The organism is Dyella marensis (genome assembly GCF_900112865.1).
GTDB lineage: Bacteria > Pseudomonadota > Gammaproteobacteria > Xanthomonadales > Rhodanobacteraceae > Dyella_D > Dyella_D marensis_A.
Window position 1 is genome coordinate 193,891 of record NZ_FONH01000003.1, and the last position, 112,492, is coordinate 306,382.

Here is a 112,492-nt window from a genome sequence, read left to right on the forward strand (position 1 = left end):
CGCGGAACTGGCCGCGATGCTCGCGGATCAGCTGCTCGTCCTGGCTGTCCAGCGACTGGCGGAACTGGGCGATCCACTGCTGTACCAGGTCGCGCGCCTGCAGGTGTTCTTCGTAGAGGCGCTCGGCGCGGGCGAGCAGGGCGATGTTCTCCTGCTTGCTGCGCGGATGGATCTTGATGTCCTCCAGCGCGCGCAGGCGCGCGCGGATTTCCTCCGGCGTGAGCAGTCCCGGATTCTGTTCCAGGATCAGCTCGTGCCGTTCGCCGGTGGCCAGCACGGTGGCCTCGGCCTGCAGTACGCCGTTGATGTCGTAGGTGAAGCGCAGGCGCACGCCGTTCTCGGCGGCGGAGCGGTCGGGCTGCAGGTGGATGGTCATCTCGCCCAGCAGGATGTTGCGCTCGACCATCGGGCTTTCGCCCTGATAGACCTCCAGCGAGAGCAACTTCTGGTGGTCATACACCGGGTAATAGATTTCCTCGCGGCTCACCGGCACCGTGCTGTTGCGATGGATGATCGGCGAGAACAGGCCATCCTGGACCTGGCCGTTGCCGTCGCGGCGCGAAACCTTGGTGCCCAGCGTGTAGGGGCATACGTCGGTGAGGATGATCTCTTCCAGGCGCTGGTCGCGCACCTTCAGACCCGCGGCGACGCAGGCGCCCAGGGCGATCGCCTGGTCCGGGTTCACATGCCGCAGCGGCAGGCGGCCGAACATGCGCGAGACCAGCCTGGCGACCAGCGGCATGCGGCTGGCGCCGCCGACCAGCACCACTTCGCTCAGTTGCGCCGGCTGCAGGCGCGCGTCGCGCATGGCCCGTTCCACCGGCGCGCGCATGCGCTGGATCAGCGGATCGCACAGGCGCGCGAAGCGGTCCTCGTCGATGCTCCAGTTGCGCAGCGCGCCGTCCAGCGCGATCTCCAGCGACGACTGCCCGGCGCCGGCCAGCGAACGCTTGAGCAGTTCCAGGCGCCGCCGCAGCTGGCCCAGCTCGCCGGCCGGCAGGCGCTCGGGCGCGATGCCGGTGTCGGCGCAGAAGGCCTGTAGCAGCACGTCGAGGAAATCCTCGCCGCCGAGGAAGTTGTCGCCGGCGCTGGCGTGCACTTCGACCACGCCTTCGAACAGTTCGAGGATGGACACGTCGAAGGTGCCGCCGCCCAGGTCGAACACCACGAAGCGCGAGCCTTCGCGCTGCTCCTGCAGGCCATAGGCGAGCGCGGCCGCCGTGGGTTCGTTGATCAGCCGCTCGACGCGGATGCCGGCCAGCTCGCCCGCGGCGCGCGTGGCCTTGCGCTGCGCGTCGGAGAAATAGGCCGGCACGCTGATCACCGCCTCGGTGACTTTCTCGCCGGTGGCCGCTTCGGCGTCGTCGATCAGCGCGCGCAGGATCAGCGCGGACAGTTCTTCCGGCCGCAACATGCGCGAGCCCAGCCGCGTTTCGCGCGGCGTGCCCATCCAGCGCTTGAACGCGGCCACGCTGTCGTTCGGATGGCTGACCATGCGGTCGCGCGCGGCCTGGCCGACCAGCATGTGGCCGTGCTCGTCGACACTCACCACCGACGGCGTCAGCAGTTCGCCCAGCGCGTTCGGAAACAACTTCGGGCCGTTCTCGCCATAGCACCCGACCAGCGAGTGCGTGGTGCCCAGATCGATACCTACGATCATCCTTGAATGTCCCCCTGTGGACCGGTTGCTTGAATGGCCTGCGTTACATCCGAAACACGCCGTAGCGCTGCGGCTCGATCGGCGCATTGAGCGAGGCGGAGATGGCCAGGCCCAGCACGCGGCGGGTATCGGCCGGATCGATGATGCCGTCGTCCCACAGGCGCGCGCTGGCGTAGTAGGGGTGGCCCTGGCGCTCGTACTGCTCGCGGATGGGCGCCTTGAAGGCTTCCTCGTCCTCGGCGCTCCAGCTCTTGCCGGAGGCTTCCAGGCCGTCGCGGCGCACGGTGGCGAGCACCGAGGAGGCCTGTTCGCCGCCCATCACGCTGATGCGCGCGTTCGGCCACATCCACAGGAAGCGCGCGCCGTAGGCACGGCCGCACATGGCGTAGTTGCCGGCGCCGAAGCTGCCGCCGATCACCACGGTGAACTTCGGTACGTGCGAGCAGGCCACCGCGGTGACCATCTTGGCGCCGTCCTTGGCGATGCCGGCGTTCTCGTACTTTCTGCCGACCATGAAGCCGGTAATGTTCTGCAGGAACACCAGCGGCACGTTGCGCTGGTTGCACAGCTCGATGAAATGCGCGCCCTTGAGCGCGCTCTCGGCGAACAGGATGCCGTTGTTGGCGACGATGCCCACCGGATAGCCGTGGATGTGCGCGAAGCCGCAGACCAGGGTCTTGCCGTAGCGCGCCTTGAATTCGTGGAATTCGGAGCCGTCGACGATGCGCGCGATCACCTCGCGGATATCGAACGGGCGGCGGGTGTCCTGCGGGATCACGCCGTACAGTTCCTCGGCGGCATAGCGCGGCTCGGCCGGCGCGCGCAGGGCCAGCGGGATGTCCTTCCTGCGGTTGAGGCTGGCGACGATGTCGCGCGCGATCGACAGCGCGTGCGCGTCGTTCTCGGCGAAGTGGTCGGCCACGCCGGAGACGGACGTATGGACGTCCGCGCCGCCCAGCGCCTCGGCATCCACCACTTCGCCGGTGGCGGCTTTCACCAGCGGCGGGCCGCCCAGGAAGATAGTGCCCTGCTCGCGCACGATGATGGTCTCGTCGCTCATCGCCGGCACGTAGGCGCCGCCGGCGGTGCACGAACCCATCACCACGGCGATCTGCGGGATACCCAGGCCCGACATGCGCGCCTGGTTGTAGAAGATGCGGCCGAAATGCTCCTTGTCCGGGAACACCTCGTCCTGCAGCGGCAGGAAGGCGCCGCCGGAATCGACCAGGTACACGCAGGGCAGGCGGTTCTCCAGCGCCACTTCCTGCGCGCGCAGGTGCTTCTTCACGGTCATCGGGAAATAGGTGCCGCCCTTGACGGTGGCGTCGTTGGCGACCACCACCACCTCGATGCCGTGCACGCGGCCGATGCCGGTGATGATGCCGGCGGCCGGCGCGGCGTCGTCGTACATGCCGTGCGCGGCGAGCGGCGAGAGCTCGAGGAAGGGCGAGCCCGGGTCGAGCAGGGCGCGGATGCGCTCGCGCGGCAGCAGCTTGCCGCGCGCGGTGTGCTTCTCGCGCGCCTTCTCGCCGCCGCCTTCGGCACTGTGCGCCAGCTGTCGGTGCAGATCGTCCACCAGCGCGCGCAGGCTGGCGCTGCCGGCCTGGAATTCGGGCGAACGGGTATCCAGTTGCGAGGCGATGACACTCATGAGGCGAAGGCTGCGCTCGGGGAAAGGCCGGATGATAGCGGCCGGCGCACTGCAGCCGAAACACACCGCCGCATTTCCTCGCGACGCGGTTTTTTGCGGACGAAAAAAAACCGGCCGCTCGCGCGGCCGGTTTTCCTGAAGCATCGCGAAGGGATTAATGGCCCTTGGCGGCGTCCTTCGCCTTGTCCGCGGCGTCCTTGGCGGCGCCGGCAGCGTCCTGGGCAGCACCAGCGGCCTTGGAAGCGGCGTCGGCAGCCTGCTCCATGGCGGCAGCCGGAGCGGTGCCGGCGGCAGCCGGAGCAGCGGCGGTCGAAGCCGGAGCAGCAGCCGGAGCGGCAGCGGTGGAAGCCGGAGCAGCGGCCGGAGCCTGCTCGGCAGCCTTCTGAGCCTGGTCAGCCGACTGCTGAGCCTGGTCAGCCGACTTCTGGGCGTCCTGCGCGGAATCCTGCGCGCCGTTGCTGCAAGCCGCCAGCAGCGCGACGAGCGCGGAGGCGAGTAGGGTACGCGTGAACTTCATTGTTGAATCTCCTTTGCCGTGGAATGCCGTTTGGCGGGCGTATTAATAGCGCTTTCGCGGAATTTGCGCCACATCTTTTATTAACAAGGCCATGGCCGGGTTATCCCCCTTTCATGGGGATGCCCGGCCCAGGCGTGGCTGCTTTCAGCCCAGCAGTTCCACCGCGATGGCGGTGGCTTCGCCGCCGCCGATGCACAGGGAGGCGACGCCGCGCTTGAGGCCACGGGTCTGCAGCGCGTTGAGCAGGGTCACCACCAGGCGGGTGCCGCTGGCGCCGATCGGATGGCCCAGCGCGCAGGCGCCGCCGTTGACGTTGAGCTTCGCGTGCGGGATGCCCAGCTCGCGCATCGGCGCCATCGCCACCACGGCGAAGGCTTCGTTGACCTCGAACAGATCCACGTCGTCGACCTTCCAGCCGGCCTTGTCCAGCACCTTCTGGATGGCGCTGACGGGAGCGGTGGTGAACCACTCCGGCTCCTGCGAATGAGTGGCGTGCGCCACGATGCGCGCCAGCGGCTGGAGGCCGCGGGCCTTGGCGTCGTCGGCCGAGAGCAGCACCACGGCGGCGGCGCCGTCGGAGATGCTGGAGGAGCTGGCGGCGGTGATGGTGCCGTTCTCCTTGCGGAAGGCGGGCTTCAGGCTCGGCACCTTGGCGATGTCGGAGCGGCCCGGCTGCTCGTCGGTATCCACCACCACATCGCCCTTGCGGCCGGCCACGGTGACCGGGACGATCTCGCCGGCGAAGGCGCCGTTCTGCTGGGCGGCCTGCGCACGCTTGACCGACTCGATGGCGAAGGCGTCCTGCTCCTCGCGGGTGAAGTGGTACTTGTCGGCGCACAGCTCGCCGAACACGCCCATGGCCTTGCCGTCGTAGGGATTGGTCAGGCCGTCCCAGGCCATGTGGTCGACCAGCTGGCCGTCGCCGTAGCGGATGCCGGTGCGGGCGTTGACCATGTGCGGCGCGTTGGTCATCGACTCCATGCCGCCGGCCACCACCACGGCGGCCGAGCCGGCCTTGATCAGATCGTGGCCGAGCATGATGGCCTTCATGCCGGAGCCGCACACCTTGTTGACGGTGGTGCAGCCGACCGCGGCGGGCAGGCCGGCCTTCAGCGCGGCCTGGCGGGCCGGGGCCTGGCCGAGGTTGGCCGGCAGCACACAGCCCATCAGCACTTCGTTGACGTCCTGTGCGGCGATGCCGGCCTGCTCCAGCGCGGCCTTGATGGCGGTGGCGCCCAGCACAGGGGTAGGCACGCCGGTGAACTGGCCGAGGAACGAGCCGATGGCGGTGCGCTTGGCGCCCGCGATGACAACACTGACGTCCGACATGGGGATCTCCGCAAGGACAGGGATGGGCATGGGGTGCCCGAGCAATCAGTGGGCAATTATCGCAGCCGCCTACCACTGTCGGCAAACCGTTGCCGCAACAGGGGATTGCGCGCGACCTCCGACGCCATTCGCAATTCGTTGCGCCGGCATTGTGCGAGCATGGGCAGGCAGGAAGAGGCCGGCGAGGAACCGGCCGCATCGACACGGACATGGGTCGTCAAAGAACGGGGATCAAGCCAATGGGCATCGGGAACGGTTTTCCGCGCCGGCGCGAGCTGTGCCTCGCCATCGTCATCGCATTCGGGCTCAGTGGCTGTGGAGGAGGGGGCGGCGGCAACGGCAACGTGCGCACCACCACGCCCACGACGCCGACCACGCCTTCGCAACCCAGCACGCCGCAGCCGCCGATCGACGCGCAGCTCACGCTGACCGATACCAATGCCGCGCACGCCCGGGGCTTTACCGGCCAGGGCGTGACCATCGGCGTGGTCGACAGCGGCGTCATGCGCAATCACCCGGCGCTGGCGGGACGGGTGCTGGCGGACCTCGTCTATGTCGACCCCAGCGTCAACAACACCAGCATCGACGACGTGGTCGGCCATGGCACCTGGGTGTCGCAGGTCGCGGCCGGCAAGCCGGTGGGGCAGTTCGTCGGCGGCATCGCGCCGGGGGCGGACATCGTGTCGGCGCGCATCATCGCCGACAAGGCGCCGACCGACGACGGCTCCGGCCAGGGCAACCGCGTCACCACCGCCGATCCGCTCGGCGCGATCAACGACGACCTGATCGCCAACGGCGTGAAGGTGATGAACAACTCCTGGGGCGGCCTGTACTGGGACGCCACCGCCACCGCCACCACGCAGAGCTTCCACGACGCCTACAGCCGCTTCGTCAACAGCTGGGGCGGCCTGGTGGTATTCGCCGCGGGCAATGATTCCAAGCCCAATCCCAGCGACGTGGCCGCGCTGCCGTACCGCGCGCCGGACCTCGCGCGCGGCTGGCTCACCGTGGTGGCGGTGGACAGCAACAACCCCACCCAGCTGGCCAGTTATTCCAATGCCTGCGGCGTAGCCATGAGCTATTGCCTTGCCGCGCCTGGCAACCTGATCGTCACCGGCAAGGACGACACGCCCGGCAGCACCAGCTACTACATCATCTCCGGCACCTCGTTCGCCGCGCCGCAGGTGTCGGGCGCGGCGGCGCTGGTGTGGCAGGCCTATCCGTACTTCAGCAACGACCTGGTGCGGCAGACCTTGCTCGGTACCGCCACCGATCTCGGCGCGCCGGGGCCGGATGCGGTGTTCGGCTACGGCATGCTCGACGTGGGCAAGGCGGTGAACGGCCCGGCCAAGTTCGACTGGGGCGACGTCACGGTGAACTTCAGCGGCAGTTCCAGCTGGAACAACCCGATCTCCGGCGCCGGCGGCCTGATCAAGCAGGGGCCTGGCACGCTGACGCTTACCCAGCCGTCCACCTATACCGGCCTGACCCAGGTGCAAGGCGGCGTGCTGGCGGCGAAGTCGCTCGCCTCCGGCGTGGCGATCGCCGCGCAGGGCACGCTGACCGACACGCATAGCATCGGCGGCAATGTCGCCAACGCCGGCGTGCTGACCGTGCGCGGCGGCGACGTCAACGTGGCGGGCAGCTACCAGCAGACCGGCGCCGGCCGCCTGGCGCTGGAACTGGGCTCGGTGCTGCGCACCGGCGGCAGCGCCACGCTGGCCGGCGGGGATCTCTATCTGATCGGCGCGGGTTCCGGCTACATGGCCAATGCGCACACCAATGTGCTGGTGGCCAACGGCGGTCTCACCGGTACCTTCTCCAGCGTCAACTCCGCGTCCAACGTCTTTGTCACCGCGACCATCAACTACGATGCCAACAGCGCCTGGCTCAACGTGTCGCAGGTGCAGGTGACGGCGCTGCAGGGCATGAGCTACACCGCCGCCTCGATGGGCGCGGCGCAGCGGGTGGACGGGGCGTTCCAGCAGATCAACACGCAACTGGCGCAGGGCGGCGCGAGCGGGCAGATCGCGGCGTCCGGTTTCGTCGCGGGCGCGGCGCAGCTGCAGCAGTCCTCCAGCCTTGCCGTCGCCCAGCGTTCGCTGGAAAGCCTGTCCGGCCAGCTGCACGCGGCCAGCGCGGCCATGACTCTGCAGGCGATCGATGCGAGCACGCGTGCGTTCTCCGACCGCTTCGACCAGCTTGCGCAGGCGCCGGCAGCGGGTGGCTGGTCGCAGAACCTCGGCTATCAGGGTTCGCTGGCGCGCGCCGGCTACGGCAATGTCAGCCTGGACCTCGGCGGCTGGATGGTGGGCCAGGACCGTCGCCTCGGCGCGAACGGCTTCGCCGGTTTCGCGGTGGCGCAGATGCAGGGCCTGGGGCGCCTGGCCGAGAGCGCGGACCAGGGCCGCAGCCGCGCCGTCGAGGGCAGTCTGTATGCCGGCATCGCGCGCGATGCGTGGTACGCGATGGGCCGCGTCGGCGTCGGCGACTACCAGGAAAACATGCGCCGCTACCTGCAGCTCGGCGACGCCAGCACGGCCGTGGCGAGCGACACGCGCGGCCGCTACGGCGTTGCATACGGCGAAAGCGGCTATCGCTTCGACGCCGGCGGCATGCACCTCACGCCATACGTGGATGTGCAATACACGCGCATCCAGCGCGACGGCTTCAACGAACTGGGCGGCTACGGTTTCGGCCTGAAGGCGCCGGGCCAGACCGTCGAGCGCTGGCAGGCCGGCGCCGGCCTGCGCGCGATGCGCAGCTGGCTGGTGCCCGGCCTGGGCCGGCTGGACCTGAAAGGACGCTTGTCCTGGCAGCAGTCGTTCGCCACCCGCGGCGACGTGTTCGACGCCAGCTTCACCGGACTCAATCAATGGGCGCCGCTGGGCGGCATCGGGCTGGAGCGCTATGCGGGGCTGGCCGGCATGGAGCTGGACTGGCGCTTCTCTTCGCGCGGCGCGCTGCAGCTGAGCTACGACCATTACTTCGGCCAGCGCGACCAGTCGAGCATGGCGACGCTGGCGTATCAGTACCGCTGGTGAGCGCGCGGCGGCTGCGGCGCGCGCCGTGGCCGCTCAGCGCGACGCGTGACGCAGGCCGTACGGCTGATAGTGGCCGCGGCGCGTGGCATAACGGGGGCGAGCCGCCAGCAGGTCGGCGAGGTGATCGATCGCATGGTCGGCCGGCGCAGCGATATCGCGCTGGGCTGCGGCATGCCTGAGCGCATTCGCGGGATTCATCCGTTGCGCCAGCAGCAGCGCGGCGACCGCGATGCGCGCCTGTTGCTCGCGCGGGTCGGGATGGAGGCAGTCGTTGGTGGTGACGCGCATGGGAAGGCGCAGGTCGGTAGCCGCTCGATCAGCGCAGGCCAGCATCGCCGCGCGGCGTGTCGCTTTCGTGACGTTGCCGCGACGGATCGCGCACGCCGCTGCGCGATCCGCCTGCCGGCAGCTCAGGACTTGCCGTGGTACAGCTCGCGCCCGATCAGCATGCGGCGGATCTCGTTGGTGCCGGCGCCGATCTCGTACAGCTTGGCGTCGCGCAGCAGGCGGCCTGCCGGGAATTCGTTGATGTAGCCGTTGCCGCCCAGCGCCTGGATCGCTTCCAGCGCCACCTTCACCGCGTTCTGCGAGGCATTGAGCAGGCAGGCGGCCGGATCGATGCGCGACTTGCTGCCCTGGTCGAACTCGCGCGCCACCATGTAGGCGAAGCCGCGCGAGGACTGCAGCGCGGTGTACATGTCGGCGACCTTGGCCTGCATCATGCCGAAGGTGCCGATCGGCGCGTTGAACTGCTTGCGCTCGCGCACATAGGGCAGCACCAGGTCCATCGCCGCCTGCATCAGGCCGAGCGGGCCTCCGGACAACACCAGGCGCTCGGTGTCCAGGCCGCTCATCAGCACGCGCACGCCTTCGTTGACTTCGCCGACGATGTTGGCGGCGGGGATCTCGCAGTCCTCGAACACCAGCTCGCAGGTGTTGGAGCCGCGCATGCCCAGCTTGTCCAGCTTCTGCGCGGTGCTGAAGCCCTTCATGCCCTTCTCGATGATGAAGGCGGTCATGCAGCGGCTGCCGGCCGGGCGCGGCGCGGTGCGCATGTAGACCAGCAGCACGTCGGCGTCGGGTCCGTTGGTGATCCACATCTTGGTGCCGTTGGCCACCCACACGTCGCCGCGCAGCTCGGCCTTGCAGCTCATCGAGCCGACCACGTCGGAACCGGCGCCGGGCTCGCTCATGGCCAGCGCGCCGACGTATTCGCCGGAGCACAGCCTGGGAATGTATTTGCGGCGCTGTTCCTCGTTGCCGTTGTGGAACAGGTTCTGCACGCACAGGTTGGAATGCGCGCCGTACGACAGGCCCACCGAGCCGGAGGCGCGGGAGATTTCTTCCATCGCCACCATGTGCGCCAGGTAGCCCAGGCCGGTGCCGCCGTAGGCCTCCGGAATGGTCATTCCGAGCAGGCCCATTTCGCCGAACTTCCGCCAGAGGTCGGCCGGGAAGACGTTATCGTGGTCGATCTGGGTGGCGCGGGGAGCGATCTCCTTTTCCGCGAAGGCGTGCACGCTTTCGCGCAGCAGGTCGAGCTCTTCGCCGAGGGAAAATGGACGCATCGGAGGCTCCGGAAGGGGACGGTGAGCCGGAAATGCTAACGCAGGACCCGCTTCGGCCTATGGCGCAGCGCACCACGAAAGCGGTCGGATCGGGCAGGGGTTGGAATTCGTCCGATTGCTTATGTCCGTGAAGTAGATCACAGTTATCCAAGATAAGTGGGTGGGGGCACCTCAGGGACTATGGATGTGAGAGGTTTTCTCGCGCTTCCGGCGCTGCTCGGAAGCTTGAGCGCATGGGCGCGCCGGCGTCTGCACCGGGGGAACTGGGCACGCGGCGCGTCGGTGAGCATCGACCTGGGCAGCCTGCGCCTGCGCGTGCTGCGCCGGGTGAAGCCGTCGGCGAACGATGCCTGGTGTCGCAATCAATTGCTGGTCGATGCGCACTGCAAGGTGCAGGGCTGCACCCTGGCCGGGCGCGGCACTCTGCTGTCCGCGGTGGACCTGCAGGCCTGGTGCCTGAAGCTGCCGCCGTTCCTGGAGGGCGAGCTGACGGAGCTGCACCTGTGCAGCGTGAGCGACCGCATCGGCCTGCACCTGCAGCGGCCGGTGCAGGAAAACCTCACCGCGGTGACGGTAGCCCTGGTCGACCCCGCGCGCGACGGGCATACCCTGTACGACGCCTGGCACAGCGGGCGCGGCCTGCTGTTCCTGGTCACCCAGCTGCAGCTGCAGGAATTCTTCGCGCAACTGGAGCGTGCGATGCACCGCTTCCCGGTGCGCTACGGCCACGCACAGCGCCAGCCGGCCTAGCTCCTTCCGGTAGAAGGCCGGTCAGGGCACCGGGTGCCCTTTGCCGGCCGTCCAGATCGCATACCAGTCCTCGTTGCCCAGCCGCACGTCCAGCGCGGCCACCGCTTCGCGCAGGCCTTCCACGCGGCCGGTGCCGGTGACCGGATGCGGGCGCGAGGGATGGCGCAGCACCCAGGCGAAGGCGAGCGTCGCCAGGCTGATCCCGAGCCGCGTCGCGATCGCCTCCATGCAGGCGCGTACGCGCACGGCCTGTTCGTCGGTGCCGGTGAACAGCCGGCCGCCGCCCAGCGGCGACCAGATCATCGGACGCAGGCCCAGCTGCTGGGCCTGGTCCAGCGTGCCGTCGTCGAGCGCGCCCAGCTGCAGCGGCGAAAGCTCGAGTTGGTTGGTGAGCAGCGGCGTGCGCCCATGCAGCAGCGCGAACTGGCTGGCGCTGTGGTTAGACACGCCCCAGTGCCGCACCTTGCCTTCGCGGGTGAGCGTGGCGAAGGTGTCGGCGAGCCCGGCGGCGTCCATCAGGTAGTCGGGGCGATGGATCAGCACCAGGTCGACGTGGTCGGTATGCAGGCATTGCAGCGAGCGCTCCACCTGCGCGCGCACGTAGGCGGCCGTGGTGTCGTAGTGATTCACTTGATACGGACGGCTGGCGGAGCGCAGGCGGATGCCGCACTTGGTCACCAGCTGCATGCGCCGGCGCAAGGACGGCGCGGCTTTCAACGCCTCGCCGAAGACCGCCTCTTCCGCATAGTCACCATAAATGTCGGCATGATCGAACGAGCTGATGCCCAGCTCCAGCGCCTGCTCGATCCAGCGCACGCGCGCCTGCACGTCGAGGTTCCAGCTGGTGAGGCGCCACAGGCCGGCGACGATGGGGGAGAGTTGCAGCTGCGGGGAGGCGGCGAGTGGTTGCATGGCGGGGTCGATGCAGAAAGACGCTCATGCTATCGGCCGTTTAAGCGATGCGCATCAAGCTCGTCATGCCGGCGCAGGCCGGCATCCAGTGACGACAGTGCATGGACGGGCGACAAGCCAGGAGCGACGCACGTTTTCGCTCGATCGTGGCGTGTCGCTACTGGATGCCGGCCTGCGCCGGCATGACGATGGTCAGCACAGGCCGCCATTGACGGCGAGCACCTGCCGCGTGATGTAGCCCGCCTCCGGACTCAGCAGGAACTGCACGGCGGCGGCGACTTCGTCCGGCGTGCCCATGCGCTGCATCGGGATCGCCGCGAGGATTTCATCCAGCGGCAGCCCGGCGTCGACCATGTCGGTATCGATCAGCCCCGGCGCCACGCAGTTGACGGTGATGCGGCGCTTCGCCAGTTCCAGCGCCAGCGCCTTGGCCGCGCCGATCACGCCGGCTTTCGACGCGCTGTAGTTCACCTGGCCGCGGTTGCCGATCAGGCCGGATACCGAAGTGATGCACACGATGCGCCCCGGCGCGCGGCGGCGGATCATCGGCATCACCAGCGGATGCAGCACGTTGTAGAAGCCGTCGAGATTGGTGCGCAGCACCTGGTCCCAGTCCTCGTCAGTGAGCGCGGGAAAGGCGCCGTCACGGGTGAGTCCGGCATTGCACACCACGCCGTAATAAGCGCCATGCGCGGCCAGGTCGGCCTCCAGTGCGGCGGCGCAGGCGGCGCGGTCGGCGATGTCGAACTGCAGCACGCGCGCCTGGCGTCCCAGTGCCTGGATCGCCGCCTGCACGGCTTCGGCCTCGTCGCGCCGCGAACGGCAGTGCAGCACCAGGTCGTAGCCCGCCTGCGCCAGGCGCAGGGCGATGGCGCGGCCGATGCCGCGGCTGGAACCGGTGACCAGGATGGTGTCGGTCATGCGTGGCGATCCTCGATAAGCGCAGCGGCAACCATAGCGAAGTTCATGCGGCCTGCCGCAGCACGCGGCGGCGCACCAGCCACTCGCCGGCGAACAGCGCGCCCATGATGAAGTAGGCGATCAGGCCGTTGTAGAGCGTCCACCAGCGCAGCGGCGCCCATAGCGTGAGCGCGGCCGATGCCAGCGCGTTGGCGGCGAAGAAGCCCATCCACAGCCAGGTGACCTTGCGCGTATACGGCACGGCCGCCGCCGGCAGCTGCGGATCCTGCAGGCGCGCGATGCGCTCGATCATCGGCGGCCCGTAGCGCAGGGTCAGCCCGAAGGCGAGCAGCAGCAGCGTGCAGATCAGGGTGGGATACCAGCGCAATAGCTGCGATTCGCCGCTCAGAGCCAGCAAGGCGCAATAGGCCAGCGCGGCGCCGAGCATCCAGCGGCCGCCCGGCTGGCGCCACAGCGCGGGCGCGCGCAGCAGCCAGGCGACGCCCAGCGCCAGCGCGAACGCCTGCGGCGGCACGTGTTGCATGCCGAAATACACCAGGAAGGGATACAGCACGCCGACGGCGAGCAGCAGGAAGGACGTGAGTTTGCGCATGCGGCCGGTCGGCACTCCACGAAACAGGCGGGGTTCGCCGCCTCCGCGACGGTCTGGCCGAGGCGGGCGCATGCTACCAGAGGCGGCTCAGCTGTCCCGCACTTCCAGCGCCAGCTCGGCCAGCCGCTCGCGCTGCGCCTGGATCAGGGCGAGCTGGCCCAGCACCAGCCGTGCGGTTTCGTCGCCGCCGACATACGCCGGCAAGGCCAGCAGCAGCGGCGCCGGCTCGTTCGTCTCCAGCGCTTCCGCCAGCTGCTCCAGCGCTTCCACGGTCCGCGCGCCGCAGGCTTGCACGGCCTCGCGCGCATGCCCCGCGGCCAGCGCCTGGCGGTTGGCGCCCAGCGCGGACAGCTGGCTGAGCAGCACGTGCGCCGCGCCGAGGAAACGCAGCAGCGCTTCGCCGCCGCGCCGGTGCCGGCCCGGCTCGCGCAGCATGTTGGAGAGCACGCCGCTGAGGCTGGCATCGGCGTTGTGGGCGTCGCGCCGCGCGATGCGGTAGGGCAGGTCGTCGCGCCGCCCCTCGGCGTACTGGGCCAGGATCCGCGCCAGGTAGCGCGCATCGCAGCGCAGGGTGTCGGCCATCACCTGGTCGAGCCGGCGTCCCTGCCAGTCCGGCAACACCAGATGGATGGCCAGCGCGGTGATCGCCACGCCGATCAGCGTGTCCACCATGCGCGGCCACATCACCTCGTAGCCGTTGCCGACCTGGTTGAAGCACAGCACCACGAACAGCGTGATCGCCGCGGTCGCCAGCGTGTAGCGGCGCTGGCGCGCGGCGAAGAACACCACGCCGGCGACGATCAGCAAGGGCACCTGCGCCGGTCCGAACGGCAGCAGGCGCAGCGCCGCCCAGCCGGCGACCAGCCCGGCCAGCGTGCCGGCCGTGCGCTGCAGCAGGCGCCGCCGCGTGGCGCCGTAGCTGGGCTGGCACACCAGCAGGGTGGTCAGCAGGATCCAGTAGCCATTGAGCGGGTGCACCACGCGCAGCACCGCATAGCCGGCCAGCAAGGCCAGCGCCAGGCGCAGCGCATGGCGGAAGCGGAACGAGCGCGGCGTGAACTGGATGCGGATGCGTTCCCAGGCTTCGGCGAGGTTGCCCGGTCCCGGATCCTGCAGCGCGCTTTCCTCGCCCGGGACGGGGCCGCTGGCCGGTTGTTCGTGTTCGAGCAGCGCCTGGATCGCTTCCATATTGCGCAGCAGGGCGTCCAGCGACTGCAGCAGCTGCGTCGTCGGCGGCGCGGACTGCATGCGCAGCGCGTCGATCGCGTCGTGCACGTCGTTGAGCGCGGCGCGCGCGGTGCCGTCGACCTGCAGGGACGTGCGCAGGCGCAGCGTCCGCGCGCGGTGCCGGCACAGGCCGGCGTGGCGGCGCAGCAGGTGTTCGCAGCGGAACAGCACGTCGCTGTGGAAGAACGCCTCGGCCAGCGCGTCGTACGGATAATGCGAGGAGCTGACGCGCTCGTGGATGTCCTGCGCGGCGAAATACAGGCGCAGGCGCTCGGCGGTGGGGCCGCTGGGCCGGCGCGGGCCGATGCGGTCGATCAGCACCAGCCGCGTCTCGTTGAGCGCCTGCACCACTTTTTCGTTGCGCATGGCCAGGTCCTGCTGCAGCGCCTCGCGGTCCACGCCCGGCAGGGGCGCGAACAGCGCCGCCTTGCTTTCCAGATAGCCGGCCAGCGCATCGAAGGTGCGCGCCAGCGCATGGCGCACCGCCTGCTGCGGCGACAGCGCGCTCCACAGCAGCGACAGCAGGCCGTACCAGGCGGCGCCGCCCAGCAGCAGGGCGGACTCGCCGAAGACGCCGGGATGCGCGCCGGAGCGGGCAGCGGCATCCGCGGCGATCATGGTGTAGACCGATAGCAGCAGGGTCGAGCCGGCGATGGCGGCGTAGCGATGGCTGGCCGCGCCGAGCATCACCAGCGCAAACGTGGCCAGTGGCAGGCCCAGCGCGAACAGCACCGGGTGCGGCAGCAGCAGCTGGACCGCGCCCGCGGCGACGGCGTAGCAGGCCAGGGTCACCAGCAGGGTGACCAGCCGGCTGCGCCAATGGTCCTCGGTCTCCGCGAGCGCGCAGGCGATCACCCCGAGCAGGGCGGGGATCGCATCGGCGAAGCGGCCTTCGGCCAGGCAATAGAGCACCACGCCGCCCAGGCCGAGCAGCACGCGCAGGCATTCGGCGAAGCGGTCCGAGCCGCGCAGGCGGCGCCAGGTATCGATGAGGGAAGCAGGAGGGAGGCTCACGCGCATCAGCATACGATGCGCGCGCCATCGTTGGGTCTGGGGAGTTATCGACGTTGCGCTCCGCCCGGCCCCTCATCCTGCCCTCTCCCCGGAGAGGAGAGGGGTATCGCATCCTGCCTGCGCAGGAATGACGAAAAAAAACGCCTCCCGATCGGGAGGCGTTTTCATAAACGACAACCGCGCGGCTTACTGCCCGCGCATCCGCCCGGCAAAGCGCGGCGCGCCATTCCCCATGTGCGGCAGCTTGATCTTGCCGATCGAGCTGATGCGCTCCTCCGCCAGGCGATCGGCCGCCTTATACGTCGGCACATTCTCCGACTTCGAAATCTCGAAGATCCGGCCCAGGTTGTAGTAAATCGTGCGCATCATGCGCATCGCACGCTCGCGGTTGTAACCGTCGATCTCCAGCGACACATTCATCACGCCGCCCGCGTTCACCGCGTAATCCGGCGCATACAGCACGCCGCGGCGGGTCAGCTCGTCGCCGATCGCATCGGTCGCCAGCTGATTGTTGGCGGCGCCGCAGATGATCTTCGCCTTGATGCGATCGATGGTCTGCTCGTTGAGCGTGCCGCCCAGCGCGCACGGCGAGTACACGTCGGCGTCGACGTCGTAGATCTCGTCCAGGCCCACCGCCTCGCAACCCAGCTCGTCCACGCAGCGCTGCACCGCATCCTTGTTGATGTCGGTGACGAACACCTTGGCGCCCTGCTCGCGCAGCAGCTTGATGAACTCGCTGCCGACGTGGCCGCAACCCTGCACGGCGTAGCTGTACTTGCCCACGTCCTCGTTGCCGTGCTTGACCTGCAGCGCGGCCATCAGGCCCTGCAGGGTGCCGAACGCGGTGAACGGCGACGGATCGCCGGAGCCGCCGTGCACCTGGTGCACGCCGGTCACGTATTCGGTTTCACGGAACACGTATTCCATGTCGTTGACGTCGATGCCGACGTCCTCGGCCGTGATGTAGCGGCCGTTGAGCGAGTTGACGAAGCGGCCGAAGGCGCGGAACAGCGCTTCGGACTTGTCCTTGGACGGATCGCCGATGATCACCGCCTTGCCGCCGCCCAGGTTCAGGCCGGCCACGGCGTTCTTGTAGGTCATGCCGCGCGACAGGCGCAGCACGTCGTTCACCGCGTCCTGCTCGGTCTTGTACGGCCACATGCGCAGGCCGCCGAGGGCCGGGCCCAGCACCGTGTTGTGGATCGCGATGATGGCCTTCAGGCCGGCGTCCTTGTTGTGGCAGAAGACGACTTCTTCGTGCCCCGTTTTGGCGATGGTTTCGAAAATCATTGGAACGGTGACTCCACGTTGGGGTGGCGCGGTTGGGGATGCGGTTGTCGGTACGGCGGCCGGAACGGCGTGCGCATGCCTTTAAAGTCAAAACCCCGACCGGGGGTCGGGGTGCTAACACAGTCCATAAGTCTAGCGGGTCACCCGGCGGGGCGCTGTTGCGTTGCAGCAGGAGGGCCGGGCGGGGCCGGCCAAGGCCCGCGCCAGGCCTTGGTCCGCCTCGATTCATTCGATCAAAACGTCACCGTCGCCCGCACCCAGTAGTAGCGGCCCATCACGTCGTAAGTGGCTACGTCGGTGTTCGAGTTGTTCACATTGTTCTGGTACATCAGCGGCGGTTGCTTGTCGGAGAGGTTGTCCACGCCGATGTCGAAACGCGTGTGCCATGCCTTCGCCTCGTAGCCCAACTGCACGTTGTGATAGGCATACGCACCGACCTTGCGCACCACGGCCGGCACGCTGAGGTCAGCCGACAGCTGCTGCCGCGTGTCGTCGCTGCCGACCTGCGTGCGGCCCACGTAACGCACGCGCCAGCTGGCGCTCCATGGGCCGCGCGACCAGTTCAGCGTGGCGAGCCCGCGCCAGCGCGGGAAGTTGCCATAGGCATAGGTGTAGCGGCCGGCGTTGTGGATGGTCACCGTGGTCGGATCGGACGGGTCGGGATTGACGTCGTAGCGCGCCACATAGGTGCTGTCCAGGCGCAGGCCGAAGCGGCCGTAGCGATCGGTGTCGAAGCGGTAGGCCACGCTGCCGTCCACGCCCTTGGTCGACAGCGCGCCGAGGTTCACTGTCGGCTCGGCCACGTAGTTGATATCGCCGCTGGCGAAGCGATGGATGAAGCTGCAGAACGCACTCGAAGGATTGGCATAGCACTGGTTGAGCACCGTCTGCGCCGAGATCGCGGTGATGGTGTCATTGAGATTGATGCGCCACACGTCCGCGCTCAACGACAGGCCCGGCACCCACTGCGGGTCGTACACCACGCCGAAGTCGAACGATTTGCCCTGTTCGGGCTTGAGCTGATAGCCGGCCGCGACCGAGCCGGAGGTCTTGGCCGAGACCTGCGGATTGGCCTGGCTGTAGCTGCCGTCGGTGGGCACGTTGGCGCAGGCCTGCGGATGGCCGCCCGTGTAGTAGTTGCAGGGATCGTTCACCGTCGGCGCATCGCCCGCAATGCCGCTGTACAGCTCGCTGATGTTCGGTGCGCGGAATACCTCGGACACGGTGCCGCGCAGCAGCAGGTTCTCGATCGGCCGCCATTCGACCGCCAGCTTGCTGTTGGTGCTGCGTCCCGCGCTGCTGTAGTCGGACCAGCGCGTGCCCAGGGTCAGGTTCAGCGTCTGCGCCCAGGGCTTGCCCGACAGCAGCGGAATGAGCGTCTCGGCATAGGCCTCCTTCACGTTGAAGCTGCCGGCCAGTACCGAGCTGCAGAACTCCACCACGCCGCACAGGCCATTGAGGTCGGCTACCGCCAGCGGATCGGTGCGCGTCGAGGTGCTTTCCTTGCGGTACGAGAAACCGGTGGCCAGGTTCACCATGCCCGCGGGCAACTCGAACAGGTTGCCATTGGCATTGGCCTCGAACTGCTTCACCGTGTACTCAGTGGTGGTCGCCGGATTGCGCTGGATGTTCTTCAGCGCTGCGATGGTGGTGGGATCGTTGACATTGAAGATATTGATCGGCGTGCAGCCGGCGATGGGGTTGCCGGGTGTGCCGCAGGTCACCTGTCCGGTGGATGCATCCCGGTACGACGGCCCCAGTCCCTGCTGGAAGCCGGTGTAATCGAGGAAGCCGTAGTTGACCGACTTCTGCCGCATCTTGCCGTAGTTGACCGCCGCGTCCCATTGCCAGCTGCTGTCGCCGAAGCTGCCGCGCAGGCCGGGCGTCACCTGCAGGTTGTAGGTGTTGTAGACGTAGCGGCGATAGCCCAGCGTGGTGAAGCGCGTATTGAAGTCGCCGTTGTTGGCGCCGCTGACGCGGTCGGTGCCGAAGTCCACGCCGAACGGGTTGTAGTAGTTGTCCTTGGAGACGATGAAGTTGTCGCCGTTGGCGAACACCGGCACCGGGGCGATCTGCGATTCGGACTGCGTCTTGGTGTAGTAGAGGTTGGCGTAGGCCTCCACCGCGTCGGTGAGCTTGTACTTGCCCAGCGCGAAGAACTGGTCGCGCTGCTGCGGCGTCTGCAGGATGTTGTCGCCCTGGTAGTTGTAGCTGTCCGCCACGCTGTAGCAGTGGTAGTCGCCCGGCGTGGTGGCGCCGCTGACGCCGGCGTTGAGCGCCACGCGCGAAGTGCAGCCCAGCGCATTGGCCTGCGTCTTGGGCAGGGTGATCGCGCCGTAGGGCGTGGCGGACGAACCGCTGACGATCACCTGGCCGCCGGTGAGGTTGAGCGCATCGCGCGAGAACGCGCGATCGCGCGCGGACACCGCATCCAGGCTCTGATGACCCAGCCCCACCACGACGCTGCCGCGTTGTCCGCTATGGCCGGCCGTCAGGTTGAAATTGCGGCGGAAGCCGTCGCCGTGCCGGCTCTCGGCGAAATCGCCGGACAGCTGCACGCCGTCGAAGCGTTCGCGCAGGATGAAGTTCACCACGCCGCCGATCGCATCCGAGCCGTAGATCGCCGAGGCGCCATCGCTCAGCACCTCCACGCGATCGATCATATTGGCCGGGATGCTGTTGACGTCGTTGTAGGCCAGGCGTACGCCATTGACCAGGATCAAGGTGCGCTTGTCGCCCATGCCACGCAGCGAGATGGTCGCCGCACCGGTGCCGCCGCCGTTGTTGGTATTGGCATTGGTCGCGTTGCCGGCGATCGACGGCAGCTCTTGCACGAGATCGCCCAGGGTAGCCTTGCCGGTGGCGGCGATCTGCGCGCGGTCCAGCGTTACCACCGGGTTGGCGGTTTCCACATCGACGCGGCGGATGCGCGAACCGGTGACGGTCACGCCCTCCAGGTTCCTGGCCTTCTCGGGGTTGGCGGCATCGTCGGGCGGCGGCGCATCCTGCGCCCAGCCATGCGTGGCGAGGCCCAGCATGGAGGCGGCGAGGGCGAGCTGCACGGCAAGGCTCAGTGCGCGCGGATGGCGATGATTGACACGATGAAGCATGGGCGGATACCTCGCATGTGGCGTCGTTGACAGCGGCGTCTGCAGCGGCCCTCCCTCAGGGCGGATGCGTTTCTTCAGGCAACGGGGCACCGTGCCGGGCTTCCCGCCAGGCTGTGTCCGTTGCGTTTCCTGCGGCCCGCTTGCAGCGGGCATGACGCGCTTAGTCCTAGCCGGGCGCGTCAGGTTGAAATTGCCGGTGCACGGCGTAGCGCTCGCCATGCACCTCGTTCAAGGGCGTCGCCACGACGGCGCCTTCGCGCGCGGGGGCTTGGATGCGGAGCTTGCGCGCCGAAAGCGTGCGCAGCCGGGCGGCCACTCCGGGCCGCCCGGCTGCCACGTCCGGCGCCGGCCGGGGTCTGGGTTGCGGGTTGGGGGCGGCGTCATAGCCGCGGCACTGCCCATCGCGGGCGAGACCGGCGACGGCCACGTGTTGCAGAAATCGTCTGCGGTGATCGCTACAGCCTGACGGCATGCCCTCTCCCCGTACGTGCTGGATGACGGCGCATCCCCCCATGCGCATGGTTTCATCGTGCCGTCACATGCATGGGGCGTCTTGTCGTATTTGGGAAAGGGGCGTGCGGAATTGCGCACAGTGCCGCGCCCACGACGCACATGTAGGTTGGGGTGAGCAACGCGAACCCCGACAAACGCGCAAAGTCGCCAAGCCATTCCCAACCGTTGCCGGCGAAACGAGCCCAGTGCTTTGCCATGGGTGGAGATTTGTTGGGGTTGTCACCCCAACCTACGTGAAGGTGGCGGTGATGTGTGTGCTGCGGCCGCTGAGGCGGACCGACTCGCCGCGCCGTTCTTTCACCAGGACGCCGTCGATGCGCACTTCGCCGAGCCGTTTCCCTTCAGGCGCGCGCAGGCTCAACCACACCGCGCCGGGCATGCGCTCGGGCAAGACGACTTCACCCGCGACGCCATGCCCGCCATCCGGCTGCAGGCGCACATCGACCCGCCCCCAGCGTGTGGGCGCGCTGCGTATCTCGATCGCCTTGCCGCCACCCATCCACCGCCGCGGCACTGCGCGCGCCAGCTGCAGCGTCTCGCCCGCGCTGTCCTCGAACACCAGCATCCAGCGCAACAGCAGGGGCATGGTCAACTGCGCGGGCATGCAGAACAGCGGCATGCCGCCGCTCAGGTCGCTCACTTCGCCCGCGGTCCAGCTGCCGGGCGTATGCGCGTGGTAGCGGTGCGCGTAGACGAACAGCAGGTATTCGTCGATGCGGTCCAGTCGCAGCAGCTGCTGGGCGTAGCCATAGGAGATGAAGCCGAGGATGTCGCGTCCCTCCGGCGACGGTGGCGCGACGTTGGCGACCACGCCGACGGAAGTGGCGCCGTGGCCGCGCATGCAATCGATCACCAGGTTGGCCAGGTCATCGGGCAGCACGTCGGCCTGCAGCAGTTCGGCGTAGGCGCGGTGCGGCCATTGCTGTTCGCTGGGTTTTTCCTGCAGCAGGGATTGGCGAAAGGTGAGTTTTGCGCCGGGCAGCGGGCCGATATAGGGCGGATGCAGATCGTGGCGGATGTTGGCGCGCAGCGTGCGCACGAGCTGGTCGGAGAGCACGCTCGCGCGTTCGCGCCAGCGCGCGGCCTGGGTTGCGCCGCCGGTGTCGATCTGCGGCCAAGCCACTGCCAGGTCGAGGAACCCGCGCACCGCGAGCGCGCTGTTGGCGTAGTACGGCTTCCACCACACCTGCGGGTCGGGGAACAGGCAGGCATCCGATTCGTTCCAGCCGTGGATCAGGCCGTGGCCGGGATCCTGCTTCGGCAAGCGCAGGCTGGCGTCGTGCAGCTCCTGCAGAATCCGCGCGGTGGCTTCGATCTTGCCCCGGTGCTTGCGCAGCAGCGTCACGTCGCCGGTGTAGTGCAGATAGCGCGCCAGCAGCGACAGGGTGAGGCCGAACTGGCCGGTCTCCGCGCCGCGCATGTTGACCATGCCATCGTCCTGCACGAAGTCGCTGAAGTACCCGTCCAGCACGATCGCCGCCTGCTTGAAGCGGCCCCATTCGAGATTGGCGTAGAGCGAACTGGTGAAGGTGTCCTGGAAGCCGTCGTACTCATTGCCGTAGTAGTCGCGGTCGACCGCGCCGTACTTCGGATAGCTGCCGCCCGGCCGCACCACCAGCTCGCGCGCGAAGGCGAAGCGTGCCATGTCGGCCCAGCTCTGGTCCGGCGTGCGCATCGCGCAGGTGTCGGCGAGCTGCTGTTGCCATGTGTCGTGGAAGCGCAGCAGCGCGCGATAGAACGCCGCGGCCGTCGGCGGCTGCCGCGTGGGCGGATACGACGGATAGCTGTAGCCGTAATGCACCTCGCTCATCTGCCCATGTTCGACCAGCGCGGTGCGATGCCAGGTCTGCACCACGAAGCGGTCGGTCGCATCCACGTCGGCGAACACCAGCACGTCGTACCAGCGCCCGTCGCCCAGCGGGAACACCTTGTGCACGGCCGGAAGCCATCCGCCCAGCACGCCTTCGCGCCGCTTCGGCGCGAGTGTTTCGTCGCGCAATGCCGGCGTGTCCTGCATCGGCTTGAAGGTACGCGTGCGGCCGTCCGGAAACACCGGCATCGTATCGGCGCAAGTCACATTGCCCACGAAGGTGGTCCAGGGCAGCCGGCCGTTGTAGTCCTTCGGATCCAGCACGCAGGCGAGCGGCGGCGCGGCCAGCCGAACCTGCTCCGGATCGGGCTCGCCGCGCTTGAGCAGACGGTCGGCCAGCAGGTCCGCATCGGCCAGCGCCAGCTCTTTCAGTGCGACGCCAAGATAGGGCGTCCCCGCTTCAGCCGCGCATGATTCGGTGCGCTTGCCAAGCACGCAGGCGCCATCCGGCCCGACCAGGGTGATCGCGCCATCCGGGGTGACGAGATCCTCGAACACCGACCAGGCCGCGCCCTGCAGATCGAAATGGCCTACTCGCAGTTGGCCTTCGGTGGAAAGCGACGCCAACGGCACGCGCGGCGGAGGCGGCAGCGCGGCCTGCGCTTGCCCATCGACTGCCGCGCTCGTGACATCCCAACCCACCACGCCGGCAGCCGCGCCGGTCGCAGCCAAGCCTTGCAGAAAGCGACGCCGATCCATTTCATCCCCAGGCCGACGCTCCCCGCGCGGCGAATCATGAAGAGAAAGTCCGCATACGCGCCGGCGTGCGGCAGAAGACGGGGAGGTGGCTTCCGTAGGCGGACCTTAGCCGCAGGCTCCCACGCGCCAAGATCCGGGTCTTGTATCGATGCGGCGGTGGGTGTGCGGAAAGCCGCATAGTGAGACAGCTGTCTTACATCAGGCCGGGAACGATCAGCCTCACGCTCCCCCCGGCCCCACACCCCTTCACCCCTCTCCCCGGAGGGAGAGGGGTGAAGGGGTGTGGCAAGAACAGCGCAGCGCCAAAGCTCGCCTCAGTCCGAGCTCTCAGGCCATTTCTTTTTGGTTACTTTTGCTTTGGGCCAGCAAAGAAAAAGTAACTCGGGCGCCGGCAGGCGTCCGAAATGCCCGCTGCATAAGCGGCCAGATCACGGAAACGCGACCATCAGGCGATACCGTTACTGGATGACTCGCTTCGCTCGCCCCTTCGGGGCCGCCCTTCGGGCGTTCTTCGCGCTACGCGCTCGTCCTGCCTGCGCAGGAATGACGAGCAAAAAAACCGCTATACAGACGACAGACTACTTCCGCGCGGCAGCCGCCAACCCCCTCGCCGCCAGGCGACTGTGCGATCGCCCATACCCCAAATACACCACACACCCCACCAACAACCAGATCCCAAACCGCACATAGGTCACCGCCGGCACCCCCCAGATCAACCAACAGGAGAACCCCACGCCGACCAAGGGCACAAACGGCACCCACGGCGTGCGAAACGGCCGATGCAACTCCGGCCGCCGCCACCGCAGCACCGCCACCGCCGTACAGATCACGATGAACGCGCCAAGCACCCCGATATTCACCAGCTTCGCCAACTCATCCAGCGGAAACAGCCCCGACGCCACCGCCGTCACCGTCCCCAACAGAAAAGTCGCCCGATGCGGCGTCCGCCACCGCGGATGGATTCCGGCGAACCACCCCGGCAACAACCCGTCGCGCCCCAGGCTGAAGCCGATGCGCGCTCCCGCCAGCAGGTTGGCGAAGATCACGCTGGTGATGCCGCACACCGAAGCCAGTGAAATCACCGCCATCGTCCACGGCATGCCGATGCGGATAAACGCATTCGCCACCGGCGCATCGTTGTCGAGCGTCGTGTACGGCACGATGCCGGTCAGCACCAGGCAGATGGCGAAATACAGCAGCATCGCGATGCCCAGCGAAAGCAGCACCGCACGTGGCAGGTCGCGTTGCGGATTGCGCGACTCCTCGGCCGCGGTAGTCAGCATGTCGTAGCCGAACACCGCGAAGAACACCACCGCCGCGCCGGTCACCACGCCATGCATGCCGAACGGCATGAACGGATGCCAGCGCTCCGGCTTCACGTAGGCGGCACCGGCGATCACGATCAACGCGGCGCCGGCGATCTTGATCGCCACGATCAGCGTGTTGAAGCGCGCGCCCCATTCCATGCGCACCGCGAGCAGGGCGGTGATCAAGACCGAGATCAGGATCGCCGGCAGATTCACCACGCGCCCGGGCGCGGTGCCCCATGCGCCTTGCGCCCAGGTGGGCAAGGGCAAGCCGAAGTTGTCGAGCAGCACCTGCGCGTAGCCGGACCAGCCCACCGCCACCACCGCGGCAATCAGTGCATATTCCAGCAACAGGTCCCAGCCGATGATCCAGCCGGCGAACTCGCCCAGCACCGCGTAGCCGTAGGTATAGGCGCTGCCGGAGACGGGAATCAGGCCGGCGAACTCCGCATAGCACAGCGCCGCCGCCGCGCTGGCGATGCCCGCGAGCAGGAAGGACAGCAGTACTGCCGGTCCGGCCTGCGTCGCCGCCACCGTGCCGGTGAGCACGAAGATGCCCACGCCGATGATGCCGCCCAGGCCGATCGCGGTGAGCTGCCACAAGCCGAGCACGCGGCGCAGGCCGGTGCCCGTGTCGGCCTCGCGCTGGAGGCTTTCGACCGGCTTGCGCCGGGTGATGTCGTCGATCAGGCCCATCGGTTCCTCCCCGAAACCATGTTGTATTCGTTACGGCGCTTTCGCCTCCGCATACGGCGACTTGCCGCCGTCGGCGATGAAGCGGTCAACGCGCTGCTGCAGTACCGGCAGCGGCACCGAGCCGAGCGACAGCACCGTGTCGTGAAAGGCGCGCAGGTCGAAGCGTTCGCCCAGCGCCTTTTCCGCCTTGGCGCGCGCATCGACGATGGCCATCTCGCCCAGGTAGTACGACAGCGCCTGGCCCGGCCAGGCGATGTAGCGGTCCACCTCGGTCTCGATCTCGTGCTCGCTCAATGCGGTGTGGTCGCGCATGAAGGCCTGCGCCTGTTCGCGCGTCCAGCCCAGGTGATGGATGCCGGTATCGACCACCAGGCGGCAGGCGCGCCACATCTGGTAGCTGAGATAACCGAAGCGGTCGTAGGGCGTGTCGTACATGCCCATCTCCACGCCCAGCCGCTCGGCATACAGCGCCCAGCCCTCGCCGTAGGCGGAGATGTACGTATAGCGGCGGAAGTCCGGCAGGCCTTCGTGTTCGGCCGCCAGCGGCATCTGCAGCGCGTGGCCGGGCGCGGATTCGTGCAGGGTCAGCGCGGTCAGCGAATACAGCGGGCGCGAGGGCAGGTCGTAGGTATTGACCAGGTAGATGCCCGGGCCGCCGCGGCCGCCGGTATAGAACGGCGCCAGGTCCGGCGGCACCGGCTCGATGGCGAAGCGCTGGCGCGGCAGGCGGCCGATGTACTGGCCGAGCTTGCCGTCGACGCGCTTGGCGATCCAGGCGGCGTCCTTGAGCAACTCGTCGGCGCTCTTCGGATAGAACTTCGGGTCGGTGCGCAGATAGTGCAGGAACTGGGCGAAGCTGCCCTTGAAGCTGCTGTCGCGGATGGCCTCGTCCATCTCGGCGCGGATGCGCGCGACTTCCTGCTCGCCGATCGCGTGAATCTGGTCGGGGTCGAGCTCCAGCGTGGTGAACTCGCGGATCTGCGCCTGGTAGAACGCCTTGCCGTCCGGCATCGCTTCCGCCGCCAGGCTGGTGCGCGCCTGCTTCATATAGGTGTTGCGCATGAAGTCCAGCAGCCTGGCATAGGCCGGAACGACCTGGTCGCGCAGAGCGGCGTGCGCCTGCGCGCGCAACTGTTCCTGCGTGGCGGCGGGAATGCTGTCCGGCATCTTGCGGAACGGCGTGTAGAACAGGTTGTCGTCGCCCTTGGCATTGGCCACGTCGGCGATCGACTGGTCGCGCCCGGCCAGCGTCACCCGCGGCACGCTGAAGCCGCGCGCCAGGCCGGCGCGCATATTGGCGATCTGCTCGTCGAAGTAGCGCGGGATGTCACGCAGCTGGCCCAGGTAGCGACGGTACTCGTCCGCCGTGCGCATCGGCTTGCGCGCGGTGAAGCCGAGGTTGGTCCAGAACGCGGTGTCGCTGTTGAACGGCATTTCCCAGGTGCGGAAGCGCTGTCCGGCCAGCAAGGTCTCGACCTGGTTGCGGTAGACCGCATAGTTGACCGGGTCGTCGCCGTGCAGGTCTTTCGGGGGGATCGCATCGAGCTGCTTGAGCACGCCGGCCCAATAGCGCTCGCGTTGTTCCTGCGTGGCCGGATCCACCTTGGGCAGGCGGTCGGCTGCCTTGCCTGCGCCGTCCTCGTCGTCGCCGCCGGCGAACTGCGCCTGGCGCCACTGCCATTCCTGCGTGTAGATGGCGCGGAAGCGCATGTCCGCGTCGTCGGCGGCGTGGGCGAGGAGAGGAGCGATGGCGAGGCAGATGGCGCAGGTCAGCGTAGCGATCGGTCGTTTCATCGGCTCCTCTCCAGAGGTGGCTCAGGCGAAGGGCTGGTCGATGGCCGGCGACGGTGGCGTGAACCAGGCGGCGCCGTCGTCGGTGACGTAGAAGTGGTCTTCGAGGCGTATGCCGAAGCGCTCGGGCACCACGATCATCGGCTCGTCGCTGCAGCACATGCCGGGCCGCAGCGCGGTGCGCGAGCCGCGCACCAGGTAGGGCATCTCGTGGATGGCCATGCCGCAGCCGTGGCCGGTGCGATGGGGAATGCCGGGCAACCGGTAATCGGGACCGAGGCCCGCGCGTTCGACCACTGCACGCGCGGCATCGTCGACGGCGGCGCAGCTCACGCCCGGTCGCACGGCCTCGAACGCGGCGCGCTGCGCGGCCTGCTCCAGCGCCCAGATGCGCGCCTGCTCGGCCGTCGGCGTGCCGAAGGCATAGGTGCGGGTGATATCGGAGTGGTAGCCCTGCACCGTGCAGCCGGTGTCGATCAGCACCAGCTGGTCGCGTTCCAGGTATTGCTCGCCGGGGATGCCGTGCGGATAGGCGGTGGCATGGCCGAACTGCACGATGCAGAAGCTCGAGCCGTTGTCGGCGCCCATCGCGCGGTGCGCTTCGTCGATGAAGCGCACCAGCTCCGTGCGCGAAATGCCTTCGCGCATCAGGCCGGCGGCGAAGCGGTGCACTTCCAGCGTCATCGCGGTGGCCTGTTTCATCAAGGCCAGCTCGGCGGGCGACTTGCACATGCGGCAGCCGTCGACGATGGCGGTGGCGTCGGCAATGGGCTTGCCGCCGAGCACGGCGCGCAGGCGTTCGGCGACCAGGAACGGCGCCGCCGGATCCAGCGCGAGGCTGCCCGCGCCGCGTTCGGCAAGCGCGTCCGCGACGAGCTGCTGCGGGTCCTCGTGTTCTTCCCACAGGCGCACATCGGCCGGAACGCGCAGCACCGCGGCCAGCGAGCCGGCTTCGAAGCCGGGACAGATCAGGATCGGATCGCCGTGCGCGGTGAGCAGCATGCCGACCAGCCGCTCGCTGGCGCCCCAGGCTACGCCGGTGAAATAGCGCAGCGAGATGCCGGCGGTGACCAGCAGGGCGTCGATGCGCTGCGCGCGCAACAGCGCGCGGGCATGCTCCAGGCGATGCTGGTATTCGTCCGCGCCGATCGCCGGCGCGGTGGCCTGCCACGGGCGCAGGCGCGAACGTGCCTGGGCGAGATCGAGGCCGCCGATCTGGCTGGAACTCATGCCTGCTTCGTCTCCAGGTCGTCCACGCACCAGCAGCCATCGATCTGCCGCGCCACCCCGCCGGGGTTGTGGTCGCGCAGCTCGGGCGGCAGCAGGTGTTCGGGCACGTTGTCGTAGCTGTGCAGGGCGGCGAAGCGGCGGATCGCCGCCGGCATGCCCACCGCGGTGAAACCCGGATGGCCGGTGCTCGGATACGGGCCGCCATGGTTCATCGCCGCGCTCACCGCCACGCCGGTCGGCATGCGGTTGGCGATCAGGCGGCCGACGCGCGGACGCAGCGCCTGGGCGACGTCGTTCCACGCGGCATCGTCGGCGCTGTTCGCGTAGAGCGTGCCGGTGAGATTGCCCTCGAAGGCCGTCGCGACCTGGACCATCTGCGCGACGCCGTCGACCCGGACCAGCAGGCTGGCCGGACCGAAGGCTTCGGTCTGCAAAGCTTGCGGTTCACGCAGGAACTGCGTGGCATCCACTTCGAGCAGGGTCGGCGCATGGCGGTAACCGGGCGAGCCGGTGTCGCCGCCGGCCAGCAGTTGCGCGCCCGCCGCGCGCAGCGTGGCGATGCCCTTCTGCAGATGCTCCAGCACGCCGCCCGAGAACAGCACGCTCGGCGCCGCGGCGGCGAAATGTGCCTTGGCCGCTTCGACGAAGGCATCGCCGGCCTCGCCACGCGGCACGATCACCACGCCGGGGTTGGTGCAGAACTGGCCGCTGCCCATGGTGCAGGAAGTGAAGAACTCCTGCGCCAGTGCGATGCCGCGCTCGGCGAGCGCGCCCGGCAGCAGGAACACCGGGTTGACGCTGGACAGTTCCACGTAGGCGGGAATGCCCGCCGCATCGGCGGCGGCCTTCAGCGCGAGGCCGCCGGCGCGGCTGCCGGTGAAGCCGATCGCACCCAGGCGCGCATCGCCGGCGAGCTTTCCGCCGATCGCGTGATCGAAGTGATAGAGCATCTGCACCGATGCCGCCGGCAGCCCGGCTTGGCGCAGCGCCGCGAACGCCGCGCGCGCCAGCCGTTCGCTGGTGCCCGGATGCGAGGGATGCGCCTTGGCGATCACCGGATTGCGCGCGGCGATGGCCGAGGCGAAATCGCTGCCGGCGATCGCGTTGAAGGCGAACGGGAAGTTGTTGGGGCCGAACACCAGCACCGGCTTGCCCAGCGGCGCGAGGTGCGAGCGCAGGTTGGCGGCGGTGTCGATCACCGGCTGCGTCCACGCGTAGCTGCGCACGGCCTTGGCGGCGAGGCGCAACTGGTTGGTGGTGCGCGGCAGTTCCACCGCGGCGAGGCGGGGCTGTTTCGGCAACGCGGTTTCGGCATGGGCGATGTCGACCAGCGCTTCCGCATCGGCTTCGATCGCATCGGCATACGCTTCGAGGAAGGCTGCGATACGTTCCGGCGGCGTGGCGGCAAGCTCGGCGGCTGCCGCGGTCGCGGCGGCGAGCGCCGCCTCGACATCCGCCGCGCCGCAGATCGGGAAGGCCGGGCCGATCGCTTCGCCCGTGGTCGGATTCTCGGCGCGGAACTGGCCGACCGGCGCGCTTGCCGCGCGCCAGTCGCCATCGATCAGAACGGGTTGGACAGGAGCCGGCTGCGTAGTCATGTCACACCTTCGGTGCGTGGGCGATGGCGTGGTCGATCACGCGCAGCGCGGCTTCGCGTTCCGCGCCCGCCACGGCCAGGCGCGGTGCGCGCACCTGTTCGCTGCCCATGCCGACCTTGGCCTGCACCAGCTTGATCAGTTGCACGAAGGTCGGCACGGTGTCCAGGCGCAGCAGCGGCAGGAACCAGCGGTACAGCTCCAGCGCCGCATCGGCGCCGCCGTCGCGGGCCAGCTCGAACAGTTTCACCGATTCCTTCGGGTAGGCGTTGACCAGGCCGGCGATCCAGCCGCGCGCGCCCATCGCCACGCCCTCGACGATGGCGTCGTCCATGCCGACCAGCAGTTCCACGCGGTCGCCCAGCAGCGCGCGGATGCCGGCGAAGCGGCGCACGTCGCCGGAGGATTCCTTCACCGCCTGCACGTTCGGGAATTCGTGCGCCAGTTCGGCGATCTGCTCCGGCGCGAAGTCGGTCTTGTAGGCGACCGGGTTGTTGTAAAGCATGCACGGCAGGTCGGTGGCGGCGATCACCGCGCGCAGGTGCGCACCCATCTCGCGCCAGTCGGTGGAATACACGTAGGGCGGCAGCACCATCAAGCCCGAGCAGCCCAGCGCCTTGGCTTCCTTGGCCAGGCGCACCGCCTCGGCGGTGGACAGCGCGGCGATGCCGGGGATGACCGGCGCGCGGCCGTTCAGCGCCTTGACCAGGGTGCGGATGATCTCGACCTTCTCTTCGAAGCTCAGCGTGGCCGCTTCGCCCAGCGAGCCCAGCGGCACGATGCCGGTGCAGCCCGCGTCGATCAGCTGGTTGGCGTGCTTGCCGAGGAAGGCGTGGTCGACCTGGCCGTCGGCGGTGAAGGGCGTGGTGATGGCGGGAATCACGCCGCGCCAGATGGAAGCATTGCTCATGTCGATGACCTCGATGCGTCGGAAGAGGAAAGGGCGAGCCCCGCCAGGGTAGCGAGGCGCGCGGGAAACAGGGGCGGACGGCCGGCGCCGCGCGGGAAGCGGCCCAGTTCGGCCAGCGCGGTGCCGCAGATGCGGCCCTGGCAGGCGCCCATGCCGCAGCGCGTGGCGAGCTTGGCGTCGCGCGCGTCGGCGTAGCCGTCGAGGGCGCCCAGCGGGACGTCCTCGCAGCGGCAGATCAGGGTTTGTGGCGTGGCCAGCGCATGCACGCGCGCGCCGGGGGCGAAGTGCCTGGCCAGCAGCGCGCCGAAGCGGCGGGCGCGATCGCGTTCCGGCAGCAGGGCGCGCGCGTCATCCTGGTGGCCGGCAGCCATGTGGCCGGCGATGGCGCCTTCGATGCGCGCCACCGCAAGGCCGCCGATGCCGCAGGCTTCGCCCGCGGCGAGGATGGCCGGCACGCTGGTGCGCAGCAGTTCGTCCACCTGCACGTGCGGATGCGGGTGGCCGTGGTCGAGTGCGCAGCCGAGCAGCTGGGCGAGTTCGACGTTCGGCACCAGGCCATAGCCGACCGCGAGCAGATCGCAATCCACCAGCGAAGTGCCATGCGCGCCGTCGATCTCCACCAGGCGCAGCGCGTCTTCGCCATGCGCCTGGCGCACTACCGAACCGAAACGGTAAGGCACGCCCGCAAGCTTCGCGCGCAACAGCGCGGCCTGCGTAGCGCGTGCTGGCCAGTGCAGGAGCTGCCGCGCGAAGGCGTGCACGCTTTCGGCGGAAGCCTGTTCATGGATGCCGACCAGCTTCGCGCCATGCGCACGCAGCGTGGCGGCGGCGGCCAGCAGCAACGGGCCGCTGCCGGCGACCACCACGCGTTTGCCGGCCACCGGCCAGCCTTGCTTGGTCAGCGCCTGCAGGCCGCCGGCGCCGCTCACGCCGGGCAGCGTCCAGCCAGGGAAGGGCAGCAGCAGTTCGCGCGCGCCGGTGGCCAGCACCAGCGCGCCGTAGGTGAGCAGGGTCGAGCCTTGCGGGATTTCCACGCGCAGCGCGCCATCCTCGCTGGCGATCACGCTGTGCTGCGCCAGCAGGGTGACGCCATGCAGCGCGGCGATGGCTTCGCGTGCCGCGCGCGGCGCGTTCTTGCGCACGTCGTGGCGCCACACCTGGCCGCCGGCGCGCGGTTGCGCATCGAGCAGGCCCACGCGCGCGCCATGTGCCGCGGCCGTACCTGCCGCGGCAAGGCCGGCGGGGCCGGCGCCGACCACCAGCACGTCGTAGCGCTCAGTCATGGCTGTCCACCTGCATGCCGTCGCGCGCCGGGGTCATGCATGCGCGCTGGTGGGCGACGCCGTCGATACGCACGCGGCATTCGAAGCACACGCCCATGCCGCACAGCGGTGCACGCGCTTCGCCGCTGACCGAGGTGCGGAAATGCAAGGTCCAATGCGCCACCGCGGCGGCGACGGTGGCGCCATCCGGCACGTCCACCGGCTGGCCGTTCACCTGCAGGCGCACGCTGGCGCTCATGCCGCCATCCTCGATGGCGAGTAGGGAGCGGGATCGATCGCCGGCTGGCGGTTACGGATCAGGTCCAGCAGCAGGCGCGCGCTGCCCAGCGCGGTGGTGACGCCCAGGCCTTCGTGGCCGGCGGCGACCCATTGGTCGGTGCTGCCCGGCACCGCGCCCAGGTAGGGACGTCCATCCGGCGTGGTCGGGCGGAAGCCGGTCCAGGCGCGCACCGCCTGCAGTTCGCGCAGGGCAGGGACGAAGGAGAAGCAGCGTTCCAGCATCCGGCGCAGCATCGCCGGCGATACCGCGGCGTCGGTGGCGCTGAATTCGCGCGAGGAGCCGAGCAGGATCTGTCCGGTCGGGCGCGGTTGCACGTTGAAAGCGACGCTGCTGTCCGCGTCGCCGTGCGCACTGTCGGCGTAGCCCAGTTCCAGCAGCTGATGGCGGATCACGCCGGGATAGCGATCGGTGATCACCAGGTGGCCCTTGCGTGCGCGCATCGGCAACTGCGGCAACAGCGCGGGCAGGGCGCAGCCGGTGGCGACCAGCACGGGGCCGCTCAGCATCGAGCCGTCATCCAGCTGCGCGCCGCCGCGGCGCAGCGCCTGCACGCGGCGACCGGCATACAGCACCGCGCCGCGCGCTTGCGCGCGACGGACCAGGTGTTGCGCCACGCGCGGCGGATACACCACCGCCTCGCGCGGCACCAGCATGCCGCCGCTCATGCCGGGGGCGAGTTCCGGCTCCAGTTCGTAGAGTTGCTGCGCATCGAGCAGTTGCGCTTCCACGCCGGCAGCTCCCAGGCGCGCGGCGCGCGTTGCAGCGGACGCCAATTCGTTCTCGCCGCGCGCCACCCACAAGGTGCCGCAGCGGCTGAATTCGGCTTCCTTCAGATCGGCGAAGGCTTCCCACTGCCGCAGCGAATAGCGCGCCAGCGCCAGCTCGGCCGGATCGTCGTCCATCGCCACCAGATGACCCATCGCCGCCGCGGTGGCGCCGCCGCCGACCGGGCCGGGCTCGACGATCGCCACGCGCAGGCCGTCGGCGCTGGCCGCGTCCGCACAGGCCGCGCCGACGATGCCGGCGCCGATCACGATCAGGTCATAGCCGGCGACGCTCATTCGGCGCCGCTGCCCCAGGTGAAGGCATCCGCTTCGTCGAACAGCAAGGTGGAACGCGCCACCACATAGGCGCTGCCGGTGATGCGCGGCTTCACGCCGCGCGCGCCGAGCGTGTAGGTCGCCTCGAATTCGCTGCCCTCGCCGAGGATGCTTTCCTGGCGCCACACCTCGCCGGGCGCCAGCTTGCCGTCCGCGGCCAGGCAGGCCAGCTTGGCGCTGGTGCCGGTGCCGCAGGGCGAGCGGTCGTAGGCCAGGCCCGGGCACAGCACGAAGTTGCGGCCGGCCTTGCCGGGCAGGTCGGCGTTGATCTCGATATGGTCGATCTCGCCGCCTTCGGCACCGGTGATGCCTTGCGCTTCGAGCACGCGGCGGATCGCCTCGGTGTAGGCGGTCAGTTCGCGCTGGTGCCCGATGTCCAGCGGCAGCGGGGTGTCCTTGGTGATGAAGAACCAGTTGCCGCCCCAGGCGATGTCGCCGGTGACCTCGCCGTAGCCGGGCACGCTCACTTGCACGTCCTTGGCATGGCGATAGCTCTCCACGTTGTCGATCGACACGCGGCCGTCGGCGTGCAGTTCGGCGCCCACCGTGCCCACCGGCGTCTCGATCCGGTGCAGGCCGGGGCCGATGCGGCCCATGTGCTGCAGGGTGCGCACCACGCCGATGGTGCCGTGACCACACATGCCGAGGTAGCTGACGTTGTTGAAGAAGATCACGCCGGCACAGGCGTCCGCACTTTGCGGCGGCAGCAGCAGCGCACCGACCACCGTGGCCGAGCCGCGCGGCTCGCAGGCGATGCCGGCGCGCCAGCGGTCGAAGTCGCGGCGGAAGCGTTCGCGCTGTTCCATCAGCGTGCCGGCGCCGAGGTCGGGGAAGCCTGCGATGACGGTGCGGGTGGGTTCGCCGCCGGTGTGCGAGTCGATCACGTCGATGGTATGCATGACCGCCATGCTCGCCGCCGGGGTGGCGCAGCGTCTAGCAGGGCTTGGCATCGCTCCGTGCGGAAATCGGCACAATGCGCCTGGCCTGTTTTGTGCCATGCTGCGATTGCACAAGGCTTTACGACGAGGCGGACCCGCGATGGACATGAAGATTTCGGCCGACGAGCTGGAGGCGCTGTTCGACGCCTTGCCCGACGTGGTGTTCTTCGTGAAGGACAGCCAGGGCCGCTACACCCATGCCAACCTCACCCTGGTGCGCCGGCTGGGCCTGAAGCAACGCGCGGACGTGATCGGGCGCAGCGTGGTCGAGCTGTTTCCCGCCACGCTGGGCGGTTCTTACGCCTCGCAGGACCGGCGCGTGCTGGACGGCGAGGTGATCGAGAACCAGCTCGAAGTGCACATGTTCCCCAACCGCGTGCCCGGCTGGTGCCTGACCTGCAAGCGTCCCTTGCAGAAGCGCGGCGAAGTCCACGGCATCGTCGGCATCTCGCGCGACCTGGGCAAGCCGGACGGCCGCCATCCGACCTATGTGCGCCTGCGCCGCGTGCTGGCTTACCTGCAGGAGCACTACGCCGAAGGCGTGCGCGTGGCGAAGCTGGCGGAGCTGGCCGACCTGTCGGTGGCGCAGCTGGAGCGGCATTTCCGCCGCGTATTCCAGCTGACGCCGCAGCAGGTGCAGACCAAGCTGCGCATCGAAGCGGCGATGCGCCTGCTGCGTGGCGAGGAAAGCGTGGCGGCGATCGGCCTGGCCTGCGGTTTCGCCGACCAGAGCGCATTCGCGCGGCAGTTCAAGGCGACGGTGGGGATGACGCCGCGGGATTACCGGGCGATCGCGGCGGGGGCACCGCGCGCCGCGCCGGTGGCGTAATCGCGCAGGTTGGGGTGAGTCGAAGGCGAACCCCAACATAGCCACCTGCGAGCGCACCGCATCGTTGGGGTTCGCCTTCGGCTCACCCCAACCTACGCGTGCTTCAGCCGTTCACCCACACGCCGACGTTCAAATGCCAACCGTCGTTGTGGTGTTCGTAATGCGGATGGACGTAGTGGTAACCGGGCCGTTCGATTTCCCAGTGTCCCGGCACCGCGACATATTCGCGTCCGCTCCAGCGCCAGTAGCCGCGCGCCCACACATAGCCCGGGCGCCGCGCCGGTTCCACTTCCACCAGTCGTTCCGGCGGCGGTTGCGGTGCCACCACTTCGACCACTTCACGACGCACCACCGGGCGTTCGATCACCACGGGGCGGTCGTGCACTACGCGTTCTTCTACGCAACCGCTGGCGAGCATGGTCAGCGCGGCGAGCGCCACGATTCGAATCTGCATGGTCATTCCCTTCTTTGGTCAGCCAATAAAAAGCGCGGCTGCCGAGGCAGCCGCGCCGAAGTCGAACGGGCTCAATGGCCCCAGTAGCCGTCGTGGAAACGCCAGCCGCCGCGGTAGTGCTCCCAGCGCGGCTGGCGATAGACGTAGCCGTGGCGCGCCGGCATCCAGCGGCCGACCACCCACACGTGGCGGTGGGCATACGGATCCCAGCGCCAGTAGCCCGGCGCCCAGGCGTAGCCGACGCGCGGCGGCGGCACCACTTCGTAGCGCGGCGCGGGCGGCGCGACGTTGATCCCTACCGAGATCTGCGTGCGTGCGGCGGCGTCGGGGGCGTAGGCGGAAGCGCCCAGCCCGAGGCCCAGCGCGGTCAGCACGGCGAAGGTTCGTGCCAGCGTTCTCATGCGTTTCTCCTCGGCCACGCAAGGTGTGGCCCGCACGGAAAAACGGCGGCGGCCGGCGTCTGTTGACGCCGGCCGCGCGCTTCGTTCAGAAGCCGGTGAGGTTGCGCGGTCGAGCCCGGCCGCGACTTCAGAGCTTGCAGTTGGGCGTATGTCCGGCGGCGCGTGCCTGGTCGTATACCGGCATCAGCAGGTCGGCCTGCTTGCTGAGCGATTGCTGGCGGTTGTACGAGGCGGGATGGGTGGACATGAAGGCCGGCTGCTTGGCGCCGCCACCGGCCGCCGCGGCCATCTTCTGCCACAGGGTGGCCGCGGCGCGCGGATCGAAGCCGGCCTGCGCCATGTAGCGCTGGCCCAGCGTGTCCGCCTCGCTTTCCTGGGTGCGCGAGAACGGCAGCAGGATGCCCACCTCGGCGCCGGCGCCCAGCGCGGCGGCGGCGTAGCCGGCATTGGTGCCGCGGCTGGCGGCGTAGGCGCTGCCGGCGATCACCACTACCTGCGCGGCGAGCTTGTCGGACATGCGCTCGGCGCCGTGGCGCGACACCACGTGCGACAGCTCGTGGCCCAGCACCACCGCGAGCAGGTCCTGGTCGCTGGCCACCTTGAACATGCCGCGGTTCACGCCGATGCGGCCGCCCGGCAGGGCGAAGGCATTGGGGGTGTTGTCGTCGATGATCTGCACTTCCCACTGCTGCGTGTTCCACGGCGGCGGCAGCACCGCCTCCAGCGCATTGGCCACGCAGGTGGCGTAGGCGCGCTCCTTGGGCGAGTCGACGAACTTGCCTTTGGTGCGCATATCGTTGAACGCGGCCAGGCCGGCCTTCGACATGTCCGCGTCGGAGACCATCATCAATTGCTTGCGGCCGGTGGGCGAGGTGGTGCAGCCGCAGATCAGGGCGCCAAGAGCCAGCGCGAGCGGCAGACGGAATTTCATGCGTTTTACCTCCCTGGAAAACTGTCGCGAAGCATAACCTTGCGTTCCCTGGCGGGATTGTGTGCCAGGTCGGCACTTGAAAAGAACGAACGGTCGTTCTATTTTCCGGCCATGAACGCAACGACCGCCCCCGGCAAGCGCGCCGCCACCCGCGAGATGATCCTGGACCGGGCCTACGCCATGGCCTGCAACGACGGCCTGGAGGGCTTGTCGATCGGCACCCTGGCGCTGGCGGTGGAGATGTCCAAGAGCGGCGTGTTCGCCCACTTCGGCTCGCGCGAAGACCTGCAACTGGCGGTGCTGGAACTGGGCGCGCAGCGCTTCATGGACAACGTGCTGCTGCCGGCGCTTAAGACCCCGCGCGGCCTGCCGCGCCTGCGCAGCATCGTCGAGCACTGGTGCGACTGGGCGCATCGCTACGAGCGCGGCTGCGTGCTGCAGTCCGCCGTCGGCGAATACGACGGCCGCGACGGCGCCCTGCGCGACGCGGTGGTGCGCCAGCAGGCCGGTTGGCGCGGCCAGCTGGAGAAGGCGATCGGCCACGCCGTGGCCGAGGGGCATCTCGGCGCCGGCACCGAGGTCAGCCAGCTCGCCTTCGAGATCTACGCCTTCATGCTCGTGCTGCACCACGACGCCGGCCTGTTCGGCTTCGAGGAAGCGCGCCGCCGCACGCTGGCGGCGGTCGAGCGCCTGTTTGCCAGCTATCGCACCTGAATCCCCACGGGAGCCCCGCCATGCCACGCCCGCAACGCGCTCATCGTCCGCACGGTCGCCCCACGGCCGGTCTCCTGCTGAAACTCGGCGCCGTGCGCGCCAGCTTCGCCGTCGGCGGGCGGCTGGCGCCGCGCCGCACGGTCGACCGTGCCGCGCGCCTGTTCGCCACGCCCTTCGCCAGCAGCCGCAGCCGCGCGCTGGCGGCGCAGCCGGACGACGCGATGGTGCAGGGGGCTTTGAAGGTCGGCGACGAGATGATCGCCACCTATGTATGGGGCGATCCCAGGACCCAGCCCTATGCGCTGCTGGTGCACGGCTGGTCGAGCTTCGGCCTGCGCTACCTGCCGTGGGTGCAGCGCCTGCGCGAAGCGGGCCTGGCGGTGGTCGCGTTCGACCAGCCGGGCCACGGCCGCAGTTCGGGGCGCCTGTGCACGCTGCCGGATTTCATCGCCACCATCCTCGCCGTCGGCCAGCATTACGGCCATGCGGCGCTGGCGATCGGCCATTCGCTCGGTGGCGCCGCGCTGGCCCTGGCGCAGAGCGAGGCCTGGCTGGCGCGGCAGCTGGTGCTGATCGCACCCGCGGCCGACATGGAAGCCGCCACCGGCCGCTTCTTCCGCTTCGTCAAACTCGGCGACCACCTGCGCGAGGCGTTCTACGGCTGGCTGGAGCGGCGCACCGGCGTGACCGTGCGCGACCTGCAAGTGCACAAGCACCTGCCCGCGCTCGGCCAGTCCGGGCTGGTGGTGCATGACCTGGACGACCGCGACGTGCCATGGGAAGAGGGCGAGCGCTATGCCCGCTATTGGCCGGGCGCGCGGCTGCTCACCACCACGGGCCTTGGCCACCATCGCGTGCTCGACGCGCCGGAAGTGATCGAGGCAACCTTCGCCTTCCTGCGCGGCGAGACGGTGGGCGACCGCGTGGTGGCGACGCCGAACCTGCCTTACGGCGTCGCGTAGGTTGGGGTGACAACCCCAACGTCGTCACTTGCAAGCGCACCGTATCGTTGGGGTTACGGGCTGCATCGGCAGCCCGCCCTCCGGGCCATCCGCTACGCGGATGTTCGCTACGGCATCCTGCCTCCGCAGTCGCCTGTGGCTCACCCCAACCTGCGGGTGTGATTATCTGGGGGGCAGCACGCGTCCCGTGCGATAGCTGCGATAGCGGCACACGTCGAAGTTGCGTTGCACCAGCGTGCGCCCGTCGGCGAACGTCGCGCGCAGGTCGCGTCGGCAGCCTTCCTTGCCATCGAGCGCCACCGTGACGGCATTCCCGCCGCCGATCAGCGGGCGGTCGCCGATGGCGACATCGTGGAACGCCTCCGTCCCCGCCGGCGCGACAGCCAGCGTCACGAGGCTCGACGGCGCGTCGTTGTAGACCTCCAGATAGCGCGTCTGCGCGCCGGCCACGGCCGGCAGCAGGGCGCAGGCGCACGACAACACGATGCGATGGATCATGGCTTCCTCTCCGCTGGACGCGCCGCAACGGCGGCGCTGCTGCGGATTGGGATGCGAAACGGCGGACCAAGGTGGCCGATCCGGGACGGATCGTAGCCGGCGCGGGACGAATGGCAGCCGTGACCTGCGAATCTGTTCCCGCGCGGCTTCGCCTGTGTAGGATGCGGACGCCCTGGAGGAGGAGTGCGGATGCGATTCTGGCGTTACCTGGCCGCGTGGAGCGTTCCGGCGGTGCTGTTCGCCATCCAGGGCTACAGCATGGACGCCATGCGCGGACACACCTGGAACGCGTCCGACTACATCCGCTGGGCGATGGTGCAGTGGTACACGCTGGCGGTGCTCGCGCCGGGCGTGTTCGCGCTGGCGCGGCGTTTTACCGTCGACTCCACTGCGCAATGGCGCTACCTGCCGGTGTACGTCGCCGGCAGCCTGGTCTTTTCGGCCTGTGCCGTGCTGATCGGCGCCATGCTCGGCAATCTGCTCGAACCCGGCCATCCGCCGTTCGATGACCAGCTGCAGCAGTTCATCGACAAATACGTCTTCATCGACTTCTTCATCTACTGGGTGCTGGTGGTCGGCTGGCATGCGCTGCGCTTCTTCCGCGAGAAGGACCGGCGCGCCGACCAGTTGCAGGCGCTGCTGGCGCAATCGCGCCTGCAGGTGCTGAAGATGCAGCTGCAGCCGCATTTCCTGTTCAACACGCTGCATGCGATCACCACGCTGATCCGCGAGGAGCCCGAAGTCGCCGAGGACATGCTGCTGCGCCTGAGCGAGCTGCTGCGGGTGTACCTGGACGAAGACCGCCACGAGATCGCGCTGGCCCGCGAGCTGGAACTGCTGGATCTCTACCTCGGCATTCAGCGCGTGCGCTTCAAGGACCGCCTCGATGCGCGCGTGGATGCGGCCGTCTCCGCGCTCGGCGGCGCTGTGCCCGGCCTGATCCTGCAGCCGCTGGTGGAGAACGCCATCCATCACGGCGTCGGCCGGCATGCCGGCAGCGACACGGTGGAGGTGTTCGCGCATCGCGACACCGACCACCTCTACCTGGAAGTGCGCAACCGCAATGGCACGCTGGAAGTGACGCCGGACGAGGCGTTCACCCGCGGCATCGGCCTGTCCAATACGCGCCTGCGCCTGAAGGAGCTGTACGGCGACGCCGCCTCGGTCTACATCGATGCGCTGTCGCCGCGGGGCGTAACCTGCCGCCTGCGCCTGCCGTTCCGCGCGCTCGGCGCGGCCGCATGAGCATCCGCGCGCTGATCGTGGACGACGAGCCGATCGCGCGGCACAGCATCGCGCGCCTGCTGCGCAAGGAGGCGGAGATCGTCATCGCCGGCGAATTCGGCGACGGCGCCAGCGCGCTGGAAGCGATCCGCCGGCTGCGGCCGGACCTGGTGTTCCTGGATATCCAGATGCCGGAGATGACCGGCATCGATGTCGCCGCGGCGCTGGGCGAGGAAGAGCTGCCGGCCACGGTGTTCGTTACCGCCTACGAGCAGTACGCGGTGCGCGCGTTCGAAGCCAACGCCGTCGACTACCTGGTCAAGCCGTTCAGCCGCGAACGCTTCGATGCCGCGTTGCGCCGCGTCCGCAAGCGCCTGGCGGGCGAGGGCGGCGATGCCGCGCCAGCGCGGGTGTGGCAGGCGCTGGCCGAATTGCGGCGCGAGCAGGCGTATGCGCGCCGCCTGCCGATTCCCGTGGATGGCAGCGTGATCCTGCTGGAGGTGGCGCGCATCGACTGGATCGAAGCCAACCGCAACTGCGTGCGCCTGCACGTGGGCAAGGACACCTACGAGTTGCGCGAGACGATGGCAGCGCTGGAGGAGCGCCTCAGCCCGCGCCAGTTCGCGCGCGTGCACCGCTCGGCGATCGTCAATATCGATCGCATCCAGGCGATCCATCCGTGGTTCAAGGGCTACCACATGGTGGTGCTGAGCACGGGGCAGGAGCTGCGCATGAGCCGCTACCAGCACGATGCGTTCCGCGAGCTGGTGCGGCTGCAAGGGCGGACGCCGTAGCGGAGGCCGCGTCGAAGGGGCCAGCAGGGATCGGGCGCGTTGAACAGATGCAGACCTGGCCGGGGCCTGCCTGGTCGATGTTTGCTCCGGTCGAGCGCGACCCGCCAGTAATGACATGTCGATTTCGGGGGAGCTGTTTCGTCGCCTAGGCAAGTCGGCGATCCTGCCGGCGGACAAACCACACACCACAAGGAATGCCGACCATGCACGCCATCGCCCACCGTCCCCTGCGCACCCTGATCGCCGCCGCCGCCCTGGTCCTGGCCGGCGCGTCCGCGCACGCCGCTTCCGCTACCTACATCATCGATCCCACCCACACCTATCCGAGCTTCGAGGCCGACCACTTCGGCGGCCTGTCGGTGTGGCGCGGCAAGTTCAACCGGACCAGCGGCAAGATCACGCTGGACAAGGCCGCCGGCAGCGGGACGGTGGACATCACGGTGGACATGAACAGCGCCAACTTCGGCCTGGACAAGATGGACGAAGCGGCGCGCGGCCCCGAGCTGTTCGAGACCGCCAAGTACCCGACCGCCACGTACAAGGGCAAGCTCGCCGGCTTCGTCGACGGCAAGCCGACCAAGGTGGTTGGCGAGCTCACCTTGCATGGCGTGACGCGCCCGCTGGAGCTGGCCGTCAACTCGTTCAAGTGCATGCCGCATCCGCTGCTCAAGCGCGAACTGTGCGGTGCCGATGCCAGCGCCAGTTTCCAGCGCGATGCGTTCGGCATGAGCGGCGGCAAGGACTACGGCTTCAAGATGGATGTCGCGCTGCGCATCCAGGTCGAGGCCATCGTCGATGAAGCGGATGCCAGGAAAGTCGCCGTACGCTGATTCACAGGCAGCTCTTCAGCCGGCGCACCGCCTCATCGAGCGCGCGTGCGTCGGCGCCGCCGTAGCCGAGGATCAGGCCGCCGCGCGCGGGCGGCTCCGCGTAGCACGGCGACAGCGGCCGCGCGGAAACGCCGACCTGGGCGGCGCGGCGCGACAGCGCGATGTCGTCGATGTCCGGCGGCAGCAAGGCCACCAGCTGCATGCCGGCTTCGGCGCCGATCACTTCCAAATGCTCCGGCAGGTGCGTGCGGATGGATGCGACCAGGGCCGCGCGGCGTTCCGCGTACAGCACGCGCATGCGGCGGATGTGCCGCGCGAAATGCCCTTCGCGGATGAAGTCGTTCATCGCCAGCTGCGGCAAGGCGGCGGTGCAGGTGTCCAGCGCGTCGCGGCAGGCGGCGAAGGTGCCGACCAGGTCCTTCGGCACCACCAGGTAGCCCAGGCGCAGCGAAGGGAACATCACCTTGCTGAAGGTGCCGACGTAGATCACGCGCTCTTCCGTATCCAGGCCCTGCAGCGAGGCGACCGGGCGGCCGCCGAAGCGGTACTCGCTGTCGTAGTCGTCCTCGACGACCCAGGCATCGGCGCGCGCAGCCCAGCGCAGCAGCTGCATGCGCCGCGCGGCGCTCAAGGTCATGCCCAGCGGGAACTGGTGCGAGGGCGAGGTATAGACCAGGCGCGCATCCGGCGCGCGGCGGATGCCTTCGGCCACGTCCAGGCCTTCCTGGTCCACCGGCACCGGCACGATCCGCGCGCCGATGGTGCCGAAGGCCTGGCGCGCGCCGGGATAGCCGGGGTCTTCCAGCCAGGCGCGGTCGCCCGCGTCGAGCAGGGCATGTGCGCAGATCTGCACGCCCTGCTGCGAGCCGGTGGTGATCAGTACCTGCGCGGCATCGACGCGCACCGCGCGCACGGCGCCCAGGTAATCGGCGATGGCCTCGCGCAGCAGCGGGCAGCCGCGCGGATCGCCGTATACCAGCGACTCGGTGCTCGGCGCCCGCGCATGCCGGTTGAGCAGCTTGGCCCACAGCGCCGAGGGGAAATGCTCCAGCGCCGGCAGGCCGACGCGGAACGCGCCCTGGCTGTCCAGCCAGGTCTGTTCCGGCGCGCGCATGGTGGCCACGCGCTGTGCCACGCGGCGGGTGGCATCGCGGCGCGCGACCGGGACAGCGGCCAGCCTGGGGCGGGAGGGCTTCGGCGCCGCCGTGGGAATCGACGGCGCCACGCGGGTGCCGGCGCCGACAAAGCTCTGCAGATACCCTTCCGCCAGCAGCTGCTCGTAGGCGCTGAGCACGGGCAGGCGCGACACGCGCAGTTCCGTGGCCAGGCTGCGGGTGGACGGCACGCGCTGGCCGGGGCGCAACTGCCCGTCGGCGATAGCGCGGCGGAACCACTCCGACAGCTGCTGGTAGATCGGCACGCCGCTGCCGGCTTCCAGGGCGATCGGCGGGAGAAAGGACGTGGACGCACGCGGCATGGCGGCAGGCCTCAAGTGGTCATGCCGGATGATAGCCAAGTGGCTATTCGCCCGGGCCACTGCCATTCGTAGTGTTGCGCCGCGGCCGGGTGGCCGGGCCTGAGGTGGAGGCGGACTTGAGCGTGGGGTACGGCGTGAGGCGCAGGATCAAGAACAGGGCGATCGGATGGCTGCTGGGCGCGTTGGCATGCGTAATGGCAACTGTTGCCATGGCGCAGGACGCGGGCGTGCCGATCCGCCAGTCCCGCGACGACGCCTGGTGGACCGGCCCCATGCTGGCCAACGGCGCCGAGACCCTGCCGCAGGGCCATATGCTGATCGAGCCCTACATCTATGACGTGACGACGCCGGGCGTGGACGCGTTCGGCTCGCGCGCCTACGTGCTGTACGGCCTGACCGACCGCCTGACCGTCGGCGCCATCCCGATCATCGGCTACAACCGCGTGAGCGGCGCGCCGAACAGCTCCGGCATCGGCCTGGGCGACCAGATCCTGCAGGCGCAGTACCGCTTGCGCCGCTTCCACGAAGGCAGCTGGTTGCCCACCGTATCGCTGATGCTGCAGGAGACAGTGCCCACCGGACGCTACGACCGCCTCGGGCAGCGGCCCGCCAACGGCATGGGCGGCGGCGCCTACGCCACCACGCTGGGCGTCAACATGCAGAGCTATTTCTGGATGCCCAACGGGCGGATTCTGCGTGCGCGCCTCAATGCCACCACCACCTTTGCCGGCGGTGCGCGCGTCGAGGGCGTCAGCACCTACGGCACCAGCGAGGATTTCCGCGGCCATGCGCGCGCCGGCGACAACTTCTATGTGGGCGCGGCGCTGGAATACAGCCTGACCACGCGCTGGGTGCTGGCGCTGGACCTGACCTACAGCCACAACGGCAACACCTGGGTGAGGGGCTATGACGTGGTGCCGGGCCTGGAGCCGGTGCGGGTGAGCAAGCGCTTCGGGCGCAGCGACGCGGTCGGCTACGCGCCGGCGATCGAATACAACTGGTCGCCCAATATCGGCCTGCTGTTCGGCGTGCGGGTGATTGCGGGCGGCAACAACGTACAGCGCTCGGTAACGCCGGCCATCGCGCTCAACTACGTGCGGTAGGTTGGGGTGAGCCGCAGGCGAACCTCAACGGAGGCACAGACGAAGCGCCACGTTGGGGTTCGCCTGCGGCTCACCCCAACCTACGTCAGCGTTGTCTCGCGGCAAAGATGCGAACCATTCTCATCCCTGTGCTAAGGTCGCGCCCCAGCTTCCACGCCGCCGCGACCCATGACCGTCCCGTCCCAGCCATCCGTGCGCCACCCCTGGCGCCCCCGCGACCTGCTGCGCAAGTTGCACCTGTGGCTGGGCCTGAGCGTGGGCCTCGCCTTCGCGGTGCTGGCGCTGTCCGGCACGGTGCTGGCATTCCAGACCGACCTGCTGCGCTGGCGCCACCCCGAACTGTTCGGGCATGCCTTGCCAACTCCCGCGCAACGCGCGGCGATCCTCGAACGCATCCACGACGCGCACTGGCCCGCACCACTGCGCAGCATCGATACGCCAACCGCCGAATTGCCGGTGTGGCAGCTGTCGCTGGCAGGCGAAAAACGCGTTTATCTCGATCCAGCCGACGGCCATGAACTGCTCACCCGCTCCAAGGACCACGACCTCGTGCTCTGGCTGCGCGACCTGCACACCCATCTGCTCAGCGGCAAGAACGGCGAAACCGCGCTCGGCATCCTGGGACTGGCGGAACTGAGCCTGATCCTGATCGGCCTCACCCTGTGGTGGCCGCGCCGCGGACATTGGCGCCATGCGGTGCGCATGTATGCGCAACCGCCGACACGGCGCTGGCGCAGCTGGCACCAGAGTGTGGGCGCCATGCTGTTTCCGTTGCTGCTGCTGAGCACGCTCACCGGCATCACCCTGATCTACAAGGACACCACGCGCAGCGTGCTCGCCGCCGCATTCGGCGACCGGCAAGGTCCGCCTTCTAAGGCGAGGGCGTTGCCGCCGCGTGACATGCCGCTGCAATGGGCCGCCTCGCTCGCCGCCGCACAGGCCGTGCTGCCCGATGCGGAATTGCGCCGCATTACCTTGCCCAGCGAAAAGAACGCCGCGCTCACCGTCCGTGCGCGCGGACCGCGTGAATGGAATGCCGTCGGCCGCAGCGTGGTGGTGATCGATCCGTACAGCGCGACGGTGCTGTCGGTGTACGACGCGCAGGCGCAGGGCGGCGGCGCGCGGCTGATCGACAAGCTGTACCCGGTGCATGCCGGCCAGGTCGGCGGCGTGCCGTGGCAACTGCTGATCGGCGTCGTCGGCGTGTTGCCGGCATTCTTCCTGGCCACCGGTTTCCTGTTCTGGCGTACGCGTCGGCGTCATCTCAAGCACGCGCAGCACATGCTCGGCAAGGCCTGATCGATACGCCTTCGTCCACGCGTCGCAGCAAGCGCTTAACAGCGTTCCACACTAGAATTGCGCGTCTTACGCAGATCCAAGTTGGAGTCGCCATGAGTTCCCCCGCCCAGCACGTTTCCGCCAGTGCTGCAGTGCACGAAGGTCGTCCCCTGCGCTTCGTCACCGCCGCCAGCTTGTTCGACGGCCATGACGCGGCGATCAATATCATGCGCCGCATCATCCAGTCGCAGGGCGCGGAAGTGATCCACCTGGGCCATAACCGCTCGGTGGAGGACGTGGTCCGCGCTGCCCTGCAGGAAGACGCCGACGCCATCGCGCTGTCCTCGTACCAGGGCGGCCACGTCGAGTACTTCAAGTACATGGTGGACATGCTCAAGGAACACGGCGCCGCGCATATCCGCGTCTTCGGCGGTGGCGGTGGCACCATCACCCCGGAGGAAATCCGCGAACTGCAGGCCTACGGCGTGGAGCGCATCTACCACCCGAACGACGGCATGAAGCTCGGCCTCACCGAGATGATCGAGGACGTCATGCGCCGCACCCGCGAGGCCGCCGACCAGCGTGCCGGCGCGGAGCAGGCCACCGCCGTCGCGCCGCGCGTGGACATCGACGACGAGATCTCGATCGGCCACATGCTGTCCTCGATCGAGGAAGGCCAGCTGCCCGAGGCGGAACTCGACCACCTGCGCAAGCAGTGGAAGATGGCCGGCAAGCAGACGCCGGTGCTCGGCGTCACCGGCACCGGCGGCGCGGGTAAGTCCTCGGTGGTGGACGAGCTGCTGTTGCGCTTCCTGCACGCGTTCCCGGACATGCGCATCGCGGTGCTGGCGGTCGACCCGACCCGCCGCCGCAGCGGTGGCGCGCTGCTGGGTGACCGCATCCGCATGAACTCGTTGCGCAGCCATCGCGTGTACATGCGCTCGATGGCCACGCGCCGCCAGCACGCGGCCACCAGCGTGGTACTGCATGACTGCATCGATTTCCTCAAGGCGCAGCCCTACGACCTGGTGATCGTGGAAACCGCTGGTATCGGCCAGAGCGATTCGGAGATCGTCGACCTGGTCGATTTCCCGATGTACGTGATGACCAGCGACTACGGCGCGGCCAGCCAGCTCGAGAAGATCGACATGCTGGACTTCGCCGAACTCGTGGTGCTCAACAAGTTCGACAAGCGCGGCGCCGAAGACGCGCTGCGCGACGTGCGCAAGCAGTGGAAGCGCAACCGCACCGCGTTCGCCCTGAAGGACGACGAAGTGCCGGTCTATCCGACCATCGCCAGCCAGTTCAACGATCCGGGCGTGACCTGGATGTTCGCCAACCTGTGCCGCCTGCTGCGCGACAAGCTCACCCTGCCGGCGCCGAAGTGGACGCCGGAGCTGGACACCTCGCTGAAGGAGCCGCGCGCCACCGTGCTGATCCCCGGCAGCCGCGTGCGTTATCTGGCCGAGATCGCCGAGCAGGGCCGCGGCATCAATGCCGGGATCGAGCGCGAGGCGGAATTCGCCAGCAAGGCGCAGCACTACTACGAGTCGCTGAAGGACCTGGGCGATGCGCGCCTGCCGCGCGAGCTGGCGCGCTACGACAGCCAGTCGCTGCACGAGGAGGGCGCCGACCGCACTCTGCTCACGCTGCGCCAGCGCTACAACCAGGCGGTGAAGGAACTGAGCCACGAAGCCGTGCACCTGCTGCACGACTGGCCGGCGCGCTACAAGTCGGTCACCGACGAGTACAACGAATACAAGGTGCGCGACAAGACCATCCGCGTCGAGAACTATCGCGAATCGCTCAGCCACCAGAAGATCCCCAAGGTATCGCCGCCCAGGACCAAGGACTGGGGCGACCTGGTGCGCTTCCTGATGCGCGAGAACCTGCCGGGCTATTACCCCTATACCGGCGGCGTGTATCCGTACCGCCGCACCGGCGAGGATCCCACCCGCATGTTCGCCGGCGAAGGCACGCCGGAACGCACCAACCGCCGCTTCCATTACCTCAGCCAGGGCGGTGCGGCCACGCGCCTGTCCACCGCGTTCGACTCGGTCACGCTGTACGGCGAAGACCCGGCGCCGCGCCCGGACATCTACGGCAAGATCGGCAACTCCGGCGTCAACGTCGCCACGCTGGACGATATGAAGAAGCTGTATTCCGGCTTCGATCTGAGCGCGCCCAGCAGTTCGGTGTCGATGACCATCAACGGTCCGGCGCCGATCATCCTTGCGATGTTCATGAACACCGCGATCGACCAGAACATCGAGAAGCACCTCAAGGCCGATCCGGCACGCTGGGCCGAGGCGCAGCAGAAGATCGCCGCGCTGCAGTCGCACGGCGGTCCGCGCTATTCAGGCGAGCTGCCCAAGGGTAACGAGGGCCTCGGCCTGGGCCTGCTCGGCATTACCGGCGACCAGCTGGTGGATGCGCAAACCTATGCGCGCATCAAGGAAGAAACCCTGCAGATCGTGCGCGGCACGGTGCAGGCGGACATCCTCAAGGAAGATCAGGCGCAGAACACCTGCATCTTCAGCACCGAGTTCGCGCTGCGCATGATGGGCGACATCCAGCAGTATTTCGTCGATCACAAGGTGCGCAACTTCTATTCGGTGTCGATCTCCGGCTACCACATCGCCGAGGCCGGCGCGAACCCGATCAGCCAGCTGGCCTTCACGCTGTCCAACGGCTTCACCATCGTCGAGTACTACCTCGCGCGCGGCATGCACATCGACGATTTCGCGCCGAACCTGTCGTTCTTCTTCTCCAACGGCATGGACCCGGAATACACCGTGATCGGCCGCGTGGCCCGCCGCATCTGGGCCCGCGCCATGCGCGAGCGCTACGGTGCCAGCGCGCGCAGCCAGATGCTGAAGTACCACATCCAGACTTCCGGCCGCTCGCTGCACGCGCAGGAGATCCAGTTCAACGACATCCGCACCACGCTGCAGGCGCTGTATGCACTGTTCGACAACTGCAACAGCCTGCACACCAATGCCTACGACGAGGCGATCACCACGCCGACCGAGGAAAGCGTGCGCCGCGCGGTGGCGATCCAGCTGATCATCAACCGCGAGCTGGGCCTGAACTTCAACGAGAACCCGTGGCAGGGCAGTTTCGTGGTGGACGCGCTCACCGACCTGGTCGAAGAGGCGGTCTACCGCGAGTTCGAGGCGATCAGCGAGCGCGGCGGCGTGCTCGGCGCGATGGACACCATGTACCAGCGCGGCAAGATCCAGGAAGAGTCGATGTACTACGAGCAGAAGAAGCACGACGGCAGCCTTCCGCTGATCGGCGTGAACACCTTCCTGCCCAAGGACCACGGCGGCGAGATCGCCACCGAGATCGAGCTGATCCGCTCCACCGAAGAGGAGAAGGGCCAGCAGATCGACAACGTGCAGGCCTACGCCAAGGCCCGTAACGGCCTGGCCCCGGAGAGCCTCAAGATCCTGCAGAACACCGCGCGCGAACGCCGCAATGTGTTCGAGCAGTTGATGGAGGCGGTGAAGTACAACTCACTGGGGCAGATCAGCCACGCCTTGTACGACGTCGGTGGCGAGTATCGCCGCAACATGTGACCGGAAGGGGCCGCAAGGCCCCTTCTTTTTGCGCATGCCTCAAGCTGGCACCCCTCTCCCCGCCGGGGAGAGGGCAGGGTGAGGGGCCGTTCTAGCGACAACGCTGCTTCCGAAGGACGCGCACTTGGATAACGACGGCGAGATCCTGTGCGAAGAAGTAAGAGCGCATAGGGTCGAAGCGGTTTGAGCGCAGCTCACCTCTCCGACCGCCACCGCCACGCCTTCGTCACTACCGGATTGGTCTCCGGCATCGCCAGCAGCACCGGCAGGACGACAATCGCCACCAGGCCGATCATCGCGCCGGGTACCGCGTGCCAACCGGTCATCTTGATCAGCAGCTCCGCCAGAAACGGCGTCAATCCGCCGAAGATCGCCGTCGCCATGGTCACGCCAAGCGCCAGTCCGCTCAGCCGCCCTTCGCCCGGAAACTGTTCGGCAGTCGCCGGCGCGCCCACCGCGCTCACCCCGCCGGCAAGGCAGGCCAGCACGATCGCGCCGAGCGCAATATTGAGTTCCATCGCGCGCGCCATCAGCTGGAACATCGCCAATGGCAACAGCACGCTGGCGACGGCCAGCCACACCAGCACCGGCCGGCGTCCCACCCGGTCGGACAGTGCGCCGGCCAGCGGCGTGACCAGGATCACCGCCACCGCGGCGAGCGTCGACAACCACAATGAGCGTTCCTCGGCGAGGATGCCCGACGAGCTGAGAAACGCCGGCACATAGGTAATGCCCACGTAGTAGGTGATCGAGCCCAGCGCCGAGATGGCGAAAGTGCGGAACAGGGCAGGACGATGGTTGGCGAGCATGTGGCCGAGCGGCGAATCCGGCACGGTGTGCTGCTCCACCTGCCGCACGAAGTCCGGCGATTCCTCCATGGTCGAGCGCGCGATCCACACGCAACCGGCCAGCGCGGCGCCGACGAAGAACGGGATGCGCCAGCCCCAGGAGTCGAGCTGGGCCGTGCTCATGGCGCTGACGGTCAGCGCCGACACGCCCACCGCCAGCAGCGCGCCGATCTCGCTGGCGGCGGAGGCGAGCGAAGTGATCAGGCCTCGCCGGTCCTTGCGCGCGCCTTCGAGCAGATAGGCAACCACGCCGGTGTATTCGCCACCAACCGAGAACGCCATGAAGCAGCGCAGCAGCAACAGCAGCGCACCCGCTGCCGGCCCGGCGACGGCATGCGAGGGCAGCAGTGCCGTCGCCAGCATCGCCAGCGTCATCAGCATCATCGACAGGAGCAGCGTGCGGCGCCTGCCGATGCGGTCGCCGATATGCCCGAACACCACCGCCCCCAGCGGACGCATCGCGTAGGAGATGGCGAAGCCGGCCAGCGTGGCGAGCAGCGAGCTCTCGCCGCCGCCGAAGAACACCCGCGACAGCACGGTGGCGAAGTAGAGGTACAGGGTGAAGTCGTACCACTCGACGACGGTCGAGAGGGCAGCGACAGCCATGGAGCCGCGGGAAATCTCGGGAGTACCGGGCTTTTCGGTCATGCGCAGACGGTCGCCGGTTGCAGGAACCGCGATCCTAGCGCGATACGTCGTGTCCAGCCGATCCATGCCTGGCATCGGCTGCGTAGGTTGGGGTGAGCAAAGCGAACCCCAACGTCGCCGCTGCGCATGATGGTGTGCTGGCGGGGAGCGGTGCGATGTTGGGGTTCGCTTTGCTCACCCCAACCTACGACGCGTGTCATGCGTGGGGCGGAGCAGTCGCCTTCGCGCTGGATGTGCAGAAGACGTGAAGAAGGCCTCGCCGCAAGTCCGGCCACAACGCTACCGACTTCGCGCGATTGTGATCCCGCTCTCTTCCTGCACTTCGCAGCGGATCGCAAGATGCGCTGCACTGGGGGAGCGTCACATGGTGTTGCGCAGTATCGCGTCGCGGCTGGCCGTCTGGGTGCTGGCCGGAACCTTGCTGGTGGTCGTCGCCGGCGGGTTGCTGTTGTTCCGGGTGGTCCGGCAGCAGATCCTCGAGCAGACCCATCGCGAATCGGCGGTGCTGGCGGGCGACGTCAGCCATCGCATCCAGCATCGCCTGGACAAGGTGGCCGATACCGCACAGATGCTTGCCGCCTTGATCGGGCCGCGGCCGGACGATGCGGAGCCGCTGATCCGCGATGCCCTGGCACACAACGCCGACCTGGACGGATTGGCCGCCGCTTATGTGCCGGCCTCGATCGACGCCAGGGCGCCGGTCCGCTCGCCCTTCGTCAGCCGCCACCTCGATGGCAGCCTGAGCGTGCGCGACCTGCTGAAGGATCCCGCGCCGTACTGGACGCAGGCCTGGTTCGCCACGGGACTGGCGTGCGCCACGGGTTGCTGGCAGCAACCGTTCTTCTCGCAATCGCGCCAGCGTCGGCTGGTCAATTATTCGGCCGCGATCGAAGCGGGTGGCCGGCCGGTCGGCGTGCTCAATGCCGATGTCACGCTGGAGTGGCTGCAGGGCGTGCTGCAGGCCTTGAACAAGCCGCGCGATACCGAGGCGTTCGTGATCGACCAGCAAGGGGTATACCTCGCCGTCGAAGGCTCGGCGCTGGCCGGGCAGCGTGCGCAGGATGAATTGATCGCCGCCTTGCGCGGCGATCCGGCGGAACCGATCCGGCATACCGGCCTGCTGGCGACCCACGCCAATGCACCGGTGTGGATCTATCACGCGCCGATCGACGGCACGCATTGGCAGTTCGGCCTGGTGGTGCCGGAAGAGCGCATCTACGGCGGCGTGCGGCGCACCTTCTCGGTAGCCTTGTCGGTGGGTGCGCTGGCGCTGCTGAGCCTGACTTTGCTGACCTTGGTTGTCACGCGGCGCGTGCTCAGTCCGCTGGGCGTGTTGACGGAGCGCGCCGAACAGGTGGCCAAGGGGGCGCTGGATTTCGAGCTGCCCAGGGTGCGCCGCCGCGACGAAGTCGGCCGGCTGACCCATGCCTTCGACCGCATGCGCCACGAACTGGCCGATCACCTGGCCGAGCTGGGCCGCGTGGCGCGCGAGCAGCAGCGCCTGGCCAGCGAGCTGGAGATCGCCCAGCAGATCCAGACCGCCTTGCTGCCTGGTGCGCATTTCCTCGACGCGCGCTGCAACAACTTCGAGTTGCATGCGGTGTTGAAGCCGGCGCGCACGGTGGGCGGCGATCTGTACAGCTATTTCATGCTGCACGACCAGCGCTTCTACATCATGGTCGGCGACGTGTCGGACAAGGGCATCCCCGCCGCGTTGTTCATGGCGCGCGCGATCACCCTGGCCAAGGCCTTGGCGCCGCGCGCGCAGTCGCCGCAGCAGCTGTTGCAGTTGCTCAACCAGGAGTTGTGCCGCAACAACGACGGCTGCATGTTCGTCAGCCTGTTGTGCGGCCTGCTGGATACCGCGACCGGGCATTTCTCGATGGCCAGCGCGGGGCATGAGCCGCCGGTGCTGTGGGGCGAGGGCGCGCCGCAGCTGCTGGAGATCGAGACGGGGCCTGCGCTGGGCCTCGATGACGAAGCCACCTACAGCTCGCGCCGGGTGCGCCTGCGGCCGGGCGAGACCCTGCTGATGTATACCGACGGCATCACCGAGGCGACGGATGCCGAGCTGCGCATGTACGGCCCCGAGCGCATGCTCGATTGCCTCGGGCGCTATGCCGCGCACGGCGACGGCGATCCGGCCGGCTATCTGCTGGCCGATGTGGAAGCCTTCGCGGCCGGCCATGGGCAGGCCGACGACATCACCGTGCTGGCGCTACGCTGGCACCATGCCGGAGCCGATGGAGGTGCGTCGATGCTGGAGCTGACCATGCCCGCTTCGATCGAAGCGGTGTTCGATGCGCTGGCGCGCTGCGAGGAGCAGCTGGCCGCGGCCGGCGTCGCCCAGGGCGTGCGTGGCGACGTGCGCCTGGTGCTGGAGGAGCTGATGGTCAACATGGCCGAGCACGGACGCCCGCATACCGGCGCGGCGCGCATCGAGCTGCGCATGACTCTGGCCACCGACGCCGTGCTGGTCGATCTGCATCACGACGGCGTGCCGTTCAACCCGCTGCTGTCGCCCGAGCCCTTGCTTACCGGCGACGTGGCCGACCGCGAGATCGACGGCGGTCTCGGCATCCATCTGGTGCGTGCCATGGCCAGCGATTTCAGCTATGCGCACGACGAAGAAGGCAACCACCTGCAGTTGCGTTTCATCCTTCCTACCTGAGCGGAGGCACGACCATGAGCTTCAGTCTGCATACCGATGGCCTGTCGCCGCAGCGCGCCACCCTGCGCCTGCACGGGCGGCTCGACGCGATGACCTTCGGCGACTTCGACGGCGGCGCCGCGCCGGTGCTGGAACAGATGGGGCAGGGCGGCACAGTGGTGCTCGACCTTGCCGCGCTCGACTACATCAGCAGCGCGGGACTGCGCAGCATTGCGAAGATCCGCAAGCTGATGCGGGCGCGCGAGGGACATACCTTGCTGGTGAATCCGCAGCCGCAGGTGCGCAAGGTGTTCGAGATCGTCAAGGCGGTGCCGGTGAGCGATGTGTTCTCGAGTGTGGAGGAGTTGGATGTGTATCTGGATCGGATACAGCGGAAGGTGCTGAGCGGAGAGGACGAGGACACGTAAGCAGGCATAGGTTGGGGGGGCGCAGCGAACCCCAACAAGGCGGCCCCATTGAGAGGTTCGTTGGGGTTTGCCTTTGGCTCACCCCAACCTACGCGTTCCCTGCGGTGACGCGAGCCCCTGCCATTGGTCACCTTTGCCGACTCCGAAGATGCATGTATACACTGTATACATGCCAAGGCTCAGCACCCCCGAAAAGATCCTCCGCGCCGCCCGCAAGCTGATGGACAGCGGCGGCGCCGACGCCGTCAGCATGCGCCGCGTGGCGGAGGCCGTGGGCATCACGCCGATGGCGATCTACCGCCACTTTCCCAACCGCGAGGCGCTGCTCAAGCGCATCTCCGACGACAGCTTCGCCAGCGTGGCGCAGGGCTGGGAAAAGCGCTCGAAGCACCGCGATGTGTACAAAGGCCTGCTCAAATCGCTTGAGCAATACCTCGACTACGCGCAGACCCATCCAAACCTGTTCGACCACGCCTTTTCCGTGCGCCGCGACGACGCGCGCCGCTTCCCCGAAGACTTCCGCGACCGCCAGTCGCCCACCTTCAACGTCATCGCCGACAAGCTGGCCGAAGGCATGGAACGGGGGCTGTTTCGCCGGGCGGATCCGTGGGACGTCGCCATGACGCTGTGGGGCCTCGGCCACGGCCTGATCGCGCTCTACCGCGCCGGCCGCTTCAATTACGACGAGAAGCAGTTCCGCGCCTTCTATCTGAAATCACTGGAGACCGCGTTCGATGGCATCAAACAATGATCCGCGCCGGCTCTTTGCCGGCCTTCTCGCCACGGCGCTGTCCGCGCTGGCCTGTGGCTTCGGCACCGGGCTGCATCCGCTGCCGTGGCTGACCTGGCTGGCGCCCTTGCCGCTGGCCTTGCTCGCGCCGCACGTCAAGGCGCGCTGGCTGGCGCTCGCGGCCTTCGCGGCCGGCGCGCTGGGTGCGCTCAATCAATGGCACTACCTGCACGGTGTGGTCGGCGTGCCGTTGCCGATGATCGTGGCCTTCACTGCGCTGCCAGGGGTGGTGTTGGCACTGTGCGTCCTGTTGTTCCGCCGGCTGTTGCTGCGAGGCCGCGGCGTCGCGGCGGTACTGGCCATGCCGGCCTTGTGGGTGGCCGTCGAATACCTCAATACGCAGACCTCGCCGCATGGCACCTTCGGCAGTCTCGCGTACAGCCAGATGGACATGCTCCCCGTGCTGCAGCTGGCGTCGATCACCGGCCTGTGGGGCATCAGCTTCCTGCTCCTGCTGGTGCCGGCGGCGCTGGCGGTGGCGTCGATGCGCAAGCTCTCGTCCGGCACGCGCCTTGCAGCGGTTGCCATCGTGGTGGTGACCGTTGGCGCAACGCTGGCCTATGGCTATGCACGTCTGTACGCGCCCGTCACCGATTCCGTAAAGGTGGGACTCGCCTCGATGGAGAAGCCGGTTCGCCCGGCCCTGTCCACGCCGGAAGGGCAGGCGTTACTGGATCGCTATCTCGCCGCGGTCGACCGCCTGGCCGCTGCCGGCGCCACCGTCATCGTCACGCCGGAAACCAACTTCGCCACCGGCGAAACCACCGTGCCGGCCTTCGCCGAAGCGGCAAGCCGCCACGGCCTGATCCTCGCCGCCGGCATCGACGCCAAGGGCGGCGCGGACGGCGAGCGCAACGCGCAATGGATCTTCCGCGCCGGCTCGCAGTCGCCGGCCACCTACGCCAAGCACCACCTGATCCCCGGTTTCGAGGACCAGTACCAGCCCGGCGCGACCTACACCATGCTCGACGGCGCGCCGCGCATCGGCCTGGCGATCTGCAAGGACATGGACTTCCACGATATCGGCCGCGCCTATGCCGATCGCCAGGCGCAGCTGCTGCTGGTGCCGGCCTGGGATTTCGGCGTCGACGGCTGGCTGCACGGGCGCATGGCGATCATGCGCGGCGTCGAAAGCGGCTTCGCCATTGCCCGCGCGGCGCGTGCCGGACGCCTCACGCTCAGCGACGATCGCGGCCGGGTGGTGGCGGAAGCATCGAGCGAGCAGCATGATGCCGAGCTGGTCGGCGACCTGCCGCTGCACGCCTCGCGCACGTTCTATGCGCAGTGGGGCGACTGGTTCGCCTGGGCGGACCTGGCCCTGCTGGCGATGCTGCTGGTCTGGGCTTTCGTGGTACCGGCCCGTTCGAGATAAAAATTTTGCCGGAGCCGCGCATGCCTGCCACGACCACCGAGGATTTCTGGATCGCCACGGATCGCGGCCGGCTGCATGTGCGGCACTGGTATCCGGCTGCAGGCGAGCCCGCGGCGGCACCGATCGTCCTGTTCCACGACTCGCTGGGTTGCGTCGAGCTCTGGCGCGACTTCCCCGAGCAGTTGGCGGACGCAACCGGGCGGGGTGTGATTGCCTACGACCGGCTTGGCTTCGGCCAATCCGATCCGCACCTGGGCCGACTGGATGCCGGCTTCGTCGGCGAGGAAGCCCGCGACGGTTTCCGCTTCCTGCGCGAGGCGCTGCGCCTGGACCGCTTCGTCGCCTTCGGCCACAGCGTCGGCGGTGGCATGGCGGTGGCCTGCGCGGCAGCCTGGCCGGACGACTGCGACGCCCTGATCACCGAATCCGCCCAGGCCTTCGTCGAAGACCGCACGCTGCAGGGCATCCGCGTGGCCAAATTGTCGTTCGCGCGGCCCGGCCAGCTTGACCGCCTGCGCAAGTACCACGGCGACAAGGCGGCCTGGGTACTGCAGGCCTGGATCGAGACCTGGCTGGCCCCGGACTTCGCGGCCTGGAACCTCGACGAAGCGCTGCGCCAGGTGCGCTGCCCGCTGCTGGTGCTCCATGGCGACCGGGACGAATTCGGCTCGCCGCGTCATCCCGAGCGCATCGCGGCGCTGGCGGCCGGGCCGGTGGCGAAGCACGTGTGGGAGGGTTACGGCCATGTGCCGCATCGCGAGAACGCTGCCGCGGTGACCGCACTCGCCAGCTCCTGGCTGGACACCGCCACCGCCGGTTGACGACCCCGGCGGCACCCGCCACGCCATTAATCAAAACCTAACGGCCCTGGCGCATGCTCCTGCCTTCCTGTCCTGGCCGGGTGTGCCTGTGTATCTGCTGCTGGTGGAAGACGATGCGATGCTCGGCGAGGCCATCTGCGATGGCATTCGCGAACAGGGCTGGACGGTCGACCGGGTTGGCGATGCCGGTTCGGCCAGGGCGGCGCTGGTCGATCATCCCTATACCGCGGTGCTGCTCGATATCGGCCTGCCCGGCGATTCCGGCCTGACCGTGCTGCGCTTCCTGCGCGAGCGTTACGACGCCATCCCCGTGCTGGTGCTCACCGCGCGCGGCCAGCTCAGCGACCGCATCCGCGGCCTGGATGCTGGCGCAGACGATTACCTGGTCAAGCCATTCCAGTTGGGCGAGCTGCTGGCACGGGTGCGTGCGGTGGCGCGGCGCAGCGAGGGACTGGTGGTGCCGACGCTGCGGCACGGCGATGTGGTGCTCGATCCGGTGCGGCGGCGGGTGACCAAGGCGGACGAGCCGGTGTCGCTGAGCGCCTACGAGTACCGCATGCTGCTGACGCTGCTGCAGCGCGCAGGTCATGTGGTGACGCGCGACGAATTGGAGAAGGCTATCTATGGCGACCGCGCCGTGGTTGGCAGCAATACGGTATCGGTGTTCGTGCACCAGCTGCGCCGCAAGCTGGGCGACGAGCTGATCGCCACCGTGCATGGACATGGCTACACGCTGGGGGGAGCGCCGTGAGATCGCTGCAATGGCGCATGCTGGCGATGCTGGGCCTGGTGATCGTGCTGGCCTGGGCGATCTCCATCGCGATGTTCGCCGCGGTGCTGGGCTCCGGGCGGGCGAATTTCTGGCACGAGCACCTGGACCGGCTGGGCCAGACTCTGGTCGGCAGCCTGCCGGAAAACCTCAAGCCGGAGGCATCGCCGCGTACCGCGCCTGTGCTGCCGGATGCGAGCGAGCCTTCTGTGCGTGGTGGCGACCCCGGCGGCATCCTCACCGCGATGCTGCTCAACACGGTGGAACTGGCCATCGTCGGCCTGCTGATGTGGTGGGCCGTGGTGGCGTCGCTGCGGCCGTTGAAGGCGATGTCGGTGGAGATCGGACGACGCAAGGCGTTCGATGCCACGCCACTGCCGGCCGAGCGCGTGCCCGCCGAACTGCGGCCGTTGATTGCCGCCTTCAACGCGCTGCTCGGCCGCGTCGACACTGCCATGAAGGCGGAGCATCAATTCATCGCCGATGCCGCGCACGAGCTGCGCACGCCGCTGGCCGCACTGCACGTGCAGGCCGACGTGGCACTCCTCGCCGGCACGCCCGAGCGCAAGGACGAAGCACTGCGCAAGCTGCTCGATATCGCGCAGCGCAGCCACCGCCTGGCCGAGCAGCTGCTGGATCTGGCACGGCTGGATGCGGGTCTGCACGCATTGAGTGTGCAACGCATCGACCTGCTGGAACTGGCCAACCACGTGGTCAGCGAATTCGCCGTGCGCGCCGACGATCGCGGCACGCGGCTGTCGATCGACGGCACCTCGTGCTGGGTGCGCTGCGACGTCGACGAGATGGGCATCCTAATCCGCAACCTGATCGACAACGCGCTGCGCCACGGGCGCGCGGATGGCACGGTGGAGGTGACTTGCGGACACGTGGTGCGTGACGACGGCATGCACCCGATGCTCGAGGTGACCGATGACGGGCCGGGTGTGCCCGAGCACGAACGGGCCGCCATCTTCGATCGCTTCTATCGCGCGCAGGGCAGCGTCGTGCGCGGCAGCGGGATCGGCCTGTCGCTGGTGGCGCGCATTGCCGAACTGCACGAGGCGACCATCGAGACCGGCGCGGGCATGGGCGGCGCGGGCCTGTGCGTGCGCGTGATGTTCGCCCCGCAAGGCTGAAAAACGGCGCCTGCGTCAGTATCCGTTCAAGTCCGCGGCGCAGGTCTAATCAAATCCTAAAGACCCCTTCCTAGCCTTCGCATCGCGGCAATCGCCGTGACATCCACGACAGGAAGGGACCATGCGTATCCACCCCAAGGCGCCCGGCGCCATGCTGCTGTGCGCGGCGCTGACGGCGCTGGCCGGCTGCGCCACCACGCGGCCGATGCCGTACCAGGGCATCCAATCCTCCAGCTACCTGCGGCCCAACGAGCAGGCCCATCGCGGCCACCAGCCCTATGTCTACGACACGCCGGTGGACTGGAACCGCTATCGCAGCTTCGTGATGGACCCGGTGGACATCTATCGCGGCCCCGACCAGCAGTTCGAGAAAGTCTCCGACGCGGACAAGCAGGTCCTGGCCGGCTACATGCAGGAGCAGTTCCAGGCGAAGCTGCGCGAGCGCTATGCGCAGGTGTTCGAGCCGCGCTCCGGCACGCTGCGCGTCCACGTCACGCTGACCGGCGCGCGCGCCTCGACCAAGTTCATCAGCACCTTCACCAAGATGGACATCGGCGGCGCGCCGTACAACACCGTGCAGGCGGTGCGGGGCAGGGAAGGCCTGTTCACCGGCTCGGTCAGCTATGCGGTGGAGATCTATGACGCCTCGACGCAGAAGCTGCTCAAGGCCTATGTCGACAAGCAATATCCGAACGCGATGAACATGAAGGCGACGTTTGGCGCGCTGAGCGCGGCCAGGACCGGCATCCAGAAGGGCGCCGACAACCTGCTCGACAATCTGCAGTGAGCGGCGCGACGCCATGCGCACGCATCCGTCGCTGATCGTCTGCCCGCATTGCGATGCGGTCTACCGCCGTCCCGCGCTCGCCGCGGGGCAGGTGGCGCGCTGCGGCGAATGCGACGCGGTGCTGCATCGCGCTGCCAGGCTGGACATGAACGGCTGGACCGCGCTTACGCTGGCGGCGGCGATCCTGTTCGTGCTGGCCAATGCCTTTCCGGTGATCAGCGTGGGCATGCAGCCGTTCCGCAACGACGCCACGCTGTGGCAGGCCACCGCATCGCTGGTGCACGGTGCATGGGCGCCATTGGCCTTGCCGGGCGTGGCGGTGGCAATCGTGGCGCCGTCGGTGCAGATCGCCTTGCTGGGCTGGGTATTGTTGTTTGCATGGCACGGGCGGCGTGCGCCGGGCTTTCGCCTGGCGATGAAGGCGCTGGACTGGTTGCGGCCATGGAGCATGCTCGACGTGGCGCTGCTCGGCGTGGCCGTGGCGGCGATCAAGCTGGCGGGCATGGCCGAGGTGGCGATCGGGCCCGGCCTGTGGGCGATGGCGGCGCTGATCGGTGTCACCGCCGTCACCGCGAAAGGCGACCCGCGCTGGCTGTGGGAGGCGACCGAATGACCGTGCGGCCGCGTGCGCAGCACCTGGGCATGGTCGGTTGCCGTGTGTGCGGCCTGGTCGTTTCCGCGCCGCTGCAGTCCGATCAGAGGTCGTTCTGTCCGCGCTGCCGGTCCGAGCTGCAGCCGCGGCTTGCCGGCGGTTCCGCCCGCGCCTGGGCATTCTGGCTCGCCGCATTGATCTTCTATGTGCCGGCCAATCTGTTGCCGGTGATGGATATCCGCGTGCTCGGCGGGGCGCAGCACGCGGCCACCATTCTGGGCGGCGTGGTGGATCTGTGGCGCGACGGCTCGCATGGCGTGGCGCTGGTGGTGTTCGTCGCCAGCGTGCTGATCCCGACGGTCAAATATCTCGCGCTGGTCTTCCTGCTGCTGACCGTGCGCCATGCCAACGGCTGGGCCCGGCGCGCGCGGGCCAGGTTGTATCGGTGGCTCGAAGCAGTGGGTTACTGGTCGATGCTGGATGTGGTGGTGGTCGGCCTGCTGGTCAGCCTGGTGCAGTTCCAGGCGCTGGGCGAGATCCAGCCGCGGGCGGGGATCCTGTTCTTCGGCATGTCGGTGGTGCTGACGATGCTGGCGACGCAGAGTTTCGATGCGCGGCTGATCTGGGACGGGGAAGGCGACGATACGGTTTGAGCGGTGGGCGTCACGGGCGGAGGTGGATCACGGCTCGCCGCGCCGCGCGCACGCATCGCCGCATTTCGCTGGCGGGCGTTGCGGCCATGCCGGCTTAATCGCCGCACCCCCGCCAACCCGGAGCTGCCGTGAAATCTTTGCTTCCCGCGCTGTTGCTGTTTGCCGTGTCAATGGCACCTGTCCACGCCAAGGACGCCGCGCCTGATCCGTCCCAGGACGAGATCCGGCAATTGGTCGAGCAGTTCAAGACCGCCATCAAGGCCCATGACGGCGAGGGCATGGCCAAGCTGTTCCTGCCCGGCGGTTCGTGGCTGCAGACTCTGGACGACGCCTCGTGGGAGAAGGTCAAGGCCAAGGAGCCCGACGCCAGGCAGGTGACGACAGGCGACTATCAGAAGTTCTCGCAGTTCGTGGGCAAGGCGACCAAGCCGATCGAAGAGACCTTCGACAACGTGCGCATCGAGACGGACGGCACCATCGGCATGGTGTACTTCGACTACGTCTTCCTGGCATCCGGCAAGCCGACCAACCACGGCAACGAGACCTGGCAGCTGGTGCGTACGCCGGACGGCTGGAAGATCAGCGCGATGCTGTACTCCATCGTGCTGGATGACAGGCGCTGAGCTTCGGGCTAGGGTGCGCCGGAGCCGGCAGCGGACCGGCGCACCACCGAGCACGACAGCCATGCACGCCTCGCCGACGCGACCTGCCGTTCCACCGTTCTGGCTTCCGCTCGCGGCGGGCCTGCCGCTGACGCTGTGCATGGCCATCCTGGCGTTGCCGGAAGCGGGGCATGGATATGCGATCGCCTATCGCACGTTCTACGCGGCGGCCTATCTGTTCTGGATCGTGCCGCTGAGCATGCTGCAGCGGGCCTTGTGGCGCCGGCGCGTGTCGGCGTGGACCACGGTCGCCGTGTTGCTGGTGGCGACCTACGTGCCATCGGTCATCAACAGCGTGATCGGCGGATGGGCGGCCTTGCACTTCGGGCTGATTTCGTCGCTGCCGCTGCAACGCATTTTCACCGGCCTGGACGGTTGCTGGCTGCCGCTGATCGCCTTCTGCGCCATCCATGCCCTGGTGCTGCACTACACCGAACTGCAGCAGTCGCGCCTGCGCGAGGCGGAGGCGGCGCGCCTGGCCCAGGAGGCGCAATTGCGCGCGCTGCAATATCAGCTGCAACCGCATTTCCTGTTCAACACGCTCAACAGCATTTCCTCCTTGGTCGCCGTTGGCCGCGGTGCGGATGCCACGCGCATGCTCGCGCGCCTTGGCGATCTGCTGCGCGATTCGCTGGAACGCAGCGATGCGCGCGAGGTGACGCTGGCCGAAGAGCTGAGCACTACCGAGCATTACCTGGATATCGAGAAGGCCAGGCTCGGCCGCCGGCTGAACGTGGAGATGCGCATCGGCGCTGGCGTGCTGCATGCGCTGATGCCGCCTTTGTTGCTCCAGCCGCTGGTGGAGAATGCGATTCGGCATGGTATTGCGCCGAGGGTGGAGGGCGGAACGCTGGCGCTGCACGTCGAGCGGCAGGGCGAGTGGCTTGGGATCGAGTTGCGCAACGATGGTGTGCCTGTTGACGAGCGTGGCGATGGCAATGGGCGTTCGAGTGCCGTCGGCCTGAACAACGTTCGCCAACGCCTGGGTGCGCTCTATCCCGAGGCGCACGAGTTTCGGCTGGATCTGGCCGATGACGGCTCATGCCAAGTGCACATCCGCTTGCCGTTGCGCCTGTCGTCGTCGCCTCGCGATGCGGAGGCGCTCACCGCATGATGCGCGTGCTGGTGGTGGACGATGAGCCCCTGGCGCGCGGCGGCGTGCGTGCGCGGTTGGCCGCGCATGCCGACGTGCAACTGGTGGGCGAGGCGGCGGACGGCGTAGCGGCGATCAAGAGCATCGAATCGTTGCGCCCGGACCTGGTCTTCATGGATGTGCAGATGCCTGGCCTGGACGGCCTCGCGGCCTTGCGCCACCTGCCGCCGGCCGAACGGCCCTTGTCCATCCTGCTCACCGCTTACGACCACTTTGCCGTGGGTGCTTTCGAGATCCAGGCGCTGGATTATCTGCTCAAGCCGATCGATGACGAGCGGTTCCGGGAGTCGCTGGATCGGGCTCGTGCTGCTTTTCGTCATCGCGTAGCGGGCGAGGCTGCACCTGCGGTCTACGCGAAGCGCTTTACTGTGCGTACTGGCCAGCGTATCGCCGTTGTCGATGCGGACGAGATCGATTGGATCGAAGCTTGTGACGACTATGCCGGACTGCACGTGGGGCCGCGCGTACACCTGCTGCGCGAACCGCTGCACCAGCTTGCAGGACGGTTGGACCCGGCGCAGTTCGTGCGCGTCCATCGCTCGGCGATCGTGAAGCTGGACCGGATCGCCGAGCTGGAGCCGCTGGTGAATCGCGACTGCTTGGTGCGGTTGCGGGATGGGACGCCGTTGAGGGTTAGTCGGACGTATATTGATCAACTGAACGCGGCACTGGCGGTGCGGTGAGTCAAAAGGGGCGCAATAAGCGTCATCGAACCCCAATCGCTGCAGCGCGTTAATTCATCGCGTTACTGGTGGAATCAACTCATCAAGGAAAACCGAGTCGTGTCGCTTGCCATTGCTCCTTTGCTACCCCGCGATGTCTTCGATTTCCCACCCGGCACCCTCTGGCTTTCTCACTGCAAGGACGGCCCCGTTCCGCGTGCGTCTGCGCAGCGCCTGAGCGACCTCCTGAGCACCGAACTCCACCCTTGGGCCCTGCGCTGGAACGAGGACTTCCTCGACATCCAAGCCTCTCTCCGGCAAGCCGGCGCTGCTCTCTTTGGCGTTGACGTCCACGACCTCAGCCTCACCACCTGCACCTCCACGGGACTACAAGCCGTCTCCCTGGGCTATCCCTGGAAAGAGGGCGACGAGGTGCTGATTCCGGTGGGCGAATTTCCCAGCAACCGGTTGCCATGGCTTGCGCTCGAATGCAAAGGCGTCCGCTGCCGCGAGGTGGCGCTATGGCCGGGGCAGGCAGTCAACGCGGCGGTGCCGCCCGACGCCAGCATCGAGCCGGAACAACACCTGCTCGATGCGATCGGACCGAGCACTCGTATCGTTTCCGTTTCCTGGGTGCGTTATCAGGATGGTGTTCGCCTCGATCTCGCCAAGCTGGGGCGCGGTTGCCGCGAACGTGGCGTCCATCTGGTGGTGGACGGCATCCAGGGTGCCGGCACGATGGTGCCTTCGTTCGAGGGCGTGAGCGCCTTTGCCACCGGTGGGCATAAGGGGCTGCTCGGATTGCAAGGGCAGGGCTTGCTATGGACCGATCCCGTCCTCCGCGAGTTGCTGATGCCGGTGGGCACCTGGCTGTCGGCGCCGGACGCATTTTCTCAGTCCGGTACTCAGGCTGCAGCGAGCTCGCCCTGGGCCGCCGATGGCCGCCGGCTGGAAGCGGGCAGTCCCTCGATTCTTTCGTGCGCCGCGCTGGCCAGTTCGATCCAGATACTGCTGGATCATGGTGGCGCGCCGGCCATACAGGCTCATGTGGTGGGGCTGCAAAATGCTTTGCTGGCGGAATTGGCGGGTTCGGCTGCCTGGGTTTCCGAAGCCGCCCGCCTGGACAGTCTGGTACGCGCGGGCAAAGTCGGCTCCATCCTCTCGTTCGTGTTATCCACCGACCATTGTGAGCGGCTATGGAAAGCAGCCGAGGCCGGCGGCATCAGCACCAGTATCCGGGAAGGCTATCTGCGCATCGCGTTTCATGGTTGGCACTCGGGCCAGGATGTGGAGCGATGCGCGGCGTGGTTGTTGACTGCGAGCAGCAGCGTGGATAGCGGCACGCATTGTTGACGAGTAACTGGTTACTCATGTCCCAGCACTCGATGCGGCCTATAAGGCGCCTCCAACCGCGCGCAATCTTCTTCTGCAAGCGTCAACCCTACCGCTTCCACAGCCTGCTCAAGTTGGTCCTTCCGTGTGGCGCCGATGATCGGAGCACTCATGCCCGTTCGACTAAGCAGCCAGGCTAGAGCAATTTGCGCCTGCGGAACTCGCCGTTCCTCCGCAAGCGCCGCCACCGCATCCACCACCCGATAATCGTCCTCGCTGTAATACAACCCCTGCCCAAATACATCGCTCTGCGCTCGCACTGTCGCGACATTATCCCGTGGCCGCGCCAGAAAACCTCTCGCCAACGGACTCCACGGCAACACTCCAATCCCAGCATCCCGACATAACGGCAACATCTCCCGCTCTTCTTCCCGATACACCAGGTTGTAGTGGTTCTGCATCGAGATGAAGCGTGTCCAGCCTTGGCGCTCGGCGGTCATCAACGCCTTCTGGAACTGCCACGCATACATGCTCGACGCGCCGATGTAGCGCGCCTTGCCGCTGCGCACGATGTCGTGCAGCGTTTCCAGGGTTTCCTCAAGTGGCGTTTCGTCGTCCCAGCGATGGATCTGGTAGAGGTCAACGTAATCCATGCCAAGACGGGTGAGCGAGGCATCGATGGCGTGCAAAAGATGCTTGCGGGAAAGGCCGCGCTGGTTCGGTCCGGGGCTGGTGGGGTAGTAGGCCTTGGTGGCGACTACGACTTCTTCGCGTCGCGCGAAGTCGCGCAGGGCGCGGCCGAGTACGCGCTCGCTCTCGCCGCCGGAATACATGTCGGCGGTGTCGAAGAAATTGATGCCCAGTTCCAGTGCGCGGCGGAGGATGGGGCGGCCTTGTTCTTCGCTGAGGATCCAGGGCTTGGCGTGTGGGTCGCCGTAGCTCATGGCGCCGAGGCACAGACGCGATACCTTCAGGCCGCTGCGTCCGAGGTTGACGTATTGCATGGCGCGCTCACTCCGCCGGCCGATGCAGCGCCACGCCGGCCGCCACCAGCGCCACGCCCTGGATATCTACTGGCGTCGGCATCTGGCGCAGCACCAGCACGCCGATGATGACCGCGGTCGCGGGCAGCAGGGCCACGAACAACGCGTAGGTCGCACGCGGCAGGCGCGCCATCGCCAGCTGGTCGAACACATAGGGGATGACCGAGGAACTGAGGCCGACGGCAATGCCGGCGCCGAGTGCGATCGGATCCAGCAGGGCGGGGGCGGCGTCGCGCAAGCCGAGCGGAGAGATCGCCACGCCCGCCACGATCATCGCCGCGCCCAGCCGGTCGATCGGACTGGTGGCCGGATCGGCGCGGGACACTGCATGCGCCAGCACGATGTACGCCGTGAACAGGCCGGCATTGGCAAAGGCCCAGAAGAACGCCTCCGGCGCACCGCCGAAGCGCACCTGGGTGAGCAGCGAAACGCCGGCCGCGGTCAGGCCCAGCGCCACGATATTGCGTCGCGAGCGCACACCGGCGAGGGCGAGCGCTACCGGTCCGATGAATTCGATGGCCGCGACGGTACCCAGCGGCAGGGCGGCGATGGCCTTGTAGAACGAGTAGTTCATCAGGGCGAAGACGCCGCCCAGCGCAATCATGGTGGCCTGCGCGCGGCGCTCTGCCGACAGGAAGGCCCGCCACGGCCGGCGCCACAGCGCGAATACCAGCGCCGCCGAGACGATGCGCAACCAGGCGACGCCGGGGACCGGCACGCGTGCGAACAGCAGTACGGCGAACGAGGGGCCGAGGTAGTGAAAGATGGCGCTGCCGACGAAATACGCATGGGGAGGGATACGGTCAGCCAGCGGCGGTTGGTTATCTGTCTTACCGTCTAATGTATTCATGGTGGTGAGATTTATACGCTCGGAAAACTCACCTGTCAAAATCATATAGCTGGTAAGATGCGCCGCATGGACGCACTCAACCTCAATCCGGATGGCTATGGCGGCACCTACAAGCTGATCGGCGGTCGGCCCAGCCTGGACTTCGTGAATACGATCAGCTGGCCTGAGACCGAGCGGGAGCACGACTGGCTGGCGTTGCCGGAGAACGTGCGGCGCTGGTTCGCCGCGATGGACCTGCCGTTCCCGCGCGGCAAGGCGGTGGATCTGGCGCCGCTCTACAAGGCACGCCAACTGCTGACCCGCGTGTTGCGGCCACTGGCGCACGACACGCCAGCATCCGATGCTGCCATTGCGGAACTCAGCCGGATGGTGGCGAAGGCTTATCAATTGCGCGAGATCGAGCCGCGCACGCTGGCCTGGCATTGGCCGGAACCGTCGTCGGCGTCAGAAGCCCTGGCGCCCATCCTGCTCGATGCCGCGGAGTTGGTGACGGCCGCGGATCACGAGCGGTTGCGTTACTGCCCGTCCTGCGATTGGCTGTTCGAGGATCAGACTCGCAATGGGCAGCGTCGCTGGTGCGATATGGCGGATTGCGGGAGTCGCGATAAGGCGCGGCGGTATTACCAGCGGACGAAGGGGTAGTTGTTCGGGTTTCTTGCGCTTGTCGCGATCCTCGGCGTGACGCTCCGCCCGGCCCCTCACCCCAGCCCTCTCCCCGGAGGGGAGAGGGGGCATGGTGGTGAGATTCAGCGCCGCGCTCCGATTTGGAACTCTTCTCCCCTCCGGGGAGAAGATGCCGGTAGGCAGATGAGGGGCCGGGGCTCGCCTATTGGCTGGGTAGCATCGGAGCTCACCGCTCGTCATTCCGGCGTAGGCCGGAATCCAGTAGCGAAAACCCAGGGTTTCGCGACAACGCCGGTTTGGCTTTTCGCGACCATCGGGCGGCGTCGCTACTGGATTCCGGCCTGCGCCGGAATGACGAGCAAAGCGCCGGCGTAGGTTGGGGTGAGCGCAGCGAACCCCAACGTCGGCACATCGATATGCACCGCAACGTTGGGGTGCGCCTGCGGCTTACCCCAACCTACGACGGTGGTTACGGCGGCTCGCCTCCCACCACCGTCATTCCGGCGCAGGCCGGAATCCAGTGACGACATCGTTCGGTAGTCGCGAAAAGCCAAACCGATGTTGTCGCGAACAGCCCAGGTTTTCGCTACTGGATTCCTGCCTGCGCAGGAATGACGAGCAAAGAACGGCGTAGGTTGGGGTGAGCGCAGCGAACCCCAACGTCGGCATATCGATACGCATCGCAACGTTGGGGTGCGCCTGCGGCTTACCCCAACCTACGGCGGTGGTTACGGCGGCTCGCCTCCCACCACCGTCATTCCGGCGCAGGCCGGAATCCAGTGACGACATCGTTCGGTGGTCGCGAAAGGCCAAACCGATGTTGTCGCGAACAGCCCAGGTTTTCGCTACTGGATTCCTGCCTGCGCAGGAATGACGAGCAAAGAACGGCGTAGGTTGGGGTGAGCGCAGCGAACCCCAACGTCGGCACATCGATGTGCACCGCAACGTTGGGGTGCGCCTGCGGCTTACCCCAACCTACGACGGTGGTTACGGCGGTTCGCCTCCCACCACCGTCATTCCGGCGCAGGCCGGAATCCAGTGACGACGTCGTTCGGTGGTCGCGAAAAGCCAAACCCATGTTGTCGCGAACAGCCCAGGTTTTCGCTACTGGATTCCTGCCTGCGCAGGAATGACGAGCCAAGAACGGCGTAGGTTGGGGTGAGCGCAGCGAACCCCAACGTCGGCATGTCGATACGCATCGCAACGTTGGGGTGCGCCTGCGGCTTACCCCAACCTACGGCGGTTACGACGGTTGCTGTTGCCATTGCAGGCGTAGATGCGCCTGCGTGGCGCAGCGGGTGCCCATTTCGATGAAGGCGGCGATGCCGTCGAGCATGATTGGAAGTCGATGGGCATCGACACTGCCGCGTTCGTGCACCAATTCCGCCAGCAGTTTGACCGCGTGGTAGGCGTATTGAAGCCACTCGGTGGCATCGTTCAACAGTTCATCCGGCTCTGCGTTCGGGTCGGAGAAGTAGTTGGTGTGTCGAATGATCCAGGGTTCGCCAAAAACGTTGTTCATAAGCAACTCCTTGCTAAGCGCCGCAGCTTCGCTCCGTAAACGGCATGCCGCAGACAACACGACAGGCCGCGATCACACGGACTCGAGGGTTCACCGGCGGCTCGAAGGTTGAGCGCCGGGCGGCTTGATTGAGGAAGTGGGTGCGGGGCTAGGAGGTTTCGCTATGGCACAGCCTTACGCGCCGGGTAGGACGGCTCGGAAAACTGTCTACGAAAACTCTTAGCCTGCGGTTCTTCAACCGTGTCCGCGGTGTCGTCGGACAGCCCGGGTGGGCGGTGAGGATGTCGCCGTGGGGATCGGCGAGCGCTTGCGTACCGTATGATCTGGGGTAGCCATGATCAACTGCTCCAAGTTGGTGATGGTCAGCGGGTCAGGGGTGTTCTCAGCACCCTTGGCCCGCGCTTCTCACAGCATTGCTGCCATGGTTGCCCGCGACGCGTACTCGAAACACTCCGCGGGCAACGCGATTCAAGCTATCAAAGCAACCCCAAATTGTCTTTAGTCGAAATCCGATTTGCAGAGGGCTTGGATTTCGCCGCCCGCGCGCTTCGTCACAAGCTTTCCAACAGCCGCTTCACCCGCGCCCCGATATCGTCACGCACCGCGCGATAGCCATCGTCATCCATATGCTTGGGATCGGGCAGGTTCCAATCCTCGCGCCGCTTTGCCGGCACCCATGGGCAGCTGTCACCGCAACCCATCGTCACCACGGCATCGAACTCGCCATCGATGTCATCCAACGATTTGGACGCATGCCGGCTCAGGTCGTAGCCCAGCTCCGCCATGAAACGCACGGCCTTCGGGTTGATGAGCCCGGAAGGCCGCGAACCCGCGCTTTGCGCATCGACATCGGCGCCGCCGTATATGTGCGCGAACGCTTCCGCCATCTGGCTGCGGTTGGCGTTCTCCACGCAGACGAAAAGTACGCGCTTCATGCTCAGCAGCAAGCCGAGCCTGGCGCGCAACCGGAGCGAGGAGCGGCAGCCACGGCTTCTACCGGGCTGGCCGCCGGCGCACAGGTCGCACCCTCAGTGCCGCACATCGCCTGGCTGGCGTAGTAGGACGTCGCTGCGCCTACTGTATGGAAGGTTTCCCAGCGCGTGCCCTGCGGATCCTCCGTCCATAGCTTGTCCGACTGCGCATAGCAGCAAACTGCACCGGCTTCCGGCATCACGGTGCCGCCTGCGGCATCGAGTCGATGACCCAGCTCGGCGAGTTCGTCGCCGCTCTCTGCCTGGATGCCCAGGTGATCGACGCCCGGGTTGCGTCCGGTCTGCGAGATGGCAAAGTTCACGCGCGGATCGTCCAGCATCCACTTGGCGTAATCGTCCTTGCGCACGGCGGGCTCGGCGGCGAACAGCGCGGTATAGAAGCGGATGCTGGATGCGAGATCGGCAACATTGAGGTGCACGTGGAAGCGGTTCATGTCTTCTTGCCTCTCTTGGAGGGTTTGCAGGAACTGACGGGTGCGCAGTTGCCGCCGCCCGCGCAGCAGTTTTCGGTGAGGTAATCGATAAGCCCGTTCATCTGCGCGTAGTTGGCGCGCACGCGGATAACGCGGCCTTCGCGCTGGTCGATCACCAGGTCTGCAGCTCGCAGCGTATTGAGATGCGCAGTCAGCGTGGCGCCGGGAGCGCCCAGGCGTTCCCGCAATTCGCCTACGGCGAGGCCTTCGGTGCCGGCCTGGACCAGTTCACGGAAGGCGGTGAGGCGGGTTTCATGGCCCAGTGCGGCCAGGGTGGCGAGTGCGGTGTCTGCGTCCATGGATTCGATATTTCCAGAATTATGGAAATATCGCAAGTGGCCACTTGGCGGGTTACCGGGCGAGCATCTGCCAGCGAAGCGTGCTTCCCGATCCTGCTGCCAGTTTGGTGGACGCAAAAACGCTGCGGCTAGGCGCTGGCGTCCAACGCCCGATACCGGAATTCCCGCAGCACGACGCTGCCCTCATTCGCGCTGTAGATGCCGATCTTCAGCGCCAGGAACCCGCCGAACACATTGTGATGGATGCCGGACACCTCCATCCGCATCGGATGCTGGACCCAGGTGCGCCCGTCATCGTGGGAGTAGTGCCATGTCACCACATGGTTGTCGTTGGTCAGGCGGATGTGCACGCGCGAGGTGGACATCGCCTGGCGGATCCAGGGATGCTCCTGCGCGTACTCGAACATCTTCATCGTATCCGGCGTAAAGCCGATGCCGACGAAGGCCTTGGGGTTGTAGAACAGCAGCAGGCCGCCCTCGGCCTTGCCGTCGAGTTCCAGGACGAGTTCCGCCTCGTACGAGCGGTCGCCCACGGTGCACACGAGCGGCGTGCTGTCGGCTGGCGATTGACCCTGCGCGGCGAGGCGCATGCCGCCTCCGGCGATGTCACGGACGCGTTGCATTTCGGTCGGCGTCGCATCGTGGAACGACCACGGCATGCCCAGCTTGCGCACGCTGAAAGGGCCCGACAATGCCATCCCATCGGCGCCGGCGCGGCCGCCCTTGGGCTTGGGCAACGGCTTGGACAGATCGCCTCCCAGCGCGCGGAACCAGCCATCGCCGGTCCATTCGATCGGCTCCAGCAATGTCTGCCGGCCCAGCGTGCGAAAGCCATTCTCATAGCCGTGATAGACCATCCACCAATCGCCCGCCGGCCCCTCCACCAGCGATGCATGGCCGCGCGACCACCACGGCTCATCGGCGTTCTTCGTCCGCACCAAGGGGTTATGCGGGCAGTGCTCCCACGGCCCGTGCACGGACTTCGAGCGCGCCGCGATCACCATATGCCCGGTCGGTGGGCCGGCGGTGCCGCCGACCGCGGTGACGAGATAGAACCACTCGCCATGCTTGAGCAGCTTGGGGCCCTCGGGCGCGAAGGTCTCCACCACCCAGTCGTCCGGATACCGCCACGCGTTATAGGCCTGCTCCAACGGGCCATCCGTGGACAGGCCATCGTCGCTCAGGCGCACCTTGCGGATGCCATTGACGAACAGATAGCGCTTGCCATCCTCGCCGACGACATGGCCCGGGTCGATGCAACCGGGGATGTTCAGGTCGATCGGCTCGCTCCACGGCCCTTCGATGCGGTCGGCCCAGATCGCGTAGATCGACCACGGTTTTCCTTCCGGCGCCGCGGGCAGATAGATGAAGTAGCGGCCGTTGTGCTTGCACAGGTCGACGGCCCAGACGGAGCCGATCGGCTTGGTCAGCGCAGGCACCACGGGCGTCCAGTTCACCAGGTCGGTGGAATGCCAGATCAGCAGCCCGGGGCAGGCGGAAAACGGCGAGAAGGTCATGTAGTAATCGCGGCCGTCCTTGAGGATGGTCGGATCGGGATGGTCGCCGGCAAGGATGGGATTGCGATAAGTGCCGTTGCCGGCATCCGCCTGGCGTTGCTGTTCGATGCCGCGGCGCCACGCTGGTCTGGTGGCGGCGTTATCGATGGCGGCTGCCTTGAGGGCCAACGGTGCGGCGGCCCCGGCCAGCATCAGCTTGAGCGTGTGGCGGCGATGTGGGTCGGTCATGCGCGACTCCGTCGGTGCAGGTTCAAGGTTTGCCGGTGGGCGAGAGTTCGATCAGCACCACGTCGTTGTCGCGCATGGGGATCGCCAGCCGGCCAGTGCCGGATTTGTCGATGTGCAACTCACGCGTGGTGGGCCGGTCCGCGGTGAGCTCGTGCAGCTTCTTCAGCTGCGGCGCATCCAGCGACGCCGGCGACCCCATGCGCAGGTAGGCGGTGTAGGCATCGTTGGCGTCCAAGCCGGTGCGATGGATCGTCACCTGGTAGTTGCCGGCGCGCAGGCCTTTGAGGTCGAGTCGTACGCTGCCGGCCGGAGCGACAGGTTGCACCCGCGTGTAGAAGGAGCGGTTGCTCTGCGCCTGCTGCGGTTGCCGGAATTGCCACACCAGGGCCTTGAGCGTGTTGCCATCCCAGGTGGCGATGGTCTGGGCATCGCCAGTGGCGAGCTCGCGGTCGCCGAGCCTGTGCAGGTACTTGTAGGCGAAGTACGCGGGCTTGCGGATGCCCTGCGGATTGAGCAGCCCGAAGCCGCCCTGGAACGGCGCAGTGGGCGGGCCCGGTTCCTCGAACAGATCGCTGAAGGTCCAGTAGCTCATGCCCTGCGCGAGGCCATCCACCGCCTTGAGCTTGCTCAGGATGTAGGCCGCGCTCAGGTAGGCATCGTGCACCGCGTCGCGCGGCGTGTAGCTGGTGCTCCATTCGGTGAAATACAGCGGCAGGCCGGGGCGCGCGGAAGCCTGGATCTGCTGCCGCACGCGGCGCACGTCGCCGACGATGGCATCGGGCGAGGGCGAGAGCTTGGTGTCTTCCTTGCCTTGCTCGTCGAGAAAGCCGCCGTCGACGCCATAGGTGTGCGTGGCGATGAAGTCGAGCGGCACATCGTCTTTCGCCGCGTGGGCGATGAATTCTGGCACCCATGCTGCACCGGCCGTCGCCGGACCGCCCACCCGCAATTGCGGGTCGACGCGCTTGAGCGCACGGGCGGTGGCGTCGTACAGGGCGAAGTAGGCGGCCTGGTCCGCGCCTTCCCAGAAGCCGGCCAGGTTGGGCTCGTTCCAGACCTCGAAATACCAGCGGCGGATTTCCTCGCGGCCATAGCGCTGTTCGAGGTGGCGCGCGAAAGTGTCGATCAGCGCGGTCCACTTCGCCAGGTCCGGATGCGAGGTGTTGCCCTTCCAGTAGAAGATGTGCTGGTCGGACGTCTTCATCGCCTCGGGCGTGAAGCCCAGTTCGACGAAGGGGCGGATGCCCATCGCCAACAGGCGGTCGTACAGCGTGTCGATCTTGGTCCAGTCGTAGTTCGGCTTGCCCCCATCTTCGCGATAGGTGCCGAGCACGTCGTGGAAGATGGCGTGGAAGCGGATGTAGCGGAAACCCAACTCGTCACGGACTGTCTTGAGCTGGGCGAGGCTGTCGTCACGCAACAACGTGCCGGGGTAGTCCGAGCCGATGGAAAAGGTTTCGAAGCCGCTGCGCGGCGTGGTCGGTCCGGCGACGTCGATGGAGATCGGGCGGATCGGCGTTTGCGCGTGGACTGCGCCCTGGAACATCAGCAGCAGCGCCATCGCGCGCACGGCACCACGTTTTCCCCATCCGTTCACCAGCCCTCTCCCCATCCGGTATCGCGTCGCCGGATCGTATCGGCGCACATCGAGGATGCGGGGAAAAGCGCGGCGCGGCTGATGCAAAACGTAAGCCGGCACGGCGGATATCGCAAAGCCGCACACGGCCGGCGAGAGACCGCTGCCGGCGATGCCGCGGCGCGGCATATGTCACGCCGTGCGTGACGAGGCCACCAGCCGCACAGCCCGCTTTGCTACGCTCCCGCCCACGAATCCGGCGAGGGGATGCAGGGGCATGGCGGTGGAACACCAAGGGGTGGCGTTGCTGCCGGTCATTACGTTGCTGGCGGCCGGTGTCATCGCGGCGCCGCTGTTCAAGCGGCTGGGCCTGGGCGCGGTGCTGGGTTACCTGGCCGGCGGGCTGGCGATCGGGCCGTTCGGGCTGAAGGTCTTCACCGACCCAGGCGCCATCCTGCAGGTGGCCGAGCTGGGCGTGGTGATGTTCCTGTTCCTGATCGGGCTGGAAATGCATCCTTCGCGGCTATGGAGCCTGCGCCGGCAGATCTTCGGCCTGGGCTTGGCGCAGGTTGCCGTCTGCGCGGTCGCGCTCACCTTGGTTGGCGTCCTGACCGGCTACCCGGTGGCGCCTTCGTTCGTGGCCGGCGCCGGCTTCGTGCTGACTTCCACCGCGATCGTGATGCAACTGCTGGAGGAGCGCCGCGAAGTGAACGAGCCCAGCGGCCAGCGCATCGTCTGCGTGCTGCTGCTGGAAGACCTGATGATCGTGCCGCTGCTGGCGGCGGTGGCATTCCTGGCGCCGATCGCGCCGGGCAGTCCGCTGGCGCATCGCGGCATCGACTGGAGTGCGATCGGCATCGGCGCGGGCTCGATCGTCGGCCTGCTGCTGGCCGGTCGCTATCTGCTCAATCCGTTCTTCGGCCTGCTGGCGAATGCCCGCGCACGCGAGGTGATGACCGGTGCCGCCTTGCTGGTGGTGCTGGGCTCGGCTTATGCGATGCAGCTGGGCGGCCTGTCGATGGCGATGGGCGCGTTCGTGGCGGGCGTGTTGCTGTCCGAGTCCTCGTACCGGCATCAGCTGGAAGCGGACGTGGAGCCGTTCCGCGGCATCCTGCTGGGACTGTTCTTCATCGCGGTGGGCATGTCGCTGGACCTGCGCGTGGTGGCGGCGAGCTGGCGGATCATCCTGTTCTACGTGTTCCTCTACATGGTTGCCAAGGCGCTGGTGATCTACGCGGTGGCGCGGCTGTTCCGCTCTTCGCATCGCGAGGCGACGGATCGCGCGGTGTTCATGGCGCAGGGCGGCGAGTTCGCCTTCGTGCTGTACGCCGCGGCGTCAGCCGCGGGCATCATCGACGCCGAGCAGAATGCGCAGCTGACGGCGATCATCATTCTTTCCATGGTGCTGACGCCGCTCGCGATCGCCGCGATGAACGCGATTCGCACGCGCCTTCGCCCATCCACCGAGGGCTATGAGCGGCCCGACGGGTTGAACGGCGCGGCCCTGGTGATCGGCTTCGGCCGGGTGGGGCAGATCGCCAGCCAGTTCCTGTTCGAACGCGGCTACGAGATCTCGATCATCGACACCGACGTGGAGATGATCGACACCGCGCGCAGCCTGGATTTCAAGGTGTATTACGGCGACGGCACGCGCCTGGACATCCTCGAGGCGGCCGGCGCGGGACGTGCGGGCGTGGTGCTGGTGTGCGTGGACAAGGCCGAGGAAGGCACGCGCATCACCGAGCTGGTCAAGGCCGAGTTTCCACTGGTGCCGGTGCTGGTGCGCGCGGTCGACCGCCGCCACAGCATCGACCTGATCAAGGCCGGCGCGGACCTGGAGGTGCGCGAGACCTTCGAGTCGGCATTCCTGCTGGGCCAGGCCGCGCTGACCAGGCTGGGCGTGGACCGCGCGGAGATCGACGAGATCGCCCAGCGCCTGCGCGAACGCGACCGCGAGCGGTTGCAGATGGAGATCACGGGCGGCATGTTCGCGGGTCGCGCCTTGTTCAGCGGCAAGCGCAAGGCGGCGGATAACGGCGAGAGCTGAGCGCTGCGACGGGTAATGAGCGGGGCGGAACAGAACCTGCCGATCGCCTGATGTTCGCGTTCGTGTGGCCGCTTGCTAAGCTCGCGGCGATCGCGCGCTTGGCGGGCGAACCGGGGGCAGTCAATGAAAGGGAACCGTTCGGCATGCGGTTGGCATAGGCAACTGGCGTGGTTCATGCGCCATGGCGTCATCGCCATCGCTGTACTCGGTGCGATGCCTGCATTGGCACAGGATGCAGATCGGGACGCTTTCGTAACGCGTGGGGCCCTGGCTGGCGATCAGCTATGGCTGCGCAACGACCAGGGCGAGCTCTCCACCATTCGCGTGAACGGCAAGGAGCGAGTGTCGCGGCCGATCGCACAGCCGGTGGCCGATATCTGTGCCTTCGACGGAGCAGCGCTGGCGGTATCCGTGGAAGACGATGGCACCTGGGTGGTGTTCCGTCCGGAACATGCGGAACAAGAGCGTGTGTCGATCAAGCCGGTGGCGCCCAACGGCGGTCCCATTCTGGATTGCCGGAGTGGCGTCATATCGATCGTCGGCTCCCAGCAGCTTGCCACGCTCGATCGTTTCGGCGCGGGAGCCGTGCCGCACACGGTCAAGTTGAGCAAGCCGATCGGTCGCGGCATCAGCACGGCTGTTTATGGCGATGCGGGACATCTGTATGTCGGCACCGGGAATGGCGAGTTCGGTGGCGGTCTCTGGGTTGTCGATCGGTTTACGGGTGTCGTGACGGGCGGCGATGGCGAAGACGACCTGATGCGGGGCTGCGATGAAGCTGCAGGCGAACTCGGTTGCTCATCAATCAATGATTTCGCGGCCATTCCGTGGAAACCCGGCTGCGTAGCGGTGGCCATCGGCCTGCAGCACATGATGAGCAGCGGGGCGCTGGTCGAACTGTGCGGCAGCTCGTTTCGCCAGCTGTATCGATCCCCGTATACCTCCGGCTGGATGCGCAGCGTCCTGCAAGGCAGGCGCTCTCCGGAAACAGTGCCGTTCTATGGTCTGCTTGCCAAGCCGGGGAGCCTGCTGGTGGCAGGTCTCGATCGTCTTTATGAGATCGGCCCGAAGGGTTTGATGAGCACGGACGAATATCCAGAGTTCACCAGCATCGGTGGCGTGGACGTCAGTTTCGGGCGCCCCGACGTGATCCTGGTCCGTACCGCCGTCAGCCAGCACAAGGCCTTGAGCAGCGAGACGCCATTGATGGTGCCGCGCTGAGGAAGACGCCGGACGCCACGCCAGTGGCGCCCGGCCAACGCGATCATTGCACCGTCAGGAAGTAAGTCAGCGTCCTGGTCATGCCATTCATGTCCGTCATGCGGCTCACCAGCGTGTGCTGCCCCGGCCGCAGCGGACGGAACATCAGGTAGTAGCCGTAATTGATCGCCGGTTGCCAACCGGTGGTGATGCATGGGTCGAAGGTGGTCTGCAGGCTGGGGTCGCCCTTGAGGGAGTACAGGTTCTCCGAGGTGTAGAGGTAGTCGTCGACGCCGTGGACGGGACGGCCGTCGAGCGAGACCTGCATGTTGCCCATCATCGGGTAGGTCTTCGCGTCGGCCACCAGGAAGTCGTACAGCGACTGGCCCGGCTTCGGCCCGAAGTTCGGATCCGGGCAGGGATAGGTGTCGCTGACGAAGCCGAGCATCAGCAGCAGCGCCTTGCCGTGCGCCACCGTGCAGGCGCGGGCTACATCGCCGGCCATCATCATCGGCATGGCGGCCGGTGCCAGGTTCCACACCGGGCCATCCTGCCCTACCGCGCAGGACGCACCGGTGCTGTCGAACAGCGGATTGCTGGCGAAGGGCTGGGCGTACAGCCATTGCATGGAGCGATCGGCCCAGCCGTAGATGCTCTTGCCGAAGGGGCGCGCATCCTTGGGATACAGCAGGGGATTGGGTCCGTAGCCGAGCAGGTCGTTGCCCGGCGGCTCGGCTGCCTGCGCGGCGGAAAGAGTGGCGCAGGCGAACAGCAGGCCACAGAACGTCTTGTGCATAACGCTCTCCTTGTGGGGTGGATTGGGGACGGTGGACTTCCGCCAGTACAGCTTGTGCGTGTGCACGTGAGAGCGCTTCCAGAAACCTGCCCGGTTGCGTTCGGCCACCGGGCGGGTTGTGCGGCGCAACCGCACAGCCTGGCGTGCCGCGCTGTGGCGTGCTTCCGGAAACGTGCTTTCGTGCGCTGGCCCGGTTCGCCCCGTCCGGACGGGCGTATGATCGGCTGCGGATGCCGGCGGGGGCGTAGGCGAATGTCCATCGTGCAGACGGTGTTGAGTTCATCGCACTTCAAGGTGATGACCCAGGATTGCAGCTATCCGCGCGTGAACTGCGGTCACGGCGGGGGCGAGCCTGGGCGCTTCCTGCTCACGCGGCGTGGCGCGTTCTCGATCCAGGTCGGCAGCCGGCACTGCCTGGCGCGGCCCGGGCAGGCGGTATTCCTGGGCCGCGACGTGGAGTACCGCGTGACGCACCCGGACCATCGCGGTTGCGCCTGCTGCACCGATGTGTGGCTGGACGAAGCGTGGCTGGATGCGCTGGGACTGGAGCGCGCCGATGCTCCCGCCTGCCTGGATGTCCAGCACGATCTGCACCTGCAGCAGGCGCATGTGGAGATGCTGCAGGGCATGCGGCGCGAGCCGGATGTGCTGGAGGCCGAGGAGGCCATGCTGGCCGTGCTCGACGGGTTGATGCATGGCGGCGAGCCGCCGCGCGCGACGAGTGGCGGCATCACCCGCCAGGTGTGGCGGGTGCAGGAGGCGATCGTTGCCAATCCCGGCGACAACCTCGGCATCGACGAACTGGCGCGGATCGCCGGTTGCTCGTCTTTCCATCTGTGCCGGATCTTCCGCCAGGGCACGGGGCAATCCTTGCGTCAGTTCCGCCTGCAGCAGCGGCTGGGTACGGCGCTGGGGCGGCTGGGCGAGGGCGAGGAAGATCTCGCGGCGCTGGCCTGCGATCTGGGCTTCAGCAGCCATAGCCATATGACGGATGCGTTCCGGCAGACGCTTGGCGCCACCCCGAGCGAGTTGCGCGAGACATTGCGGCGAAGCGAGTTGGCGACGCTGAGGGCGCGGTTGCTGGCGACGCCGGGTCAGCGCCTGCACTGAGGTGCCGGTTCCGGGGCGCGGCGCGGCTTGCGGTAAGCTCCCCGGTTCCAGGGGAGATGGGTTATGGATGGCCGGGGAAACGCATTGCGCCTGTTGTTGATCGCGGGGAACTGGCTGGCGCGTGCGCTGCAGACCTTGCTGGTCTTGGCCAGTTGCATGGTCTGCATCGCCTACGGGTTTGCGCTGTTTGGCGATGGCTCGTTTGGCTGGGCCTTATTGCTCTGGACCACGCTGCAGTACCCGGCGATCGTCATTCACGAGCTTGGCCATTGCGCAGGCGCGCGCCTCGGCGGCATGCGCGTGCACACGGTGCAGATCTCGGCGTTCGAATTCAATCCGCTGCGGCGTGGATTCCGCTGGCGCTGGCGTCCGCTTCCCAGAAAAGCCGGGATCGGCGGTTACGTCATCGCCTATGTGGACCCGGCCACGCCACCGCGGCGAGCGAGAGTGCTGATGACCGCGAGTGGTCCGGCGCTGAACCTGGTGTTCGCGGCGATCTTGTTCGGCCTGGGCGAGCTGTTGCGGCCACGTGCCTTGGGCTGGCTTTGCCTGATGTTCGCCGTCATCAACGCCATGATGGGACTGGTCAACCTGGTGCCGCATCTGGGGCATCTGGCAAACGATGGCCTCCAGCTCTGGCAGCTGTGGAGAGCCGGGCCTGACTATGTAGAACCGCCGCATGCGCGCCTGGCTGGCGCGAGCATGGCCGGCTGTACCGCCGATCGCCTGCCCGAGGAGGATCTCGCGGCGATGGAGGCCGACGGTCCGGTGATGCGGCTTTTCGCCTTGTGGTATCGGCTGAAGGGCGATCAGAACCGCGGCGAATGGATGCGGGCGGTGGCGAGGCAGCAGGCGATGGACGAGGCAGTGGCGGAGATCGATCCTCGCCTGCTCGCTCCATGGAACGATCTGCTGGCGCTGTTGCGCGCGGAGCTTGCCTTCAGTCGCGCGCTGGCATCGAACGATGCCACTGCCCTCGGCCAGGACCTGCTGCCGCCCAGACTGGCCTGGTACATGCCGCATTTCCAGGCTCGTTGCCTGGCCTTGCAGGCTGCGCTGAACGGCGAACGGGAAGCATGCGAGCACTGGCTCGACGCCTGCCGCAGGGAGGCCGGGCAATCCAAGGATGCCGCGGTTCCGTTGAGCGAAGCCATGCTCGGCGGTCAGGTGCGGGCGTTGCTCGATCGTGTAAGGCCCGCCGTCAGCGCGGAACCCACGCTCGCTTAGCGTGCGGCCGTCGCGCGCCTGGACGCATTGACCCAATTGACCTCCCAGGTCTTGCCGCCGTCCGCGGAGAACGCCTGCTCGTCGCTGTTCGAACCCTTGGCCAGATGGAGAAACGAAAACCGCGCCAGGATCGCCTTGCCGTGGTAACTCTCCTGGTCGTAGAAATCGCCGCGCCCGTCGGCGAAGGCGCCGATCATCGGCGTGCCGAACACGCCGCTGTCGCTGCTGACGAAGTCCAGGCTCCATTGCCGGGACTTCGGATTGAACAGGCGCAGCGACAGGAATTGCAGATGGCCGGACGGTCCCTTGGTGTCGATCTCGGCGAGGTTGGCGCGGCCGTTCCACAGCTTGCGCACCTGCACGCTGCCGTCGAGCGCCGTCCATCCGGACTGGCCGGAGAGCGGATGCTCCATGCGCGACATGTGGATATCCCAGCTGCCCAGTTGCCAATCGAAATCGTGTTGCCCCGGCTCGTTGCCGACGGGCTTGAAGGCGGTCACCGCTTCGCCGGGTTTGACGCGGGTGAGGTCGGCGATGAAGTTGGCTTCCCAGGTCTTGCCGCCGTCGTCCGAGTAGTCCTGCTCGTAGCTGTGCGCATCGGGCGAGGTGACCGTCCAGATGCCGCGCAGCAGGACGGCGCGCCCCTCATGCAGCTCCTGGCTGTAGAACTCGCCGCGGTTGCGTTCGAAGCGGCCGACCGAGGGCGTTTCCAGCCTGCCTTCGTCGCTGTCGGCGAAGTACTGGCGCCACTGATGCGCGGCGGGGTCGTAGAGGAACACGGTCATCCCTTCGAAGCGGCCATCGGCGCCGTCCGCTTCGATCTCCTCGACCTGCGCCTTGCCGCCCCAGATCGGGTTCACCCGGACGGTGCCGCGCATTTCCGCCCATTCGGTGCTTCCGGACAACGGTTGCTTGAGCACGCGGATATGGGTGTGCCAGGTACCCAGGTTGAAGTCGAAATCGTGGCTGCCGTCGGTGGGCGCGGCGTGGACGGGCGGTTGGCGGTCGGCCCAGGTCGGGGCGGATGCGAGGCCCAGCGCGATGGCGGAGCAGAGCAGGAGCTTCATCGTCGCGTGCATGGCGCAGCTCTCACAGGCGGGGAGATGCTGCGCAAGCTACGCGTGCCAATGGTTCGCTTAAATAGCCACTTTCGTTGGTTTTGGCATGACCACTTTGTGGGGCCGCGAGAGACAGCTCAGAACAGATCGGCCAGCAACTTGAACTCCCGATCCGGCGTTGCGCCGAGGAAACGTTCCGGATGGAAGTCGCCGCCGAATGCCACGTTGTAGGTGACTTCGGAATAGAACTGCCCGCTGTAGCTCACGTGCCGTCCATTGATCATCAGCCGCGCGTACTCGCCAGGCGCAAGGCGGATCGCCTGCGGACGCGGCGCGCGAGGCGGCTTGCCCTCATGCGTGCCGGGCAGCAGCCCCAGCGCGAGCTGGCCATCGTCCAGCCACTGCAAGCGCAGGCTGCGTTCCAGTCGCGGAAGGGAAGGGGCCGTGCCCGATGCCAGGCGGTCGACGCGAAAGTCGTTCCACTCCGCGATGCGGAAATACTCGGCCTGGTAATGCGCATCCATCGCGGTCAATGGCATCGCGCGCGGCAGGGCGACGCGCTCGCTTGCACGCGGAGCGCCACGCGTGGCCTTGGTCCAGAGGATTTCGACGATCTGTACGGCAACCGGCGGCATGGCGTGAGTCCTTTCGAGCCGCGCAAGCTTAACGGGTGCGGATGGGGCTGGTGCAAACGGTTATTGTAGACAGTGCGTTGGAACAGGGGGACGTATGTCGGGTAAGGACGATCTGGCGGCATGGAAGCAGCAGGGCCCGGTGTGGCTATGGCGCTACGTCGAGAACTTCCGCAACTTCACCGGATGGCATTTCACTGCGGACCAGGAGGGCAGTCGCTCGCTGCTGGCCTTGCTCGATCTGCTGGAGGCGACGGGCGACGCATCGCTCTATCGAACGGTGCAGGTGGCGCAGCTGACGCCGGAAATCCTGGCCGTGCCCAACAACCGGTCGGCGCGCGCCACATCGCCCGCACGGTGGCGGTTGCGCTATGCGCAGGCACCGGAGGAGTGGACGTTCGTGGAGGAGGGCGACACGCTGGTGTTCACCGTGGGTACGCAAGGCGTGCGGAAGTTGCGCGAGTCGGTGGAGGCGGTACTCCGGCGCGACGGAGATTTCTGCATCGGGTCGGATCCTCACCAGTTGTGGTTCTGGTGGCGGCGGGGCTCGCCATGACCGCATAAAGCAAACGGCACGCGAGAACGATCCCTCGCGTGCCGTTTGCATCTCGCGCATCAGCGCTGCCTCGATGAGCTGCAGCGCTTACGTCGTCGATCAGCGCGCGCCACCCGCTGCGTACAGCTTCTCGCCGGTCAGCCAGTACGAGTCGTCGGATGCCAGGAACACCGCGATGGTGGCGATGTCCTGCGGCTGGCCGATGCGGCCCAGCGGGGTGTGGGCGATGGCTTCCTGGTGGAAGTCCGAGCCGATGAAGCCGGCGGTCACGGTGCCTTCCGTCTCCACCATGCCGGGGTTGAGCGCATTGACGCGGATCTTGCGCGGGCCGAGCTCGCGCGAGAGCACGCCGGTGATGGCGTCGACGGCGCCCTTGGTGGCGGTGTAGACCGAGCCGCCCGGCGGCACGATGCGGGTCACCAGCGAGCCGATATTGATGATGCTGCCACCTTCGCCCATGTGCTTGGCGGCGGCCTGGGTGGTCAGCAGCAGGCCGAGCACATTGACGTTGAACTGCTTGTGGAAGTGGTCTTCGGTGATCTGTTCCAGCGGAGCGAATTCGTACACGCCGGAGTTGTTGACCAGGATGTCCAGGCGGCCGAATTCCTTCACGGCGGCGTCGGCGATGGCCTGCGCATCGGCGGCCTGGGCGACGTCGCCCTTCACGGCCACGGCCTTGCCGCCGGCCTTGGTGATGGCGTCGACCACCGCGTCGGCGCCGGCCTTGCTGGACGCGTAGTTGACGACCACGGCGGCGCCTTCGGCGGCGAGCGCCTTGGCGATACCGGCGCCGATGCCCTTGGATGCGCCGGTGACCAGCGCGACTTTGCCTTTGAGCTTGCTCATGACGGTTTTCCTGTCAGGTGGTTTGAGGGCGAACTGCCCGGTTCAGTAATTCAATAGTTCGCAACATATGAACTAACGAACTACAAGTCAAGGGCTGCTAAGATGGCCGCCATGAGACCGCTAGTTCATCCCTCCGTCGACGACGTCACCGTGGAAGGCATCCTCCACGCCCTGGCCGACCCGGTACGGGTGGCCATCTATGCGGGGCTCGCCGCCTCGGAGAAAGGCAGCAGCTGTTCGGCGTTCCTGCAGTTGGACAACCGCGAGATTCCGAAGTCTACGCTCTCGCAGCATTTCCGCGCCTTGCGCGAAGCTGGCCTGATCCGCAGCGAGCGCCAGGGCGTGGAGATGCGCAACACCACGCGTTGCGCCGAGATCAACAGTCGCTTCCCTGGCCTGCTGCCGGCGCTGATGGGTGCGTACCAGCAGCAGCTGATCGACCGGATGAAGGCGGCCAAGCGCAAGGGAAGCAAGGCAAAGAGCGGTTGATCGCGTTACCCCGGTCGCTAAAGAATCTGACAGCGCCGGCCGTCGCCGAAGGGCCCAATGAGCACACCCGGACGTCGGGTGCCATCAACGAGCCAAGGCCATGTCTGAGAAAACCTGTGCCGCCTGCGACTGCGAACTGGATGCCAATGCGATCCAGGTAAAGATCGGCGGCAAGACCGTCGAAGTGTGCTGCGAAGAATGTGCGGAGAAGCTGCGCGAAGCGCATGCCTCGGCCGCTTCCGGTCGCTGATCGTCGCGAAGACCGAAACCGGGCCGCTCCATCGGGCGGCCCTTTTCGTTGGGACTCAGGTCGATTGCTTGAACGCGCTCGGCGAGCGTCCGTAGGCCTGGCGGAACGCATTGGCGAAATGGCTGTGGCTGGAGAAGCCCAGGTCCGCGGCGAGCGCGGAGAGGTCCTCGCTGCGCGGCACCAGGTCCAGCGCGCGCGCCAGGCGCAGGTGCAGGTGGTAGCGGTACAACGGCACGCCTTCCACCTGACGAAACACCTGGGTCAGATAGACCGGCGAGCAGCCGATCTCCGCGCCGATGTCGGCCAGCGTCCAGCGTCGCGACAGGTCGCTGGCGAGCAGCACTTTCACGCGGTCGGCCAGGCGACGCCGTGCGTGCGTGGTGGCCAGCTCGCGCGCGCTGCGCGGGCCGAGGCTGCGGCCGATCAGGGTGAGCAGCAAGGCCTCGGCTTCCAGCGGTTCGATGCTGTCGCCTTCGAGGTTGTGGCGCAGCAGCGCCACCAGGGCTTGCGCGCGCGGATCGATCGGTTGCGCTTGCCGGTTGAAACCGACCTTGTCGCCGCCCTGGCGCAGCAGCGCGCGCGGCGCCAGTTCTTCCAGCATCGCGTCCGGCAGTTCCACCGAAAGGCAAGCGTCGCCACCGTTCACCGGATGGCTGACCTGGTAGCCCTCGCCCGCGTTGAAGAACAGCATGTGGTTGGCATCGGCCACGGACTGGTCGCTGCCGACGTGGCGCACGTACACGCCGCGATACGGGAACACCAGATTGGTCGACGCGGCGCATTCTTCCGCACTGCGATGCCGGCAGGCTCCGTCGCAGCGCACATTGCGCAGCGCCACGGTGTCGGTGCTCAGCCAGCGATCGACGTGGAAGGTGGACATGCCGCGCAGGATAGCCGGATTGAGGAGCGGGAAGTGGTTCAGGGATAGCCGAAGGCCAGGCTCGAAAAGGACGTCTCGAAGTCCATGTCGTCGCCGGGCGGCAGCGGCCGGGTCCAGATCACGTTGAGCAGCCAGCTGCCATGGGCGGGCACGCTGAACACGGCGCGCCCGGCAGCGTCGGTGCGATGGGTTTCCACCGGGCTTTCGTCATGTTCCAGGCGGGTCAGCTTGACCAGTGCGCCGGGCAGGGGCTGGCCGAGGTAGAGCACGTGGATGGGAAGTTCGTCGCTGTGCGGTAGGGCGTAGGGATTGCGCTCCGGCACGATTTCCAGGGTAAGGCCGAGCGGGCGGGTGGCGATCGCGGTGTCGGTGCCGGGCGGTCCTACTTGCATCAAGGCCTTGGCATGGCGCCCGTAGCGTTCGGCGCCGTCGCGATCCATGCGCCGGGTGCGCTCGCGTTCGGCGAGCGCCGGGGTGAGTCCCTCTGCGCGGAGGTAATCGTTGAAGCGGATCGCCGGCAACGAGGTCATCGCACGGTTGTCGGTCTCCAGCACCAGCAGGTGGGTGCCGGGCGTTGCCAGTTGCAGATCGGCATCCGCATCGGCGGCGCCGACGTGCAGGCGCGCATGCAGGTCGATCGCGGCACCGCCCGGGTCGATCGCCTGGAAACGCGTGATGCGCCGCGCCGCGATCGGCGAGCGTTGGCGGTAAGGACCGTGCCCGACCTGCAAAGTCAGCGGCACGGTCGCCTGCGGCGCAACCCGGTATTGCGAAGGCTGCAGCCAGAAATCGTGCGCGGCGGCAGGCATGGCCGCGAGCGCGAGCAGAACGCTACCCAACCAGGTATGCATGTTCATTCGAGATGATCCGGCAGATAGCCCGGCGTCACGGGCAGATAGGGCAGGGCCGCGGCAAGCACCGCGATGGCGATCAGCCAGCTGGACATCACCTTCGCCGCGACCGGCACGCGCCAGCGCACCGCGAGCAGCGCCGGCACCAGCGCGAGCATGCACAGCCAGGCCGCGGGCAGGTGATACCAGTGCCCTTCGAACGCGATCATCGCTCCGCTGCACAGTCCGGCATCCACTGCCAACAGGATGGCCAGTTGCGCTGACAACCCGCGTGGCAGATGCACCGTGGCGGCGCATGCGATCACGCTCAGCCAGCCGCAGAGAAACACCAGGTCGACGGTGGCCTGCGGCAGTGTCAAAGCGAATCCGCATATCGCAGATATCGCCATTGTCAGGAAGCACGCCATCCGCACGCTCCGCGGCGCAAATGCCAACGCCACCCCGAATGCCGCGCACAGCAGCATGGCCGCCGCGACGCCGCCCCTCATGACACGGCCCTCAGCAGGAACCAGCAGCCGGCCGCGCCGATCAAGGCGCCCAGGCCGCGTGCAAGCCGCCGGCCGACTGGCCGCGCGCACAGCAGACCAAGCGCGATACCCACCGCGTGCAGCAACCCCGTCGCCAGCACGAAGCCGCTGCTGTAACCCACCGGATCCGCCGCCGCGGGCAACTCGCGTCCATGCGCATAGCCATGGAACAACGCGAACAACGCCACCACCGCAACCGCCAGCCATGCCGGCGCCCGCCAGGCCAGCGCAATGCACGCACCGAGCACCAGCACCGACAGCGCGATGCCGCTTTCCACCGGCGGCAGCGGTGCGCCGAACATGCCGAGCATCGCGCCGCCGACCATCATCGCGGGGAATACCACCGGCAGCACATGCACCAGCGGGCGACCGAGGAACGCGCCCCACAGGCCGACCGACACCATCGCCAGCAGATGATCCGCGCCCGACAGCGGGTGGGCGAAGCCGGCGAGAAAGCCACCGGCCAGGCCGGTGCCGGTGTGCGCATGGACGGGCAGCGCGAGTACGCATGCACCGGAGAGCACGGCACCTATGCCGATGGAGCGCGGCGAACTCACTGATACGCTCCGGCCGCAGCCGCTTGCGCATCCGGCGCGGCGAGGAACGGGAACACGCTGTCCGACTGTTCGCGTTCGTCGCGCGTCAACCCGTCGCTGACGCTGTCCGTGGTGCCGTCGACCAGCATCGAGCGATAGACATTGGAAGCGCTATAAGTCGGCGTGCGGCCGCCGCAATCCTTGGCCAGGGCGGGATCGCCGCCCAGTGCCGCGCGCTCCACCGCGAAGAACTGCGTGCAGGTGGCGGAGGCACTGTTGACCCACAGGCGATCGTCCGCGAGCAGCGCGGCCAGCCGGTGGTAGCGCTGTGCCGGCGGCGCTTTGGCATTGGCCAGCCACTGGTTGCCGCACTTGCCGTCGAAGCCGTCGTACAGGCCGAGGTTGCCGGCGATCTCGTCGACGAACTTCGCCCCGTCCGCGGGCGTGGCCATGTTGTAGGTCTCCTTGAACGCGTCGCTGATTTCGTCGGGAGCCAGCGTGCCGAGCAGCGCATTGCCGGTGAGCGGCCGGCCGGCGCGATCGATCTGCCGCGTCGGGCCCTGCGTGGCAGCCCATACCGCGAGCAGCGGCCCGCCCTTGCTCACCGCGCCGAGGTCGATGGATACGACGATCGCCGACGTCGTCCAGCCGGCAAGCAGGTTCTTTGCGGGTCCGCCCTGGGTGTGCGCCCACTCGTCGGCGACGGCGTGCACGGTGGCCGCATCGAACGCGGGGCAACCGGCGGCATCCACCTTGGCGCCTGCTTCGAGCGCGGCATGCGCCTTGTCATAGGCGGCGCGGGTGCCTTTGACGTTGTTGAAGAACGGATCGTCGCGCGGGCCGGCGAACACGCGGAAGCTGCCGTGCTCGCTCGCCAACCCCTGCGTGTCGCCCGGATTGCCGTGCGCCGTATCCGTGTCGCCCGCGGTGCAGGTGACATCCGTGCCGGAACGGAAGCGGCAGCGGATGGCGGTGCTGGCGCCGGTGTGGCCGAAGCGCTTGCCGCTGTCGATATGGAAGACGTAGTCGAGCTTGTCGGAGAAGGTATGCCCGACGATGTCCATCACCAGGTTCAGGTGCTTGCCGTCGGGCGAGGTCCAGGCATAGAGGTCGCCGATGTCGGCGCGCGGGTCGCCGATCACCGACGGGGTGTCGAGATGGTCCGAGGCGTGGGTGTTGGCGGTGAAGGCCAGGCTCAGGCCGAGGCAGGCCAGCGCCTGCAGCCGCATGGCAGCTGTGCGTTTCATAAGGGCGTCGCTCGTGTGGGGTAGGCACGAGCAGTAGGCCCGACAGGGCGGGAGGCGGGCTATCAAAATCTTTAGCAAGCCTGCCGCCGTCTTGCCCCGGCATGGGGCGGCTCAGGCGCGGGTGTAGCGCATGATCCAGTTGGTTTCCCAGCTGCGGCCTGCGTCCGGGGAGAACGCCTGTTCCCATTGGCAGGTGTCCGCCGCGATCGGCGTGAAGATGCCGCGCACCTTGACCGACCTGCCCTCGAAGGTTTCGTCGGAGAGGAAGGTGCCGATGCCATGCTCGAAGCGGCCGAGGCCGGGCGCGTCGATGGCGATCGGCCTGGCGCCATCGAGATACCAGTCCGCCCACTGGCCGCTGGCGGCGTCGTAGCCGCGGATGCCCAGGCCGTTGTAGGTCTTTCCGCCGCGGCGCGACTCGCTCTCGTTGATATTGACCGCGCCGCCCAGCAGCGACTGGCAGCGCGAAGTGCCCTCGAACTCGTCCCAATCCTTGCTTCCCGCCAGCCGCTTGCGCAGGCGCCGGTGGTGCACGCGCCAGTTGCCGAGGAAGAAATCGAAGTCATGTACGCCGGAGGCCGGTGGCGGCGTCGCGCCCTGGCCATCCAGGACGAACAAGGCGGGCAGGGCGGCCAGGGTCCATTGCAGGACCTGGCGCCGGACCGGGTCGATCTCGTGCATGCGGCACCTCGACGTGATGGGGGCGGCGGCACCATGCGCCGGGCACGGCGACACCGGAATAGCCACTTGGCGAGGTTTGGCCGGACCACTTCGGCGGGGGCTATGATTCCCGTCTCGCCACTCGATGCGGATCTCATGACTTCGGCCCTACTTGTGATCGACATGCAGCAAGGCCTGTGCACCGGCGAATGGGCGGCGCACGACATCGAGCGGGTGCTGCAGCGGATCAACGACCTGATCGACCGTGCCCGCGCGGCACGGGTGCCGGTGGTGCTGATCCAGCACGAGGAGGCCGAGGGCGACCTGGTGCATGACACGCCCGGATGGCAACTGGTAGATGGCCTGCACTGGCGGCCCGACGATCCGCGCGTGCGCAAGGCCACGCCGGATTCCTTCTATGAGACGGAACTGGGCCAGCTGCTGCAGCAGCGCGGCATCGACCGCCTGGCGATCTGCGGCCTGCAGAGCGATTTCTGCATCGACACCACCGTGCGGCACGCGCTTGCGCTGGGCTACCACGTCAGCCTGGCCGGCGATGCGCACTCCACGGTGGACAATGATGTGCTGCGGGCGGAGCAGATCACCGCGCACCACAACTGGGTGTTGGCGCGGCTGCAGGCCTATGGCACGCGGATGGAAGTGGTGCCGGCGGAGCAGATCCGGTTCGGCGGCTGAGTGCGTACGGGTTTCTTACGCACGATACCCATCCTTTTCACCCTGCTGAACCTTTTCCCAGCAAGTTGTTGCGCCGCGGAATGACGCGGCGATGACGCTCGCTCATCCTGCGCGGCGAATCCGGGCACGCGCCAATAGAAGAGCGGGCATCTCGCGATGACTCGTTCCGTTGGCGCGTACGCCTGCCGGTGCCTTAGGGGGGCGCCCACTTAAAAGAGGGAGGAATGGAGTCATGAGTCAGGGCATCGCGCCGCGCATGCGGCTTGGTCATGGAATCGCTCGCCGGCCGCTCGCTGCGGCCTGCATCGCCGCCTCGTTGATGGCCGGCACCGCTGCCGCGCAGGACACGCAGGCGCCGCAACAGCAACCGCCTCAACAACAGCAGCCTCCGGCGCAGGGCAACCCGCCTGATGCACAGAAGAAGCCCGCGCCGGGCCAGGTCAGCAACCTGCAGGAAGTGGTGGTCACCGGCATTCGCGGCAGCATCGAGAGCTCGATCCGCGCCAAGCAGAACTCCGACAGCATCATCGAGGCGATCTCGGCCGAGGACATCGGCAAGCTGCCGGATGCGAGCATTGCCGAAAGCCTGGCGCGGCTGTCGGGCCTGGCGACGCAGCGCGTGGACGGGCGCGCCAATGTGATCTCGATCCGCGGCCTGTCGCCGGATTTCGCCGGCACCACGCTCAACGGGCGCGAGCAGGCGACGATCGGCGAGAACCGCGGCGTCGAGTACGACCAATATCCCTCCGAGCTGATCAGCGGCGCGGCGGTGTACAAGACGCCGGATGCGAGCCTGGTCGGGCAGGGGCTGTCCGGCACGGTGGACCTGCATACGATCAAGCCGCTGGATCTGCCCAAGCGCGCCATCGCGATCAACCTGCGTGGCGAGCACACCACCAACGACAAGCTCAACCCCGGTTCGGGCGTGGGCGACATGGGGCATCGCGCAAGCTTTTCGTATATCGACCAGTTCTTCGATCACACCCTGGGCGTGGCCGTTGGCTTTGCCCAATTGGATTCGCCGATCCAGGAGAAGCAGTACCAGGCGTGGTGGTGGAGCGTGGACAACGGCTCGGCCGGCATCGAGCAGAACTGGGGCGGCCCGCACACGCCCGGGCTGCCGGACAATGTGCTTTCGCAGGAGGGCATGCAGTTGCGTTCGCAGTCGGAGAACCAGCTGCGCAACGGCTTGATGACGGTGCTGGAGTGGGCGCCGGGTGAGCACTACCACACCACGCTGGATCTCTATTACTCGACCTTCAACGAGCGCAAGTACAAGAACGGTGCGCAGTGGTCGAGCAGTCCGTACAACTCCAACGGTATACCGGTGTACAGCGATGTGGGCATCACGCCGGCCTCGCCGTATCCGATCGTCACCTCCGGCACGATGAGCAATATCGCGCCGATCCTGCAGAACGAATACAGCAAGGAAAAGGACAAGCTGTTCTCGGCCGGCTGGAACCATCAGTACGACTTCGGCAACGGCTGGGTGATTACCGGCGACCTGTCGTACTCCATGGCCAAGAAGCGGTTGCGCGATGCCTACCTGTTCAGCGGCCTGGCGGGCAACCCGACCACGGACGTGTATTTCCGTACGCCTACCGGCGACGATTATCCGTACTTCCGCCCTGGCGTGGACCTGGCCAACCCGGCGAGCGTGGTGTTCACCGACCCGGACAACTACGGCTACAACGGCCGCGAAGAGTTCGACAAGCAGAAGGACACGATCAAGGCCGCGCGCTTCCAGGTCTCGCATCCGGTGGGCTGGATCTTCAGCACGGTGGACGTGGGCGCGGCCTACTCCGAGCGCAAGAAGACCAAGCAGGCCGACGTGTTCTTCGCCTGGCTCAACGGCAATGGCGACGGCGCCGGCAACGGGCCCTACGATCACACCATGGGCGTGCCGGTGGGCTCGGCCTTCCTGCGCGGGCCGACCTCGCTGAGCTACGGCGGCATCCCCGGCATTCTCAACTACAACGTGCTCGATGCACTGGGTAGCCAGTTCTACCTGACCCAACGCAACGGACAGTCGGACTGGAGCCGCAATTACTCGATCACCGAGAAGGTGCCGGTCGCCTACGCCAAGTTCAATATCGACACGCATCTCGGCGACGTGCCTTTGCGCGGCAATGTCGGCGTGCAGTTCGTGCGCACCGACCAGTCGTCCACCGCCGTGCAGACCAATGGCGATGCGCGGGTCGGCACTCTCACGGGCGGCGCCAAGTACAACAAGTTCCTGCCCAGCCTGAACCTGGTGGCGCAGATCGCCGACGGCCAATACCTGCGCTTCGGTTTTGCCAAGACCATGGCGCGCGGCCGCATCGACGACGAGAAGGTGTCCAGCTCCGCTTCGGTGGCGCGCGTCACCGAGGGTCCGGCAGCCGGGCAGGTGCTGTGGTCGGGCAGCGGCGGCAACCCGCAGTTGCGGCCGTATATCGCCGTGGGCACCGACCTGTCGTGGGAGAAGTACTTCGGCAAGTCGAGCTATGTGGCGGTGGCGGTGTTCAACAAGAATCTGCTGAACTACATCTATAACAAGACCGTGCTGGACTTTAATTTCGACAAGGCCGGCTTCGTCAACGACAACCCCACGCTGACGCCGACCAGCCCGATCGGCTCGTTCACCCGTCCGGAAAACGGCACCGGCGGACGCATGGAGGGCCTGGAACTGTCCGGTGCGTTCGAGGGTGGCCTGCTCTCGCAGTCGCTGGATGGTTTCGGCCTGCAGGCGAACTTCTCGTTGACCAACAGCTCGATTCCGGAGAGCTCCGTCTCGTCCATTCCAGGTGGTCCGAAGACGTTGCCGGGCCTGTCGCGCAAGGTCGCCAACCTGGCCCTGTACTACGAGAAGTACGGTTGGTCGATCCGCGTGGCCGAGCGCTATCGCTCCTCGTTTACCGGCGAGACGGTGCCGCTGTTCGACCAGCTCGGCTATGTGAAGGTGCTGGCCGACAAGCAGACCGATCTGCAGATCGGCTACGCGTTTGCGGACGACACGCGCTTCAATGGCCTGTCGCTGCTGCTGCAGGTCAACAACCTGAGCAACTCGCCGCAGAAGACGCAGCAGATCTCCGGCCTGCCGAACAATGTGCAGATCGGGCGTCCGCTGGACTACGTGACCTGGGGCCGCACGGTGATGTTCGGACTGAACTACAAGCTCTGAAGCGCACGCGGTTTCCGCGCATGAAACGCCCGGCGCGAGCCGGGCGTTTCTTTTTGGCATCGTCTCAACCGCTGAGATAACCACTCCCTATAAAATCCCGGCGATCCCGCGCCACGGCCTGTCCCCGTCGCGCCGCCGCCTTCGCCGCGCATGGAAGCCCGCCTCGGCGAGGCGGCGGGGATCGCACCTGTTTTCCCTGGAGTACCCCTCATATGACACGCCGATCCGGAAGCGCCGACCTGTCGCTGCACGGCGGGCGCGTGCCGCGCTGGCTGGCCGAGCGCATGAGCCGGCTCGGCGCGTTGATGGCGCAGGCGATCGTGCACGAATACGGTCGCGACGAACTGCTGCGCCGGCTGGCGCATCCGTTCTGGTTCCAGTCCTTCGGCGCGGTGATGGGCATGGACTGGCATTCCTCCGGCATCACCACCAGCGTGATCGGCGCGCTCAAGCGCGGTCTCGGGCCGCTGGAGCACGAGCTTGGCATCCATGTCTGCGGCGGTCGCGGCCGGCATTCGCGCGCGACGCCGGGCGAGCTGGTGGCGATCGGCGAGCGCGTGGGTTTCGATGGTGCGGCGTTGGCGCAGGCGAGCCGGCTGGTGGCGAAGGTGGACAGCGCGGCGGTGCAGGACGGCTTCGACCTGTACCTGCACGGTTTCATCGTGGCCGACGACGGTCGCTGGGTGGTGGTGCAGCAGGGCATGAACGGCGAACGACGGCAGGCGCGCCGTTATCACTGGCTGTCGGAGGATCTGAAGAGTTTCGTCGACGATCCCCACGCCGCGGTGGACGGACCGGAACAGGGGCGCATCGTCAATCTCGCCGACCGTCGTGCGCAGGCCTCGCGCGAGGCGCAACTGGAACTGCTGCGCACGCTCGGGCCGGACGGCATCGTGCGCGAATGGCGCGGGATCGATCGTGCCGTTGCACCGGCGCCTTCGCTCGAGCAGGTGCCGCTGCAGCTCGGCTTGCTGCCGCACCTGATCCTGCCCGACCACCACGACGTGCGCGGCAGCGACGTGGTGCTGCGCCGCCTGCACGGCAACCTCGCCGCGGCGGCGGAGAACGGGCCGAAGGATTTCACCGAGCTGCTGCAGCAGCCGGGCGTCGGTGCACGCACCGTGCGTGCCCTGGCGATGGTGGCCGAGGTGCTGCATGGCGCGCCGTGCCGTTTCAGCGATCCGGCGCGCTTCTCGATGGCCCACGGCGGCAAGGACCGCCATCCGTTCCCCGTGCCCACGCGCGTGTACGACCACACCATCCAGGTGCTGAAGTCGGCGGTGACGCAGGCGAAGCTGGGACGCGAGGAGGAACTGGCCGCGCTGAAACGCCTGGACGAGCAGTCGCGCAGGCTGGAGCGGCATGCGCGCGGGCCGGCGGTGGAGCAGCTGATCGCGGAGGAGCGGCGGCGCTCGCATGAGTATGGCGGGCGCAGTGTGTTCGGATGGGAGCATGCGCCTGACACGAACAAGCGTAGGTTGGGGTGAGCCGGCAGGCTCGCCCCAACCTACGCGGCTCAGTCGTACTGCAACTTCGGATACCAGTCTTTCCCACGCCCTTCCGGCGTCATGTCCAGCAAAGTCCACAGCGGCATCGGGTCCGGCGCGCCGCGCGGATCCTGGCCGGGGTCGGCCGTCTCCATGCCCATCTCCGCGCTCCAGAAATGGCGAATGGTGCCGTCGCGCCGCGTGAACACGTTGATCGAAGGCATGTCGCTGCCGTCCGGCGCGATGCCGCGGAAATCGCGCGTGTAGTTGCCGTTGAGGTCGGTGTACAGCGGCAGGTCGCGCCAGCCGCGCTCCTGCTTGAACGCGAGCAGGCGCTGGATCGGCGCGCCGGCCACGACCGCCAGCGCGACGCGCTGCTGGATATCGCGTGCCTCGCCGTTCCACGCACCCAGCAGCGAGGTGCACATCGGACAGGGCCGTTCGCGCTTGGCGCCGAACATGTAGCTGTAGACCACCAGGCTCTGCCTGTCGCCGAACAGCGCGGCGAAATCGAGCGCGCCATGTTCGCCTTCGAAGCGGTAGTCGCCGGTGATCGCGGGGCCGGGCGGCAGCGCGCGCCGCTGCGCGGCCACGCGCTCGATCTGGCGGCGCAGTTCGATCTCTTCGGTCAACAGCGCCGTGCGCGCCTTGCGGTATTCGGCGCTCTCGCCGGGAATGGTGACGTCATTGCGGGCCGCCAGCTCAGCGGCGGGAACCAGGGGTTTGTCACTCATCTTGAAAGTCCTCCTGCGGGTGGGGAAGTTCAGTCGCGGTCGGGCGCGCCGAGCGGGAACAGCGGACGGTAGAGCCGCGCTTCGTCGACGGCGCGTGCGAATGAGGGACGTGCGAGCAGGCGCTTGCGGTAGGCGATCACATTCGCAAAAGCCGGGTCGATCGGATGTGTCCAATCGGCATAGAACAGGAACGGTGCGGCGCCGCAATCGGCGAGGGTGAAGCGCTCGCCCGTGGCCCACTCGCGCCCGGCCATGCTGCGGTCGAGCCAGCCATAGGCGGCGTCGAGCATCTCGCGTGCTTCCTTGACGCCGTGGGCGTCCTGCGTGCCTTGCGGGCGGATCGCATCGAACACCACTTTCTGTTGCGGGGTGGCAATGTAGTTGTCGAAGAAGCGATCCATCGCGCGCACTTCCAGCGCCTCGCGCGGATCCTCCGGCAACAGCCGCACGGGGCCGGGGTGATGCAGTCCCAGGTATTCGATGATCGTGCTCGCCTCCGCCACCATGCGCCCGTCGTCGACCAGCAGGGGGAAGCGCTTGACCGGCCACATCGACAACCACTCGCCGATCGCTTCCGGATGCTCGGGCGAGAGTTCTCGCCATTCGAACGGCGTGCCGTTCTCGTAGAGCGCGATCAGCACCTTCTGGCTGTAGGAGGAGAAGGGGTGGGCGTAGAGCTGCAGGGCCATGGGGGCTCCGTTGGGTGTGTGTGGATATGAAGGCGACGAATGAGAGGGCAGGGGATCGACATGGTTGGTATCGCGAAGCCCCCAACTCGTCATTCCGGCGCAGGCCGGAATCCAGTAACGACCACGCTCGGCAGGACGACGCCATTACAGACATTGCTTTAACGATGGCGCGACAACCGAACGATGTCGCTACTGGATTCCGGCCTGCGCCGGAATGACGGGGGGGGTAAATAAGAAGGAAAACTTTGCAGTTTTCCTTCGTAACCCCTAGCATGCCGCCCCATGCCCCCGCCGACCCCCAAGCCCGACGCCACCCACGCCCTCGCCGTGGAAATGCGCATGGTGTTCGGCCAGCTGGCGCGCCGCCTGCGCAAGCAGGGCCGCACGGATCAGTTGACGTCCGCACAGACCTCCGTGCTGATCCAGCTCGAGCGGCAGGGGGCCGCCACGGTCACCGCGCTGGCCCACGCCGAGGGCGTGCGGCCGCAGTCGATGGGCGCCACGGTCGCCTCGCTGGAAGCGCTGGAGCTGGTGGCCGGCGCGCCGGACCCGGCCGACGGCAGGCAGACGCTGTGGGCGCTGACGCCCGCCTGCCACGAACTGGTCCGCGCCAGCCGCGCCGCGCGCGAGGACTGGCTGGACCGCCTGCTGCGCGAACAGCTCGACGCCCGCGAGCAGGCTCAGCTCGCTGCCGCGATGCCGCTGCTGCGCCGCCTGCTCGATGCGTCGACGGAGCCGCGCGTACCCTGATCGCTTTCCCACCCCGCGCGCCCGCGCGGCGCGTCGTTTCCCCGCAACGACGGAGTTCCCAATGAGCATCACCGCGATCGACGCGAAGACCGCACTCATCCTGATCGACCTGCAGAAAGGCATCGTCGGCTCCAATACCGCGCATCCGGTCGACGCCGTGCTCAAGCATGTGCGCGAACTCGCCGATGCATTCCGCCGCCACCAGCTGCCGGTGGTGCTGGTCAATGTCACCGGCGGCGCGCCGGGGCGCGTGGAGCAGCGCGCGAGCGGCGAGCGTCCGGCGGACTGGGCCGAGCTGGTGCCTGAGCTGGATGCGCAGTTGGGCGATCTGCGCGTGACCAAGCAGACCTGGGGCGTCTTCGCCAGCACTGGCCTGGCCGATGAATTGCGCAGGCTGGGTGTCACCCAGGTGGTGATCGGCGGCATCTCCACCAGCATCGGCGTGGAATCCACCGCGCGGCAGGCGTTCGAAGGCGGCTTCAATGTCACCCTGGCGATCGATGCGATGACCGATACCAAGGCCGAGGCGCACGACAACAGCATCGCGCGCATCTTCCCGCGCCTGGGCGAGACCGGCCGCACGCGCGAGATCGTCGAGCGCCTCGACGCCCGCGCATGAGCGACGGCACGGCATCCGCGACGGACACGGGCCGGTGCTAGGCGCGTTCCGCTCGCTGCGCAGCTACAACTACCGCGTGTGGGCGGCCGGCGGCCTGGTTTCCAACGTCGGCACCTGGATGCAACGCACCGCGCAGGATTGGCTGGTGCTGACCGAGCTGACCCAGAAGAACGCCACCGCGGTGGGCATCGTGATGGCACTGCAGTTCGGCCCGCAGCTGGTGCTGCTGCCGCTTACCGGCTATGCAGCCGACCACTTCGACCGGCGCAAGCTGCTGTTCGCCACGCAGGGCCTGATCGGCGCGCTGGCGCTGGGCCTGGGCCTGCTCACGCTCGGCGGCTGGGTGAAGCTGTGGCATGTGTATCTGTTCGCCGGCTTGCTCGGCGCGGTGGCGGCGTTCGATGCGCCGGCGCGGCAGACTTTCGTATCGGAACTGGCCGGCGAGGAAGACCTATCCAACGCGGTGGCGCTCAATTCCACCTCGTTCAACGCGGCGCGCATGATCGGCCCGGCGGTGGCCGGCGCGCTGCTGGCCTCGATGAGCGCGGGCTGGGTCTTCCTGATCAATGCGCTTTCTTACGTGGCGGTGCTCGCCTCGCTGTGCATGTTGAAGGCCGACCAGCTGCATCCGCGGCTGCGTCCCGCGCGCCATCGCGGCAGCCTGATGGAAGGTTTTCGCTATGTGTGGCACCGGCACGACCTGCGCGCGGTGCTGCTGATGCTGTTCCTGATCGGCACCTTCGGCCTGAATTTCCCGATCTTCATTTCCGCGATGGTGGTGAAGGCCTTCCACGGCGAGGCGGACCAATACGGCCTGCTGACCTCGCTGATGGCGGCAGGCTCGGTCGCCGGCGCGCTGTTCGCGGCGCAGCAGGCGCGGCCGCGGCTGAGTTATCTGATCGCCGCGGCGCTGTGCTTCGGCGTGGGCTGCGTGCTGGCAGCGGCGATGCCCACCTATGTGTGGTTCGGCGTGATGCTGGTGGCGGTGGGCATGGCCGCGCAGACCTACACCACCTCCACCAACAGCCTGGTGCAGTTGTCGACGGAGCCGGCGATGCGCGGGCGGGTGATCGCCATCCAGTTCGCCATCGCCCTGGGCGGCACGCCGATCGGCGCGCCGCTGGTGGGCTGGGTGGCCGATACGCTGGGGCCGCGCTGGTCGCTGGGGCTGGGTGCGTTATCGGGCCTGGCGGCGGTCGCAGTCGGTTGGCGTTATTTCGTGCGCTACCGGCAGTTGCGCATGTTCGTCGAGGGCGGGCGCCTGCGCTTCAGCGTGTCGTTGACCACCGAGGCGAGCAGGGCGGCGGCGGAACAGCCTTGAGCGGGACAAAAAAAGCCGCGTCCGCCGGGTGTGGTGGCGGACGCGGGAAGAAGCGCCTACAGGGGTGGAGAGGCGCGAGCTACGAGGTCGGTCCGGCGTCCCGGCCGGGCGCGCGAGATATGCCGATCCCGGCGTGAGGCGGCCGTGAATGCAGCGGCCTCACGCCGGTGGCGGTCATTGCGGCGCGATGTGCGTGCTGCATTCCACCGGGTCGGTGCAGGGCGTATCCGCGGCGCGCAGGCGCAGCGAGCCGTCCGATGCGGGGGTGGCGGTCACCTGCAGCGTGCCGTCGTTGTAGACCGTCTCGCCGGTCGTCGGCGCCGCATCCGCCGCTCCGGCGGTGAGGTTGGCGCCCGAGCCCATCGGCAGGACCAGGAACTGGCCGCCGGCGGTGGCAAACGCGCCCAGCACGCGGCCGTTGAGATCGTTGACCTGCACGAAGCGCACGCCGTCGCGCTGGAACACATAGACATGCCAGCGCGGGCTGGCGCTGACGTCCGGTGCATTGGGCCAGGCCTGGCCGAGGCCGGAGGCAGGCCCGGTGGCCTGCGCAGCCAGGGGCGCCAGGGCGAACAGGACGAACGCAAACAGGGACAACGGACTGCGCCGGAACGCGCCGCGATGCGTGATGGAACGAGTCATGGCCTTACCCCCTTTCATGGGTGTGGTGGTTACGCGCACTGCACGAGCTCCCCCAGGCTAGCGCCGTCCGCGCGCAGATGCTGCGACGTCTTAGTCCGGTTGGCGCCAAGGCGGAGTCTTTTTACAGACTCCCGCCCGTCACATCGTCTGCACGCCGCTGGCGCGACCTTACCGCCGCCGCGCCAGGGGGGCGCATCAGGGGGCATCGCAGAACCATCTCCCAGCCCAGGATTCCTGGCGACGCAGGTCGCCGGCAAGCGATCGGCATGAGGCCGGTCCGGGGTCAGCCGCATCCGGACGAGAAGGAGGCGCGGACGCAAGGTCCACGCCCAGGGGGTTCATTTATGCAAAGGGAGCAGATGCAATGCGCATGAATCGATTAGGGATATGGGGAGCGCTGGCCGCGCTGAGCTTCGTCGCCGGAGCGGCGAACGCGGGCACCTTTCCGGATTTCGGCTACAAGCCGCCGTCCAGCTATACCGGCGCCTTGTTCCAGTTGAGCCAGGATTATCCGAAGCAGATGCCGAACTCGGCGCCGCCGGCTTTCTTCGCCCAGGTGCCCAAGCCGCTGACCAACGATTTCGAGAAGTGGCGGCCGTACGTGGACGAGGTGAAGAAGTATTGCCTGGAAGGCAATGTGGAAACCGACTGGGTGGTGCAGAAGAACCGCGTACGCCGCTGGTACCACGCGCCGTGGCAGCACTACGGCCCGGATGGCCGCGAAGGCGTGCATGGCCTGACCAAGGAAGCGCAGATCCAGCCGCTGCAGCTCGCGCCGACCCAGAAAACCGCCGGCCAGACCTATGCGGTGGGCATCTACAACGACCTCGGCGGCTACACCTTCGGCCAGGTCTGGAAGGATCCGCAGAATCCCGATCCGCGCTACACCTCCAAGCCCAACAGCTTCCCGAACGGCACCGTGGTGTGCAAGGCGCTGTTCGCCGACGTGGTGCAGTCCGAGGTGCCGTTCCTGCAGAACCCGGTGCAGTGGGATGCGTACATCACCGACTCGTTCAAGTCGTCCAACCGCGTGATGCGCAAGGTCGCGCTGATCCAGATGGACTTCGCCGTGCGCGACACGCGCATTCCGGGCACGGGCTGGATCTTCGGCACCTTCCAGTACAACGGCGCCAAGACCGGCAAGGCGGGCTGGGACAATCTAGTGCCGGTAGGCGTGATGTGGGGCAACGATCCGCAGGACAACGGCAACACGTACAGCAATCCGCAGCCGACGGTCACCAAGATCAACCCCAACCTGAAAGAGACGGCGATCAACGCCAACACCAGGGAATTGCCACCCACCCACCTGGGTTGGAATGGCCGCCTCAACGGACCGGTGGACAATCCGGTCAGCGCCTGCATGAGCTGCCACATGACGGCGGAAGCGCCGGCGGTATCGCCGATGAATCCGACCTTCCAGGCCAATCCGCCACCGATGGGTTCGCCCGAGTGGATGCGCTGGTTCCAGAACGAACCGGCCGGCCAGCCGTTCGATCCGGGCAAGGCCTTGAGCACGGACTACAGCCTGCAGCTGGCCGGTGGCCTGCAGAACTTCTATGACTGGAAGTGCAACCAGGGCGGCGTGTTCGTCAACGGCGGCGACGCCTGCACCAATCGCGCGAACGTGCGGCTGCAGCTCAATGCCGTGCCGAAGCCGGTGAAGATCTTCAAGGTGACCCGCGATCCGGGCCTGGACGATATCCACTAAGGAAAGCATGCGTCCACCCTCTTCCGAGGGGGAGGGTGGATCCATGCCGGCGCAGGTTGGGGTGAGCCGCAGGCGAAGCCCGACATGGGAGCCTCAAGACGTATCGCAACGTTGGGGTTCGCCTGCGGCTCACCCCAACCTACGCTGGCGCTGGGTCGAGCGAAGATCAGTCTTCGACGAAGTTTTTCAGGCGCAGCAGCGCGGCGTCCCATTGCGCCGCGATCGCGTCGAGCGAACGGCGCGCTTCCTCGATGCGCGACAGCTCCAGTTCCCAGCGCCGCTCGCGCCCCAGCTTCGCATCGCGCACCAGTCCCGCTTCCGCCAGCACCTGCAGGTGCTTGGTCACCGCCTGCCGGCTGATCTCGGTGCCGACGGTGAGCTGGGCGATCGACATCGCGCCGCCGGCGCAGAGCAGGGCGACCAGGCGCAGGCGGGTGGCGTCGCCGAGCGCGGCGAACACCGGGGCCGCGCGCTGCAGCACGGGCACGGCGATGGATTTACTGCGTGTCGACATGGCGGCGGATGTTTTCCATCTGGGCGTCCCAGCCGCCGCTGTTCATGCGGTAGGCCTCCTGGCGGCGCGCGGCCGGGATGCGGTCGAAGCCGGATTCGACCACGCGCAGCAAGGTGCCGCCGGCCTGTTCCTCCAGCGTGAACTCCACCAGGGTGGTGGGCTCGTCCGAGTAGTCGTTGTTGGGATCGATCGCATACGGATGCCAGCGGAACGAGAGATAGCGCTCCGGCTCGATGCGTTCGACCAGCGCCTCGAACACGACGTGTTCGTAGCCGGGGTAGGTGATGTTGCCGCGCGTGTATTGGCCGGGCACGAAGCGCTGGCCGGTGAGCTTGACGCCGAACCAGCTGCCGAAGGATTCGGCATCGGCGAGTGCCTGCCACACGCGCGAGCGCGGGGACTTGAGCTGGACCTGGCGTTCGATGCGGTCGGTCGACGAAACGTTCATGCGGTCCTCCGGGGATCGGGTGGGGCAGGTTGAAATGCAACTTGGAGGTTGCATGTTAGGTCGCTCGCCGTTTAAATGCAACCAACCGGTTGCCTATGGCCGGGGCCGCTTTTCTGCCTGTTCCCAGTCATGTTCCGCGCTGGCCATGGTGCTAACGTGTCGCGCCGTCGTATCCGCTACACGAATCCCCGCATGACACATCCGTTCTGGCGCGCTCTCGTCGCCATCCTGCTGCTCACCTGTGCGCATTGCGCGCTCGCCCAGACGCCGCGCAGCGTCATGCTGGAAGACCTCACCTGGACCGAGCTGCGCGATGCGCAGCAGGCCGGCAAGACCACCATCATCATTCCGATCGGCGGCACCGAGCAGAGCGGCCCCGGCGTCGCGCTCGGCAAGCACAACGCACGCGCGGCCTTCCTCGCGCGCAGGATCGCCGAGCGCCTGGGCGATGCGCTGGTGGCGCCGGTGGTGGCCTATGTGCCGGAAGGCGCGATCTCGCCGCCGCAGGGCCATATGAAATTCCCCGGCACTATCACCGTGCCCGATGCGGCTTTCGAAGCCACGCTGGTCTCGGCGGCGCAGAGCTTCGCGGCGCATGGCTTCCGCAACGTGGTGTTCCTCGGCGACCACGGCGGTTACCAGAACGACTTGAAGCGCGTGGTGGCGCAGCTGGACAAGGCCTGGGCCGGCAAACCGGTGCACGCCTTGGTGCCTGCCGCGTATTACCAGGCCAGCTCAGACGGCTACGCCGCCATGCTGCGCAAGCAGGGCTATCGCGACGACGAGATCGGCATGCATGCCGGTCTTGCCGATACCTCGCTGCAACTGGCGGTGGCGCCGCAGATGGTGCGCCTCGATGCGCTCAGGCGCGGCCCGAAACTGGGCGCCGCCGACGGCGTGTTCGGCGGCGATCCGCGCCGCTCCAGCGCCGCGCTCGGCCAGGCCGGCGTCGATGCTATCGTTGCGCGCACCGTGGACGCGATCCGCCAGGCCACGGCCGGCCGCTGAGCTCACGGGCCGGGCTTTCCCTCATCCCTCGAAGAACCAACGGAACTCCCATGATGTCTCGATCCCTTCGCGCGCCGCGGCTTGCCACTTTCGCAAGCGCGCTGGCCGGCCTTGGCCTTTCCCTCGCCGCGCAGGCCGCACCGCCGGTGCAGACCGTGGCCGGCATGCCCGCCGTGGTCAATCCGGCCAACATGTACACCGAGGCGCGCGCCGGCAACTTCAGCCCGGCGGTGAAGGGCGCGCTCGAGCGCATCTACGTGCCGAACCTGCGTTCGGACACGGTGTCGGTGATCGACCCGGCCACCTACAAGGTGATCGACACGCTGCCGGTGGGCCGCAGCCCGCAGCACGTGGTGCCGGCGTGGGATCTGCAGACGCTGTGGGTGACCAACAACGCCGAAGGCCGCAGCGATGGCAGCCTCACGCCGATCGATCCGAAGACCGGCAAGGCCGGCAAGGCGATCGAGGTGGACGATCCGTACAACATGTACTTCACCCCGGATGGCAAGGAAGCGATCGTAGTGGCCGAGGCGCACGCGCGGCTCGACTTCCGCGATGCGCACACCATGCAGCTGCACAACAGCCTCGACGCGCCGCAGTGCAAGGGCATCAACCACGCCGACTTCTCCATCGACGGCCACTACGCCATCTTCACCTGCGAGTTCGGCGGCAAGCTGGTCAAGATCGACATGGTCAAGCGCAAGGTGCTCGGCTATCTCGACCTCGATGCCAAGGGCATGCCGCAGGACATCCGCGTCTCGCCGGACGGCAAGGTGTTCTACGTGGCCGACATGATGGCCGACGGCGTCTTCATGGTGGACGGCGACAGCTTCACCAAGATCGGCTTCGTCAAGACCGGCATCGGCACGCACGGCCTGTATCCCAGCCGCGACGGCAGCAAGCTGTACGTCGCCAACCGCGGCTCCAACCACGTGCACGGCGAGCGCCGCGGCAACAAGAAGGGCGTGAACAAGGGCAGCGTGTCGGTGATCGATTTCGCCACGCGCCAGGTGGTGGCCAACTGGCCGATCCCCGGCGGCGGCAGCCCCGACATGGGCAATGTGAGCGCGGACGGCAAGACGCTGTGGCTGTCGGGTCGTTACGACGATCTGGTCTATGCCTTCGATACCGCTACCGGTGCGGTGCGCAAGATCAAGGTCGGCGCCGAGCCGCACGGGCTCGCGGTGTGGCCGCAGCCGGGGCGGTATTCGCTGGGGCATACGGGCATCATGCGCTGAGGCGCAACCGCGTAGGTTGGGGTGAGCCGCAGGCGAACCCCAACATCCATCGCGCCCATTTGCACCGCGATGTCGGGGTTCGCCTGCGGCTCACCCCAACCTACAGCAGCCACGCGGATGTCAGGGCTTCAGGAAGTCGATCTTCTTCCCCTTCGGCAACTGCTTGATCTCCCATTCCGCGCGCGACGCTGCCGCGCGATCCGCATACGACCTGGAACCCAGCAATCGCAACGGCGGATGCGAGCGCGTATACCGCGCGCCCTTGCCATCGACGTGCGCCCGATAGCGCGCCTCCAGATCGTTGGTGATGCCGGCGTAATACGAACCGTCGCGACATTCGATCAGGTAGAGGAACCAGGGGCGTTCTTCGTTGGGCACGGTGGCAGCAGGGCGGTGGCGGCGGCCGGTATAATCGCCGGTCGTCCATCTCGCAGGAACCCCGCCATGTCCGACATCCCCGCCTGTCCGCGCTGCGGCATGGAAAACACCTACCCGGACGGCGACAACTACGTCTGTCCCGACTGCGCCCACGAATGGCCGATGGCCGCCGCCGCGACGGAAGAGGAAGCGATGCTGGTGCGCGACGTCAACGGCAACGTGCTCAACGGCGGCGACACCGTGGTGGTGATCAAGGACCTCAAGGTGAAGGGGTCTTCCATTGTGCTCAAGCAGGGCACGGTGATCCGCAATATCCGCCTGGTCGACGGCGATGCGGAGCACATCGAAGGCAACTCCGACAAGATCAAGGGCCTGGTGCTGAAGGTCTGCTTCCTGCGCAAGGCCTGAGCCCGCGGCACGCGTCCCGGAAGCGGCGCTCAAGAAATCCCGTTGGCGGCCGATAGGGCGGTAATCGTCCATCGCCGCCGTCCGGAGCCGTTCCGCCTCATGCACAAAACGCCTGCCCGCCTGAGCGGCAACCGCGTCGACTGGGACGACGAGCGCCTCGCCGCCCTGCTGAAGAAGACTGAGGGCTGGACCCTGGACAACCGCGACACCGCGGAGCCGCTGGAGGTGCAGTTGCACGTCGGCTGGGGCGCATCGACCGGGCGGCATGCCAGCCTGGTGTGGGAGCGCGATCAGGCCGTGGTGGTGGTGACCGCTTTCGCCATCGCAGTCGGCGAGCACGTGCGCATCGACCGCCATGCGGGCGAGGAGGTGCGCAGCGCCTGGGGCGTGGTGGTGGACGGGCGCGAAGGCTTCCGCGCCGGGGATCGCGAAACCGGCGCCTGGGTGCACTGGGTGCACATGCGCTGAGATCTGCCGGAACGGCGGCACCGTTCACCCAAAATCGGCGCGAAAACGGCACAATCGCCGCATCCCGCGGCGCGCGAGGCGTGCCGCTCCCGATCGCGAGGTGCCGCGCCCATGTCCTTCCACAAGCCCCCGTCCAAGTGGGAATCCAACAAGGTCGACTGGTCCGATCCGGACCTGAAGGCCTTGCTCGACCGCTCGGTGGGCTGGACGCTGGACAACCGCAGCGGCTTCGACGCGCAGCGGGTGGAAGTGCATATCGGCTGGAGCGCCGGCGGCGGCCGGCCGGCCTTGCTGGTGTGGGAACGCGGGCAGGCCCTGGTGCTGGAGACGCAGTTCCCGATCCCGAAGGACGAGAAGGTGCGCATCGACCGCATGACCACCGCCGGCCTGCGCAGCGTGTGGGGCGTGGTGGCGGACGGGCGCAAGGGCACCCGCGAGGGAGACTTGGAAAACAATATCCACGTGCACTGGGTGCACATGCAGTAAGCGGGGCGCGCAGACCGGCGGTCCGCACGCCCCGGAGGCTTCAGGCCGCCGCCTTGCGGATCTGCTCGAGGTCGATCTTGCCCATCTGCATCACTGCGCCCATCGCGCGCGCCGCCTTGTCCTGCTCCGTGCCGGTCATCAGCCGGATCAGCTCCTCGGGCACGATCTGCCACGACAGGCCGTAGCGATCCTTCAGCCAGCCGCAATGGCTTTCCGCGCCGCCGCCGGCGACGAGGCCGTTCCAGAAATGGTCGATTTCCTGCTGCGAGCGGCACTGCACGACCAGCGAGACCGACTCGTTGAACTTGAAGATCGGGCCGCCGTTGAGGGCGGTGAAGGCCTGGCCGTCGAGCTCGAAGGCCACCGTCATCACGTCGCCTTCCTTGCGTCCGGACGCCTGGGCCACTTCCTTGGTGTAGCGCGCCACGTGGGTGATGCGCGAGTTCTCGAACAGGGATACGTAGAGCCTGGCCGCCTCTTCGGCCTCGTGGTCGAACCACAGGAATGGGGTGATGCGCTGGAATCGGCTGGTCATCGCTGGATCCTCGTGAGTGGGTGGCAAAGACGCCGCAAGGTGGCGTTCCATCCAGGCGACGAACGGCGAAATCGGGAATCGACACGAGGGGACGAAAAAATCCGTCCCCTCGTGCCGGCTCGGCCTATCGCGCGAAATCGATGCCGGCCAGGCCTTGCGCCTTGGCCTGCGCCAGCACGTGGGCCACGGCCTGGTACGCCGCGCCGTCGGCGGCGTTGATGACCAGGCGCGGCGGTTCGGCCTGCTGCGCGGCGACGGCGAGCTGGGTGTCGAGCTGGCCCTGGTCGATCGGCGTGTCGTTCCAGTACAGCGAGCCGTCGGCCTGGATCGCCAGGCGGATCGGCTCGGCCGCGGGGAGCGCCTTGCCGCCGGCGCCGGGCAGGTCGATGCGGGTGCGGTGGGTCACCACCGGCGCGGTGATCATGAAGATGATCAGCAACACCAGCAGCACGTCCACCAGGGGCGTGACATTGATGCTGGAGATGGCACTGCTTTCGGCACGGACAGAGAAAGCCATGTTCTTCCTCCTGGCGAAGCGTCGATGTGGTCGAGCGGAATGCCGCGGCCGTTGGGGGATGCCGGGGCGAATCCAGGTTACTGCGCTCCGCGCGAATCCCGCCATGGGGGGCGCTGCGGCCAGGCAGGATGAACCATCCGGGACATGCCCAGTCTCATCCTGGTGGCGATGAAGCGAGGAACGAAGCAGTGAAGAAACAGCAGAACTCATTCGGTGCGTGGCTGGTGGCGGCGATCGTGGTGGCCGGAGCGATCGCGGGTGGCGTGTATCTATGGCGCAAGGGACTGCAGAACCCGGAGGCCGCGGCGCCTGCGCCGGCTACGGCCGCCAGCAGCGCCGCGCCGGCGGCCGCGTCGTCAGCGATCCGCCATCCGATCGCCGAGGCCGGGCCGGCCGCGGCATCGACCGCGGCGCTGCCGGCGCTCGACGGCAGCGACGGCACGGTTGCCGACGAACTCGCGCGCCTGGGCGGCGACGATCTCGCCGGCCTGCTGCTGCGCGAGCAGATCATCCCGCGCATCGTCGCCACGGTGGATGCGCTGCCGCGCCAGGGCGTGGCCACGCGCATCCTGCCGCTGCGCACGCCGCGCGGCGCGTTCGCGGTGGACGAGCAGGAAGGCAGCATCGAACTGTCATCGCGCAATGCCGAGCGCTACACGCCGTATGTGCGGGTGGTCGATGCGGTGGACGCGCGCCAGGCAGTGGCCTGGTACGTGCGCTACTACCCGCTGTTCCAGCAGGCCTATCGCGAGCTCGGCTACCCGCGCGGCTATTTCAACGACCGGCTGGTCGCAGCGATCGACAACATGCTCGCCGCGCCGGACCTCACCGCGCCGATCGCACTGGTCCGCGGCGATACCTATTACCGCTTCGTCGATCCGTCCCTGCAGGGGCTCTCCGCTGGACAGAAGCTGCTGCTGCGCATGGGGCCGGCGAACGCGGCGAAGATGAAGGCGAAGCTGCGCGAGATTCGTGCGGCGCTGGTGGGGCAGGGCCCTTCCATGTCCTCGACGCCCAAATTGGAATCCTTCTCCAGCCGGGAGAAGGTGCCGGCAGGCGGATGAGGGTGCGGGCGGAGCGGTGCGCATCACTTCCGCGCTCCGCCCGTACCCTCACCCCCACCCCTCTCCCGGAGGGAGAGGGGCTTCCCACGCGACACTTTGCGAGCTTTCCCATCGCTGCGACTGAGGGTCGCGAGGTAAAGTGCTCGTCCGTTGCGCCGTGCAATGTGGCGCGGCGGACTTGCATTTCTATACTTGTTGGTTCAATAATCCACGCCTCGCCGAGGCTTCCTTTTGTGCCGTCACGCCAGCCAGCGCTGGCCGTTCCGGCTGCACCGTCCCGGCCGCTCGCTTCGCTCTCGCAAGGAACCCCACCCATGAATACCCGGCTTTTCGGGGCGGCGCTCATTCTGGGCCTGCTGTCGGCCATCGGGCCGTTCGCCATCGACATGTACCTGCCGGCGCTGCCGACCATCCGCGAGGCGCTGCGCACCGACGTGGATACGGCGCAGATGAGCCTGATGGCGTTCTTCGCCGCGGTGGGCATCGGCCAGCTGATCTACGGGCCGGTGTCGGACATGGTGGGGCGCAAGCCGCCGATCTATTTCGGCCTGGTGCTGTTCGCGCTGGGCAGCATCGGCTGCGCGATGGCGCCGGACATCCACATGCTGATCGCGTTCCGCTTCGTGCAGGGCCTGGGCGCCTGCGCCGGCATGGTGATCCCGCGCGCCATCGTGCGCGACATGCATACCGGGCACGACGCCGCGCAGCTGATGTCGCTGTTGATGCTGGTGTTCAGCGTGTCGCCGGTCCTGGCGCCGCTGACCGGCAGCCTGGTGATCCGCCTGACCAGCTGGCGCGGCATCTTCTGGACGGTCGCCGTGGTCGCAGTATTTGGTCTGGTGCTGGCGGCGACCGCGCTGAAGGAGACGCGGCCGCGCGAGGCGCGCGTGGCGAGCAACGCGCGCACCGCGCTGGCCGCCTACGGCACGCTGCTGCGCGATCCGCATTACCTCGGGCTGGTATTCATCTGCTCGTTCGGCGTGGCGAGCTTCTTCGCCTATCTCGCCAACTCGTCGTTCGTGCTGATCGACCACTACGGCCTGTCGCCCACGCTGTATGGCCTGGCCTTCTCGGTCAACGCGGTGTCCTTCATCGGCGCGGCGCAGTTCACCGGCGCGCTGGGCAAGCGCTACGGCCTGCCGCGCTTGGTGCGCAGCGCGGTGGTGGGCTACAGCCTGGTGATGGTGGCCCTGCTGCTGCTCAACCTGGCCGGCATCGACAACCTCGGCGTGATGATGGCGCTGCTGTTCGTCGGCTACGGCTTCCTGGGCCTGGTGATGCCCAGCTCCGCCGTGCTGGCACTGGAAGAGCACGGCAAGATCGCCGGCACCGCCTCGGCGTTCCTGGGCACCATCCAGTTCGCCACCGGCGCGTGCGTGATCGGCGTGGTCGGCCGCTTCCTCGACGGCACGGCGCGGCCGATGCTGGCCGGCATCGCGGCCTGTTCGGTGATCGCACTGGTGCTGGCGCAGCGCACGCTGCGCCAGCGGCCCGCACCGGTGGCGGAAGCGTCGGCCGATTGAGCGCTCAGGTCAGCACGGTATGCGCATGAAACGGCAGTAAGGTCGCGCCCGTCCGCGCTACTGCCGGTTCCGCCTGCTCGAGCTTGTCCTTGCTTGCGTCCAGTACCACCAGGATGTGGCCGGAGGCGATTTCGGCGCTGAACTTGCGATGGATCACGTCCGGCACCTCGCTGCCGATCAGCGCGCCGGTCCAGCCGCCGACAGCGGCGCCAGCCACCGCCGCGAAGCCCGCGCCCGCCAGGGGCACGCCCAGCGGCGGCACTGCCGCGGCGAGCAGCCCCAGCAACAGGCCGGAGCCACCCCCGCAGGCCACGCCGCGGAGCGCCGACGGCACGAAATCGGTGCGCCCGGTCATGCGGTGGTCGGGGATGTTCTTCAGCTCGATATCGTCGCGGGCGACCAGGCAGATATCGCTGTCGTCGATGCCGGCGTCGAGCGCGGCGTGCATGGCGGCGCGCGCGGCGTCCAGGTCGGGCGTGCTGAATACGCAACGGGTCTTCATGGGCGACCTCCCGCCGGCAATCCGGCGCGGTGTGCCCCGCGCGGTGCGGTCATCCGGGCCGCCGCGCGGAGCGTGGCTTCCTGGCGCTATTGTTGGCCCGCGAAAGTGAGCATTGCGTGCCGCTGGTGTTATCGCTGCGTGGCATGCTCCCCCGCGTCACGAGGCTTGCGCTAAGGTGCGCGCCGATGCACAGCGATTGCCGCCATGACACCGAACGTCTTTGACACGCCCCAGCTGGACCTGCTGGGCGGCCAGACCGAGCCTGCGCAGACGCATCGCCTGTTCTTCGCGCTGCTGCCGGACGAGGCCACGTGCGCCGCGTTCGCGCAGGTCGCCGATACGCTCAAGGCCGGCCAGCCCGGCCTGCGCGCGCGCTGGGTGGCGCCGGCGCGCTACCACGCCACGGTGCATTTCCTCGGCGACCATCCGATGCTGCGCGGCGACATCGTGCAGGCTGCGGCGCGCGCCGGCGACGGGCTGCAGGCGGGCGCGTTCGACTGGACGCTGGACTATGTCGCCAGCTTCCACGGCCGCGAACCTCCCTGCGTGCTGCGTTCCTCGGTGGTACCCGCGCCGTTGCAGGAGCTGTGGACCCGGCTGCGCGAAGGCCTGATCCGCGCCGGCCAGGGCGTGCACCTGTCGCGCACCTTCACCCCGCACGTCACCCTGGGCTACAGCCGCGGCGGCATGCTGCAGGAGACGCCGGTGGGACCGCTGGCCTGGCGGGTGGAGCGGCTGGCGCTGGTGCACAGCGTGGTGGGGCAGGGCGACTATCGGCTGCTGCATACGTGGGCGCTGGCCTGACGTTGATCGTAGGTTGGGGTGAGCGCAGCGAACCCCAACGTGGCGGCAGGGTGAGGTTTCCGTTGGGGTTCGCTGCGCTCATCCCAGCCTGCGTCGCGCTGGCGCAGCCCTGCCGAAAGTCCTTGGCTCGCCCTGGCGGTTTGGGCGCACAATGCCGCTCCCAGCCCTCGCGGAGTTCCGTCATGCGTACGACCGTTCTCGCTGCGTTGATCGCCCTCGCCCTGCCGCTCGCCGCCTCCGCCGCGCAACCGTCCAAGCCGGCCGGCGCGATACCCGCGAACATCGCCGCCGCCGTCGCCGATCCGGCGCGCAAGGCCGATGCCGCCAACAACGATGCGCGCCGCAAGGGCGGCGAGCTGCTGGCCTTCGCGCAGGTCAAGCCGGGGCAGAGCGTGGTCGACCTGATTCCCGGTGGCGGTTATTTCACCCGCCTGTTCAGCGCCGCCGTCGGCGCCAAGGGACACGTATATGCCGTGTGGCCCAACGAATACGCGCAGGAAGCCGATTCCGACGTGAAAGGCTCCAACGCGCTGGCCGCCCAGCCGCACTACAAGAACGTCAGCGTGCTGCTGCAGCCGGGCAACCAGTTCAGCGTGCCCAAGCCGGTGGACATGGTGTTCACCTCGCAGAACTACCACGACTATCCGGACAAGTTCATGGGCAACATCGACCCGGCCGTGCTCAACAAGCAGGTATTCGATGCGCTCAAGCCGGGTGGCTTGTACGTGATCGTCGATCACGTGGCGGAAGCCGGTTCGGGCATGCGCGACACCGACACGCTGCACCGCATCGACCCGGCCATCGTGAAGAAACAGGTGGAAGCGGCCGGCTTCGTGTTCGACGGCGAGAGCGAGGTGCTGCGCAATCCCGCCGATCCGCACAACATCAAAGCGTTCGACAAGTCCATCCGCGGCCATACCGACCAGTTCGCGTATCGGTTCCGCAAGCCGGGCTGAGCGTTTGACGGATTCGCATGACCATCCTTCGCCGGAAGGCTTCGCGCCTTCCGGCGATCCGCGACCAGTCAAGCCCATCGAGCCCGATGCGCTCGACTGCTGCGGCGAGGGCTGCGTGCCCTGCATCTACGACCTGTACGAAGCGGCGCTCGATCGCTACCAGGCCGAGCTCGCCGCGTGGCTGGAACGCCACCCCGACGCGCTGGAAAACTAGCAGCCTTTCTCGCGCGGCATCGCATCGAACTGATGCTGCAGATCCTGCTGGCAGCGCGCCACCTGCGCGGGCGCGAAGCGCTTCGGCCAGGCCTGGCTGAGATCCGGCATGGTGTCGAGCACGCCATGGTCGCGCAGCAGCTGCGCCATCGACAGGTAGTGCGCGACATGCAGCGTCCTGCCCAGCGGCGACATCGTCTCCGGCGCTTCTTCCTCGGCGTGTTCCAGCAACGCCTGGATCACCGGCCCGGGCATTTCCCAGTGGCGCGCCGCGCGCAGCGTGAGGCTGGCGCCGAGCTGGGCGCAGCCGTCGAGGAAGAAGGGACTGAGCGTCTCCGGCGAAGGAATCTCCTCCATGCTCAGCAGATGGATCACCGCACCGGTGCCCGTATTGGACACGATGCCGGCGAGGTAGGCCTCGAACGGATCGCAGCCGGCGAACTTGCCGAGGAAGGCGCTGGCATGCGCGCAGCGTTCCGCGTGATCCCACAGCCGCTGTCCCGCGACCAGGCCGTGCGCGCCGGCGCTGGCCTGCAGGATCGGCTTCATCATGTGCTGCGTGGCCACGCGGCGCAGCCCGTCCTGGCCCAGCAGCACCACCGCGTGCTGCAGGCTCTGGATCGAATGCAGCGTGCGGTAGTAGATGCTGCGGCTCACCCGCATCACCTCGCCGACCAGCATCGGGTCGCGCCCGACCAGGCGCGCCAGCTCGGCGCCGGCCACGTCGTCGTTCTTCAGTGCATGCAGCAGCTGCGGCAGCACCGCAGGCAGGCGCGGCAGGCTGCGCACGTCGAAGCGTTCGCCGACGATCTGCAGGCGCCGCAGCAGGGCGGCTTCGTGCGGGTTGTCGCCTTCCTGCGCGTCGGGCAGGCCGAGCATGAAGCGCTGGAAGCGTCCGGCCAGCATGGCCAGTTCCGGCGCGGGGGCGGCCGGCGGCGGCGCGGGGGCGGCGGCCGGCGTCCTGGCGGGGCGCTGGAACTGGGCGCGCACCAGCGGCGTCGGTGCGGGCAGGGGCGAGGGGGCGAACAAGCGCCTTAGCCAGTACATCGTGTCGTTCTCCCCTGGTCCCGCGGACGCGGCTTCCCCCGCCGGGTTATCGGCTGCCCGGATCAAACCTGTAGACGCGGGCCGGCGCGGATCGCCCGACTTGCAGGCCGCGCCACGTTTTCTGTACCGGCCAGGCTGGCAATGCCCGCGTCCGCCCCCAGATCGGAGGCTTCGTCGCGAGGACACTCCATGATTCCGTTTTCCGTACTCGACCTGGCGCCGGTCACCCAGGGCAGCACACCGGCGCAGGCCTTCACCAACAGCCTCGACCTGGCCCGCCTGGCCGAACGCCTGGGCTACCGGCGCTACTGGCTGGCCGAGCACCACAACATGCCCGGCATCGCCAGCGCCGCCACCTCGGT

General features: G+C 67.7%; 106 protein-coding genes and 1 pseudogene (2 of these 107 running past the window's edge). 51 read left to right on the forward strand and 56 right to left on the reverse strand.

Going from position 1 to position 112,492, the window contains the following annotated elements; genetic code table 11:
- From BM172_RS06525 to BM172_RS06540, 4 genes are all read right to left on the reverse strand, one after another.
- Positions 1–1,660: the 5' portion of a molecular chaperone HscC gene (locus BM172_RS06525; RefSeq protein ID WP_026636073.1), read on the reverse strand. The gene continues 32 nt to the left of window position 1, outside the view; the window shows 1,660 of its 1,692 coding nt (coding positions 1–1,660); it begins with the start codon at positions 1,658–1,660; the stop codon falls past the left edge of the window.
- 43 nt (positions 1,661–1,703) lie between these two features.
- Positions 1,704–3,311 carry a carboxyl transferase domain-containing protein gene (locus BM172_RS06530; RefSeq protein WP_026636074.1) on the reverse strand — a complete coding sequence of 536 codons (1,608 nt, stop codon included), beginning with the start codon at positions 3,309–3,311 and terminating at the stop codon, positions 1,704–1,706.
- Between the two features lie 154 nt (positions 3,312–3,465).
- Positions 3,466–3,828: a hypothetical protein gene (locus BM172_RS06535; protein WP_026636075.1), complete on the reverse strand. Its 363-nt coding sequence runs from the start codon at positions 3,826–3,828 to the stop codon at positions 3,466–3,468.
- A 144-nt stretch (positions 3,829–3,972) separates the two neighbouring features.
- Positions 3,973–5,157 (reverse strand): acetyl-CoA C-acyltransferase, encoded by a 1,185-nt coding sequence (locus tag BM172_RS06540; RefSeq protein ID WP_026636076.1) that lies wholly within the window; start codon positions 5,155–5,157, stop codon positions 3,973–3,975.
- A 239-nt stretch (positions 5,158–5,396) separates the two neighbouring features.
- On the opposite strand from BM172_RS06540, the gene BM172_RS06545 reads away from it, so the two are divergent.
- Complete coding sequence (locus BM172_RS06545) at positions 5,397–8,201, forward strand: S8 family serine peptidase (protein ID WP_026636077.1); 2,805 nt, start codon at positions 5,397–5,399, stop codon at positions 8,199–8,201.
- Between the two features lie 33 nt (positions 8,202–8,234).
- Here BM172_RS06545 and BM172_RS06550 read toward each other — a convergent pair whose 3' ends face one another.
- Positions 8,235–8,489, reverse strand: coding sequence for a hypothetical protein (locus tag BM172_RS06550; protein ID WP_026636078.1), 255 nt, complete (start codon positions 8,487–8,489; stop codon positions 8,235–8,237).
- Between the two features lie 122 nt (positions 8,490–8,611).
- On the reverse strand, positions 8,612–9,769 hold the full coding sequence (locus tag BM172_RS06555; RefSeq protein WP_026636079.1) for an isovaleryl-CoA dehydrogenase: 1,158 nt from the start codon (positions 9,767–9,769) through the stop codon (positions 8,612–8,614).
- A gap of 282 nt (positions 9,770–10,051) precedes the next feature.
- Between BM172_RS06555 and BM172_RS06560 the strand changes: the two genes are divergently transcribed.
- Entirely contained in the window at positions 10,052–10,519 is a 468-nt protein-coding gene (locus tag BM172_RS06560; RefSeq protein WP_026636080.1) for a WapI family immunity protein, read from the forward strand.
- Positions 10,520–10,540: 21 nt separating this feature from the next.
- Here the strand turns inward: BM172_RS06560 and BM172_RS06565 are convergent, their stop codons facing one another.
- The 16 genes from BM172_RS06565 to BM172_RS06645 form a co-directional block, all read right to left on the reverse strand.
- Positions 10,541–11,431 (reverse strand): aldo/keto reductase, encoded by an 891-nt coding sequence (locus tag BM172_RS06565; RefSeq protein WP_026636081.1) that lies wholly within the window; start codon positions 11,429–11,431, stop codon positions 10,541–10,543.
- 192 nt (positions 11,432–11,623) lie between these two features.
- Entirely contained in the window at positions 11,624–12,352 is a 729-nt protein-coding gene (gene fabG, locus BM172_RS06570; RefSeq protein ID WP_026636082.1) for a 3-oxoacyl-ACP reductase FabG, read from the reverse strand.
- 43 nt (positions 12,353–12,395) lie between these two features.
- Positions 12,396–12,944, reverse strand: coding sequence for a COG4648 family protein (locus tag BM172_RS06575; protein WP_026636083.1), 549 nt, complete (start codon positions 12,942–12,944; stop codon positions 12,396–12,398).
- Between the two features lie 87 nt (positions 12,945–13,031).
- The gene (gene yccS / locus BM172_RS06580) at positions 13,032–15,185 is read right to left on the reverse strand and encodes a YccS family putative transporter (RefSeq protein ID WP_026636084.1); all 2,154 of its coding nucleotides are present in this window, start codon (positions 15,183–15,185) and stop codon (positions 13,032–13,034) included.
- A 186-nt stretch (positions 15,186–15,371) separates the two neighbouring features.
- On the reverse strand, positions 15,372–16,475 hold the full coding sequence (locus BM172_RS06585) for a Glu/Leu/Phe/Val dehydrogenase dimerization domain-containing protein (RefSeq protein WP_026636085.1): 1,104 nt from the start codon (positions 16,473–16,475) through the stop codon (positions 15,372–15,374).
- A gap of 233 nt (positions 16,476–16,708) precedes the next feature.
- Positions 16,709–19,585 (reverse strand): TonB-dependent receptor domain-containing protein, encoded by a 2,877-nt coding sequence (locus BM172_RS06590; RefSeq protein ID WP_026636086.1) that lies wholly within the window; start codon positions 19,583–19,585, stop codon positions 16,709–16,711.
- 742 nt (positions 19,586–20,327) lie between these two features.
- Positions 20,328–22,667 (reverse strand): twin-arginine translocation signal domain-containing protein, encoded by a 2,340-nt coding sequence (locus tag BM172_RS06600; protein ID WP_026636088.1) that lies wholly within the window; start codon positions 22,665–22,667, stop codon positions 20,328–20,330.
- A 578-nt stretch (positions 22,668–23,245) separates the two neighbouring features.
- Entirely contained in the window at positions 23,246–24,670 is a 1,425-nt protein-coding gene (locus BM172_RS06605; protein WP_026636089.1) for an amino acid permease, read from the reverse strand.
- A 30-nt stretch (positions 24,671–24,700) separates the two neighbouring features.
- Positions 24,701–26,464, reverse strand: coding sequence for a DUF885 domain-containing protein (locus tag BM172_RS06610; RefSeq protein WP_035323743.1), 1,764 nt, complete (start codon positions 26,462–26,464; stop codon positions 24,701–24,703).
- 21 nt (positions 26,465–26,485) lie between these two features.
- A complete protein-coding gene (locus BM172_RS06615) occupies positions 26,486–27,691 on the reverse strand; it encodes a M24 family metallopeptidase (protein WP_026636090.1) in 1,206 nt (401 codons plus the stop codon).
- Positions 27,688–29,289: an aldehyde dehydrogenase family protein gene (locus BM172_RS06620; protein ID WP_026636091.1), complete on the reverse strand. Its 1,602-nt coding sequence runs from the start codon at positions 29,287–29,289 to the stop codon at positions 27,688–27,690. Before BM172_RS06620 ends, BM172_RS06615 begins: the two co-directional genes overlap by 4 nt.
- 1 nt (position 29,290) lies before the next feature.
- Positions 29,291–30,196 (reverse strand): dihydrodipicolinate synthase family protein, encoded by a 906-nt coding sequence (locus BM172_RS06625; RefSeq protein WP_026636092.1) that lies wholly within the window; start codon positions 30,194–30,196, stop codon positions 29,291–29,293.
- On the reverse strand, positions 30,193–31,479 hold the full coding sequence (locus tag BM172_RS06630) for an NAD(P)/FAD-dependent oxidoreductase (RefSeq protein WP_026636093.1): 1,287 nt from the start codon (positions 31,477–31,479) through the stop codon (positions 30,193–30,195). The genes BM172_RS06625 and BM172_RS06630 overlap by 4 nt, the downstream gene beginning before the upstream one ends.
- Positions 31,472–31,717: a (2Fe-2S)-binding protein gene (locus BM172_RS06635; RefSeq protein ID WP_026636094.1), complete on the reverse strand. Its 246-nt coding sequence runs from the start codon at positions 31,715–31,717 to the stop codon at positions 31,472–31,474. Before BM172_RS06635 ends, BM172_RS06630 begins: the two co-directional genes overlap by 8 nt.
- Positions 31,714–32,820, reverse strand: coding sequence for an NAD(P)/FAD-dependent oxidoreductase (locus BM172_RS06640; RefSeq protein WP_035323744.1), 1,107 nt, complete (start codon positions 32,818–32,820; stop codon positions 31,714–31,716). Before BM172_RS06640 ends, BM172_RS06635 begins: the two co-directional genes overlap by 4 nt.
- A complete protein-coding gene (locus BM172_RS06645; protein WP_026636096.1) occupies positions 32,817–33,758 on the reverse strand; it encodes a 4-hydroxyproline epimerase in 942 nt (313 codons plus the stop codon). The genes BM172_RS06640 and BM172_RS06645 overlap by 4 nt, the downstream gene beginning before the upstream one ends.
- A 139-nt stretch (positions 33,759–33,897) precedes the next feature.
- On the opposite strand from BM172_RS06645, the gene BM172_RS06650 reads away from it, so the two are divergent.
- Entirely contained in the window at positions 33,898–34,626 is a 729-nt protein-coding gene (locus BM172_RS06650) for an AraC family transcriptional regulator (protein WP_035323745.1), read from the forward strand.
- Positions 34,627–34,729: 103 nt separating this feature from the next.
- Here the strand turns inward: BM172_RS06650 and BM172_RS06655 are convergent, their stop codons facing one another.
- The 3 genes from BM172_RS06655 to BM172_RS06665 form a co-directional block, all read right to left on the reverse strand.
- Positions 34,730–35,080, reverse strand: coding sequence for a YXWGXW repeat-containing protein (locus BM172_RS06655; RefSeq protein WP_026636097.1), 351 nt, complete (start codon positions 35,078–35,080; stop codon positions 34,730–34,732).
- A 71-nt stretch (positions 35,081–35,151) separates the two neighbouring features.
- A complete protein-coding gene (locus tag BM172_RS06660) occupies positions 35,152–35,481 on the reverse strand; it encodes a YXWGXW repeat-containing protein (RefSeq protein WP_026636098.1) in 330 nt (109 codons plus the stop codon).
- A 127-nt stretch (positions 35,482–35,608) separates the two neighbouring features.
- Positions 35,609–36,412: a M48 family metallopeptidase gene (locus BM172_RS06665; protein WP_026636099.1), complete on the reverse strand. Its 804-nt coding sequence runs from the start codon at positions 36,410–36,412 to the stop codon at positions 35,609–35,611.
- Positions 36,413–36,523: 111 nt separating this feature from the next.
- Between BM172_RS06665 and BM172_RS06670 the strand changes: the two genes are divergently transcribed.
- The gene (locus BM172_RS06670; protein WP_026636100.1) at positions 36,524–37,126 is read left to right on the forward strand and encodes a TetR/AcrR family transcriptional regulator; all 603 of its coding nucleotides are present in this window, start codon (positions 36,524–36,526) and stop codon (positions 37,124–37,126) included.
- A gap of 20 nt (positions 37,127–37,146) precedes the next feature.
- Positions 37,147–38,088 carry an alpha/beta hydrolase gene (locus BM172_RS06675; protein ID WP_051548895.1) on the forward strand — a complete coding sequence of 314 codons (942 nt, stop codon included), beginning with the start codon at positions 37,147–37,149 and terminating at the stop codon, positions 38,086–38,088.
- Between the two features lie 162 nt (positions 38,089–38,250).
- Here the strand turns inward: BM172_RS06675 and BM172_RS06680 are convergent, their stop codons facing one another.
- A complete protein-coding gene (locus BM172_RS06680) occupies positions 38,251–38,586 on the reverse strand; it encodes a hypothetical protein (protein ID WP_026636102.1) in 336 nt (111 codons plus the stop codon).
- A gap of 189 nt (positions 38,587–38,775) precedes the next feature.
- On the opposite strand from BM172_RS06680, the gene BM172_RS06685 reads away from it, so the two are divergent.
- From BM172_RS06685 to BM172_RS06695, 3 genes are all read left to right on the forward strand, one after another.
- Positions 38,776–39,831 (forward strand): sensor histidine kinase, encoded by a 1,056-nt coding sequence (locus BM172_RS06685; protein WP_035323746.1) that lies wholly within the window; start codon positions 38,776–38,778, stop codon positions 39,829–39,831.
- Positions 39,828–40,604, forward strand: a complete 777-nt coding sequence (locus BM172_RS06690) for a LytR/AlgR family response regulator transcription factor (RefSeq protein ID WP_026636103.1) — start codon at positions 39,828–39,830, stop codon at positions 40,602–40,604. The genes BM172_RS06685 and BM172_RS06690 overlap by 4 nt, the downstream gene beginning before the upstream one ends.
- A 203-nt stretch (positions 40,605–40,807) precedes the next feature.
- Positions 40,808–41,434, forward strand: coding sequence for a YceI family protein (locus BM172_RS06695; protein WP_035323747.1), 627 nt, complete (start codon positions 40,808–40,810; stop codon positions 41,432–41,434).
- A gap of 1 nt (position 41,435) precedes the next feature.
- On the opposite strand, the gene BM172_RS06700 is transcribed toward BM172_RS06695, so the two are convergent.
- Positions 41,436–42,911 (reverse strand): MocR-like pyridoxine biosynthesis transcription factor PdxR, encoded by a 1,476-nt coding sequence (locus BM172_RS06700; protein WP_026636105.1) that lies wholly within the window; start codon positions 42,909–42,911, stop codon positions 41,436–41,438.
- Positions 42,912–43,105: 194 nt separating this feature from the next.
- Between BM172_RS06700 and BM172_RS06705 the strand changes: the two genes are divergently transcribed.
- The 3 genes from BM172_RS06705 (at position 43,106) to BM172_RS06715 (ending at position 48,873) form a co-directional block, all read left to right on the forward strand.
- Positions 43,106–44,014 (forward strand): transporter, encoded by a 909-nt coding sequence (locus tag BM172_RS06705; RefSeq protein WP_081805232.1) that lies wholly within the window; start codon positions 43,106–43,108, stop codon positions 44,012–44,014.
- A gap of 168 nt (positions 44,015–44,182) precedes the next feature.
- Positions 44,183–45,313 carry a PepSY-associated TM helix domain-containing protein gene (locus BM172_RS06710; RefSeq protein WP_051548897.1) on the forward strand — a complete coding sequence of 377 codons (1,131 nt, stop codon included), beginning with the start codon at positions 44,183–44,185 and terminating at the stop codon, positions 45,311–45,313.
- Between the two features lie 92 nt (positions 45,314–45,405).
- Positions 45,406–48,873 (forward strand): methylmalonyl-CoA mutase family protein, encoded by a 3,468-nt coding sequence (locus BM172_RS06715; protein ID WP_026636107.1) that lies wholly within the window; start codon positions 45,406–45,408, stop codon positions 48,871–48,873.
- Positions 48,874–49,067: 194 nt separating this feature from the next.
- On the opposite strand, the gene BM172_RS06720 is transcribed toward BM172_RS06715, so the two are convergent.
- Positions 49,068–50,327, reverse strand: a complete 1,260-nt coding sequence (locus tag BM172_RS06720) for an MFS transporter (protein WP_026636108.1) — start codon at positions 50,325–50,327, stop codon at positions 49,068–49,070.
- Positions 50,328–50,733: 406 nt separating this feature from the next.
- Between BM172_RS06720 and BM172_RS06725 the strand changes: the two genes are divergently transcribed.
- From BM172_RS06725 to BM172_RS06790, 14 genes are all read left to right on the forward strand, one after another.
- On the forward strand, positions 50,734–53,040 hold the full coding sequence (locus BM172_RS06725; protein WP_026636109.1) for a SpoIIE family protein phosphatase: 2,307 nt from the start codon (positions 50,734–50,736) through the stop codon (positions 53,038–53,040).
- 14 nt (positions 53,041–53,054) lie between these two features.
- On the forward strand, positions 53,055–53,447 hold the full coding sequence (locus tag BM172_RS06730) for an STAS domain-containing protein (RefSeq protein ID WP_051548902.1): 393 nt from the start codon (positions 53,055–53,057) through the stop codon (positions 53,445–53,447).
- Positions 53,448–53,616: 169 nt separating this feature from the next.
- A complete protein-coding gene (locus BM172_RS06735) occupies positions 53,617–54,198 on the forward strand; it encodes a TetR/AcrR family transcriptional regulator (RefSeq protein WP_026636111.1) in 582 nt (193 codons plus the stop codon).
- Entirely contained in the window at positions 54,182–55,609 is a 1,428-nt protein-coding gene (locus BM172_RS06740) for a nitrilase-related carbon-nitrogen hydrolase (RefSeq protein ID WP_026636112.1), read from the forward strand. Before BM172_RS06735 ends, BM172_RS06740 begins: the two co-directional genes overlap by 17 nt.
- Before the next feature lie 20 nt (positions 55,610–55,629).
- Positions 55,630–56,430 (forward strand): alpha/beta fold hydrolase, encoded by an 801-nt coding sequence (locus tag BM172_RS06745; RefSeq protein WP_026636113.1) that lies wholly within the window; start codon positions 55,630–55,632, stop codon positions 56,428–56,430.
- A gap of 88 nt (positions 56,431–56,518) precedes the next feature.
- Entirely contained in the window at positions 56,519–57,181 is a 663-nt protein-coding gene (locus tag BM172_RS06750) for a response regulator transcription factor (RefSeq protein ID WP_026636114.1), read from the forward strand.
- Positions 57,178–58,335, forward strand: coding sequence for an ATP-binding protein (locus BM172_RS06755; RefSeq protein WP_026636115.1), 1,158 nt, complete (start codon positions 57,178–57,180; stop codon positions 58,333–58,335). Before BM172_RS06750 ends, BM172_RS06755 begins: the two co-directional genes overlap by 4 nt.
- A gap of 121 nt (positions 58,336–58,456) precedes the next feature.
- Positions 58,457–59,122 (forward strand): DUF3313 domain-containing protein, encoded by a 666-nt coding sequence (locus BM172_RS06760; protein ID WP_026636116.1) that lies wholly within the window; start codon positions 58,457–58,459, stop codon positions 59,120–59,122.
- Between the two features lie 13 nt (positions 59,123–59,135).
- On the forward strand, positions 59,136–59,735 hold the full coding sequence (locus tag BM172_RS06765) for a paraquat-inducible protein A (RefSeq protein ID WP_026636117.1): 600 nt from the start codon (positions 59,136–59,138) through the stop codon (positions 59,733–59,735).
- Positions 59,732–60,367, forward strand: coding sequence for a paraquat-inducible protein A (locus BM172_RS06770; protein WP_026636118.1), 636 nt, complete (start codon positions 59,732–59,734; stop codon positions 60,365–60,367). The genes BM172_RS06765 and BM172_RS06770 overlap by 4 nt, the downstream gene beginning before the upstream one ends.
- A gap of 128 nt (positions 60,368–60,495) precedes the next feature.
- Positions 60,496–60,990 (forward strand): YybH family protein, encoded by a 495-nt coding sequence (locus tag BM172_RS06775; protein ID WP_143096475.1) that lies wholly within the window; start codon positions 60,496–60,498, stop codon positions 60,988–60,990.
- A gap of 238 nt (positions 60,991–61,228) precedes the next feature.
- Positions 61,229–62,143 carry a sensor histidine kinase gene (locus tag BM172_RS06780; protein WP_197022882.1) on the forward strand — a complete coding sequence of 305 codons (915 nt, stop codon included), beginning with the start codon at positions 61,229–61,231 and terminating at the stop codon, positions 62,141–62,143.
- Entirely contained in the window at positions 62,140–62,865 is a 726-nt protein-coding gene (locus BM172_RS06785) for a LytR/AlgR family response regulator transcription factor (protein WP_026636119.1), read from the forward strand. Before BM172_RS06780 ends, BM172_RS06785 begins: the two co-directional genes overlap by 4 nt.
- A 99-nt stretch (positions 62,866–62,964) precedes the next feature.
- Positions 62,965–64,197: an aminotransferase class V-fold PLP-dependent enzyme gene (locus BM172_RS06790; protein WP_026636120.1), complete on the forward strand. Its 1,233-nt coding sequence runs from the start codon at positions 62,965–62,967 to the stop codon at positions 64,195–64,197.
- An 11-nt stretch (positions 64,198–64,208) separates the two neighbouring features.
- Here BM172_RS06790 and BM172_RS06795 read toward each other — a convergent pair whose 3' ends face one another.
- Both BM172_RS06795 and BM172_RS06800 read right to left on the reverse strand, forming a co-directional pair.
- Complete coding sequence (locus BM172_RS06795; RefSeq protein WP_026636121.1) at positions 64,209–65,180, reverse strand: aldo/keto reductase; 972 nt, start codon at positions 65,178–65,180, stop codon at positions 64,209–64,211.
- 7 nt (positions 65,181–65,187) lie between these two features.
- Entirely contained in the window at positions 65,188–66,069 is an 882-nt protein-coding gene (locus BM172_RS06800) for an EamA family transporter (RefSeq protein ID WP_051548909.1), read from the reverse strand.
- Between the two features lie 66 nt (positions 66,070–66,135).
- Between BM172_RS06800 and BM172_RS06805 the strand changes: the two genes are divergently transcribed.
- Positions 66,136–66,711 (forward strand): CGNR zinc finger domain-containing protein, encoded by a 576-nt coding sequence (locus BM172_RS06805; protein ID WP_177218793.1) that lies wholly within the window; start codon positions 66,136–66,138, stop codon positions 66,709–66,711.
- Positions 66,712–67,936: 1,225 nt separating this feature from the next.
- Here the strand turns inward: BM172_RS06805 and BM172_RS06810 are convergent.
- The 6 genes from BM172_RS06810 to BM172_RS06835 form a co-directional block, all read right to left on the reverse strand.
- A complete protein-coding gene (locus tag BM172_RS06810) occupies positions 67,937–68,215 on the reverse strand; it encodes a hypothetical protein (RefSeq protein WP_026636123.1) in 279 nt (92 codons plus the stop codon).
- Between the two features lie 551 nt (positions 68,216–68,766).
- Complete coding sequence (locus tag BM172_RS06815) at positions 68,767–69,162, reverse strand: arsenate reductase ArsC (protein WP_026636124.1); 396 nt, start codon at positions 69,160–69,162, stop codon at positions 68,767–68,769.
- A complete protein-coding gene (locus BM172_RS06820; protein WP_026636125.1) occupies positions 69,153–69,641 on the reverse strand; it encodes an ArsI/CadI family heavy metal resistance metalloenzyme in 489 nt (162 codons plus the stop codon). The genes BM172_RS06815 and BM172_RS06820 overlap by 10 nt, the downstream gene beginning before the upstream one ends.
- A complete protein-coding gene (locus tag BM172_RS06825; protein ID WP_026636126.1) occupies positions 69,638–69,979 on the reverse strand; it encodes an ArsR/SmtB family transcription factor in 342 nt (113 codons plus the stop codon). The genes BM172_RS06820 and BM172_RS06825 overlap by 4 nt, the downstream gene beginning before the upstream one ends.
- Positions 69,980–70,107: 128 nt before the next feature.
- Positions 70,108–71,724 (reverse strand): family 43 glycosylhydrolase, encoded by a 1,617-nt coding sequence (locus tag BM172_RS06830; RefSeq protein ID WP_026636127.1) that lies wholly within the window; start codon positions 71,722–71,724, stop codon positions 70,108–70,110.
- A 22-nt stretch (positions 71,725–71,746) separates the two neighbouring features.
- Positions 71,747–73,285: a GH39 family glycosyl hydrolase gene (locus BM172_RS06835; RefSeq protein WP_051548912.1), complete on the reverse strand. Its 1,539-nt coding sequence runs from the start codon at positions 73,283–73,285 to the stop codon at positions 71,747–71,749.
- A gap of 292 nt (positions 73,286–73,577) precedes the next feature.
- Here BM172_RS06835 and BM172_RS06840 point away from each other — a divergent pair.
- Together BM172_RS06840 and BM172_RS06845 are read left to right on the forward strand one after the other, a co-directional pair.
- Positions 73,578–75,284, forward strand: a pseudogene (locus BM172_RS06840) (monovalent cation:proton antiporter-2 (CPA2) family protein); the annotation flags it as partial.
- Between the two features lie 237 nt (positions 75,285–75,521).
- Positions 75,522–76,568, forward strand: coding sequence for a hypothetical protein (locus BM172_RS06845; RefSeq protein ID WP_026636130.1), 1,047 nt, complete (start codon positions 75,522–75,524; stop codon positions 76,566–76,568).
- A 43-nt stretch (positions 76,569–76,611) separates the two neighbouring features.
- On the opposite strand, the gene BM172_RS06850 is transcribed toward BM172_RS06845, so the two are convergent.
- A complete protein-coding gene (locus tag BM172_RS06850; RefSeq protein WP_026636131.1) occupies positions 76,612–77,343 on the reverse strand; it encodes a hypothetical protein in 732 nt (243 codons plus the stop codon).
- 252 nt (positions 77,344–77,595) lie between these two features.
- On the opposite strand from BM172_RS06850, the gene BM172_RS06855 reads away from it, so the two are divergent.
- Together BM172_RS06855 and BM172_RS06860 are read left to right on the forward strand one after the other, a co-directional pair.
- Positions 77,596–78,453 carry a helix-turn-helix transcriptional regulator gene (locus BM172_RS06855; protein WP_026636132.1) on the forward strand — a complete coding sequence of 286 codons (858 nt, stop codon included), beginning with the start codon at positions 77,596–77,598 and terminating at the stop codon, positions 78,451–78,453.
- Positions 78,454–78,537: 84 nt separating this feature from the next.
- A complete protein-coding gene (locus BM172_RS06860) occupies positions 78,538–79,680 on the forward strand; it encodes a M50 family metallopeptidase (RefSeq protein WP_026636133.1) in 1,143 nt (380 codons plus the stop codon).
- On the opposite strand, the gene BM172_RS06865 is transcribed toward BM172_RS06860, so the two are convergent.
- Positions 79,677–80,747 carry a hypothetical protein gene (locus BM172_RS06865; protein ID WP_051548913.1) on the reverse strand — a complete coding sequence of 357 codons (1,071 nt, stop codon included), beginning with the start codon at positions 80,745–80,747 and terminating at the stop codon, positions 79,677–79,679. The two genes, BM172_RS06860 and BM172_RS06865, sit on opposite strands and share 4 nt — an antisense overlap.
- Positions 80,748–80,875: 128 nt before the next feature.
- Entirely contained in the window at positions 80,876–81,373 is a 498-nt protein-coding gene (locus BM172_RS06870) for a hypothetical protein (protein WP_026636134.1), read from the reverse strand.
- 94 nt (positions 81,374–81,467) lie between these two features.
- Between BM172_RS06870 and BM172_RS06875 the strand changes: the two genes are divergently transcribed.
- Complete coding sequence (locus tag BM172_RS06875; protein ID WP_026636135.1) at positions 81,468–81,926, forward strand: hypothetical protein; 459 nt, start codon at positions 81,468–81,470, stop codon at positions 81,924–81,926.
- A gap of 99 nt (positions 81,927–82,025) precedes the next feature.
- Here BM172_RS06875 and BM172_RS06880 read toward each other — a convergent pair whose 3' ends face one another.
- Positions 82,026–82,772 carry a glucose 1-dehydrogenase gene (locus BM172_RS06880; protein ID WP_026636136.1) on the reverse strand — a complete coding sequence of 249 codons (747 nt, stop codon included), beginning with the start codon at positions 82,770–82,772 and terminating at the stop codon, positions 82,026–82,028.
- Positions 82,773–82,883: 111 nt separating this feature from the next.
- Between BM172_RS06880 and BM172_RS06885 the strand changes: the two genes are divergently transcribed.
- Positions 82,884–83,261, forward strand: coding sequence for an ArsR/SmtB family transcription factor (locus BM172_RS06885; RefSeq protein WP_026636137.1), 378 nt, complete (start codon positions 82,884–82,886; stop codon positions 83,259–83,261).
- 100 nt (positions 83,262–83,361) lie between these two features.
- A complete protein-coding gene (locus BM172_RS22455) occupies positions 83,362–83,511 on the forward strand; it encodes a hypothetical protein (protein ID WP_167254166.1) in 150 nt (49 codons plus the stop codon).
- A gap of 55 nt (positions 83,512–83,566) precedes the next feature.
- Here the strand turns inward: BM172_RS22455 and BM172_RS06890 are convergent, their stop codons facing one another.
- The 6 genes from BM172_RS06890 to BM172_RS06915 form a co-directional block, all read right to left on the reverse strand.
- Complete coding sequence (locus BM172_RS06890; RefSeq protein WP_026636138.1) at positions 83,567–84,391, reverse strand: helix-turn-helix transcriptional regulator; 825 nt, start codon at positions 84,389–84,391, stop codon at positions 83,567–83,569.
- A 38-nt stretch (positions 84,392–84,429) separates the two neighbouring features.
- Positions 84,430–85,248 carry a DUF4198 domain-containing protein gene (locus tag BM172_RS06895; protein WP_026636139.1) on the reverse strand — a complete coding sequence of 273 codons (819 nt, stop codon included), beginning with the start codon at positions 85,246–85,248 and terminating at the stop codon, positions 84,430–84,432.
- On the reverse strand, positions 85,245–85,730 hold the full coding sequence (locus BM172_RS06900) for a hypothetical protein (RefSeq protein ID WP_143096476.1): 486 nt from the start codon (positions 85,728–85,730) through the stop codon (positions 85,245–85,247). Before BM172_RS06900 ends, BM172_RS06895 begins: the two co-directional genes overlap by 4 nt.
- Positions 85,727–86,326, reverse strand: coding sequence for a HupE/UreJ family protein (locus tag BM172_RS06905; protein WP_197022883.1), 600 nt, complete (start codon positions 86,324–86,326; stop codon positions 85,727–85,729). The genes BM172_RS06900 and BM172_RS06905 overlap by 4 nt, the downstream gene beginning before the upstream one ends.
- Complete coding sequence (locus tag BM172_RS06910; protein WP_081805236.1) at positions 86,323–87,552, reverse strand: DUF4331 family protein; 1,230 nt, start codon at positions 87,550–87,552, stop codon at positions 86,323–86,325. The genes BM172_RS06905 and BM172_RS06910 overlap by 4 nt, the downstream gene beginning before the upstream one ends.
- A 111-nt stretch (positions 87,553–87,663) precedes the next feature.
- On the reverse strand, positions 87,664–88,233 hold the full coding sequence (locus tag BM172_RS06915) for a DUF1579 domain-containing protein (RefSeq protein WP_051548914.1): 570 nt from the start codon (positions 88,231–88,233) through the stop codon (positions 87,664–87,666).
- A gap of 135 nt (positions 88,234–88,368) precedes the next feature.
- On the opposite strand from BM172_RS06915, the gene BM172_RS06920 reads away from it, so the two are divergent.
- From BM172_RS06920 to BM172_RS06930, 3 genes are all read left to right on the forward strand, one after another.
- Positions 88,369–88,908, forward strand: a complete 540-nt coding sequence (locus BM172_RS06920; protein ID WP_026636144.1) for a cysteine hydrolase family protein — start codon at positions 88,369–88,371, stop codon at positions 88,906–88,908.
- 232 nt (positions 88,909–89,140) lie between these two features.
- Positions 89,141–92,071: a TonB-dependent receptor gene (locus tag BM172_RS06925; protein ID WP_026636145.1), complete on the forward strand. Its 2,931-nt coding sequence runs from the start codon at positions 89,141–89,143 to the stop codon at positions 92,069–92,071.
- A gap of 212 nt (positions 92,072–92,283) precedes the next feature.
- On the forward strand, positions 92,284–93,558 hold the full coding sequence (locus BM172_RS06930; protein WP_026636146.1) for a DUF763 domain-containing protein: 1,275 nt from the start codon (positions 92,284–92,286) through the stop codon (positions 93,556–93,558).
- A gap of 29 nt (positions 93,559–93,587) precedes the next feature.
- Here BM172_RS06930 and BM172_RS06935 read toward each other — a convergent pair whose 3' ends face one another.
- Both BM172_RS06935 and BM172_RS06940 read right to left on the reverse strand, forming a co-directional pair.
- Positions 93,588–94,292 (reverse strand): DUF899 family protein, encoded by a 705-nt coding sequence (locus tag BM172_RS06935; protein WP_026636147.1) that lies wholly within the window; start codon positions 94,290–94,292, stop codon positions 93,588–93,590.
- Between the two features lie 29 nt (positions 94,293–94,321).
- Entirely contained in the window at positions 94,322–94,981 is a 660-nt protein-coding gene (locus BM172_RS06940; protein ID WP_026636148.1) for a glutathione S-transferase family protein, read from the reverse strand.
- 282 nt (positions 94,982–95,263) lie between these two features.
- Between BM172_RS06940 and BM172_RS06945 the strand changes: the two genes are divergently transcribed.
- The 3 genes from BM172_RS06945 (at position 95,264) to BM172_RS06955 (ending at position 97,671) form a co-directional block, all read left to right on the forward strand.
- Positions 95,264–95,731, forward strand: a complete 468-nt coding sequence (locus BM172_RS06945) for a MarR family winged helix-turn-helix transcriptional regulator (protein ID WP_026636149.1) — start codon at positions 95,264–95,266, stop codon at positions 95,729–95,731.
- A 61-nt stretch (positions 95,732–95,792) separates the two neighbouring features.
- Positions 95,793–96,350: an isochorismatase family protein gene (locus tag BM172_RS06950; RefSeq protein ID WP_026636150.1), complete on the forward strand. Its 558-nt coding sequence runs from the start codon at positions 95,793–95,795 to the stop codon at positions 96,348–96,350.
- Between the two features lie 34 nt (positions 96,351–96,384).
- Positions 96,385–97,671: an MFS transporter gene (locus BM172_RS06955; RefSeq protein ID WP_051548915.1), complete on the forward strand. Its 1,287-nt coding sequence runs from the start codon at positions 96,385–96,387 to the stop codon at positions 97,669–97,671.
- A gap of 174 nt (positions 97,672–97,845) precedes the next feature.
- On the opposite strand, the gene BM172_RS06960 is transcribed toward BM172_RS06955, so the two are convergent.
- Complete coding sequence (locus tag BM172_RS06960; RefSeq protein ID WP_231504230.1) at positions 97,846–98,313, reverse strand: hypothetical protein; 468 nt, start codon at positions 98,311–98,313, stop codon at positions 97,846–97,848.
- Between the two features lie 364 nt (positions 98,314–98,677).
- Between BM172_RS06960 and BM172_RS06965 the strand changes: the two genes are divergently transcribed.
- Positions 98,678–100,021, forward strand: a complete 1,344-nt coding sequence (locus tag BM172_RS06965) for a hypothetical protein (protein ID WP_035323753.1) — start codon at positions 98,678–98,680, stop codon at positions 100,019–100,021.
- A gap of 166 nt (positions 100,022–100,187) precedes the next feature.
- Here BM172_RS06965 and BM172_RS06970 read toward each other — a convergent pair whose 3' ends face one another.
- Positions 100,188–100,535: an ArsR/SmtB family transcription factor gene (locus BM172_RS06970; RefSeq protein WP_035323755.1), complete on the reverse strand. Its 348-nt coding sequence runs from the start codon at positions 100,533–100,535 to the stop codon at positions 100,188–100,190.
- Positions 100,519–100,983 carry an SRPBCC family protein gene (locus BM172_RS06975; protein WP_026636154.1) on the reverse strand — a complete coding sequence of 155 codons (465 nt, stop codon included), beginning with the start codon at positions 100,981–100,983 and terminating at the stop codon, positions 100,519–100,521. Before BM172_RS06975 ends, BM172_RS06970 begins: the two co-directional genes overlap by 17 nt.
- Before the next feature lie 192 nt (positions 100,984–101,175).
- On the opposite strand from BM172_RS06975, the gene BM172_RS06980 reads away from it, so the two are divergent.
- Both BM172_RS06980 and BM172_RS06985 read left to right on the forward strand, forming a co-directional pair.
- Positions 101,176–101,991, forward strand: a complete 816-nt coding sequence (locus BM172_RS06980; RefSeq protein ID WP_026636155.1) for a creatininase family protein — start codon at positions 101,176–101,178, stop codon at positions 101,989–101,991.
- Between the two features lie 53 nt (positions 101,992–102,044).
- Positions 102,045–103,229 carry a YncE family protein gene (locus tag BM172_RS06985; RefSeq protein ID WP_231504231.1) on the forward strand — a complete coding sequence of 395 codons (1,185 nt, stop codon included), beginning with the start codon at positions 102,045–102,047 and terminating at the stop codon, positions 103,227–103,229.
- A gap of 120 nt (positions 103,230–103,349) precedes the next feature.
- Here BM172_RS06985 and BM172_RS06990 read toward each other — a convergent pair whose 3' ends face one another.
- Entirely contained in the window at positions 103,350–103,607 is a 258-nt protein-coding gene (locus BM172_RS06990; RefSeq protein WP_026636157.1) for a GIY-YIG nuclease family protein, read from the reverse strand.
- Between the two features lie 66 nt (positions 103,608–103,673).
- Between BM172_RS06990 and BM172_RS06995 the strand changes: the two genes are divergently transcribed.
- The 3 genes from BM172_RS06995 to BM172_RS07005 all read left to right on the forward strand — a co-directional run bounded on the left by BM172_RS06995 (position 103,674) and on the right by BM172_RS07005 (position 104,969).
- Entirely contained in the window at positions 103,674–104,015 is a 342-nt protein-coding gene (locus BM172_RS06995) for a zinc ribbon domain-containing protein YjdM (protein WP_026636158.1), read from the forward strand.
- Positions 104,016–104,114: 99 nt separating this feature from the next.
- Positions 104,115–104,483, forward strand: a complete 369-nt coding sequence (locus BM172_RS07000) for a hypothetical protein (RefSeq protein ID WP_026636159.1) — start codon at positions 104,115–104,117, stop codon at positions 104,481–104,483.
- A 111-nt stretch (positions 104,484–104,594) separates the two neighbouring features.
- On the forward strand, positions 104,595–104,969 hold the full coding sequence (locus BM172_RS07005; RefSeq protein WP_026636160.1) for a hypothetical protein: 375 nt from the start codon (positions 104,595–104,597) through the stop codon (positions 104,967–104,969).
- Between the two features lie 40 nt (positions 104,970–105,009).
- On the opposite strand, the gene BM172_RS07010 is transcribed toward BM172_RS07005, so the two are convergent.
- Positions 105,010–105,504, reverse strand: coding sequence for a VOC family protein (locus tag BM172_RS07010; protein WP_026636161.1), 495 nt, complete (start codon positions 105,502–105,504; stop codon positions 105,010–105,012).
- A gap of 124 nt (positions 105,505–105,628) precedes the next feature.
- A complete protein-coding gene (locus tag BM172_RS07015) occupies positions 105,629–106,021 on the reverse strand; it encodes an ExbD/TolR family protein (RefSeq protein WP_026636162.1) in 393 nt (130 codons plus the stop codon).
- A gap of 188 nt (positions 106,022–106,209) precedes the next feature.
- Between BM172_RS07015 and BM172_RS07020 the strand changes: the two genes are divergently transcribed.
- Positions 106,210–107,085: a DUF3014 domain-containing protein gene (locus tag BM172_RS07020; RefSeq protein ID WP_051548916.1), complete on the forward strand. Its 876-nt coding sequence runs from the start codon at positions 106,210–106,212 to the stop codon at positions 107,083–107,085.
- Positions 107,086–107,399: 314 nt separating this feature from the next.
- The gene (locus tag BM172_RS07025; protein WP_026636163.1) at positions 107,400–108,608 is read left to right on the forward strand and encodes a multidrug effflux MFS transporter; all 1,209 of its coding nucleotides are present in this window, start codon (positions 107,400–107,402) and stop codon (positions 108,606–108,608) included.
- A gap of 4 nt (positions 108,609–108,612) precedes the next feature.
- Here BM172_RS07025 and BM172_RS07030 read toward each other — a convergent pair whose 3' ends face one another.
- A complete protein-coding gene (locus BM172_RS07030) occupies positions 108,613–109,110 on the reverse strand; it encodes a hypothetical protein (protein ID WP_026636164.1) in 498 nt (165 codons plus the stop codon).
- A 204-nt stretch (positions 109,111–109,314) separates the two neighbouring features.
- On the opposite strand from BM172_RS07030, the gene BM172_RS07035 reads away from it, so the two are divergent.
- The 3 genes from BM172_RS07035 to BM172_RS07045 all read left to right on the forward strand — a co-directional run bounded on the left by BM172_RS07035 (position 109,315) and on the right by BM172_RS07045 (position 111,084).
- On the forward strand, positions 109,315–109,914 hold the full coding sequence (locus tag BM172_RS07035; RefSeq protein WP_026636165.1) for a 2'-5' RNA ligase family protein: 600 nt from the start codon (positions 109,315–109,317) through the stop codon (positions 109,912–109,914).
- 182 nt (positions 109,915–110,096) lie between these two features.
- Positions 110,097–110,870: a class I SAM-dependent methyltransferase gene (locus tag BM172_RS07040; RefSeq protein WP_026636166.1), complete on the forward strand. Its 774-nt coding sequence runs from the start codon at positions 110,097–110,099 to the stop codon at positions 110,868–110,870.
- A 4-nt stretch (positions 110,871–110,874) separates the two neighbouring features.
- Positions 110,875–111,084, forward strand: coding sequence for an oxidoreductase-like domain-containing protein (locus BM172_RS07045; RefSeq protein WP_026636167.1), 210 nt, complete (start codon positions 110,875–110,877; stop codon positions 111,082–111,084).
- Here the strand turns inward: BM172_RS07045 and BM172_RS07050 are convergent.
- Positions 111,081–112,130: an HDOD domain-containing protein gene (locus BM172_RS07050; protein WP_051548917.1), complete on the reverse strand. Its 1,050-nt coding sequence runs from the start codon at positions 112,128–112,130 to the stop codon at positions 111,081–111,083. The two genes, BM172_RS07045 and BM172_RS07050, sit on opposite strands and share 4 nt — an antisense overlap.
- A 189-nt stretch (positions 112,131–112,319) precedes the next feature.
- Here BM172_RS07050 and BM172_RS07055 point away from each other — a divergent pair, with 189 nt between their 5' ends.
- On the forward strand, positions 112,320–112,492 hold the 5' end (the start) of the coding sequence (locus BM172_RS07055; protein ID WP_026636169.1) for an LLM class flavin-dependent oxidoreductase. Its footprint extends 826 nt past the window's final position; the window shows 173 of its 999 coding nt (coding positions 1–173); its start codon is at positions 112,320–112,322; the stop codon falls past the right edge of the window.

Bases quoted from the DNA above. Each gene is read 5' to 3' on its own strand.
- BM172_RS06805 (WP_177218793.1), top strand. From the start codon at position 66,136: ATGGACGCACTCAACCTCAATCCGGATGGCTATGGCGGCACCTACAAG.
- BM172_RS06600 (WP_026636088.1), bottom strand. From the start codon at position 22,667: ATGGATCGGCGTCGCTTTCTGCAAGGCTTGGCTGCGACCGGCGCGGCT.
- BM172_RS07010 (WP_026636161.1), bottom strand. From the start codon at position 105,504: ATGACCAGCCGATTCCAGCGCATCACCCCATTCCTGTGGTTCGACCAC.
- BM172_RS06700 (WP_026636105.1), bottom strand. From the start codon at position 42,911: ATGCCGCGTGCGTCCACGTCCTTTCTCCCGCCGATCGCCCTGGAAGCC.
- BM172_RS06900 (WP_143096476.1), bottom strand. From the start codon at position 85,730: ATGAGGGGCGGCGTCGCGGCGGCCATGCTGCTGTGCGCGGCATTCGGG.
- BM172_RS06795 (WP_026636121.1), bottom strand. From the start codon at position 65,180: ATGCAATACGTCAACCTCGGACGCAGCGGCCTGAAGGTATCGCGTCTG.
- BM172_RS06770 (WP_026636118.1), top strand. From the start codon at position 59,732: ATGACCGTGCGGCCGCGTGCGCAGCACCTGGGCATGGTCGGTTGCCGT.
- BM172_RS06620 (WP_026636091.1), bottom strand. From the start codon at position 29,289: ATGACTACGCAGCCGGCTCCTGTCCAACCCGTTCTGATCGATGGCGAC.
- BM172_RS06530 (WP_026636074.1), bottom strand. From the start codon at position 3,311: ATGAGTGTCATCGCCTCGCAACTGGATACCCGTTCGCCCGAATTCCAG.
- BM172_RS06800 (WP_051548909.1), bottom strand. From the start codon at position 66,069: ATGAATACATTAGACGGTAAGACAGATAACCAACCGCCGCTGGCTGAC.
- BM172_RS06695 (WP_035323747.1), top strand. From the start codon at position 40,808: ATGCACGCCATCGCCCACCGTCCCCTGCGCACCCTGATCGCCGCCGCC.
- BM172_RS06820 (WP_026636125.1), bottom strand. From the start codon at position 69,641: ATGAACCGCTTCCACGTGCACCTCAATGTTGCCGATCTCGCATCCAGC.
- BM172_RS06765 (WP_026636117.1), top strand. From the start codon at position 59,136: ATGCGCACGCATCCGTCGCTGATCGTCTGCCCGCATTGCGATGCGGTC.
- BM172_RS06880 (WP_026636136.1), bottom strand. From the start codon at position 82,772: ATGAGCAAGCTCAAAGGCAAAGTCGCGCTGGTCACCGGCGCATCCAAG.
- BM172_RS06925 (WP_026636145.1), top strand. From the start codon at position 89,141: ATGAGTCAGGGCATCGCGCCGCGCATGCGGCTTGGTCATGGAATCGCT.
- BM172_RS06625 (WP_026636092.1), bottom strand. From the start codon at position 30,196: ATGAGCAATGCTTCCATCTGGCGCGGCGTGATTCCCGCCATCACCACG.
- BM172_RS06640 (WP_035323744.1), bottom strand. From the start codon at position 32,820: ATGAGCGTCGCCGGCTATGACCTGATCGTGATCGGCGCCGGCATCGTC.
- BM172_RS06835 (WP_051548912.1), bottom strand. From the start codon at position 73,285: ATGGCGCTGCTGCTGATGTTCCAGGGCGCAGTCCACGCGCAAACGCCG.
- BM172_RS06910 (WP_081805236.1), bottom strand. From the start codon at position 87,552: ATGAAACGCACAGCTGCCATGCGGCTGCAGGCGCTGGCCTGCCTCGGC.
- BM172_RS06855 (WP_026636132.1), top strand. From the start codon at position 77,596: ATGTCCATCGTGCAGACGGTGTTGAGTTCATCGCACTTCAAGGTGATG.
- BM172_RS06895 (WP_026636139.1), bottom strand. From the start codon at position 85,248: ATGAACATGCATACCTGGTTGGGTAGCGTTCTGCTCGCGCTCGCGGCC.
- BM172_RS06660 (WP_026636098.1), bottom strand. From the start codon at position 35,481: ATGAGAACGCTGGCACGAACCTTCGCCGTGCTGACCGCGCTGGGCCTC.
- BM172_RS06725 (WP_026636109.1), top strand. From the start codon at position 50,734: ATGGTGTTGCGCAGTATCGCGTCGCGGCTGGCCGTCTGGGTGCTGGCC.
- BM172_RS06550 (WP_026636078.1), bottom strand. From the start codon at position 8,489: ATGCGCGTCACCACCAACGACTGCCTCCATCCCGACCCGCGCGAGCAA.
- BM172_RS06830 (WP_026636127.1), bottom strand. From the start codon at position 71,724: ATGACCGACCCACATCGCCGCCACACGCTCAAGCTGATGCTGGCCGGG.
- BM172_RS07015 (WP_026636162.1), bottom strand. From the start codon at position 106,021: ATGGCTTTCTCTGTCCGTGCCGAAAGCAGTGCCATCTCCAGCATCAAT.
- BM172_RS06915 (WP_051548914.1), bottom strand. From the start codon at position 88,233: ATGCACGAGATCGACCCGGTCCGGCGCCAGGTCCTGCAATGGACCCTG.
- BM172_RS06865 (WP_051548913.1), bottom strand. From the start codon at position 80,747: ATGAAGCTCCTGCTCTGCTCCGCCATCGCGCTGGGCCTCGCATCCGCC.
- BM172_RS06935 (WP_026636147.1), bottom strand. From the start codon at position 94,292: ATGAGTGACAAACCCCTGGTTCCCGCCGCTGAGCTGGCGGCCCGCAAT.
- BM172_RS06615 (WP_026636090.1), bottom strand. From the start codon at position 27,691: ATGAGTTCCAGCCAGATCGGCGGCCTCGATCTCGCCCAGGCACGTTCG.
- BM172_RS06535 (WP_026636075.1), bottom strand. From the start codon at position 3,828: ATGAAGTTCACGCGTACCCTACTCGCCTCCGCGCTCGTCGCGCTGCTG.
- BM172_RS06965 (WP_035323753.1), top strand. From the start codon at position 98,678: ATGCGCATGAATCGATTAGGGATATGGGGAGCGCTGGCCGCGCTGAGC.
- BM172_RS06850 (WP_026636131.1), bottom strand. From the start codon at position 77,343: ATGCACAAGACGTTCTGTGGCCTGCTGTTCGCCTGCGCCACTCTTTCC.
- BM172_RS06710 (WP_051548897.1), top strand. From the start codon at position 44,183: ATGACCGTCCCGTCCCAGCCATCCGTGCGCCACCCCTGGCGCCCCCGC.
- BM172_RS06720 (WP_026636108.1), bottom strand. From the start codon at position 50,327: ATGGCTGTCGCTGCCCTCTCGACCGTCGTCGAGTGGTACGACTTCACC.
- BM172_RS06605 (WP_026636089.1), bottom strand. From the start codon at position 24,670: ATGGGCCTGATCGACGACATCACCCGGCGCAAGCCGGTCGAAAGCCTC.
- BM172_RS06950 (WP_026636150.1), top strand. From the start codon at position 95,793: ATGAGCATCACCGCGATCGACGCGAAGACCGCACTCATCCTGATCGAC.
- BM172_RS06630 (WP_026636093.1), bottom strand. From the start codon at position 31,479: ATGACTGAGCGCTACGACGTGCTGGTGGTCGGCGCCGGCCCCGCCGGC.
- BM172_RS06730 (WP_051548902.1), top strand. From the start codon at position 53,055: ATGAGCTTCAGTCTGCATACCGATGGCCTGTCGCCGCAGCGCGCCACC.
- BM172_RS06540 (WP_026636076.1), bottom strand. From the start codon at position 5,157: ATGTCGGACGTCAGTGTTGTCATCGCGGGCGCCAAGCGCACCGCCATC.
- BM172_RS06645 (WP_026636096.1), bottom strand. From the start codon at position 33,758: ATGCATACCATCGACGTGATCGACTCGCACACCGGCGGCGAACCCACC.
- BM172_RS06555 (WP_026636079.1), bottom strand. From the start codon at position 9,769: ATGCGTCCATTTTCCCTCGGCGAAGAGCTCGACCTGCTGCGCGAAAGC.
- BM172_RS06690 (WP_026636103.1), top strand. From the start codon at position 39,828: ATGAGCATCCGCGCGCTGATCGTGGACGACGAGCCGATCGCGCGGCAC.
- BM172_RS07025 (WP_026636163.1), top strand. From the start codon at position 107,400: ATGAATACCCGGCTTTTCGGGGCGGCGCTCATTCTGGGCCTGCTGTCG.
- BM172_RS06610 (WP_035323743.1), bottom strand. From the start codon at position 26,464: ATGAAACGACCGATCGCTACGCTGACCTGCGCCATCTGCCTCGCCATC.
- BM172_RS06635 (WP_026636094.1), bottom strand. From the start codon at position 31,717: ATGAGCGCCAGCGTGCGCCTGCAGGTGAACGGCCAGCCGGTGGACGTG.
- BM172_RS06960 (WP_231504230.1), bottom strand. From the start codon at position 98,313: ATGACTCGTTCCATCACGCATCGCGGCGCGTTCCGGCGCAGTCCGTTG.
- BM172_RS06585 (WP_026636085.1), bottom strand. From the start codon at position 16,475: ATGATTTTCGAAACCATCGCCAAAACGGGGCACGAAGAAGTCGTCTTC.
- BM172_RS06810 (WP_026636123.1), bottom strand. From the start codon at position 68,215: ATGAACAACGTTTTTGGCGAACCCTGGATCATTCGACACACCAACTAC.
- BM172_RS06885 (WP_026636137.1), top strand. From the start codon at position 82,884: ATGAGACCGCTAGTTCATCCCTCCGTCGACGACGTCACCGTGGAAGGC.
- BM172_RS06890 (WP_026636138.1), bottom strand. From the start codon at position 84,391: ATGTCCACCTTCCACGTCGATCGCTGGCTGAGCACCGACACCGTGGCG.
- BM172_RS06780 (WP_197022882.1), top strand. From the start codon at position 61,229: ATGCTGCAGCGGGCCTTGTGGCGCCGGCGCGTGTCGGCGTGGACCACG.
- BM172_RS06685 (WP_035323746.1), top strand. From the start codon at position 38,776: ATGCGATTCTGGCGTTACCTGGCCGCGTGGAGCGTTCCGGCGGTGCTG.
- fabG (WP_026636082.1), bottom strand. From the start codon at position 12,352: ATGACCGACACCATCCTGGTCACCGGTTCCAGCCGCGGCATCGGCCGC.
- BM172_RS07030 (WP_026636164.1), bottom strand. From the start codon at position 109,110: ATGAAGACCCGTTGCGTATTCAGCACGCCCGACCTGGACGCCGCGCGC.
- BM172_RS06545 (WP_026636077.1), top strand. From the start codon at position 5,397: ATGGGCATCGGGAACGGTTTTCCGCGCCGGCGCGAGCTGTGCCTCGCC.
- BM172_RS06670 (WP_026636100.1), top strand. From the start codon at position 36,524: ATGAACGCAACGACCGCCCCCGGCAAGCGCGCCGCCACCCGCGAGATG.
- BM172_RS06930 (WP_026636146.1), top strand. From the start codon at position 92,284: ATGACACGCCGATCCGGAAGCGCCGACCTGTCGCTGCACGGCGGGCGC.
- BM172_RS06995 (WP_026636158.1), top strand. From the start codon at position 103,674: ATGTCCGACATCCCCGCCTGTCCGCGCTGCGGCATGGAAAACACCTAC.
- BM172_RS06940 (WP_026636148.1), bottom strand. From the start codon at position 94,981: ATGGCCCTGCAGCTCTACGCCCACCCCTTCTCCTCCTACAGCCAGAAG.
- BM172_RS06575 (WP_026636083.1), bottom strand. From the start codon at position 12,944: ATGCGCAAACTCACGTCCTTCCTGCTGCTCGCCGTCGGCGTGCTGTAT.
- BM172_RS06705 (WP_081805232.1), top strand. From the start codon at position 43,106: ATGGCAACTGTTGCCATGGCGCAGGACGCGGGCGTGCCGATCCGCCAG.
- BM172_RS07040 (WP_026636166.1), top strand. From the start codon at position 110,097: ATGCGTACGACCGTTCTCGCTGCGTTGATCGCCCTCGCCCTGCCGCTC.
- BM172_RS06870 (WP_026636134.1), bottom strand. From the start codon at position 81,373: ATGCCGCCGGTTGCCGTACAGATCGTCGAAATCCTCTGGACCAAGGCC.
- BM172_RS06565 (WP_026636081.1), bottom strand. From the start codon at position 11,431: ATGCAACCACTCGCCGCCTCCCCGCAGCTGCAACTCTCCCCCATCGTC.
- BM172_RS07005 (WP_026636160.1), top strand. From the start codon at position 104,595: ATGTCCTTCCACAAGCCCCCGTCCAAGTGGGAATCCAACAAGGTCGAC.
- BM172_RS06665 (WP_026636099.1), bottom strand. From the start codon at position 36,412: ATGAAATTCCGTCTGCCGCTCGCGCTGGCTCTTGGCGCCCTGATCTGC.
- BM172_RS06970 (WP_035323755.1), bottom strand. From the start codon at position 100,535: ATGTCGACACGCAGTAAATCCATCGCCGTGCCCGTGCTGCAGCGCGCG.
- BM172_RS06980 (WP_026636155.1), top strand. From the start codon at position 101,176: ATGACACATCCGTTCTGGCGCGCTCTCGTCGCCATCCTGCTGCTCACC.
- BM172_RS06740 (WP_026636112.1), top strand. From the start codon at position 54,182: ATGGCATCAAACAATGATCCGCGCCGGCTCTTTGCCGGCCTTCTCGCC.
- BM172_RS07050 (WP_051548917.1), bottom strand. From the start codon at position 112,130: ATGTACTGGCTAAGGCGCTTGTTCGCCCCCTCGCCCCTGCCCGCACCG.
- BM172_RS06985 (WP_231504231.1), top strand. From the start codon at position 102,045: ATGTCTCGATCCCTTCGCGCGCCGCGGCTTGCCACTTTCGCAAGCGCG.
- BM172_RS06975 (WP_026636154.1), bottom strand. From the start codon at position 100,983: ATGAACGTTTCGTCGACCGACCGCATCGAACGCCAGGTCCAGCTCAAG.
- BM172_RS06785 (WP_026636119.1), top strand. From the start codon at position 62,140: ATGATGCGCGTGCTGGTGGTGGACGATGAGCCCCTGGCGCGCGGCGGC.
- BM172_RS06715 (WP_026636107.1), top strand. From the start codon at position 45,406: ATGAGTTCCCCCGCCCAGCACGTTTCCGCCAGTGCTGCAGTGCACGAA.
- BM172_RS06760 (WP_026636116.1), top strand. From the start codon at position 58,457: ATGCGTATCCACCCCAAGGCGCCCGGCGCCATGCTGCTGTGCGCGGCG.
- BM172_RS06675 (WP_051548895.1), top strand. From the start codon at position 37,147: ATGCCACGCCCGCAACGCGCTCATCGTCCGCACGGTCGCCCCACGGCC.
- BM172_RS06655 (WP_026636097.1), bottom strand. From the start codon at position 35,080: ATGCAGATTCGAATCGTGGCGCTCGCCGCGCTGACCATGCTCGCCAGC.
- BM172_RS22455 (WP_167254166.1), top strand. From the start codon at position 83,362: ATGTCTGAGAAAACCTGTGCCGCCTGCGACTGCGAACTGGATGCCAAT.
- BM172_RS06745 (WP_026636113.1), top strand. From the start codon at position 55,630: ATGCCTGCCACGACCACCGAGGATTTCTGGATCGCCACGGATCGCGGC.
- BM172_RS06845 (WP_026636130.1), top strand. From the start codon at position 75,522: ATGCGCCATGGCGTCATCGCCATCGCTGTACTCGGTGCGATGCCTGCA.
- BM172_RS06650 (WP_035323745.1), top strand. From the start codon at position 33,898: ATGGACATGAAGATTTCGGCCGACGAGCTGGAGGCGCTGTTCGACGCC.
- BM172_RS06735 (WP_026636111.1), top strand. From the start codon at position 53,617: ATGCCAAGGCTCAGCACCCCCGAAAAGATCCTCCGCGCCGCCCGCAAG.
- BM172_RS06875 (WP_026636135.1), top strand. From the start codon at position 81,468: ATGTCGGGTAAGGACGATCTGGCGGCATGGAAGCAGCAGGGCCCGGTG.
- BM172_RS06825 (WP_026636126.1), bottom strand. From the start codon at position 69,979: ATGGACGCAGACACCGCACTCGCCACCCTGGCCGCACTGGGCCATGAA.
- BM172_RS06590 (WP_026636086.1), bottom strand. From the start codon at position 19,585: ATGCTTCATCGTGTCAATCATCGCCATCCGCGCGCACTGAGCCTTGCC.
- BM172_RS07035 (WP_026636165.1), top strand. From the start codon at position 109,315: ATGACACCGAACGTCTTTGACACGCCCCAGCTGGACCTGCTGGGCGGC.
- BM172_RS07000 (WP_026636159.1), top strand. From the start codon at position 104,115: ATGCACAAAACGCCTGCCCGCCTGAGCGGCAACCGCGTCGACTGGGAC.
- BM172_RS06680 (WP_026636102.1), bottom strand. From the start codon at position 38,586: ATGATCCATCGCATCGTGTTGTCGTGCGCCTGCGCCCTGCTGCCGGCC.
- BM172_RS06945 (WP_026636149.1), top strand. From the start codon at position 95,264: ATGCCCCCGCCGACCCCCAAGCCCGACGCCACCCACGCCCTCGCCGTG.
- BM172_RS06920 (WP_026636144.1), top strand. From the start codon at position 88,369: ATGACTTCGGCCCTACTTGTGATCGACATGCAGCAAGGCCTGTGCACC.